Genomic DNA, 115,343 nt, shown 5'->3' on the forward strand with positions numbered 1-115,343 from the left:
CCGAGTACGAAGCGACCGCCTATACCCGCAGGTCAACCAGCAAGGTAGCGTGAGATCAACTTATCGACCCTGTCCGTCAAACCGGGTCAACCCCAGGGGTTCGGAATGAATCGGGCAAGGATTCCGCCTATGCGTGGGTCCTCGGCCCAACGGTTGTACTGGGCAGTCTTGGCTTGTGTAGGCAGACGCTCCCAGTCAAGGTAGTCAGCGTCGGCGTAGAGAAGCTTAACGACCTCGTCACGGACGCTGGGCGGTATTGTCGGCATCTCTCAATTTCCTGTCTCAAGCGTGGCGGGAAACTGTAGGCGGTGCTCGTCGTAGGCGGTTTCGAGGCTCGCCGCGTCTTTGATCCATTCCTCCATCAGTGATTCGACGCGTTGGTCAGAGAAGGTGATCGTAGATTCATGGCCCAGCGGCAGCGTCTCGACGTCGTCGGCGTCTATGTCGCGGCGCAGTTTCAGGGTGGCGGCGATACGGCGCAGATCACTGACGAAGTCGAGGACGGCGACGCGATCCTTGCCTTCTCGTAGCCGCAGGCCGCGACCGAGTTGTTGGACGAAGATGCGCCGGCTGTGGGTGACGCGGGCGAAACAGAGGATGTTGACGTCGGGAATGTCCACACCCTCGTTGAGGATGTCCACGGCGGTGAGTACCCGGGTCTCACCTGCTCGGAAAGCCAGCAACCGCCGCTGTCGTTCTCGCATCGGCAGGCCGGCGTGGATAGCTTGGCTGCTGCCCCAGGGCGGTGAGTCGTTGAGCATGTCGGCCATACGTTCGGCGTGCTCAATGGTGCGGCAGAAGACCAGGGCACGGGGTCGTGGCGTGCGGTTCCATGTAGTAGCGAGTTCGTCGCGGATTGCCTCGTCGCGCTCTGGCAGGAACAACCTGGCGTTGAGCTCTTTGAGGCTGTAACCGTATTCGCTGGCCGTGCGGACGACGTCCCAGTCGATGTTGTCGACAAAGAGCCGGTAGTCGACCTGGGCGAGGTAGCCACGGCGCATGCCCTCTTCGATGCCCAGCGTGTAGCTGGGTTCACCGAAGTGCGTGGTCAGGTCGTAACGGTCGCCGCGCCAGGGGGTGGCGGTGACGCCGAACTGCCGTGCTGGCGCGAGCCGGTCGAGGAGTTCGGCGAACTGGCCGTTCTCACCGATGTGGTGCGCCTCGTCGACCATCACGAGGTCAGGCTTGTACCCAGTCCGGACGACAGCGAGCGCTGAGGCGACCGTGGCGCAGGTAACCCCCCCGAGGTCGTCGGGGCGATCGTCGCCAGTGAGTAGCCGGGTGCGAGCACGCTTTGGAAGGTGTGTCCAGAGGGCTCGTTCAAGCTGGGCGACCAGGTCGCGGGTGTGCGCGACCACCAGAACGTTGGCGCTGGGTGCGTGCCGCAGGTGTTCGGCGATAACGGAGCCACCGACGACGGTCTTGCCCATGCCGGTGGCCAGGATGAGCATGGCTCGGCGCCGGTCGGCCAGGTCAGCATTGATGGCCGCGACGGCGTCGCGCTGGTACGGACGCAGGGTGACTGGTGCGAGATGGCTGGGAGCGCGGTCGTACGCGCGACGTAGCACATCCCCAGTCCAGAACTTGATGGGGCGGGTGATCGCGGCGAGTTCGTCGGCGCGGCGGATCGCCTTAGGGCCGGGTGAACTGGTCGTGACCACAGCGGCCTCATCGGCTCCGTAGAGCTCTCGGGCGCGCTGGACCTCGTCGACGGCCTCGGCGCCGATGGGTCCGTTGAGCTTCCACTTGCATTGCAGTACCCAACCGCGGCTGCCGTGCCAGCCGAGGACGTCGGCGCCGCCGTCACCGGACCCGTCGATGGTCGCGAGGTTGGTGAAGCCGAGGTGCATCAGGAGGCGTTCGACCTGACGGGGGAACTGACGTGGTCCGACATCGCGCAGGAATGACGCGTCCATGAAGGTCATGAGGGTCCGTCTACGCCGCGTCAAGTTCACGTTCGACAAGGTCACAGCTGAGTCGCATGCGCTGCAGCTCGTCGACCTCCAGACGTGGTGTGTGGTCGGCCATGAGGGCGATCTCGTTGACGAGGCTAGTCACCCGGGATAGGCCGAGAGCGCGGGCGGTCTCGTCGGTAAGGGTGCTGAAGCGCCGGCGGAATACGCGGCCGTCGAGGAAGGCGTCGGGTCGTCGTTCGATGAGACGCACGATGGCCGAGGCCGGTACGTAGTGAACGAACTCACCGGTGTCGATCGCGTCCTCCCAGCCGCCACTGACGCGTTCCAGGGCGAATCGACGTTCGGCCTCGGCGGTCTCGCCGGGCAGCAGCATCTCCCAGTAACCGGTTGGCGAGCCCTTGATCTCGTGGAGCATGAGGGTTCTGATGCGGTCAAGCAGGTCGCGCGATCGCTTCGCGAGAGAGTCGACGGTGATCCGACGGTCGTTGGACGCACGAATCTTGATCTTCTCGAGGACCGTGATCAGCGGCTGCCGTGCGCCGGGCGTCCTGGCGATAAGGAACTCGGCGAGGATGACCTGGACCAGCTCGGTGAGGTCGACACCGAAGTCGGTCAGCATGGGATGTCTGCGGGCGAGGTAGACCTCTACGCGGGGCGCCCGGGTGAGATGGGCGAAGATCGCTACCGATCGTCCGGTCGGGTCGACCAGTTCGGCCTCGTCGACGGCGTAGACGGTGACATCAGCCTTACCGAGCTCGGCGGCGTCGAACTTGCCACCGAGCGCGGGCGCTAGCGTGGCGGCCTCGCGGTAACGGCTGAGCCGCTCATCGACGGTCTCCGGCCGACCGGGGGACACCGACGGTGTCGGCGAAGGACCGTCGGCGGTACGTGAGGGCTTATCGCTGCTCGAGATCCCCGGTTCGGCGGTTGTGCCGCTACCCGCCGGAGGCTCGGTCAGGCCCATTTCGTCGAGGACGTCCCCAGGCTCTCGGGGGGTGGGTACGGTAAGGCCCTTGTCGTGTTGTTCGGCCGCCTGGTACCAGATGTCATCGTCCTGGTAGGCAGGGTCGCCCTTGCGGAAACGGTCAACCCAGTCGGTGACCTTGTCGCGCAGGGCCGTCTGGCCGTTGCCGGGGATCAGATACTTCAGGCCAGGCTTGTCGGTGCGGAACCCGGTATACAGCAAGGCCAGAGGGCTGCGATTCTCCTCGAAGCCGCGCCTTCTCGCGATGTTCGGTCGTAGCGGGGCCTCTCCGCGGACGGTCCGGACGACCTTCTTCCACTCGCGGGTGTCGTATTCGAAGGCGGTCTTCTGGTAGTTGACGGCGACGTGGTCGCAGTGGATCTCACCGACGATTCGGCCCTCGTTGCGAGGGTTGTCGACGGGGTACTCCTTCTCGGGGTCCTCGTTCCCGGTGGGGTCGACCCAGTCGAAGATGTTGTGATCCCGCAGGAGGATCTTGCGGCCGTTGCGGAGGAAGTCGATCCCGTAGTCGCTGGAGTGCAGGTAGCGCTGGATGCCGATCCATCCGTGGATGCGTTGTTCGCGGATCTCGAGCCGGCCGCCGTTCGGACAGAACACGCAGACCTCGTGGTCGGCGGTCTGCCACTTTCCGCATACGGCACAGGCCTTCATCGTGCCCATAGTGACGTCGATGCGCTGTACGGCTCGGATGTCGACCCCGTTGCGTGTGACGTACCGATCCTCGCCCCAGATACAGGGCCGCCGCGGTTCGACCTTCCGCCGGTTGACAGTGAGTTCGAATTCGTGTTCGCGCAACAGGTAGCTGTAGACGTCACCCAGCTTGGTGCGGATGGCTTGGTGACCCTGGAGCAGGGCCAGTCGCTCGGGGCGCAGCGCGCTGATGATGACCTTCGTGCCGTGGTCGGCAGGGTCGTCCTTGGGCTCGTAGGTCACCGGAACGTCATAAGTGTTACCAGTGCTGAGACTCGGCAGGTCGAGCGTGACCAGAGTCCAGTGTGGGTCCCCGGCGCGGGTGGTTCGCACCTGAGTGCGCTGACCGAGCCGAGCAGTGGCGATATTGAAGCCCATACCGAAGAGGCCAAGCGCCCCGTGCGCGTTGTTGGAGGTCCAGCCGGCACGGATCGCGTTGTTCAACGTTGCAAGGTCCATGCCACGACCGTTGTCGACGACCCAGACCTCGGCGCTCTTCAGGTCGCTGCCCTTCGGCGGCAGGGAGATCTGCACCGATGGCCTCTCACCGCCGGCGTGGCCAGCGGAGAGGAACTCGTCGAAGGCATTGTCGATCAGTTCCGCCAAGCACTGCCACGGGCTGAACTCGATGTCACCCAGGACCGTGAGGATCCGCGGATCCGGTGTCACGTCGATGGCCTCGATCGCCACTCACACCCCCAAATTGATCATGCCCGCAGCGGCTGGCGATGACGAAGGGCGCGCGTCGATTGATATCGACGCCAACCCGGTGCGGAGCGTATCGGATAACCCGCTCGGCGCGCATCCCAATCGGGGTGGCGGGAAAGACCAGCCGCAGCGCCGAAGGCGTATGCCCCCACAATTGGGAGCGGTTCTTGAATCACGCCTGCGGCTTAGAGACTAACAAGCCGTTCGGAGTCGGTCAAGCAATCGCTACAGATGGGCCCAGAAGCCTCCAAACGGGCAATTCTCTCCGTCGTCGGGCCAATGCTAGTGAAACTGTTTCGGGGGCACCCCGCCGGCGAATGTTGTCGCACCTGTGTGCTCTCATCGTTCGCCTAAGGACAGACGCGAAGATGCGGAGGCCTGGCCATGCGTGAGGAGCTGGTCGCGAGAACTGTCGAGGTACTTGCCGAGGACGCTGATCGCCTCGGCGAGTTGACCTGGGACCATTTCGTGGGCATCGTCAGTCGGCGAAAACTCGACGCCGATGAGGTGTCCAGTGCCCTCGCTGAGCTCGCGCGTCACGGCTTGACCATCGAGCGAGAACGCGACGAGGAGCGACAGCTCGACGAGTCGCCCGAGCTCGCACGCTCTTGGCGTTTGCCCGCCGAGATGCGACGTCACCGTATCTTGACGGCGGAGGAGGAGGTTGCCCTCGGTCGGCGGATCCAGCTCGGTATGGCGGCTAAGGGTCGGCTTGAGGAAGACGGTGGTGACGCCTCGGCGTGGCACCTAGTCGAGGATGGACGTCAGGCTCGCGACGAGCTGGTGCGCTCGAACCTGCGGCTGGTGGTCAGCATCGCCCAAAGGTACGGCCCCAGCGCGGGCGATCTCGACCTCGACGATCTCGTTCAGGAAGGGACCCTTGGGCTTCAGCGCGCGGCCGAGAAGTTTGATCCCGCTCTGGGGTATAAGTTCTCCACCTATGCGACCTGGTGGATCAGGCAGTCTATCGGTCGCGGGATTGACATGACTGGCTCCGCTATCCGCCTTCCCGTACATATCTGTGAGAAGGTTCGGAAGATCAATGGATACGCACGTTCATTCGAATCGCGAAACGGTCGACTTCCATCTCTGTCAGAGCTCGCCGAGGGAACCGAGATGGATGCTGCTGACGTTCAGGCCCTGCTGGATATCACACGCCCTCTCATTCGGCTCGACACACCGGTAGGCGATGACGGCGGAGCAAGCACACTGGGTGACTACCTGATGAACGATCCAATGCCCGCGCCGGACGAGGTCGCTACCGCCGAGAACGTCTCCGCACAAGTCACCGGCGTACTTCAAGCGAACTTCGACCCTCGCTCGGTCGACATCCTCGAGCGTCGATTCGGACTCGTCACCGACGAGCCCGCGACGCTCGAGGAGATCGCACAGGTCCACGGTGTCACCCGCGAACGCGTGCGACAGATCGAACTGAAGCTGCTCATGGCCCTGTCATCCGATCACGTGATCCTGGACCTCGCCCGGTCTTGGGGTCTTCGACCGCAACCGAACTCACCCGCCGCCAAGCGCGCGGCCGTCGCGACCCCGTCCGGTCGACCGACGCGCACCAAGGCGACCGCCTCGCAGGAGGGCAAATGATCGACTACAAGGAACGCTTCGTCCAGTGGCTGGACCAGCGGGTCACCAGCGCCGGATTGGGCACCGAAGATACGACCAGCACCGTCGACCCTTCCGGCGTGTTCTGGCTGGGGCGTCTCGCGCCCGAGAAGGAGGCGATGGCAGAGACTCGCAGAGAGCGGCGGATGGACCCATGCTCCGTGGGAATACGGTTCAAACCCGCGGCCCCTGGGCCGTGGTCGTTTCAGGTGCGGGTACGCGCTCGGGGATGGAACCGGATCACGGTCGGCTCCAAGGATCTCGACACCCCTGAGGAGTGGGCGAAATCTGCGGTAGCGGAGGAGACGATCGACGTCACGGCACACGGGGGTATGCGGCCAACTGACTTCGGAGCCGAACTGCTTACGTCCGCCCTACGACGGGTTGGCATCGGCACGGCTACCGCTGTGGTGCAGGTGTCGGACGAGTCCTGGCGGGGGACACCGGAACTCGTCGTGACGGTGGTGAACACCACAGCCGAGTCGGGTCAGCCAAAGGGCGAGCGTTACCTATTTGAGGTGGAGCTCGCGGTCGAGGGACTCCCCACCAGCCCGTTTATCCTCGAATCGCTGCCAGACAGCTTCCGCTACGAGCGCGAGATGCAAGCGCTGGGCATCAACTGCGGCGTCGAGATGCGGGGGACGACGTTCGTCACCAGGGACACGGTGGTCGTGTCGACCAAACGGCCTACGTTCCGTTTCGGCTACACCGCTGAGGACAAACTGGACCTGTCGTTCGCAGGGCTTACTGATGACCCTCTTCCCCGGCTACGCCAGCTTGTCGAGGGATACGCCCAGTGGGGCCAGGCCGCTTGGTCACCCGAGGCCCTCGCGCGGCTGCAAGGTGACGGACCGGCGTGGACACCAGAGATGATCGCCGAGGCCGACCGTGGACGGGCGGCGTACGAGGCGGAACTCGATCGGCTGCGCCGCGGAGTCGCGGCCCTGGAGTCCTCCCCGCAGCTACTACGGGCCTACCGCCTGATGAACAAGGCCATGGGACGCACGGCAAGTCGCCGCGGCATCACGTCCTGGCGTCCGTTCCAGGTGGGCTTCCTGCTAGGCGTACTACCCAGCCTCGTCGAGGGCCGACGCGACTGGAATATCGTCGAGATCGTCTGGTTCGCCACCGGTGGCGGCAAGACCGAGACCTACCTTAGTCTGCTAGTTCTCGCTGTTTTCCACGATCGGCTCCGCGGCAAACACTCCGGTATTACCGCCTGGTCCCGGTTCCCCCTGCGCCTGCTGTCGTTGCAGCAGACCCAACGTTTCGCCGACGCGCTCGGTGCCGCCGAGCTGGTGCGCAGAGAGCACCGCGTGCCCGGCGACCCGATCGCGCTCGGCTATTACGTCGGCAAGAGCAGCACGCCCAATGACATCCCGGTGGAGCCAACCAAGGACAACCCCATCGATGTCGAGGACGACACCATGCCAGCACGCTTCAACGTGCTGCTGCGTTGCCCATTCTGCGCGGCCCGCGACGTCTCCACCCGATTTAACCGGCGGCACTGGCGCCTCGAACACTTCTGCTCGGCGCCCGACTGCCCGTCCACCGGAGAGGCGCTACCGCTGTTCGTGGTCGACAGCGAGATCTATCGCTTCCTTCCCAGCGTCGTGATCGGCACCCTAGACAAGGCCGCGCTGATCTCCATGCAAGCCGCCATGCGTGGTTTCATACACGGCCCCGCAGGACGATGCCGGCGCCCCGGCCACGGCTTCACCTATGCCAAGCGCGGCAGCAGACCAGCGGGCTGCCTCGTGCCCGGCTGCAAGGATCCGAGCGAGACCATCAAGTCACACGATCGCGCGATGTTCGCGCCGTCGTTTCGACTGCAGGACGAGCTGCACCTGCTGCGGGACTCCCTCGGCGCGGTCGACTCACACTACGAGTCGATCCTCGACGACCTGCAGGTCAAGAACACTGACACCGACCCGCCGAAGATCATCGCCTCCTCGGCCACCCTGTCGGGCTACCAGAGGCAGACCTCCACGCTCTATGGCCGGCAGGGACGGGTCTTCCCGGCGCTCGGACCGTCGGTCCACGAGAGCTACTGGAGCGCCGCGACACCGGGAATATTGCGCCGGTACGTCGCCGTCTGGCCCCGCGGAGTGACCCTCGAATGGGTGTCCGACCGCACCATCACCGTCCTGCAGCAGTCCGTACGAAGACTGCTCAGCGAGCCCGACGTGGTGTGCGCCCAGGCCGGGATCGAGCCAGTCCACGTGCCCGAACTCCTGGATCTCTATGGCACGAACGTGATCTACGGCAACACCGTCAAGGACGTCGAGGCCGCCCGCCGATCGATGGGCACCCAGGTGGACGTCAATCCGCTCAACACCGTCTCCCTCACTGGCCAAACCCCCTTCGACGACGTGCGCACGGCCATCGCCGAACTCGACAGACCACCGGTGGACTTCGATGAGCGCGTCCACGTCGTCGCCGCGTCATCCATGTTCTCGCACGGGGTGGACATCGACCGATTGAACATCATGACCGTCCTGGGCGTGCCGCTGACCACGGCCGAGTTCATCCAGACCACCGCCCGCGTCGGCCGTACCCACCCTGGCCTCGTCTACGTCGTTCATAAGATCGGACGGGAACGCGATGCCGGCGTCTACAGCCACTTCCAGGCCTTCGTCGAGCACGGCGACCGCCTCGTCGAGCCGATCCCCGTGACCCGCAGCAGCCGACGCGTCCTCGACCTAACGAGCGCTGCGGCGATCGAGGCCCGACGATTGTTCTTCCACGAACCCCGCTCCGAGCGGCTCAAACTCACCACGGCCGACCTTCTGCGCGCCCACCACCGCACGGTCGTCACCACCGTCGACGACGAGACCAAGGCTTTACGCGAGATGCTCGGCATCCGCGACGACGAGCACCTGCTCGACGAGGACCTGCGCCGCGCCGTGGAGATCTACTTCGCCAAACTCAACGACCTTGGCTCCGGCGCCAAGTGGCCCCACGACATCCTGCACCGCCGCCCAATGACCTCCCTGCGAGATGTCGAAACCCAGATCCCGATCAGCGACGACTAAGGAGCACACCACTGTGAAGGACAAGCGCAGCGGCACGCAGGTGCTCTACGGCCTGCTACCCGAGCAGACCGCCGACCTGCAGGGCGGAATCTGGAAGACGGTCGAGTGGCGCGACCCCATCAAGGTCGACGTCGATGAGGCGGCGATCCGCCAACGCCTGGAAACCGAGATCCTCGGCTGGACCAGAGACGTCGGAGCCGTCCACGCCTCCCGCACCCTCGACATCGAGGTCGTCAAGGTCAACGACGCCCGGGGTGTCAAGGTCGAGCGGTACCCCGAGATCTACATCTGCCGTCACTGCCGGCGCGTCGAATCCGTACGGGACAGGAACTGCGCGTGCGGTCAGCAAAGCTGGCAGCAGAGCCACTTCGTCGGGTACCACGAGTGCGGCCGTCTCGAGGCCCCCCGCATACCCCGCTGTGAACGGCACAACCAGGTGCGCATGGAGTACCAGCCCACGATCGACGCGAGCAAAATCCTCTTCAAGTGCCCAATCTGCCAGACGACACTGCAACGCGGCTTCTCATACCGCCGCTGTCCGTGTGGCCGCCGCTGGCCTCAACGAGACTCCCACGCTCTGGCCTACACCGTGCACCGATCCGCCAGCGTCTACGCACCCCAGAGCTTCGTGCTGATCAACCCGGGGACCAGACGCCGCATCATCGAAATCACTGAGTCGGGTGGCCCGCGCCGTGCGCTCACATGGGTTCTCAACGGCATGCGGGAAGATCGTCCCAGCGAACGTCAACACACCACCAGTTCCTTGGTCGACCAGCTCGTCGCAAGCGGCGTGTCCCGTGCGGTCGCTGAACAGATGGCCGGGGTGGCCGCCAGCCACGGTGAACTGACGAGCGAGGACGACCTCGGCCCTCTCGCCGCCGCGCCCCACGAGCGGCTGCTCCAGGCTGAACGCGAGGCGGTTGACCTCGCGCTGGCCACCTTCGACGGACGGGTTCGAGTGCAGGACCTGATTAGCGACGGCGTGCCTGCCGCAGTGCGGGACCGATACACGAACGCCTACCCAGAGGCCATACAGCGTGCAGGGCTAGAGACAGTCGAGCTCGCCGACCGCTTCCCCGTGATGCGCGCGGTCTACGGCTTCACTCGTGGCGGCACTGTGCCAGGCGCGGTGAACCTCAACCTATTCAGCGGGAAGCGAGGCCGCCGCGTCTACGCCGACCCGCAACAATCCGAGGCCCTGATGTTTCGGCTGAACCCCACGCTCGTCGCCCGCTGGCTGCGTCAACGGGGACATGATCTGTCCACCGCGCCCGACGACCGCAGCATACGCGCCGCGATCGCCAGCGCCATTGATCTTCCCGACAGATTCAATGAACACACGGGCCAGCCGACACCTGGTTCGGACCTCCTGGCGCTAGTGCACTCCTACGCGCACCGGGTTATACGTCAGCTGTCCGTTTTCGCAGGCGTGGACCGCGAGAGCCTCGGCGAGTACCTACTGCCCAGTCACGGCGTGTTCTTCGTGTTCGCCGCCGCGCGGGGCGACTTCGTGCTCGGCGGCCTGCAGGCGGTATTCGAGAACGACCTACAGACGTTCCTCGACGCTGTCGTCAACGCCGAGCACCGCTGCCCCCTCGACCCCGCTTGCGAGCGCAACGGCGGCGCCTGCCACGCCTGCGCACACCTGGGCGAGCCGGTATGCGGACACTTCAACCGCTACCTTCGCCGCAGGACCCTCTTCGGCCCACACGGCTACCTCAGGCTAGTGAGCTAAAGAGGATTCGACCAGGGCGCGGGCCGTTGCGACTGCGGCCCGCACCCTGTCAGCCGCGACCGCAGCCCCCTCATGTTCCCAGATCCGCAGGACCGTCCACCCCGCCTCACGCAACCGGAGATCTGTCTCGACGTCTCGCCTACGATTGCCCTCGATCTTCGACGCCCAGAATTCCGCGTTAAGCCGCGCGGGGCGGTAATGCGCCGGACAGCCATGCCAATAACAGCCATCTACGAACACCGCGACCCTCGCCCGCGTAAAGACCAGGTCCGCAGTACGTCGCAACGACGGTATGGGGCGGATGCCCACACGGTAGCGCATGCCCATCGACCAGACCGCGCGACGAACACGCATCTCCGGTCGGGTATCGCGACCACGATTTCCGCGCATCACCCGTGCGATCGCATCTGACGATGCTGCTGGCGACGGCAGCGAGCTAGCGTCGAGCCCCATCACAGTTGCGAAGTCCGTTTCGTCACCCCTTTTGGCCTCAACTGAGCCCGCACGGATTCACCTACGACCCTCGCCAAGTCCACGGGCACCGCGTTGCCCAACTGGCGCATCTGCGGACCCCGCGAACCGTCAAGCTTCCACTTGTCGTCAAAGGTCATCAACCGTGCCACCTCCCGAACAGTCAAGTATCGGTAACGCCCCAGCCGGTCGATGACGGTCAGCTCACCGCCTGCGACCCCGTGGACACCAGCCTTGATCGTCTTCGAGGGCAAGTCGAGATCGCTGGGATGATGGCCCCGATACATCCTCGCCCCGGGCCATCCCACGTGATGCAGTGGGCCGCCGGCGTGCTTCCGATCCAGCGCGGGCTCGTCAAGGCCCTTGATCCCGTCCCGTACGGTCCGCCATGGTGCCTTGTCGTCGGGCAGCATCTCCGTCAAGGACTCGGTCAGTTCCTTGCGAGGAGCAACCCCATGCCTTTCCCAATATTCGCCGTTAAGAAGTTCTCGGATTAGACTTGAGCGGCTATGAGTCGGCTCTGGCGGGACCCATTCCACGTTCAGGCTAGCCCTGAATGCGACGATGAAAAGGCGCTTCCTCAGTTGGGGAACGCCGTAGTCGGCGGCGTTGAGCGGCACGCCCTTCACTATGTAGCGATCCTCGTCAGGGACGTCCTTTGCCTTGATTCGCTTGCGTAGGCGTTCGTGATGGTGCCGCCAGTGCTCGCCTTCGAGACGTTCCTCGTGGGGTATGCGAAGGCCATCGAGGATGTACTCGTAGTAATCCTTGAACGATGGACGCATTAGGCCGATCACGTTCTCGGCGATGACGACGTCGGGGCGAGCCTCGTGGGCGGCGCGGAACATCTCCGGCCAGAGGTTGCGCTCCCCGCCGATCTTCTCCTCGATGTCCTGGGCTTTGCCGGCAATGCTCCAAGGCTGGCATGGGACTCCGCCGGCGAGAACATGAACTTTGCCGGAGAAAGGATAGAACTTTACATCCTGGACTTTGCCCTCATAAAGCGGCCACGGACTGTTGGCGGTCGGTACCGACTCGGCAGCGGTGGCAGGATCCGTGCAATCTACCGCTCGGTTATATCGGAGAGACTCGCAGGCTCGGTGATAGGACTCAACGGCCAGAAGGTGGCGAAAACCTGCTAGATGCAGCCCCTCAGCGAGCCCTCCAGTGCCAGTGAACAACTCAACGCTGGTCAGAGGATCGTCGTCGCTTCCCTCCTGGGCACTGCGACTAGAACGTTCGTCCACAACCATCCCTAGTACCCTACCGCCGCCACAGCAAGAAAGAAGCCCCACGTGGTTCCCTGCAGCCGGGCTGGTCCCATCAAACATGTTGGCACCCCGTCTTGCCAAGTCACGCGCCGACAACCCCTCAGTGGCAACGGCGGCGTCACACCCACGAGCTCGCCCAGAGGCTCGCCCTTGTTCAACAGGTCGGTGCGCCCAGAATTGTCATTCTGGTGCGGCGCGCGCGTCCCGTGACGACGGGCGGTCGGCCCGCCGGCGGTCGTCAGTCCAGGGCGACGCTGCCGAACCCGGGACAGGGGCCGGTCCGAAGATGAGCGGGACGGTGGTGCATCCACAGCACGACGTCCAGGACCCGCAGCAGGCCGACGGTGGACGGGATCCCGGCGCGGTCGCGCAGCAGCGCCAGCTCGTCGCGCAGGATGCCGCCGTCGGCCGCGAGCCGCCGGTGCAGTCGCAGCCACCTATCCGTCACCGCAGGCTAGCCGCGCGACGATGGCCTCGATGAGAGTTGTCAGCACCGCACTGCTGGCGCGGGCCCGCCGGTATCCGAGAGTCAGGGCCGCCATAGCGATTACGGCGGCGGGCCACCAACGTATTGCCCAAGGCAGGCAGAGCAGGCCCCACGCGGCAAGGGCCGCGTCGGCGTAATAGCGTCGGCTTGCGGTGCTGATCAGAGTACGGGTGTCAGCGTCGGTCAGAATACAAATGGACACCCATGCCATCGGACTGGCCCAAGACACTCGGCGTCGATCTACCCGAAGGTCGCCTTGCGCCCGAGGAAGGTAATCGGATCAACAACTTGCTCGGCAGGCGAGAGCCTGAGCCTGGCACTTCGTGCTGTACCTGGAACCGGGATGGTGGGCAGCGCTTGGTGCGCCTCGCGGAGTGTCGCTATCATGCGCGGCAACACCAATTGGCCAAATTGGCAAAGTCATCGACTTCGGGGCTGGTAGAGGGGTTCACCCTTACGTGCTCGCCTCTCGAATTCCGCTACCGTAGTTGCTGCCTGGGTAATGAATTCAGCGGCGACCTTGTCAGCCAGAGTTCTGATCTCCTTGCTGCCGCTGGGAGTTCGCGCATCGTAATCGAAAACGGGTTTGTAGTGGCGGTATCCGCCGCATGCCATGAACTCCCGTAGAGGCATCTCGCGCACGTTGCGGCTGTTCCAGTTCGGCCCCCACGCCGCCCCTAACGCATTGTCGCCGCGGACCATTATGGTGGCATCACCAACTAGCGGAACTCGAATTTCGCCGATCTGCCAACCGTCAACAACAAATGCCTTAGACCATAGAATGCCGAAGCTCGTTAGTCTCGGCTTGCTAGGCCATGAACCGTGACCGTACACGTTGGGAAGGTATTCGGATGCGCCCAGGTAGAAGGTTTTACCACCCGGAGCGAAACCTCGCAGTGCGGCGATGGCGGCCTCTACGTCCGCTACTAACTTCCTCGCCCCTGCAGTGGCTGCTTGGAGATCGCGATTCCATGCAATCTCAATTGCCATCTCCCTTGCCTTTGCCTCAACCTCCTTTCGGTCTTCGTGAACCTTCTCGGCGCGAGCGGCTGCTAGCGCATCCTCGAATGACGTTCCCATGCGGGCATGGTAGGCCAACGACTCTCGCGGCGGTAGAGGAGAGTGTACGGAACAGTTCGGAAAATCGAACAATCCCGAGCATTTCATGATCGGATAACGGACGTCCGGCAGCGTCACCCAAACTGGCCAGACCGATACCTGCCGATGTCATGTTGAGTGAAGTTCGAGGGCGTGAAGCGCCCGACAACAGCAGGCTCTGCCCCTCGGCAGGTAGTAGGGCGGGCGCATCCCGGTCGTCTTCACGCCTACATAGGCTGCGGGCTGTAAGTGAGGAGTGACGTGAATGTGATCCTCATGTTTGACTGTCGGGTATGCGACCGGGGCAGGCGCGGCTGGCGATCGACTGTGGAAGCGCCACGACGACGGCGGTGCTGGCGTGGCCGGACGGGTCGTGGTCGCCGCTGCTGTTCGACGGTGAGCCCGGGCTGCCCAGCGCCGTGCTCGTCGCCGCCGACAAGTCGGTGGTGACGGGGCAGCGGGCGTGGCGGGCGGCCGCTACCGATCCGCAGCGGTTCGTTCCCCACCCCCGGCGTCCCGGCGACGAGCAGGTGAGCGTGGCCGGTGAGCAGGTCGCCCCGGCGGATCTGGTGGCGGCGACCCTGCGGCGGGTCGTCGACGAGGCCCGCCGGGTGGCCGGCGCTCCAGCGGAAGACGTGCGGTTGGTCGTGCCGGCGGGATGGGGGCCGCGGCGACGCACCTGGCTACGCCACGCCGCCCACCGCGCCGGGCTGCCTCAACCGCAGCTGGTGGAGGCGCCGGTGGCGGTGGCCTCGCATGCGCTCGCCGGGGGTGTGCAGCTACCGGTGGGTTCCGTGGTGGTCATATGCGACTTGGGCGGCGGCGCCGAGGTCAGCGTGCTGCGGCGCAGCTCGGTCGGTTTCGAGGTGTTGTCCACCCTCGCCGACCCGGACGCCGGCGGTGACGCCATCGACGCCGCGATGACCGCCGCCCTAGCCCCTGCAGGAATGCCCGCGGGGGACGGGTGGGCGCTGGCGGCGAGCGTCCGCACGGCGAAGCACGCCCTGGCGGGGCACCCGGCCGTGACGGTGCCCGTGCCGTCCGGGCCGGCGGTGGTGCTCAACCATCTGGTGTTGGAGCAGGCGGCCCGCCCGGTGATCGTGCGGGCGGCGGGGCTGGTACGGGACGCGGTCGACGCCGCCGAAGTCGCTCCGGCGGCGGTCGTGGGGTTGTGGTGTGTCGGCGGTACGGCGCAGATGCCCCTGGTTGCCGATGTCCTAGTGGCCGAGACCGGGCTGCGGCCGTTGTTGGTGCCGGATCCGCTGCTCGCGGCGGCCCGAGGGGCGGCCGACGCTGGCGGTCTGGACGCCGGACAGGCGCCGGGGTCGGTGGTGGAGGAGCCGCTGCCGACGATCTGGCGGGCCGCCGCGATCGGGGTGCCGGGGTTCGCGTCGTTGGCGTTGGTGTCGCACATGCTGTTCACCCCGACGTGGCATTCCGGGCAGATGCGGCCCTGGGCGTTTCTCAACTGGGGCGAGTTGGCGATGGCGTCGGTGTTCGCCGTGCTCGCCTGTCTGGCTGCCGGCACCGTGCTGGGCTCGGCGCTGGCGTCTCGTACCGATAGTGGGGTGCCGTTGTCGCCGGGGGCGCAGGTCGCCACTGGCGTCCTGACCGCTGCTTGGCTCGGTGTCGCCATCACCGGTATGTACGCCGTGGTGGGTTCCCAGTACATCGGCACCGAGCTGGGGGCGTTCCTGCGGTGGACTGTCGTGCCGGTCGTACCGATCCTGCTGGTCGCGGCGGTGCTGGCGCTGATCGCGTTTCGTCAGTGGCGTACCCCGCGTGGTGGCTGGTCGGAGTTCCTGGCGTTTCCGGTCTCCTCAGTGGTGACGGCCACGGTGGGAATGATGTTGGTCCAGTGGTCGATGCCCGATAGATATCCGGCGCACATGGAGCTGTGGTTGGGGTTCGGAGGGCGCGTCGGTGGCTTGCTGATCGGTGTCGGGGTGATCACGGCTTTGGTGTCGGGCCTGTGGTTGCGGCTGGTGATGGGCCTTCCGTTTGCGATTCTCACCGCCACGCTGGTTGACAAGTACAACACCGGGACCGTCGCCTCCCTTTACGTCGTCGCGGTCACCGTGTGGTGGCTGCGTCGTCTGTGGACCCGCATCCTTTACTCGACAATTGCGTCCGCCCGCCCTCGAGGAACCCACCAACTGCCATCTGGTCCAACAGGTGTGTGAGGCAGGTTCCGGGTAGGGGGTGAGTGAGAGTGCGGTGGCTGCGGCAGGTCGCGTCGCTGCTGTTGGCCGCGGTGCTGCTGGCCGGCCCGCCGCTGCTGCTCGTGCGGGTGGTGGGTTGGCCGTCGGCCGGTGGCGCGCGTGCGGCGTTCTGGCAGTGGGTACGTGAGCCGCTGACCGACCAGAGCCTGATCATGATGGTGGGGGTGCTGGCCTGGCTGTTGTGGGCGTTCGTCGCCTACATCGTCACCGTTCGCACCGTTCAACGCCTGTGGGCGGGGGTGCGGTGGCTCCGCCGCCTGCCGCTGCCCACCCCGTGGCAGGCCACCGCCACCGGCATGGCCGGCGCCGCCGCCCTGACCATCGCCACCCCGGCCACCTCCGCCGTCGGCGTCGACGGCGAAGGGACGACGACCAGCGCCACCGACACCGTCCGCGACGACGTGGAGCGGCGTGGCACCGTGGACGGGGTCGCGGTGTCCGGCGGGTGGTTGCCGCATAGCCTCGCCGAGCAGGTGAGCGTCGCGGCGGGGTTGGTGTGGCTGCGCCGCCGCCGCGTCTACCTCCCGACCCACCCGCGACGCTACGACGAGGGCGCAGGCGATCTGGCGCCGCTACCGGCCACCGTGGCGGCCATCCAGGCCACCACCTCCCACCATTCCACGTCGCCGCCCGCGCAGGCGGCGGCCGGAGTACCGGTCATCGGATTCCCGCCCACCAGGGTGGGGCTGACGGGCCCGGGGGCGCTGGACGCCGCCCGCGGACTGCTGATCACCGTTCTCCTCAGCAGGATGCGGCAGAGCACGACGGGGCTGCTGATCACCCGCCGCGCGTTGGACATGCTGTTAGGGCCGGCCGCCGCACGCCTGCAGCCCGGGGCGGGGTTACGGATCGCCGACAGCGCCGCACACGCCACGACCCTGCTGACCGCCCCTGACACCGCGACCGCACCGGGTGGGGTCGATGGCGGGCGGCTGCCGGTGCTGATCCTCGACCAGCCACCCGAGGGCATGCTCGCTGACGCTCTTCCCCGGGTGGCGACCGTGGTCGTGCTGGCCGGATGGCCGCACGCGACGACGTGGCACGTCGCCGCCGACGGCCACACCCACGCTTCCGACGCGGCGGCCGCCGGAGGGCGGGTGTGCGTGCTCGACGCCGTCGCCACCACGGACCTGCTCACGGTCACCGGCCACCTGCACCCACCGGCACCCGACACCCCGACACACTCCGCGCCGCAGGCTCGGATTCCGCGCCAGGCGGCCCCGCGGCACGACGGCGTCGAACTCGGCCGGCGGTTGCGGGTGCGCGTTCTGGGTGAGCCGACGCTGCTCGTCGACGGCACCGTCCTGGCCTTGCGGCGCACCGCGGCACGCCAGGCCCTGGTCTTCCTCGCCGTGCACCCCGACGGCGTCGACAGCCATCTCATGGCCGAAGCCCTCTGGCCCGGACTGCCCGCTCACCGGCTCACCGGACGTCTCTACACCACCCTCAGCGAGCTGCGCACCGTCGTGCACGCCACCACCGGCCTGCACGTCGTCGACCGCGCCGGGAACCGTTACCGTCTGCATCCCGACCACGTCGATGTCGACCTGTGGCGCCTGCGGGCCGTGGTCGACCACGCCGCGGCTGCCCTCACCGACGCTGCCGCGGCCTGGCGGGCGGTCATCGACGCCTACACCGGCGACCTCGCCGCCGGACACACCTGGGCATGGCTCGACCCACACCGCGAAACCGCCCGCCGCCACGTGCTCGACGCCTACACCGCCCTCGCCGCCGCCGCGCCCGACCCCCGGCAGGCCCTGGCCTATCTGCAGGACGGCATCCGCGTCGACCCGTACAACGCCGACCTGCACCAGCGCGCCGCCCGCATCCTCACCGACCTGGGCGAGCACACGGCCGCCGCCGAACTGTCCGACCGCTACACGCGCCGCCTCACCACCGCCGGCCTACACCTCGACGACACCGCGCTCATACGCCCCGGCGCCTGACCACCACCGCCTACTGCTGTTCCGCACGCACCAGCTGGTCCTCACACCGGATCGGCCGGCTGGCCCGACCGCGTCAACGAGCGGCACCGGGCGGCCGGCAGCACCCGGCACGGTGACGTTGCGGCCTGTTGCCCGCCACCGCAACGGGCCACCGGCAGCGGAACCGACCCGACGACGACGGCACGGCGGCACCGGGCCTGACCTGCGTTTGTAAGGTTGTGTGAGGTCGTGTGAGGTTCTGTTAGCACCTCACACCCTCTCAACTGCCCGTCCTTCTCCTACGTTCGGTGGCGCGGCCATATCAGTGGCCGCCGATGGACGATGCGGGGAGGGCAGTGTGAAGCCACCGGTTTCGACAGCGGGCGTCGCCGCGCTGGTGCTCGCGGCGGCACCACTGGTGCTGCTGTACCTGGCGGGCTGGTCGGCGCCCACGATGCCGTCCAACAGCGAGCTGCGCGCCTGGCTGCACCAGCCCCTGACCACCGGCTTCCTCACCACACTGCTGCAGGCCAGCGCCTGGCTGCTGTGGGCCATGCTCGCCACCACTGTCACCCGCCACCTACACAGGGTCGTCGCGGCGCGGCTCAGGTGGCGCATCGCGCTGCGCGTACCGGGACCGATGCAGGGTCTCGCGGCGGCGCTGCTCGGAGCCACCGCCGTCACCTCCGCCGCCCTGCCCGCCGCCGCCCACGCCACGTCCACGACCGACACTCCGCTCGACATCACGCCACGCGACGACGCGCAGCCGGCCACCAACCGGTCCACGCCGAGCCGCACCGTCGCCGACGGCGCGTCAGCGGCGGACACCGGCCGGCCAGCCGGTGACGACGGCCTGAACGTCACCGCCGCTGGCCACGACCCGTCCGTTCTCACCGGCGCCTCTGCCTCGGCGCACGGAACGCCGTCGATGACGCGGCCGGCGGATAGCCGCGCCGACAGGACATCGTCCGCGCCGGCCTACACCTGCGTGGTCCGTGACGGCGACACCCTCTCCGCGATCGCCCAGCAGTGGCTCGGTGACCCCGACCGCTGGCCCGAGATCTGGGAACTCAACCGCGGCACCCGTTTCGGCACGGTCGGGGGCACCTTCACCGACCCCGACCTGATCTACCCCGGCTGGACCCTCGACCTTCCCACGGACGCGGTCCCACCAGCCGCGACGCCACCCGCGCCTGCGGCGGAGCCTGAGCCAGACCCACCCCGTACGCAGAAACCGCCCGCACCGGCCACCCCGGATGGCAGCGATACGCCGCCGAGCCCAGCCCACGACCCCGCTGCCAAGACCACCTCCGCGCCGTCCGACAGCGCCGCGACGCCGAGCGACCAGGGCACCGGAACGCCACCGGCCACGAGCCCGTCGGCCGAGTCAGGTTCCCCTGAGGGCATCACGTTGGGAACGGGGAGTTGGCTGGACCTCGGTCTGGCTGCCGCGATCGCGGCAGCCGCCAGCCTGGTCTGGGCGCGGCGTCGCCGCCGATACCAACCACTGCCAGCCGGCGTGCACAGCCGATCAGGCGATCCCGACCTCACACCAATGCCCGCGATCGTCACACGCGTACGGCGGGCCCTGCGCCAACCGACGACCGAGACCACCGACGACCTCGACATCGACGACATCACCGGCCCGGTCAAGACCCGCCCCGAGGACGAACTACCCGCGATCGACGACACGGCCGAAGACTCGCGCGCCACTGGCCCTGACCCCGCCGACGGACCCGAGCCATACCCGCCGGTTCCGGTGGTGCCGGCGCAGGACAACGCGCTGGGCGAGGTGTGGCCACCCGCCGGCCTCGGACTGACCGGCCCCGGCGCCGACGCCGCCGGGCGGGGATTCCTCTGCGCCGCCCTGGCCGCCGGTAACAGCAACGACCCCACCAGCCGCAGCCAGGTGATCATTCCCGCGGCGACCATGGCCAGCCTGCTCGGCGCGGCCGTCGTCCTACCCGCCACCGCCCGCCTCACCATCACCGCAGGACTCGACGACGCCCTGGAGATCCTCGAAACACAGACCCTGCGCCGTAGCCGCCTCGTCTACCAACACGAAGTCGACACCCTCGCCGACCTGCACCGTACCGCCGAGCACGAGCAGCCGCAGCCGCCCATCCTGCTCATCGCCCACGCGGCAGCCCGCCACGAACGCACCCGGATCGCCGCTCTCCTGACGCAAGGACAACGCCTCGACATCCACGGCATCCTCCTCGGCCCCTGGCCCGACGGCGACACCGTCACCGTCGACTCCGACGGCACCACCAGCAGGCCTGCGGACGGGCCGACCCGCCACGGCAGCCACCCCGCCGACCTGGGCCGACTGGCCGTACTCACCCCGACCGAGACGATCGACCTGATCACTACACTCGCCGAAGCGCACACCGGCGAACGCCCCGCCTCGACACCAGCGCCACCCACCACACCGCAGCCGGCCCCGAACGCCATCGGCGACGCTGACCACACCGACCAGCACGAACCCAACGACCCCGACAAACCAACGCCCGCCGGCGACAAACTGCCGCCAATGCCAGCTGACACCCCGACCCCTGACACCCTCCCGCCCGGCACGCACACGCGACACCACCCACAAGACGGGCCACGAAGCGACGACCTACCGCCTCGGCGCGTCACGGTGCGGACTCTGGGCGACGCGCGCATCGTCGACATGGACACCACGGTGCCGCTACGCGCCAAGTCCCTCGAACTACTCGTCTACCTGATCGTTCACGACGGCGACGCCACCGCGGACGCGATCCTCGACGACCTGCTGCCCGACGCCCCACGATCGAAAGCCCCACACCGCCTGCACACCTACGTCTCCGCGCTACGCAAAACCCTCACCCGCACCGGCGGACCCGCGAGCTACCTCACCCACCCCGGACGCCGATACACCCTCAACCGGGAAACGCTCGACGTCGACCTCTGGCGGATGCGTACCGCGCTGCGCGACGCCGAACGGGCCACCGACGCCACGACCCGGCTCACGGCGCTGCGCACCGCGGTCGCCGTCTACCGAGGCAATCTCGCCGAGGGCTTCGACTACGAATGGATCGAGGTCCACCGCGAAAGCATCCGCCGGCAGGCCCTCGACGCCCACCTCGCCCTCGCCGACGAAACCCGCGACCCCGCAGAGGCCGTCATCGTATTGGAAGCGGCCATCCGCCACGCCCCGTACACCGAGGCCGTCTACCAGCAGGCGATGCGCGCCCACGCCGCACTGGGCCACCACAACGAGATCCACGCTCTACGGCACACCCTCACCCGCCGACTGGAAGAGATCGACGCCACGCCGAGCAGGGACACGACCGACCTCGCCGACCAGCTCACCGCCAGCCCGCCGCGACGCCCCGCCGCCGCGCCGCGCGACGGGAGAGGACGCCGATGACACCGCACACCCCGGCAGCATCCGCAGCACCCCACGACGGACCGTCCGACCAGCCCACCCCAACCGGCGACGCCGACACGCACCTGTCGCACAACGACCGTGGGGACGCCGTAGCGGCGGCGACAGCGACGACCACCAACGGCCATAGCGGGGCGGGCATCCGCCGCCGGACGGCGGCGAGCCACGGCGGCGGCCCGTTGACCCGCGGCGCGCTCGACGACGACCTGGCCGCCGCCGTACGGCGCACCACCCGGATGCGCCAGGCCTTCTACCTACTGGTGCTGCTGGTCGCCCTCGTCGGACAGGCCACCGGCGCAGTCCAAAGCCTGGACGTACCGATGCTCGTCGCGGTCCCGGCCGTCGCGGCACTCGAACTCGGCGGCGTCGTGGTGATGGCCAACGCCGACGTACGACGCCGACTCGGCGAGCGAGCCACCGCCTCACGCCTGCTGTCCGCCACCATCGCCGCCGCAGCGGTGGCCTTCAACTGGGTTGCCCATCCCGATCACCTCGTCGGCGGCTTCTACGCCGGCATGTCCGCCCTCGGCTACCTCGTGTGGCTCATGCACGCCGGCAACCAACGCCGCGACCGGCTCCGCGCCACCGGGAACCTGCCACCCACCCCGCCCGCGTACGAGGTGCTCGCCCACTGGATCCGCCACCCCCTGCTCACCACACGGGCACGCGCGATCGCCAAGGCCGGCGGCCTCGACCTGTACGAATCCCTAGACGCGGCTCGAACCGTGACCGCCCGCCGCCGCCGCGACGCCGCAATCGCCACCGTGCTGCACCGCAGGATCCGCGCTGCCGTAGACCCGAGCATCGCCGATATCGCCGTACGGGTGTACGACCTCGACGAGATCGCCGCACGCCTCGCCGCCACCGCCGACTACCACGGGCTGACCACACTGCTCGCCGCCGACCTCGCCCCAGAACGCATCGTCACGGCCCAACGTGCCCCTCGGCTCCGTCGCTGGCACAGGCGAAACAACCTCACCGAGGCAACCCGGGCACCTGAACCCATCCGGTCCTCGGCACCCATCCAGCCCGAGGCAGACACCCAGCGTGATGGCCGGCAGAAGCCAGAACCACCCACGCGCCACGCCGGTCCCGCTCCGAACGACGACCCACAGCAGCCCGCCCACACCCTCGACTCGATCCTGGCCCACACCGTGCCGCCGTCGGATGGACCAAGACCAACCACCTCGAACCCGGCCGTCGCGAACACGCCTAGCGACGACAACACCGACAACAACCAGACGGCAGGCAGCGAGGCAGACGACGGCGGACACCCGCAGGTGCCCAAGACGACCGCAGAAGCAGTGGCATACTGGCTGCGCCGAGAACCAAACCTGGACCCCGAACTGCTGGCCCAAAAAATCGGCAAGTCCCTGCGGTCGGTCTACCGGTACCTACCACCGGACTACCCCCGCCGACCAGGCATCGCCAGGCAACGAACCCGACGATAACCAGGGTCCGCGCGGCACTCCCCGGCCTGCGGCGGATGGCCACCCTCGCGACCCCGCGTCGACGCACGAGACCGAATGCACAGGTTGTTACGCCGAAGGGTGCAGAGTTCAATCGGCCAGAAGAATCGACGACGCCCCTCGGACAAGCTCAATACCGCACGGCAAACTGCCCATCGTACTGGCTCCGCTATTGCTGAGGGTGGTCGGCTTCACATCGGATCACGGCAGAAGAGGAAGCCAATAACGTAGGGAGAGAAGTCCTATAAACCCAATAATCACATTTTCCCACCGCGAGTCTCGTGAGCAGAACGCAGGGCGCTAGCAAGACGGTCCTTGAAGTGCGCGCCACCTTTCGGAGCTTCACGGGCGATACGTCGAGCGACGGACAGAATTCCGCGTACGGCGGTACGCTGCTCGTCAGGCGCTCCGACACGGATCCACTCGGCTAGCAGCCGCTGCAATGCCTCGATGGGATCGTCGCTGACTATCGCCAGAATCAGCGCCAGGTTTGCTTTGTTCGTCAGCGTTTCCGGGTGGTCTTCGCCCAGCGCGCGCACCTGGTCGGCGATGAGATCCTCGTACGCTTGGGCTGCCCCGGCGAAGTCGCCGATAGAAAATCGCCCAGTCGCGAGCCTTCCGCGGGTGGCGAGGGAAATGGGATGGCGCGGGCCGAGTACGCGCAGTTGATCTTCGAGCAACTGCTCAGAAGCTTCGGCGGCGCCTGCACGATCGCCAGCCTTGTCACGCCAGTATGCGAGGTTCTCGCGGGTGGCTAGGGTGTCGGGATGGTCGGCGCCGACCACCCTGCGGAAGTCGTCGAGTACCTGTTCCAGCTCTGTCACCGCGCCAGCCGCGTCTCCTGCATGTCCACGCCAGTTGGCGAGGCTCTGACGCGCGACCAGCGTGTGCGGGTGGTCTCGGCCGAGGACACGCATGCGGTCGGCGTGAAGCCTTGCGAAGGCATCCGCTGCCCCGGCGGGGTCACCGGCTTCACCGCGAAATCGTTGGATATTGCTGCGCGCCGTCAACGTCTTGGGGGCCTCTGCGCCGAACAGCCGCACATGGTCCGCCCATATCCGATCGAAAGCGTCAACCGCACCGGCCTTGTCTCCGGCGATGCCCTGCAGGTAGGCGAGATTGCTGCGAGTCGAAAGTGTTTGCTCGTCTGAAGGGCCGAGAATCCGCACCTGGTCGGCGAGTAGCCCTTCGTAGGCCGTGATGGCTCCGAAGACATCACCGGTTTCGCCTTGCCAATGTGCGAGGTTGCTGCGAGTCGCGAACGTCGCGGGGTGTTCGGCTCCGAGGATCCGTTCCTGCTCGGCCAGAACCTGGGCGAAAGCCTCGGCTGCGCCGGCCGCGTTCCCGGAGGAACCGATGCTGGTGATGGAAACGAAGATCAGCGGGTGCGACTCCGGTTCAAGCAGGGAGTCGCTGCCGTGCCGGCGGACCGCGGCCGCGCCTGCGCGGAGCATATTCACCAGTGCGCTGTCGCGCTCGGCGTGTTCGAACTGCGGCCACGCTTCGACAAGCGCATCGGCAGCGGCCCAGGAAAGATCCTCGATGCGCTCGTCTGTCAGCCCGTCTCGAATCACCCGCTGCACTAGCGCATGAACCATGACGCTGTCAGTGCCAGCGGTGACGACGCTGAGCCGGTGTAGGGTCCTAAGCCCTGAACGCACTCGGTCGGGATCGACACGTTCGCTGACATCGCGACTGAATGTCAACCAGTTGAGTGCCGCCGCGCTGGTGAACAGCGAGTTGGGGATGCCTGCGGAGTCCAGAACGCTCGCTAACTCCAGCAGCGGACTCGCCATGCCAAGCGGCCGGGAGCGGTCGGCGGCATCTATGGACAGAGCAAGGGTTGCCGCGATCGTGCGGTGATAGTCGTCCGGGAGGTCGTGCTCTGCCGGCACCAGGTCGTCGAGACGTTGGCGCTTGTCGGCGAACAACTGCCGGTATGCCGAGCAGGCAAGCCCTTCGTCGATCATGAAAGCCGAAGCCTGGGCCAGCGCGAGTGGATGACTTCCTAGGTCGGCGACGACACCCTCGAGGTCGTCGGCGAGATCGGGCTGCTCGGCCAGTCGGGCAGTGAGGTAGGCGGCCGCTTCATCGGCTACGAAGACGCCTACCTGTATCAGACGACGGTCGACGGCGCCGACCGACGAACCGCGGAGTCGAGTGGTTACCACAGCCCGGCCTGTGGGGCAGTTCGGCGGCCAGAGCCCCTTCAGGTCTGCCGCATTGCATAAATCGTCGAGCACGACGAGCCATCGGCGATTAGTAGTCGCCAGCCAGGCGTGAAAACGCGCTGCGTCCTGTCCGGTGTTGCTACCGTCGGCGCCAGGAAGCAGCAGGTCGACCGCAGCGTGGCCATAACCTGCCAGGATTGATTGCCTCGATGCCGCCGATACCCACACTAATAGGTCGAGTTGGTTTCCGGTCATGAGTTGTTCGGCGAGGCCGATGGCCATCTGGGTCTTACCGACACCGCCCAAGCCTGACAGTAACCGCGTGCCTGACGCATTGCCGCCGCCTTCGTCGAACGAATAGGCGGCACGAGGTTGAAAGCAATCGGCCAAACGGGGCACCATGCCGACACGCAGCGGCCAGGAGACGGCGGGAGGAGCGTGAACGGTAAGCGACTCTATGGTGTTGGCCGAAACGCCATAGTTCCGAGGATCGACGGTGCTGCCGGGGATGGGTGACCCTAAGCCGGCCCCGGCTGGGCTGGGGGGATGGGAAGCTGACCGTAACTGATCGTGACGGGGCCAGTGATGGTGCTCGCAGCCGTGCCGTAGTTGGTGGTGATGTGCAGGTCGCCGGTCTTCCCATGAGCAGTCAAGGCGTACCTTCCGGACGCGGTGCCGCCCGGGTCTACCAGACCTAGGAGTCGCTGAGCAGCGACGAGAACCTGGCTGTCGTTGCCAGCGCCGACCGCATCGAGGTCGTCCCCGAGTCGTGACAACAACTCACTCGGCTCGGGCACCTGAGCGTCGAGGACCTGCTCGGCATCGCGGCGCGAGGAGAGCTTCCGCCGCAGCAAGTCGCGCAACGCAGCGTACGCATCCTGGACCGCGGTATCGGCGGCCCCGGTGAGCCCTGCCGTAGCCCCGCCGGCCAGCGCCGCCACAATCAACTCAATACCGGTCATAACCGTCCTCGCTTCACCCGCGTAGTCATGCCCGATTGTGGCATTGCCTACGGGACCCCGCGCGCATGACTAAGGCGGCCGTAATGGCACCGATCCAGGCGCAGACCGCAGTTGTAGAAGTTGATCTTCCTGGCGGCTGGAGTGCACTTTTCGAGCAGCCCGATGCGTTTGCCAGGTACGGCCAATGCCTCAGCGTCTGCAGCTCATGGTGGCCAGCACGATGCACCGATGGACCGTGGGAGCCCAGGGAGTCATGGCTTGCGCTGAAGTCCTACTTTGCCGCCGATGGCTACACCGGTCAGCACAACGGCGGCGGTGGCACCGAGCGTCGCCTTGGTCATCCACCGATCCAAGTAACGCTTGTTCTCAGAGTCTTTCTCCGCGTCCTTGTCGCTGAGCCGCATGAGCAGGTCGTTCAAATGCCTGCGGGTCTCCGGGTCCACGTCGTCGCGCTCGAGCTGAGCGATGATCGACGCCCTGGCCTCCCGCCGCCCCCGGTAGTCGTTCTCCTGGCTCTTGTCGTTGGACGCGAGGGTTCCCTCGTGCATCTTTCGCACGGTGGTCATGGCTTTGACGAGGATCTTTTGCAGCTCGGGGAGCTGCTTGAGGACCGCCAGCCGGACGTCCTTGTCCAGATCGGGCATCATGGCTACCAGCTGCAGGACGTGGTCTTTGCTGAGCTTGCGCCAGTTGTCGATGCCCAGCGCCGTCTTTACCTCGTCTGCACCGGTGTAGTCCATGATGCGCCACCCCACCCACCAAAGATTCTTCGCGCGCAGAGTTTAGCCCGGACAGGCCCAGTCTCACTGGTGGCGGCTCAGCCAACCCGACGATCTTGAGCTAAACAACGCTGAGCTCAAGCTCTACGGCGAGTCATGGACGTCCGTTTATCGGCTAGATTCGCACGCCGAGTGAGCGGCTGGGCTAAGCAACACCCCATCACGCTAACGTCATCGGCCTGCATCTCTGCCAGGCCGAGGGACAGTTGCCGGGTCGTAAGCCGACCTCGGCTCGGTGCGGACTTGCAGCTGGGGCTACCTCTGCGCGGCCCTGTACGTCGCCCCGCCGGCAACGAGTGAAGGGCCGGCTTCTCGCTCGTCAGTCCCGCAGGTGGGCTGAGCGGGTCGGCGCTCAGCCCACCTCGGGTCTTGACTATGGCCGAGCCGGAGCGCGTCCTGCCCGTGGGAACCGTCGTCACTCGTCCAGGCCTGGATGCTGGCCGGGTGGGTCGACCTCGATGAACCCGAAGAGCCGTCCGTCCGATTATCTGCAATGCCTGGGTGGAGTAGCGGTCGGCGAAGCCCCGGCAGATTGCGGGCTCGGCGTCCGGGTACCGATAGTGGGGCAGGGTGTCGTGGCAGACGATGAACGATTCGTTCCGCCGTGTCTCGGCTACCAGGTCGCGTAGGCGGCCTTTGGACAGGTGCATCAGGTTGGCGGGTCGGAAGATGCACGTGTCGCACTGTCTGGACAGCAGTCGGGATTTGCGTAGTACCGGATCGCCGACGCTGAGGTTCCGGGCCTTGACCGCTGACGTGCCGTCCGCGTGGGCCGCTGTCGGCTCGGCGCTGGTCTCGGACGGCGGATGCGTCGGCGTGGTGTCGGCGGCCAGCCCGTCGAGCCAACGAAGCACCTCGTCGATGTGGTGTCGTTGGAGGCCGGTGACGCTGTCGACGGGCACGAGCAGGGTGGCGCTGCCGGAGTCGGTGCGCTCGGTGGCATCGGCGAGGTCTCTGCCGCCGAATTCGTCGTCGAGGACGGCCACCGGTCGTGTGCCGATGGCGTGGTACAGGGCGGCGAGTTTGAGTTGGCGGCCGAATCGGACGCCGCTGTGGGGGGTGTCGATGAGCGGCAGGTCGGTGGGGAGGTTGAGGCGCGGTGCGATCCAGGTGGCGGCGATGGGGCCCCAGCTGGTGCACCAGACAAGGTCGGCGTGGTGGGCGAGTTCTCGCAGCCAGGTGCCGTGGTCGGGGTGCAGCCAGAGCACGCCGGAGACTTGTCGGCCGTGGGGGTCGGGGCCGTGGTAGTGGTGTGGGTGGTAGCCGAGTCGGCGGGCGGTGGGTGGGTGGTCGGGGTTGAGGACGCCGTCGACGTCGATGGCGACTACCGGTCGCGCCTGGTGGCCAGGGCGGCCGGCGGGCGTGTTCGTCGTGTGGTCGGGCATTTTGCTCTCCGATTCGCGGGTGCCCGGGTGTGTGGAGACTCGGGCGCGGTGGAGTGACGGGGGCACGGTCGGCTCCCGACGGTGTGTCGGGAGCCGACCTGGTGTGCTTATGCCGTGGCCAGGGCGGTGATGGCGGCTTGGCCGATGAGGTTGACGCAGGTGGTGGGGTCATCGACGGTGACGGTGGTGGTGTTGTCGTACACCCGGGGTGACCAGCTGTCGTGGTGGGGCGCGAGCCACAGCACCGCGCAGCCGGTGTGGTGGAGTGCGGTGATGGTGGCTTGGCTTTCGTCGGGGTTGGTGTAGTGGCCGTCGGAGACGACGACGAGTAGCCGGGCGGTGCCGGGGGTGGACAGGTGCAGGAGGCGGTCGGCTTCGGCGCAGGCTTCGACGAACCGTTCGGTTCCGGCGTCGGCGTTCATGTCGCGCACGGTGGTGGGCCGTGCTCCGGGTGGGATGAGCACGGTGACCTGGTCGCCGTAGGCGAGGGTGGCGGTGGTGGCGCCGGCGCGGGTGGCGGCCTGGGCGAGGATCCACGCCGCGGAGGACATGGGTTTCGCGAAGGCCTCCATCGAGCCGGACGCGTCGATGAGGATGCCGACGGTCAGCTCGGGGTCTGGGATGGGGCGTCGTGTGGTGCGTTGCCACGGCTGGGCGGTGGGGATGGCGCCGGCGGCGCGTTGGGCGGCGAGGGTGACCGCGGCGCGGGTGCGTAGCCGTCCGGGTGGTGCGCTGGCCGGTTGTCGGGTGCGGGCGGGTTCGCGGTGGCGGGCGCGGCGTAGCAGGGCGGCGAGTCGGGTGGCGGCCTGCCGTTCGGTGTCGCGGGGTTGGCGTTGGGCCCAGGTGATGGGGATGTCGGTGGCGACGTACCTGCCGGGTCCGTCGCCGCGACGTCCACCACCTCCTGCCGGCGGCGGTGGTGGTGGTGTTGGCGTGTCGGCGGGGTTGGCGCGGATGGCGTCGATGGCGGCGGCGATGGCCGCCGCGATGGCGCTGGTGGCCGCGTCGTCGGCGGGTGGCTGCGGGGTGGTGGTGGGGTCGATGCCGAGCAGGCGGCACCACCGCTCCCCGAGTCCGATCATGCCCGTGGTGTCGGTGTCGCCGACGGTGTGGGCTTCGCGCCAGATGGCGCGTAGTCCTTTGAGGAGCTTGCGGCCGAGGACCTTGGTGATGGCGCGCCGTGGGGCGCGGACGTCGGCGGGGTAGAGGATCTTCGCGTCGACGCGGGCGAGGAGGAGTCCGGCGGCGTAGGCGGCGCTCCATGGGGTGTCGGTGGGTGTGTCGGTGGGGTCGATGATGCTGGTGACGGCGCGGCGTAGCCAGCGTCGGTCCCGTGGGCGGGTGTCGCGGTAGCGTTTCTCGATGCGCGATTCCTCGAGCATGAGGGCGGCTTCCCGCACGACGGGTGGCGTCGATGGTGGTGGGTTCCAGTGTGAGTGGATGACGTGGGCGCATTCGTGCAGCAGGACGCCGTAGGCGACGGGGGCTTTCGATCGGTGGGCGGGGCGGCGGGGGTCGGCGATCGTCGGGTCGCCGATGAGGTCGGCGTCGACCTGGATGGTGGCGGTGGCGGGGTAGCTGTGTCCCGGGGGGCCGCCGGCGGCTGGGGTCACGGTCACGCGGGCGTCGGGTCGGCGGGTCAGCAGCGCGGCCTGGGTGGTCCAGGCTGCTGACCACGGGTCCCAGGGTGAGGCGGCCGGGGCCGGAAGCGCGGGGCTGGCGGTGCTCATGTGCGCGGGGATACTGGTCATGTCGGCCTGCCTTATTTCTGCTTGCCGAGGGTGAGCGGGGTGATCGTGGTGCCGCGGTAGGCCCGCTGGAGGGCTTCGACGACCGCGTGGCGGTCGGGTTCGGGGGCGATCGCGGCGAGGTTCGCCACCGCGGCGGTGAGGCCAAGGCTGGCGGTGATGCGTTTGAACGCCAGTAGTTCGCGTAGTTGCGGCGCCCAGTCGATCTCGTGCTTGCGTAGCCGTTGGTTGAGGGCGATCGCCGCGTCGATGGCGCCGTGGGGCACGCCGAGGGAGCGGGCGAGGTCGAAGTCGGTGGTGACCTCGATGTGTACGGCGAATCGGGAGGCGAGGGCTTCGGTGAGAATGGCGCCGTGGACGCCGGGGTTGTGGCCGGCGCAGACGAAGAACCCGTCGACAGCGGTCACCGTCTCGTTGTGGTGGGCGGCGATGGTGATGGTGGCGCGGCCGTCCATGGCCGGGTAGAGGGCGGCGAGGACGCGGGGTGGGATGAGGGTGGCGTCGTCGATGAACAGGGCGCGTCCGGCGCGCATGGCGTTCACGAGCGGGCCGTAGGCGAACTCGAAGCCGCCGTCGGGTAGCGGGACGTAGTTGCCGACGAGGTCCTCGACGGTGGTGTCGCCGTGGCCGGCGACGGTGATCGCGTCGGGGTAGGCGGCCTCGATGAGGCTGGTCTTGCCGGTGCCGGGCGGCCCGAACAGCAGGACCGCGATGTTGTCGCGGCGTAGCCGGCGCAGCACCTCGACGTCGGTGTCGTCGCCGAGTTGGCGGGGCAGGTACCAGCTTCCGTTCGGGCGCAGGACAGCGCCGGGACGCGGTGGAATCGGGCCGGCCGGGGCAGGCGGGGTGGGTGCCGTGAGCGTTGCGGCGGCGGTTCTGGGGGCGCGGCTGGCGCCGGCTCCGGTGGTGAACGCGTCGACGCCGTCGTTGGTGATGGTGTAGCGGCGTGGTGAGCCGCCGGACATGGTCGCCCAGCCTCGGTCGACGAGGCGGTTCAGTACGGAGCCGATCGCCCCGGACGAGCGTCCGGGTAGTTCCTTGCCCAGGTCGCTGAGGGAGAAGGCGCGGTGCGGTTCGGCCGCGAGCAGGGCCAGGACCGGGCCGAAGATGGGACGTGGCTTGGCCTTGGGGCGAGGGGGCGTGGTCACCGGGCACCTCCGACGATGGCTGCGGTCGGCGTGCAACCGATACCCGTGCCGTCGGGGGCGTTCAAGTGGTGGTCGCGTGGCTCTGCCGTCGGCGGGTGGCCGGTCTGCGTTGGGTGGGTCGGGTGTGGCATGTGGATGCTCCTTGGCGAAACGGGGCCGCCGCGCGCCCCTTCCCGGGGCGCGCGGCGGCGGTGTGGGCCACAGCGGGCGGGAAGGGCGCGCGTAGCCGTGCTCGGCTACGCGGAGCGGTACTCAGGTCGGGCGCCTACCGGTCGGCGGCGCGGTCGGAAACGGGATCGGCGTCAGGGCCGCTGCCCGGTCGGCGGCGTGTTACTGGCGGTGGGCCAGTTGCACCAGTCGGGTCAGTGCGGTGGCGATGCGGGTGTCGCGGATCCGTGGCGGTGGCGCCGCCCAGCTGTCGGCGGTCGGTGTGTGGGCGCCGCGTACCCGGATGATCCGGTGGATCCGCCCGCCGATGTCGGCGGCGGCGACGACCCGGGCCTCGACGCGGTCGGACGGGGGCGCCTGGGCGAGGTCGCCGTGTCGGTAGGTGGGGTGGGCCGCGCCGATCCAGGCTTCGAAGACCAGCGCGAAGCCGAGGCAGACCCTGCCGTCCTTGTGCAGCCAGTCGCGAAGCCAGGTGCGCATCGGGGCGGTGGCGAGCGTGTCGGCCAGGTGGTGCAGCGCCACGGCGGGCCGCGGATCCTGAGCTCCGGTGGGCAGGTCGTGCCACACGGCGGGGTCGACCGGGGAGTCGCTGTGGACCAGGTGGGGGTGCGGGGACCAGGGGTGGTGGAACAGGGCCAGCAGGTTCGGTGCCAGATCCCAGCCGTGGTGTTCCTGGATTCTCTCCGCGGTGAGGAGCTGGTCGGTGAGTCCTTGCTGGGTGAGGGGATGAAGCATGGGGCCTCCTTGATCAGTGAGTGGGCAGTGCGGTGCGGGCCGGGTGTCTCCGACGGCCGGAACGTGGTGGCCCGGGTCCGGTCTCGTCGAACGTTTCCGGCGGGGTGTGCCGGCACGTCGGCCGGCGGCATGCGGCCACGCGGGTGTCCCCTATTTGTCGGTCGCGCCCCGGGGAGGGGTGGGTGCCTCGTCCGGTGCCGCCGGGGTGCTGGGGGCGGCCGGGGTGTGGGGTGTGGGGGTGAAGGCGAGTTGGCCGTTGACGAGGAGGCAGGCGATGATCCGTCCGTCGCGGAGGGCTTCGACCAGGGTCGCGTCGACGGCGACGCTGCCGAGGCGGCTGTCGGGATGGTCTCCGCTGACCAGCAGGTCGACGGCCTCGTCAGCCGACAGCAGCCGTCCGCCGGCTGGTACCGCGGGCGCACCCGTGGAGGTGTTCGGGTCGCCGGTCGAGGGCAGGATGTCCTCGGTCCGCGACCACGGTCGGTCTTCCATCGTGTTGGTCCTTTCATTCGTGAGGCCGGCACCTGTCAGGGCCGGGCGGGTGTGGTGGACAGGCGCGGCGAGAGGGTGCGGCTGGCCCTGGAATGTGGCCGGTGTGGGACGGGCGGCCCGGACAGCCGGGGTGGGGGTGGCCGCTACGTCGAGGTGCCGCGCTGGTGGGTTTGGTGGTGGTCGTGGTGCTCGATCAGTGCGTTGGTGATCGTGTCGGTGAGCCGGGTCAGGCGCAGCGCCAGCCACACGTCGTGTCCGCTGGCACCCACGACGACGCTGAACATGCCGGGGAACGTGTCGGTGAGGGTTTGGAAGATCTGCCGCTCGATGGGGTTGTCCGACGAGGTGGTGTCCCAGGCCGTGTACCGGTACAGGTCGACGTACAGCGGACCTGCGGTGGGCAGCGTGGAGGTGAACTCGACGGCGAAGGCGATCAGCGGGTGGCCGGGGATTCGGCTGGCGCGGAAGCGTGTCGTGAGTCCGCACTGCTCGGGCAGGCGCCACCAGTTGGCGGGCATGACGTCGCCCTCGCCGGGGACGTAGTCGTCGTCGATCATGGCCGGGCCGCCTTGCTGTCGGCCGTCGGCGTGAGGTCGAGGAGCGGCGGCCAGATCACCCGGCGGCTGTTCCAGCCGATCTCTTCGGTGAGGCTGTCCGAGGAGCCGCAGATCCGGCACGACATGGTGGTGTCGGTGCCGTGCCCGGCCATTGACGGCAGCTCCTGGTAGGCGATGTCGTATCCGGTCGCTGCGCATACCGTGCACCTGATGCCGTCCGGCCCGTCGGGCGCGAACACCTCGGGTCCGCTGCCGTGGCACCTATCGTCCGGGTCGGGTGGGGTGGCCTGCCGCCACGGCCACCGGTCGCCGACGAGCCGGTACCAGCCGTCGGAGTCGGCGCTGATCGGCACGACGAGCGAGTCAGGGGCGAGGCCGGCGGTGGGTGCGCCGACCACGAACATCTCCATGCCGCTGCCGTGGCCGCGTTGGACCAGCAGGTCTCCGTCCCACCACCCGCGGCGGAGGGTACGGGCGTTGGTGTCGGCGGCGATCCGCTGCACCGTTTCGGCCTGGAAGCGGGCGATGAGGTGGCCGTGGTGCTGGTAGCCGTGGGCGGTCTGCCCCGGGTAGGGGCCGAGGTCGCCGGTGGTGAGCCAGGCCGGGGTCCAGACCGCGTGGTGGGCGGGGGTGTCGGTGTCGTAGGCGACGGCGGTCGTCAGCCGCGTGGGCGCCGACGTCTCGACCACGAGCCACCGGTGGCCCTGCCGCGCGGCGGCGCGTAGCCGCTGCAGGATGCCGCCGTCGGTGTCGGGTGTGGTCAAGGGCTGTCGGCGCAGCGGCCATGGCCCGGCGGCGGGTGGTGGGCCGTCGGTGTGAGTGGCCGCGACCGGGGTGCTGCGGGGACGTGGCGCGTCGAACGGGGTGCACCATAGCCGCGCGGTGTCGACGTCCAGGACGAGCCACGGCTCCAGCGGCTCTGTCTGACCGGTGATGGTGTCTTCGGCCTGCCGCAGGGTTGCGCGCAGGTCGAACCAGAGTTTCCTCACGTGCTGCTCCTTGTCGCTGATGAACCTCGCCCCGGCCCCGTACGGGGCCGGGGCGACGGGATTGGAAAGGTCTGCCCGCCCGGCGGGCGGGCAGCAGGGGTGCGTTACTGGGCGGGTGCGGTGCCGTCGTCGAGTAAGGCCGCGCAGTGCTTGGCCACGGTGTGCTCGACGGCGGTGGTGAAGCCGTCGCGGGCGGCGTCGATCGCGGCGGCCCGCTCGGCGTCGGACAGGTTGTCCCAGTCCGGGGCGTCGTCGGGCGCCTGGACGCGGTACCGCTCGGCGTCGTAGCCGGCGACGTCGAAGACGGGCAGAGCGTCGAGGACGGCAGGGTCGCCGGCGTCGATGCCGGCGGCGACGGTTCGGGCGACGGCGGTCGTGTCGCCGTGGCTACGGCCGCCGATGGTGTGCTGCGCCCACCAAGCGGCGGCCTGCTCACCGTCGCGTCTGCCCGCCGTGCGTACCGCCTCCAGCACCCGCGACCACCGCTCGCCGGAGCATGGGGGTGGCGTCGGGTCGGGGTGCGGCTCGTACGGGATCGGGATGGCCGACTCGATCCAGTCGGCGACGCGCAGCAGCTCGTCGCGCTGGTCACGGCTCGGCACGGTCGACTCGTCGGAGGCCGTCTCGCGCAGCCACGCGACCATCTCGGTGAGTCTCATGCGGGCCGACGCGGCCCGTCGTTCACGCGCGTCGCGTGTCTTTCGCGCGATCTCGGCCTGGGACCCATGGAATGCGTCGGGTCGGACGTGGTCGTCTCCGGGGCGGTAGGTCGATTCGGCGGCGATCAGGGCGGGCACCCGCTGCCAGGCGTCGCGCAGCCACACCTGCCAGCCGACACAGCACGAGCCGGTGGTCAGCCCGGCGAGGTAGATCGCCAGGCCGGCGCGCCCGCCGGGACGGTCGAACAGGTCGAGGGCGTCCGATTCGACGGTGACGATGTCGCCGCAGAAGTCGCCGTCGGCGTTCACCGTCCGGGCCATGGTCCAGTTCGGTGGAAGGGCGGCGAGTTGCCTGGCCAGGTCGTACTCGGTGACCAGCCGGTCCAGCACCGTCTCCTCGTCGGTGTGCTGGTGCCGGTAGCGGCACCCGCGCACGAACTCGTGCAGGTCACGCCAGCTGAACCGGGTCGGGTCGTGGTGCCGCAGCCAGGTTTGCCCGCCGTTGCCCTCGTTGAGGATCACGCCGACGGCGGCGCCGTCCAGGCAGAGCGTGGCGGTGAACGCGACGCCGTGGTGGGCTTCCCGCTCGTCGAGGCTGGTGACGGTGAGCCGGTCATGGGGCACGTGCAGCGGGCTGTGCCGCAGCGAGACCCGGGCGGGCCGCGCCGTGATGGGCCGCGCACCGGCGAACTGCTCGTCCGACGTGGTCGCGTCGGCTGGTCCCGTACGTTGCGGGTCGGGTTCCTGATCAGGCATGACTTTCTCCTTCTGATGTTTGTGCCGGGTTGGGGGTGGGTTAGTGGTTGCGGCGGCGGAGGATCGCGCAGCGGGTGGCGACCTGCCACGGGCTGAAGACCGGGACCAGCGGGTCGTCGGTCCAGGTGCCGCCCAGTGGGCGGGGCAGCCGCACGTGGGAGCGGCCGTCCCAGGCGGTGGGGGTGACGACGAGGGCGTGGCCGCCGGCGACCAGGCAGACCTGGTACGGGTGCGCGTAGCTGGCCAGCCCGGCCGGGCCGTTGTCGGCGAGGTCGGCCAGCGCGGCGGCGATCAGCGGTAGCGGGTAGCCGCGCAGAGGCGGGTAGGCGGTGTGCAGTGCGGCCTCGGTGACCCACTCACGGATCGGCGGGATGCCGTTGCGTAGCTCGTCGGGCCGGTAGCCGGGGCGTTCTTCGTCGGGCAGGGTCCAGGGCAGGACGTGCTGGCCGATGACGTAGTGCACGTCGAGGGCCGGCAGGATCCGCCGCGCCATCTCGGACCCGGCCACGTCGGGCCGCAGCCGGCCTCCCGGCATGATCTGCAGCGTCTGCTCGTGGCCCGATCCGTTGAACCACAGGACGATCAGGACGTGCTCGACAAGGGCCAGCGACGGCAGGCCCGACCCGGGCAGCCGCCCGTCGTTCCACGTCCGCGTCACGTCGATGACGTCGCGCAGAACCCTCTGGTCGAGGCGGGCGACGATGACGCCCCGCGCCCATTCGGTGCAGCAGATCTCGGCCTGCCAGACGTGGTGCAGGCCGGCGAGCCCGATCGTCGCGGGCCGCCACTGGTGCTCGCCCTGTCCGGTGGCGAGGTCTCCGGCGATGCCGAGGCCGGTCGGCGCCGGGTCGTCGGTGGGCGCGGGCAGCCAGTGGCGGCTGTGCCGGGCCCAGGTGCCGTGCACGGTCGCCTCGTACACCAGCACGGTCGGTTCACCATCGCCGAGCAGGTACAGCCACTCGGTGTGCGGCGGCACGCTGGCCTCGCGCAGCCCGAGACGCAGCCGCGGTGGCGCGGCCGATGTCGCCGCTTCGGCCGGGCGGTGGGTCGGGTCGAGACAGGTCCAGCCGTGGGTCATGACCTGGTCGGTCATCACCCGCATGTCGCCGCCGACGGTTTCCAGAAGGCCTCGGAGCAGCGGCAGCACGTGCGGGGGGTCGCCACGGTCGGTGATGGATACGGCCGTGACGATGTGCTCGTCGTCGAGCCGGCCGACCAGGCACGGCCCGTACGTGCGGCCAGGTGTGATCGGGTCGGGGTGCTGGTGGGACATGTGGTGCCTCCTCTGGTCGGATGCGGATCTGACAGGTGACCGCGCCGCTCGGTCGGTGGTCACAGGTGCCGTGGCGAACGCGCTGCCGTCGCCGTGGTGGTGCCGAGCGGGGCACCCTGCGCGGCCATGAACGGCACCGGGTCGATCGCGCCGTTCGGGCCGGCGGCGCTGTTGACGTGCACCTCGTAGTGCAGGTGCGGGCCGGAGCTGTGCCCGGTGGAGCCGACGACGCCGATCGGCTGGCCTACGGCGACGGGCTGCCCGACGGTCACCATCGGGGGCTGGTCCAGGTGGCAGTAGCGGGTCATCAGCCCACCTGGGTGGTCGATGTCGACATACCAGCCGCAGCCCCTGGTGCGGACGGGGTCGCCGTCGCGGTCGCAGCCCCACTCGGCGCCCGTGTCGGCGTGCACGGCGTCGCATCGGATGGTGCGGACCGTGCCGGCGGACGCGGCGCGGATGAGCGTTCCGCGTGGCGCGCTCAGGTCGACGCCGTCGTGGCCGGGCCGGGCCGCGCTGCGGAAGCCCGAGCCGACGGAGGCGAGCACCGGCTGCGTCCACGGTCCGACAGCCGGGCACGCGAGAACACCAGCGGGTAACCCGGCGGCGGTGATCGCGTCGACCAACCGGGTGGCAGGGGTTTCCCACCTCGCGTAGGCGTCGGGGTAGGCGCTGATCTGCACGGCCTGGGCGGCGTCGGTGAGCGGCATGGCCTGCCAGTCGCTGATCGTGACCAGCGTGCGGAAGAACTTCTCCGAGGCGTAGACGGGGTCCTTCAGCTGGGCCGGGCTGCCCCACCCTTGGCTGGGGCGCTGCTGGAACAGCCCGACCGAGTCGCGGTCGCCGCCGGGCAGGTTACGCAGGCCGCTTTCCTGCATGGCGGTGGCGACCGCGATGACCCAGCCCCGGCCCGGGACCGCGAGACGGGCGCCGGTGGTGATGATCGTGGCGGCGTTGCCGACCTGTTCGCTGTTCCAGCCGTGCACCGGCGGCCACACCGTCGGCGTGACGAACGGGGACGTCGGGGCGGCGGATGTGGTGGTTGCGGGGACGCAGTCGGCGGCGGCGCTGCCGCCGAGCAGGCCGCCGAGGCCGCCGGCGCAGAGGATGAACACGGCGATGACCGCGACGACGAGTGACACCAGCGATCGCAGGCTCATCCCGATCTCCCATCGGTGCCGAGGTAGCGGCCACCCGATGCACACGCGGCGCGGCCACGCGTGTCGGGTCGGAAGGCGGGGCGAGGTGGACAGCGGGACATGCGGGGTGCCTCCTTGTGGGGGTGGGGTGGCCGGGAGGGCGGGCGTAGCGATGACCGCGCGGCCGTGACAGGCCGCGCGGTCATCGATGCCCGGGGGTGCGGCCGCTAGCGTGCGAGGACGGCGACCTTCTCGCCGTGCAGCAGAGGTGCGTCGTCGGGGCCCTTGAGGTGGGCGTGGATCCAGATCCGGTAGGCCTGCCCGTGTCGGTCGACGAGGCGGCGCCAGTGGCCGCGTACGACGAACCGGACCCGGTAGTGCCACTTGGTGGGCCCGTCGGCGGGTTCGGTGAGCGCGGAGGTGCGTCGCAGCATCACCACGCGGGTGTCGTGCGCGATGCGGGCGCGTGCGGCGCGGCGGCGGGCGGCCCGGTCCAGCGGCGCGGGGGTGGCCACGGCGATGGGCTGGTCCTGGATGCGCCAGAACGCGTAGGCGATCGCCGCGCACACGCGGGTGCGGGCGGTGGCGTCGGCGATGACGTACCGGCCGTCGGGTGCGGTCTCCCAGTCGCGGTCGGGCTCGTCGATTTCCGGCCGATCGATGGCGGGCACCGGTGTGGCGATGGGCAGCACGTCGACGTCGGTGAGCACGTAGGGGCCCAGCCGGGACAGCAGGGTCGGATCCTGTCGCGCGTAGTCCTGGATGCGGGCGGCGTGGGGGTCGTCGGGGTCGTCGCGCTGCGCCCAGCCGCAGATCAGCCATGACCCGCCGGTGGGTGACGACAGGGTGGTCCAGGTGATCGCGGCGATCGCGCTGACCTGACCGGACAGGGCGCGGTGGTAGATCGGCTCGGGTAGGAACAGCACGCCGCCGTCGGTGGGGGCGGCGTCGGCGGTGAGCAGGTCGCCGGTGAGGTCCAGAGCGTCAGCCGCGGCGGCGACGATGGCGGTCATGGCGGGTGCCAGGACGTACGCCTCACCGTGTGCCCACACGGCGCTGTTGGCGCGGTTGAGCACGTCGACGAGCTTGGCGCTCGGATCGGTCTCGTCGTCGCCGGCCGGGGTGACGTCGGCCCAGCGGGTCTCGACGAACGCGCGGTGGTACTCGCCGCCGGCGGCGCTGGCGCAGTACTCGCGCATGCGGATCTTCATCGCGACGGCGGCTCGTGCGTAACCGGCGAGGGTGTTCTCGGTACGGAAGGTCATGGGACTCCTTCTGATCAGCGTTGGTGTCTGCGGTCCGGCGAGGGCTATGCGGCGTGTGCGGCGGTGATGGCCGCGCCGGGAACCCGGCGTGGTAGCCGCTGCGGGATCCGTGAGCGCAGGTGCGTGGCGGTGGCGGCAAGGCTGGTGGTGAACCAGCCGACGAACCCGCCGGGGACACGGACAGGTCGCCGTGGCGCGGGTTCGTGGCTGAGGGCGCGATCGGCCATTGGTGCTGGCTGCGGTGCCGCGCGGCGCGCCGCGCGCATCGCCTGTTGCGCGCGCCGGGCGGGCGGACACGGCCCGACCTGGCCGGCGCACTGCAGGTTGACGCACCGGTCCTGCGGCCCGGGCTGGTGTGCGGTGAGGACGTCGACGGCCAGCCGCCACAGCAGCGGGTCGGTGACGTCACGCGGTAGGAGCGCGCGCTGCGACGGGCGGTTTCGGCTCCGGTCTCGCATCGTGGTGGCCTTCCATCGGGTTGCGGGCAGGGGTCACCGTCCGACCGGCTCGGCGGTGTAATGCCTGACCGTGGGCTCGACGACGACCCGTTCGATCGACGCTCATCTGTTAATCGAGGTCAAGTCGTCGGCCAGGGAATGTCGCGCAAGCCCCCGATGCCGGCGGGCCGACGACCGCAGCAGGCGTCGAAGGGCCAGGGGTGTGCGCTGGTCGGCGGGACGCGTCACCGCGACGCCGGGCAGCGCGGCACCCCGCCTGCGGGCTGCCGGTCGGCGTCGCGGTGCGGCGGCCGTCAGGCGCGGCAGCCCCGGGTGCAGCCGCCCGGATCGCACTCGAGGCCCGCGGCCATCCGCGTGAGCATCTGCCGCACGTCGGGATCATCGAGCCCGTCGATGAACGGCCAGCCGAGCCCGTCGGCGAACGTCTTGACCTTGGGCGCCCCGTACATCGGGTAGTCCGCCTCATCCACGGCCGACGCGAGGTCATCGCGGCCGAGCAGCCAGGCCAGCTCGGCCAGTTTCTCCACCGAGCGGCTGGCTGAGTTGCCGCGATGGTCGAGGATCTTGTCGATGGCGAAGGTGAGGTACCAGCGGGCGTACGTGTCGGTGTCGCTGTGCCGGCGCCACCGCCGCTGGTCCCACTGCGACGCGGTCACCTCGGGCGGGAGGAACTCGCGGGCGTGTGCGAAGTCCAGCGCCTCGAGCAGCACTTCCTCGCGGAAACCGAACATGTCGGTGCTGGCGGCGCGGACGGCCCGTAGCCGGGCCACGATCTCGTCGGGGGTTCGGATGGTCACAGCTACTCCTATGGGATCGGGTGTGTGGCTGCCGGCCGAGACAGGCCAGAGGGGGAAGCGACGCTGCTCGGCCTTCAGCCGCCGGGTAGGGCCGATCGGTCGTCGGGTTCGGGCGGCGGTGTCGGGAGGGGTCACCGCAGGTCGCGGTAGCGGATCGCGGGATCGCCACGCATGTGGCGGTCCGGGTCGTGGGCGTGCGCCCCGCCGCGGGTGCGTTTGGCCAGGTACATGGCCTGGTCCGCGGCGTGCAGGAGGTCGCGGGGCGTCATCTCCGGTGTGGCGACGGCGTAGCCGACGCTGGCGGTGACGATGACCCGCTGGCCCGCGATGTCGTAGGGGCGCTCGGAGAGACGGCGGTGGGCCGCCTGGGCGGCGGCCTCGACGTCGCCCGCGTCGCCGTGCACGACGAGGGCGAACTCGTCGCCGGACAGGTGCGTGGCCAACGCCACCGGCGGGCCGAGGGCGAGCAGCCGGCGCCCGACCGCGCGCAGCAGATCGTTGCCGTGTTCGTGGCCGTGGATGTCGTTGACCTGCTTGAACCGGTCGAGGTCGATCAGGACCAGTCCGAGTGCCTCGCCGAGGCAGAAGGTGGCCTCGAGGTGGGTTCGTAGGGCCCGCCGGTTCGGCAGCTCGGTGGTGTCGTTGTGGGTGGCCAGGTGCCGCCAGTGGGACCGGTCGCGTTCGCGCTCGGCCAGCGCCTGTCGGAGGTGGTGGATGATGCGCCGCTGCCAGATGAGCAGGGCCGTCGCGGCGGCGAGACCGGCGAGGACTCCGCCGGCCGCCGTGAGGTAGAGATTCAGGTGAGACACTCGACATCGCTCCTTGTCGGTGAAGGAGCACCGGGGTGGGCGTGAGCCGCCAAGTTCGACGCCCGCCCCGGGCTACCACGGTGCGGGGACGGGCTAGTCGGTTCTCGCAGCGAGTCGGAAGGTTGCCGGTTTCTCGGCGACCTGGACCGCGACCCCGGCGGCGACGAGCTTGTGCACGGCGTTGACGACCGCGCCCGCGCTGGCCTTCGCCGCGCCGCTGCCCTCGTTGGCCGTGTCGACCGCCAGGCACAACTGGCTGGTCTTGAACGACTGGCCTGGATGGGCTTCCAGGACGTCGAGGATGGCCCCACGCAGGCTGCCCTTCGGCCGGCGCGGCTTCCCACTCGACGCCGGCGGGACCTCGGCCGGGCCCCCGGCTGGGGCGGGGTGGCCGGCGGCCGTCGGCTGCGGGACGTGATCGGAGTCCGCCTCGACGGCGACCGCGTCATCCTCAGCGGCTGGGGTGGCCGTGTCGTCGCCCTCGCTGCCGACTTCGGCCGGCTCGGTGGGGACGTCCTCCACCGTGTTGTCCGGCGGGTTCTGCGACGTCGGCTGGTCCGCGTCGTTGTCCGATGCCGGCGGGTGCCCGTCGTCGGGCTGGGCACCGGCCGTCTCGTCGCCCTGTCCCACGGCGGCGGTGGCGCCCGCGTCCTGCGGCGGTGCGGGGGGCTCCTCCGGCCGCTCAGGGGCGTCGTCCGCCCCGCTGTCGGGTGCCTGCGGGTGGGGCGGGTTGGTGTCAGCGGCTGGCCGGTCGTCGCTGTCGGTGCTGCTCGTCGTGTTCGTCAGGTGCCGCCAGAGCGTGCGGCCGTCGTCGGCGCGAAAGGGTTCGGCCTGGCCGGCTTCCTCCAGGACGCGCAGTCGCTTGGTGGCCGTCGAGTACCCCACGCCGGCCTGCGTGGCGATCGCGGCGGCCGTTTCCTCGCCGAGGGTGGCCAGGGCGGCGGCGACCTTGTCGAGAGCGCTGGCCGTGGTGGCCTGCTCGGGTGTGTTGTTGTCCATCTGTCCTCCCGGGGACTGCTGGTCGATCTACTGGGTGTGGCGTGCACTCATGCACGCTTCGACCGCGCCTCGTGATCAAGTGCGGTGACCGGATCTCGGGACGCCGTCGACGTACGGACGGGGCGCCTGGCCCCGGTGTGATGGGCAGGTGGCGGACCGCAGTCCTCGACGTGCGGTGGTCAGCGAAGAGCACCGGCTTGTGGAATGCCGAGGAGTCGGTCGGCCTACGCCGTGTGGAGGATCGCGGCGGCCCGCTGGAAGAGCCGCTCGGCGATGTTCTCCAACGGCGTCGCCGTGGTGCTGCGGGACGGCGTGCCCGAGTGCCAGGCAGCGGCGGGCTCGTCGGCGAGGTCGGTCCAGGTCATCGCCGGGGTGAGGACCTCGACGCGGGCATAGCTCTGCTGCGGGTAGGAATCGCGATGGATCCGGACCCGCAGAAGGTGACCCGCCCCGGTACGGCGGATCTCGGACAGGTCGTAGCTCTGGCCGCGCACGCCGAAGCTGCGGTCCACCAGCACAGCCGCTTCACCACTGTGGGTTCCCTCGCCGCTCATCGCGTACCTTTCTGACCGTCGGGGCCAACCGCTGGGGACGGCTGCTCGTTCGTTCGTCCGCCGGATGTGGCCGTGGTCAGGGCGGCGACTCTTCGGATCTGGGACCAGGCGACGCCGGTCGCCCGCGCCGACTGGGCGCACTGGTCGGCGGCGTCCTGCAGCCACGCGTCGACGTCGTCGACCGCGTCAATGACCTCCGGCCGCATCTCGCTGTCGTCGTCGAGGCCGGTGAAGTGCGCCTGGCGGGCCTGGTTGATCAGGTGGGAGGCGGTCTGGGCGTGCACCCGGGCCAGCAGTCGCGCGAGGCGATGCAAGTGCCCGACCAGGACGGCGACGTCAGAGGGCGTGCGCAGCGTCAGGAGCGCGCTGAAGGAGCCGGTGGCGGTGTGCAGCCAGCGGGTGAGGTGTTCGACGGCGATGATGGCGCTGCCGAGGCGGGCGGGATCGTAGGGGCCGTCGATCGCGAACAGACCGCTCGTCGCGTCGATCCAGACGCCGCTCGCGCTGTCGGCGGGAAAACCGTCCTCGACGAACGCCACCTGGGAGGGGATCCCCTCCGGGTTCGGACAGATCGGCGTGTTGTCCGCGAGGTGCCACCACGAGGTGGTGCCGCCGCGGTAGCCGCCGGTCCAGCTCTGTGCTGGCTGGTCCGCCACTGGCTCGGCGCAGACGGGACAGATCGGAAGTTGAGGCACGTCGTTGAGTCCTTTCAGACAGGGTGATGACGGTGAACCGGGGCCGGTCACCGTTGGCTTCTGTGAGGCAGGCGGGAGCGCGGCTGCCCGCTGGATGTGGTCTCGGGCGGCCGTGGAAGAAGGGAAAGGGTGGCCGTTTCGCCCGGCCGGTGACGCATCCGCGCCCCTGCCCAGGGGCGGCCGGCAAGGTCAGTCGACGTGCGGCGAGTTGAACGTGGTGGGCACGGTGACGGTGGACAGGCCGACCTTGCCGTCGACGACGGTGATGACCAGGGCCGTGCGGCCATGGCTGACGGCGGCGCGAAGGTCCTCGACGAGCCGAGCGGCAGGCCGGCACAGCGGCAGGGCGACCAGCAGGTCACCGCCGCTATGGCCTGGCGGGTTGTGGCCGACGTGCTCGGCGAACACGGCCCGCACGGAGCAGGCCGCCGGCTGGTGCGCAGTCGGCGGCGGTGACGGCAGGCCGTTGGACATCAGGCGCACGCCGTCGTCATCGGCGACGAGCAGCAGCGCCGGACCGGCGGGTTCACCATCGACCAAAGTAGTGGTGTGCGCCGGGGCGGCGACGGCGTGTTCGGCCAGCTCCAAGGCGTCGGCGAGCCGGAACCGGAAGACCGAGATGATGTGAATGGGGATCCCTCCTGGTGAGCAACGCATCAGGGGATGAAGGCCGGAGCCGACCGGGCAGCAGCGCGCATCCTTCGGGTACAGGGATGTTCGGCTGCTGGCCCGATCGGTTCGGTGCGGTGTCAGTGCGGGGTGTGGAAGCGCCCGCGGCCGACACCGGCGATGACCCTGTCGCCGACGTGATCGACGACGAAGGTGTGCCAGCCGGCGTCCACGCCGGACTGGATGAGGTGCAGCAGGTGGTGCTCCGGCTCGTGTAGCGGGATGTCGCCGAGACGGCCCGGATACAGCCGTCGGTACCGCCTGCCGGTGAGCTCGCCGGCCAACACCGGAGTCTCCTGCCAGCCCAGCAGGCTGTAGGTGACAGGCCGCAGGCGATGGTTCTCGCCCGCGTAGATGCTGTTGCCGGTCAAATAGATCCGACCGAACTCGTCGTGCATGACCCACAGCGCCGGTGGCACCGGAGGGGGTACCTCGCGGCGCTGGGCGCGCACGCAGGCGTCGGCGAGTCGCTCGACCTCGTCGAGCAGGAACATGACGCGACCCATCAGGGCTTGTCTCCTTCCTGTCCCGGCGGGGTCAGAGCGCGACTGCAAGCAGTCGCTGGTCGGGGTCGAGGGCGGCGAACAGGCGGTTGGCCTGTTCGAGGTAGGTCACCCGGTCGGCCATGGCGTCGCTGGCCGGGGCCAGCGTCGCTCCCTCGACGGTGATCAGCGCGTCTCCCGCGACCGCGGTCAGCGCGCTGTAGTGCTGGTAGGCCATGTAGCCGGCCTGGTACATCTCCACCTCGGCCAGGGCGATCCGCCCGGCACCGTACGTGGCGGCGTTGTGCATCCGGATCGCGTTCACCCGGGGCTGGTTGTTGAAGTCCGCCACGGCCTTGTCCCACGGATACGTCTGCGAGTCCGCCAGGTGGCGGGCCTCGTAGACGTGCCACGGGACGGCGTTGCGGGTGCCGTGCACGACGCGGCTGAAAAGCTGGTGGCGGATACCCGCCCCCATGGCCGCGGCCTGGAGCATGCCGTCCAGGTCGAGCAGCCGTACCGGTCCACCGGCGCAGGAGGCGGGACGCCCCTTACGCAGGCTGATCATCTGCCGGTGCTGCCACCGGTGCAGAGCCGTGCTGGCCCAGAAACGGGGCGACAGGGTGCCCTGGACACCGAAATTGCGGTCGAGCTGGTGCGCGGTCAGCGCCTCGCGAGACAACTCGCCCGGAACGCAGAGGATCATCGTGCGGATCATGGCCTTCGGCTTCACCGCCACGGTGGGGGTGACCTTGCGGGGAATCTTGCCCATGGGGGCCTCCTTCGGTGAGCGCGTCAGGGCGCGCGGAGATGACCGGCCCACCGGGTGCATGGGTCGGTTGCGGGAAGGTGCGGTGCGAGAGGTGGCTGGGTGCGACCTCGGGGTCGCCGCGCGGCACGACGCCGACCGGCCCTGATAGGCGGGTGGGCGTAGCGCACCGGGGTAGGTGCGGCGGTGGTTCCGAGGTGGGACCGAACCGGGGTGGAGATATATGAGGTGCTGTTAGTGCCGTGAACGGTAGCGGCCCGATCTGTCAGGCCGATCCGGGGAACCGATCGCCGGAAGGCGGATTTACCTGCGCTGTGAGAGTTCGGCTGAGGGTGAGCCGTCGTCGGCGCGGACGCTGTGAGATTCCGCGACTCTCACAGACGGTTCTTATTGCTGACAGCTACCGACGGTGGTCTACCTGCGTCGAGGCAGTCGGTCTGGCCAATCAGCGCCGCTGGCCTGCTGCGCATCCCAGCGATAGTTGGCATTGTGATCACGCGTCAGGCTCGGAGCCTCCCCACGCCGTACCGGCGGTAGTTGCCGCCGACTCCCAGAAATCTCGGCACCGAACGCTTGTCCGCGTGGCGGCGGCCATTAGCCGCAACCCAATTGATCTGCTGTTCCCATGGGGCCGGATTCGGACAGAGCGCGGCCGGATTGTCCGGTTATCCTCTCGCCCTCGCACGTCCGGCGGCGTAGCGTTCCCGCCGTGACCGGAATCTCCGCCTGGGTGCCGCTGAGTCGCCGTGTTGCTGGCGTCGGCCCCGACACCACCGTCCACGACGGGCTGCCGCCGTACCTGCACGGCGTGCTCCAGGACTGGGTTAACGACTGCTACCCAGACGATCGCTATGGGGAGTGGACCCGGCTGCGAAACATCCTCCAGTACCGGCTGCGCATTGATGACCTTCCGCCGCCAATCAAGTTCACCGATGAACAACTTCTCGACGTCATCGACGCACTGCTTGCCCATTGGCTTGAGCCGGGCCATTTGGTGAACGAGCTGAACGACCTTCTCACGAACGGCGGTGCCGGATGGCGGATCAACGCTGACCAGAACGGCTTGGAGCGACGCGTCGAAGCCACCGTAACCACTGCCGTCGTCACCGCCGTCCGCACCACCACGTCGGACACGGCGGACCACTTGCGTATCGCCTGGGACGCCGCCTACGGCCGGAATCCGGACCCAGACAAGGCGTACGACGAGGCCGTGCTTGCTGTCGAGGCCATCGCATGCCCGCTGATTTGCCCGAACAACCCGCGGCGCACCCTCGGCACCGTTATCGCAGACCTGAGCAACCAGGCCGCCCAGTGGGCGATGGTCATCAGCGACTCCAGCGGACAGCCCGCCAGCCCTGACCGATTGATCGAAATGCTCAAGCTGCTCTGGCAGGGTCAGTCGCGCCACGCTGGCAGCCCCAATTCCCGCCGACAGACTCAGGCCGAAGCCGAGGCTGCCGTGCACCTGGCCGCCACCCTCGTGCAGTGGTTTAGCAGCGGTGTGCTGTACCGGAGATAGAACGGCTGACCACCAGGCCCTCACCCAGCACGGCCTACCCCGCAAACCGGCTTCACCAGGACACCTTCTACAGGTCGTCGAAGCGCTGCGGGTTGGTGACCGTGTCGGGTCCGTGGTCGGAGGGCAGCTCGTGCAGGTACCGCCGGTGGGTGGGATCCGACACGAGCGTCCAGACCTTGCCGGCCGGGTCGGGGCCGTGCACGGCGGTGGCGATCGGGCTGGCGCTGCGCAGTCCGGCGAGCACGCCGAGCAGGCTGGCCTCGCGGCGCCGGCTGGGCACCCAGAACAGCACGGGGTAGCGGGGACCGAAGGCGGTGAGGCGCTCGTAGCCGCGTAGCTTGGCCACGACCCGTGCCAGGTTCTCGGTGTCGTTGTCGTGTTCCAGGAAGAAGCCGGTCGACGTACCTGAGCTCGTCCAGATGCCGTGCCCGTCGGGGCGGATGCGGGCTTGGGCGTAGACGGTGGTGGCGTGCTGCTCGGACCACCAGCGCGACAGGTCGGCGTCGGCGCGGCGGCGGGCGGTGGCGATGAGGTCGGTGAAGAACTGGTTGACGCCGAGGAGGTGGTTGACCTGGCCGCTGGCGGCGATGCGTTTGGCGCGTTCCAGGGAGCTGCGGGGCGGTTTGCCGCCGGTGCCGTTCGGGTCGTGGTAGGCGGTGGGGTGTAGTTGCAGCCCGACGGGGCCGAGGGTGTAGAGCAGGGATCCGTAGCGGCCGTTGTGGTTGCTGCGGCCGAAGCGGTGCAGTACGTCGAGGCGGTGCAGGATCGTGAGTCGGCGTTGGGCGGTGCGGCGGTTGTCGAAGAAGGCGTTGGTGATCTGGTGGGTGGACAGCAGGTAGTGCTCGGCGAGCAGCGCGAGGAGGGCGTGGTCGCGGGGGACGATACGGCCGAAGACCGCGAGTGGGTCCGGTTTGCTGGCGGCCGGCGGGACGCGGGAGCACACGGGGTTTACTCCTAGGCAGGATGGGTTTCCCTCCCGATCGGGAGGGTGTCTGGCGGGGCTGGGCGCGGTGTGCGGGGTCTGTCAGGGGCTGTGTGCGGCACTGACAGCCCAGGTCAGCACTGCTGAGAAGGTGTTCGGCGGTCACCAGCGACGAGCCCGGTGACGAGCCGCTACGCGACCCAGAGGACGCCGCCGGACTCGGCGGAGGCGGTCAGGCGGGGCCGGACTTCGGGCGGGTGCGCCGTTGGTCGGGTTTGCGGCTGAGTCGTTCGACGAGTTCGTCGACGGCGCTGGTGTCCTGGGCGGGTACTGCTGCTGCGGCGGCCTGCCGGATGGCGGTCGCCTCCCCGACGACTGGTTTCGGTGGTCGGGTTTTCATGGTGAACGCCGGTGTTTGGCGGCCGTTGACGACCAGGCGTGCGGCGGCGGTGTAGGCGTCGAGGTGGGCGAGGTCGTGCTCGCTCAGTTCAGGGAGGGTGTGTCGGGACAGCAGTTTGGCGTCTTCGGGTGCGCAGGTGAAGTACACCTTGTTGCGGGCGTTGGCGGAGGCGGCGGCGAGCAGGTCGCGGGGGAACTGGGCCAGGTCCTGGTGGGCGAGGACGAGGGAGAGCCGGTACTTGCGTGCCTCGGCGAGCATCGTGTCGAGGCTGTTGGCCAGGGTCAGGAAGTTCTGGGCCTCGTCGATGATGAGGCTGGCGTCGCGGCGCTTCTCGGGTGCGATGCCGGCGCGGGCGGTGGCGGCCTGCCATACCTGGGCGAGGATCAGGGAGCCGAGTAGGCGGCTGGTGTCCTCGCCGAGCACGCCCTTGGGGATCCGGACGAGCAGCACTCCGCCGTCGAGCACGCGGCCCATGTCGAAGCTGGATTTCGGGTAGCGCATGGTGCGTTTGACGAAGTCGCGGAGCAAGAACGCGCGCAGCCGGGCGAGGACCGGGCCGATGACCTGCGAGCGGAGGCTGTCGTTGAGGCTGTCGTACCACTGCCAGAAACCGCTGAGCCCGGCCGGGTCGTCGAGGTCCACGGTCATCGCGGACCGGAACTGTGGGCTGTTGAGCAGTGGGGGGATGTGTTGCAGGGTCACGTTGTGGTGGCGTAGCAGGGTGAGGCAGGCGACCCGCATGACGTCGTCCATCCGGGGGCCCCACGCTTTGGCGAAGATGTTGCCGAAGATGCTGACGAGGTTGTCGACGACCAGGTCGGGGTCGTCGCCTTCAAGCGGGTTCAACGTGGGTGGGTTGTCCTGGTCGGGGTCGAACAGGACGACGCGGTCGGCGACGGTGGAGGGGAGCCGGTCGAGGATGTCCAGGACGAGATCGCCGTGGGGGTCGATGACGACGGTGCCGCGGCCGGCTTTGATGTCGTCGACGGCGAGGTTGACCAGCAGGGTGGTCTTGCCGGAGCCGGTGGAGCCGATCACATGCAGGTGATACCTCGCATCGGGCACCGACAGTCCGACGCTGTGGCCGCCGATTTCGGCGTCGCCGAGCATCTTCACCCCACGCCCGCCGCCGGGGACGGCGACCGGCGCGGGCATGGAGGCGGCCCGTGCCCGGTCCAGGCCGGGCACGGCGAGGTCCTGCGGTAGGGCGGCGAGTGCGGCGAGTTCCGGGGCGGAGGTGAGGAAACCTGCGCCGAGGCGGCGGGCGGCGAGGACGCTTACGGGTGTTCGCATACGGGTGCGGTGGGTAAGGCGGTTGCGGCCGGTATGGATGGCGAAGGCCGAGGCGAGGGTGTCGGCGATGCCGCGCAGCCGGCCGCGTGGGTCGGCGCCGGGCCGGTGGTTGGTGGTGGCGACGGCGTACCGGATGCCGGTGGTCCACAGCGGGTGGGCGGTCTTGTCCAGGATCGCCCGGACGTCGCGCTCGATGGTGGGATCCCGCCGACCGGGCGGCGCCGCGCTCCGGCCGGTCGGGCCGCTGCCGGGCAGGAACGCCTCCAACAACCACAGCAGCGGCGCGGCCGGGTTGACTGTTGGGACGGCGGTCTTGCCGGCCCGCATCCGGCCGGCGACGCGGCGGGCGCGTGCCGCCCGCCGGGGTGTGGCGGGTCGGGCGAGGATCTGCACGCAGGCGTACTCGCCGGGTTTGAGTTGCGAGCCCGCGGATATCAGCGGGCGCAGCGGGTCGGTGTCGTGGTCGACGGCAAGGGGCAGCCACTCCGCGTAGACGGGCAGCAGGTGCCCACCGGCGGCGGGATGCGCGTCCAGCGGAATCGGCGGAGGCGGGTTGTCGTCGGTGGTGGTGGCCGAGCCGGGCCACGCGGCCCGCACCGCCGCCTCGACCGCCCCGCGCGGGACGGTGCCGGGCACCCAGATCGAGATGAGTAGTTGGCGGCCGGACCAGGTGTACTGCCACACCACGTGCGGGGTCCCGTAGAGCAGGCGCCGCCGTCGTGACGGGGTCAGCACGCCGGTGAGGTTGGCCCACAGGGCGGCGGCGCTGCGTGGGTCGACCTCGGGCGGCGGCGCGATCGTCACCAGGCGGGCGTTATGGGCGTGGTGGCGGTGCCGCCAGATCGCGACCAGGTTCCGGGCCATCACCGAGAGCACCAGCGCCACGGCGGCGACGGCGGCCAGCCACGGCCGCTGCGCGGCCCACGAGGCGGCGTCGACCAGGACTTCTCCGGGGCCGGTAGGTGGCGCAATAGGGTCGGCGCCCGGCCCGAACGTGGGGCTCGGTAGGGGTGGCGTCGATCCGACGGCTGCGATTAGGCCTGTCACAGGTCCTCCTCTTCGCTGTCGGCCAGCTCGGCGGGATCGGTGGTACACAGGGCGTGCTCGGCGGTCGAGGAGATCGACTCGAAGCTGGTCCGGCTCACTCCGGAGATCAGCAGGCCGTGGCCGCGGCGGGCCGACAGCAGCAGCCGCCGTTCGCCGCCGGTGAGGCCGAACGCTTCGGCGACGGCGTCGATGGCTTGCGGTGCCTGTCGTAGCAGCACCTGGGTGGCGGCGTTGGACACCACCGCCTGGCCGAGGTCGGTGCCGAGCACGTCGGCGGCGTCCTGGGTGATGACGGTCAGCCCGGCGTTGCGCTTGCGTGCCGCCTTGGACATGCGGAACAGGAAGCGGGCACCTTCGCCGTCGCGCATCAGCAGCCACGCCTCGTCGACCACCACGAGCCTGCGCTGCGACGGCCGTGCGGGGGCGTCGACGGTGCGCCAGATCGCGTCGAGGGCGAGCAGGGTGCCGACGGTGCGCAGTTCGTCGGGCAGGTGCCGTAGTGACCACACGACCAGGTGCCCGGTAGGTGTCTGGGTGGTGGGGCCGTCGAACAGGTCAGCGAAGGTGCCCTGCACCCACGGCGCGAGACGGGCGGCCAGCGTCGCGGCCGCCGGGTCGTCGTCGCCGTGCAGCGTCTGCGCGAGGTCGCGTAGCAGCGGGGCGGGCCGGTGATGGGTGGCCGGGTCGGCGGTGATGCCGGCCTGCCGGTAGACGGTGAGGATGGCCCGGTCGAGGGCGGCGCGTTCCGCTGGTGGCGGCTGGTGGCCGAGCAGGACGGCGATGAGGGTGTGCAGGAACAGCCCGCGTCGGGTCAGTGTGTCGGGGCGGCGGTCGCCGGCGGGCAGGTCGAGGGGGTTGATCTTCACGCCGGGTGCGCCCAGCCGGACGACGCTGCCGCCGACCGCGTCGGCGAGGCGCGGGTATTCGTCCTCGGGGTCCACGACCGCGACCTGCACGTCCTGGTAGAGGTTGCGCAGGATCTCCAGTTTCACGAAGTACGACTTGCCCGCTCCGGAGCGGGCCAGGACGACGCAGTTGTGGTTCTCCTGCGCCCACCGGTCCCACCACACGATGCCGTGACTGGCGGGGTTGATGCCGTAGAGGACACCGCCGGTGGTCGGTGGGTCGCCGGGTAGCGGGGCGGGTAGGTCCGGGCTGGCCAGGGGGAACGCGGCGGCGAGGGCCTGGGTGTCCATGGTGCGCGGCATCCGCAGCCCGTCTGCGGCCAGGGGCAGAGTGGTGGTCCAGCCGGCCAGTTGCCGCCAGGTCGCCGGCTGCACGTCGAGCAGGGTGGACGCGGCGGCTGCCCGCACCTGGGCGCACGCCTGCGTCAGTTCCGTTTCGGTGCGGGCGTGCACGGTCAGGTACAGGCCGACGCGGAACAGTTTCGCCGCGCCTCTGGCGAGTCGTTCGGCGAGGTGTTCGGCGTCGTGGGCGGCGGCGTCGACGTAGGGGTCGGCGAGCTTGCCGCGGTCGGCGTCAGCCCGGCGGGAGGACTCCAGGCGGGCCCGCTGCTTGCGGAGCCGGTCGGCGGCGACCGGCGCCGGCAGCGGCTCGATGTGCAAGGTGAGGTCGAGGCGGCCGGGCCAGGACAGCAGTGGTTCCAACCAGGCGGCGCCGACCTCGGCCGGGTAGCCGGTCACGATCAGAGTCGCGGCGTACCCGTCGCCGACACGCAGCCAGCGGGGTGTGACCTCGACGGTGGCCGGCGCGACCGCCGACGCCACCGAACTCCGTGCGGTGTGCTCGCGGGTGTCGCGACGTCTTTTGATGATCATGACGGTTTCCTCTTCATTCGGGTGGGTGTGGGGGCGGCGGTGATGACGGCGTCGGGGGCGGCCAGGCCACCCGGGCGCGGCGGCCGGTACGGGTCGGCGGCGCAGGTGAGGGCGGCGGTGACCGCCGGGCCGTCCAGGACGCGTGGGGTGACGCCGAGGCCGGACAGCGCGCGAACGGTGTCGTCGGCGTGCCGCCGCGCGGCGTGGTGCCCGTACTCGCCGGCGGGAGTGCGGGTGGTGATGAGGACCTGCCGACGCAGCGGGTCGCGGCGTTCGGCGAGGTCGGCGAGGAAGTCGGCGTGGTCAGCGCACGCCGCCCCCAGCCGCGGATGCGGTTGGGTGGCCGCGGCGTCCGCGAGGGTCCGGCTGTGCGAGGCCAGGTCGACCGGCTGTGCGGACACGACGATCTGCACCGGGGTGGACAGGCTGTTGAGCCACCGCCCCCAGCCGTCGATCAGCGCCGCCTGCTCCGCCGGGGTGCGCAGCGCGAGGTTCACGGTGGTGGTGCCGACGATCGCCGCCCGGCCGTCGCCGAGGCTGATCTGTCCGTCGTCGTCGATGGCGTCGGCGGGCAGCCGCAACGGCGCCGGCAACGGCTGCCGCCCGGTCACGGGGGCCTGCACCCAGTCCGGTACGCCGCCGTTGTCGGTGGGGCTGGGGGTGGTGGTCAGCGACCGGGGGGTGCGGGTGTGGCGTAGCGCCTGCAGCAGCCACACGTCCAGTGCCAGGCCGTCGCGGCGGCCGAGCGCGAGGCCGCAGGCCAGGCCGCCGATCACCACCCCGGCGCCGATGAGGACCGGCGTGGCGACGATGTCGTGCAGCGTCCGCCACAGGCCGTAGAAGACGAGCGCGGCGGCGGAGACGATCGCCAGTTGGTGGAACGTCAGCCCGTAGGCGACCTTGTCGGGGGCGTCGACGTCGGCGGGCATCCGGGCTCTGGTCTGCGGTTCGTCGGATACTTCTCGGGTCATCTGATGCTCCTGCGGAGGGTGTTCAGGCCGGGAACGGCGCGGGCGAGTTGCTGGACCACGACGACCGCGCCGAGGGTGTTCATGCCGCGTCCGCTCTGGCCCGCCCAGCGGGCCATCAGGCCGGGGATCTTGACGGTGGTCCAGAGCAGGACCACGACGACCAGGAGGTTCAGCGTGCCGCCCGGGTCGGCGGGCAGGCCGAACACCGGCAGCATGGCCTCAGGGTCGAGCAGCATCCGCTCACCCGCGGTGAGCAGGAACGCCTGCGCGATCGGGATCGCCAGGCAGCCGCCGTAGGCACGCCACCACAACCGCGCGACGCCGTCGGTGGCCGGTAGCGCGTGACAGGCCAGCGCCAGCGGCGCGATGGCCGTCATCACCAGCAACGTCACGAACCGGCCGATCATCTGGAACGCGGTCGTCACGACCAGCACGGTGATGACCAGGGCGAGCACCAGGAACAGCAACGGAACCGCGCGGTCCTGCGCCGCCCGTAGATGGCCCTCGACAGCGGCGAACGCGCCGTCGCCGTCGTGGCTGCCGTCGCTGACCGCGCCGGTCAGGGCGTTGGCGAGGTCGATGAGCTGGGCGCAGATCAGTTGGGAGAAGTGCGCGGCGGTGAACCCGACGACCAGCCGGGGCAGCAGGTCCTTGACGGTGTAGCGGGACTGTTCGTTGCCGCCGGCGACCATGACCAGGACGCCGGCGGCGACGAACGCCAGGACGAAGACGGTGTCCACGATCCATACCGACCGGCCGGTGAGGGCCTGTACCTGCGGCAGCGCGGTGACCTTCGGTGTCGTGAGCAGGATGCCGGTGATCAGGTCGAAGATCGCGCCGAGGCAGGCCAGGATCGCCTCGGTCAGCCAGTCCAGAGCCTGGTTGAGGAACCATGCCGTCACTAGGGCTAGCCCCCGACGATGCCCTGGAGGACCTGCAGCAGGACCGGCGCGAGGACGGCCAGGCCGTAGCCGATCAGGGCGTTGCGCAGGGCGAGTTTGGCCTTGTCGACCTGCGACGGGTCACCACCGGCGGTGGCCCAGTACACGCCGGCCAGGACGAGGAAGAGGGTGGCGATCGCGGCCAGGATCCCCATGATCCAGGCCCGCAGGTTGGCGATCACCACCGGCAGCGAGTTCGCCGCCAGCTGCACGGTGGCGCCGGAATCGGCGAAGGCAGCGTGGGGAAGGGCGAGGGCGAGGCCGACACCGGCCAACGGCGCCGCCACGCGGAGCACGAGACGACGAATTCGAAGAGTGTGGTGTGGGGTGCGGGACATTGCGGTTCACCTCCTGCCGCGCCCGGCGCGCAACGGCGTGCCGCAGGGGCGTGGCGATCACTCGAAAAGCGGTCGGGAAGGGGCCGCCGCCGGGCGTGGGCGAGGAAACGGGCGAACCGCGTGGGCCCGGGAGGAGCTCGTCCTCCCTCATGGGTGGGTTGCGGTCATCAATGTGGTGTCAGCGCATCAACTGGCGCGGCACCCGAGGCACGCGGATCGCGGTTTCCTCATCTCGCCCGGCGGCGGGCGGGGACCGGTGGCCGGTACGGCTCGACAGAAGGTCCCGCACCCCCAAACCGGGTCTTGTGATCCCTGACGAACACTTGCCCCGCTCACACCGCCCCGACCGGGCTGACAACGCAGGTCAGGGGATGCCTCACAGACGAGGGCGCGGTCGAGGCGAAAACCAACAGGCAGGAACGAAAGACCGTCTGGTGCGGCAGGGTCAGCGCCCTCCGGGCTCACCGCCCTTGGCGTCCTCAGGCATCGGCCCGAGGACGGTCGTCGGGCATCAAAACGGCTGTGGCCCGACGTCGTGCAACGTCGGGCCACAGCCGTCTCGGCTGGCAGGGTCAGGCGGCTGCCGCGGCGTGCTCCCGAGCGGTTTCGCGGCGGGTAGCCGCAGCGCGGCCTGCCCGCCGCTGAACGCGCTGCTGCGCACGCAGCCGCAGGTGCGCCACGGTCTCCGACGACGCGACCCCGGTCAACAGCCCATCGGCCAGGGCGTCGGCGATGCGGCTGTCGATGCGCGACAGCCGCATCCGCAACGCGTCGACACTGACGCCGTTCGCCGCGGCGATGGGCTCGATCGCCCGGTACCCGAGCCGCACGTCGATGTAGGCCTGCTCGTCCTCCGCATCGAGGATCCCGAGGATCACCGCGCGGCGGACCAGCAGGTCCGGATGCCCGTACGGGGACCGGGGAGCACGGGGACCAGGAGCGACGTGCTCGATGTTCTCCACCGGCAGGTACTCCCGCTGCTGGCGACGCAGGTCCCGGCCGGCCCGCCACGCCGCCCTGCACAGGCTCGCGTACGGGGCAGGCCGGGCCAGGTCCACCCGGTCGCGTAGCGCCGTCAGGAAACCGGTCAGGATCTCGGCGTCCACGTCCGCCGGGTCCCCGTCGTAGCCCTGGCACAACTGGGCCGCGTACTGCCGCAGCGCCGGCATCGCCATGCCGACCGCACCCACCACCCAGTGTGGGCCGTCGAGCCGCGCACGGCGGATCAGCTCCCGCCACACCTCGTCACGCGCCGTGTATGCGCGGGGATGGCGCAGCAGCCAGTCCCGCAGCGCGGACAGCGGCATCACCCGCCCCGGCAGACCGGTGCCGGTGTCGAACGCGGCGCAGTCAAGAACCAGCGATGGGTCGGGCTCGCACGTCAGCGCCGTGAAGGCGTCCGCCGCCGTGTCAAGGGCGGACGTCGGCCAGTCCGTCGCGTGGGACACGCTCATGTCAAACTCCAATGACAGTGGATAGGGATCGATGACGCCCGCCGAGTGCGGTCATGGCGGGGCGATGACATCGATTCCGCCATAGCGGCCTCACAAGCCACTGACAGAGCAGATCGGGCCCCGGCTCGTCGCCTGCTGCCCCACTTCTGTCAGAGCGCACAGCCATCTGCGAGGAATCGACCGAGGTTGATTTAGCGGGATTTGGTGCGGCCTCGTGACCTGCCCTGTGACAGGGTGACAGAGCCTGCGACCACCCGTTCCGGGGACGCTGTCAGCCATCGAAGTCGCAGCCTGTGACACGACTGCGATGGCGCTCACCGCAGAGCTGTCCGAGAACCTGTGACAGCCTGGCGACGGCGCACCCGCGACACCGCTGGCCTCAGCTCACCCTGACAGACAGGGGCCCGCTGCCACACAGCGGCGACGAGAAAGAGCGCCCGCCGCCGACACCCGCCGGTGACAGGAGCCGCGTTCAGACAGCCGCGCCTGCGGGCACGGATACAAGCCGTGCATCGAGGTCGGGTCGGAACGCCCGCTGACCGAAGCCGGAGGCGATGTCCACGTGACACCGCCCTGCTGTCGCGGCCGAGCCGTCCCGCTGCCGAGCCCCTCTGTCAGTAACTCCACGTGACTGACAGAAGCTGTGGGCGCCCGTGTTTTCAGGGTGCGTCCTGCGGCTGGCGTTGACCGTCGTCACGCTCCGTCGGTCAGCGAGAGGTGACACCAACCAGGTCGGGGCGGCGTGCGGGAGACGGTTGTGAGGGGCTGCGAGTTCGGTAAGTGTTCGCCAGGGCTCACACCGCCCGGTTTGGGGGTGTCAGCGCTTCACGGCGCGGCGCGGAGCCGACATCCATATGAGCGAGCACACGCCGCACCCGCACCACCCGGCCGGCCCGATCGATCCGGCCGACTCCGCACTCATCGACCTGGTCGCCGGCGATCCGCCGGTACCGATCACGGTCTGGCGCACGGCCCGTACCGGCGCCGACACCCACACCGCTCTGCCCACCCGCCTCGCCTACCGCCTCGTGGCCGCCTACAGCCGGCCCGGGGAGGCCGTCGTCGACCTCAGCACCGACCACGCCCTGACCGCGATCTGCGCCCGGGGCAGGCGCCGGCACCACCGTGCCTGGTTCACCGACAACTCCAGCCTCATCATCGGACCCGCCACCCCCGACCTGCCTGCGACCACCGCGACCAACCCGGTCGCCTCGCCCGGTGAGCCGGACACCGGTGACGGCCAGGATCCACCCGAGCTGACCGACTGGTTCGGCGACGACCTCACCGACCCCGATCTGCCCGACATCGACACCACCGCGGTCATCCGGCCGCCCGAGGACGGTCCGCTGGACGCGGCCACCAGCCTGGTGGTGGCCTGCTGGCCACTGCACGCCACGGACACGACCGCCCGGGTCCGGCTCGCCTGGCTGCTCACCGCCTGTACGCGGCTGTTGCGGCCCGGCGGCTGCCTCGTCCTCGTCGTCGGCGTGCCCGTCGACACCCAGCCCACGCCGGAGGACTTCGGCCCCCTCGTGGCCGCCGCCTCCGCAGCCGGACTCGGCTACCTGCAGCACATCGTCGCGGTCGCCGCCGACACCGACGGCGACCAGTTCGTCTACCACGTCACCGACGAGGAACTGCTCACCCTGGCCCGCGCCAACCCCGAGCAGTGGCAGGTCGCCCACCTCCGGGTCCACGCCGACCTGCTCGTCTTCACCCCCCAGCCTTCTACCGTGCCCGGCTCGCGGCGGCGCCGCGACCCCGAGGGCGGTGAGCGCCGTGCCTGAACACCGCGACCCGAACACGCCCACCGCCAGCCCCACCCCCAGCGACGACTACCAGGGCCGGCACCACGAGTACGACGGCCGCCACCGCGCCGACGGCCTGTCCGTCTGGACCACCGCCCAGACGACCGGCCCCATCCAGCGACGGGGCCGGTACGTGCCCGAGTCGGTCAAACACCCGGCCCGGATGCTGCCGGCGATCGCCGCCCACGCCATCGACGCCTACACCCAGCCCGGTGACCTGGTCCTGGACCCGATGTGCGGCATCGGCACCACCCTGGTCGAAGCCATCCATGCCGGACGCGACGCCTTCGGCATCGAGTACGAGCCGCAATGGTCCAACATCGCCGACGCCAACATCCGCCACGCCCACGACCAAAGCGCCACCGGACGCGCGTCGGTGATCCGCGGCGACGCCACCCGACTCATGTCACTGGTCCCGAAGGCCCTCACCGGGCAGGTGGCACTCGTGGTCACCTCCCCGCCGTACGGGCCCACGGTGCACGGCCTCGTCCGGCCCGGCGCGGACGGGGTCGTCAAATACGACGACCGGTACAACGACGGCGAGGACCGAGGCAACCTCGCCTACCGCGACCTGACCGGCCTCGCCGACGGGTTCACCCAGATCCTGGCCGGCTGCGCCACCCTGCTACGCCCCGGCGGCGTCGTCGTGGTCACCGCCCGCCCGTGGCGCAAACGCGGCGAACTGGTCGACCTGCCCAGCGCCGTCATCGCCGCCGGCATCCGCGCCGGACTCGTCCCCATCGAACGGTGCGTCGCGCTCCTCGCCGCCGTCCGCGACGGGCACCTCGTCGCCCGACCGTCGTTCTTCCAACTCCAACAGGTCCGCAAAGCCAGGACCGGCGGGGTGCCGATGCACCTCATCGCCCACGAGGACGTCCTGATTCTCGCGAAGCAGCCGATCTCGAGGGCTGCGCCCGACTCCGGCGGCGGGGTGGTCGGATGACCACACGCGCAGCCAGATACCTGAGTCTCGGCGCCGGGGTGCAGAGCTCCACCCTCCTGCTACTCGCCGTCCAGGGCCGGATCCCGACCTTCGACGCGGCGATCTTCGCTGACACGTCGTGGGAGCCGGCGGCGGTCTACCAGCACCTGGACCGCCTGACCGGCATCGCGCGGCGGGCGGGGATCGAGGTCGTGCGCGTCAGCTCCGGCGACATCAGGGCCGACGCGCTCGACCCGGCACACCGCTTCGCGTCCATGCCACTGTTCACCCTCGGTCCGAACGGCGAGCGGGGCATGGCCCGACGACAGTGCACCTCCGAGTACAAGATCAAACCGATCAAGGTGGAGGTGCGGCGCAGGCTCGGCTACCCCCACCCGAGGCGGGTGCCTGCCGGCGTCGTGGCCGAGATGGCCATCGGCATCTCGGTCGACGAAGTCCACCGTGCCCGCGACGCCGACGTCGGCTACATGCGCAACGTCTTCCCCCTGCTCGACCTGGGCTGGCGGCGCGAGGACTGCCTACGTTTCCTCACCAAGGAAGGTCTCGGGGACACCCCGAAGTCGTCGTGCGTGGGATGCCCGTTCCACGACGACCGCTTCTGGGCCGACCTGAAAACCCACAGCCCGACCGAGTGGGCGGACGCCGTCGCGTTCGACGCGGCGATCCGCCACGGCTGCGCGCGGGCCATCGCCGACGGCCATCCACTACGCGGGCAGTTCTTCCTGCACCGGCAGCGGGTGCCCCTCGACGAGGTGACGCTGCGCCCACACCCACGGCCGGCGGACACGCCGGGCTGCGGGCCGTGGACCTGCCCCCACGACACGCCGGCGGTCATCGGGCGCGGGGAGGTGGCGTGAGCGTTGCGCACACCACCATCGCGCGCATCGGATCGCTCTGCACCGGCTACGGCGGGCTCGACCTGGCCGTCGAGCTGGTGCTCGGCGGCCAGCTCACCTGGTACGCCGAAACCGACCGACACGCCACCACCGTCCTGGCCCACCACTGGCCGCACGTTGCCAACCTCGGCGACATCCGCACCATCGACTGGACGACGGTCACGCCCGTCGACATCATCACCGCCGGATTCCCCTGCCAGGACATCTCCAACGCCGGCAAGCGGGCCGGCATCACCGGCGCACACTCCAGCGTCTGGACCCACGTCGCCGCAGCCGTTCGCGTCCTTCGACCGCGCCTGCTCTTCGTGGAGAACGTCGCCGCCCTCCTACGGCGAGGCTTCGACGTCGTCCACCGTGACCTGGCCGAGATCGGGTACGACACACGCTGGCTATGCCTACGCGCATCCGACATCGGCGCCGCCCACCGCCGAGACCGCCTGTTCCTGCTGGCCACCCCCGAGCCACGGGCAGGGGGTGCGGACCTTGCCGACTCCCTGCGCCCGTGACGGCAAAGGCCCCGGCCACCACTACGGCCTGCCCGATGTCGTCGAGCCGGGAGGTACTCGCCACCACCTGCTCCCCACACCCACCACCGCGGCCTACGGGTCGAACCGGTCCCCGTCGGCGGGGGCGGCCCGCCGGCCGAGTCTGGCCGGCGTCGCCGGGCAACTGCCTCCCACGCCGATCGACAGCGGCGGCCCCGGCTCCATGAGCGGAACGCACCGCGAGACGTGGAGACCACGCCTCGAACCAGCCGTCCACGGCTACCGGCCACACCACGGCGGTGAACCATCGGATCCCCAAATGCCGCCGACACCCACCAGTGTCGACCGCCGCTCGTCGGCGAACACCAGCGGTCCACTGCTGCCGACCCCACGCGCCAGTGACACCGGCACCCCGGGACGGCGGGCCGGCGCAGGATTCCGCCCGCCGCTGTCGCAGGTGCTGCTGCCCACCCCGAGGGCCACTGACGGCACGAAAGGTTGTCCGGGACAGCGCGGCTCGCACGGGGACCTCACGCTGCCGTCGGCGGCGGTGCGGGTACCGGGGCGTACGCTGCCCACCCCCCGCGCGTCCGACGCGAATGGTCCTGGACGGCACGGCGACGGCGGCACGGACCTGCGCACCACCGTCGCCGACCTCCCCCAGAACCTGGGGCGTCTCGACGAGCAGAGCTGGGGCGTCTACGCCTCGGCGGTAGCCCGTTGGGAACTGCTGCTCGGCCGGCCCGTCCCGCAGCCCACCCAGGCCGGTACGCACGGCAAACCGGTCCTAGCGCCACCGTTCGTCGAGTGGCTCATGGGCCTCAGCGACGGTCATGTGACCGCCCCGCAGCTCGGATTGCCGCGCACCGCCGCGTTGCGGGTGCTCGGCAACGGGGGTCCCGCAGCAGGCCACAGCCGCGCTCCGGCTGCTGCTGTGCCCGCACCGCTGGGAGTTGCCGGCATGAGACACCGACCGCCGGGCGGCCCGTCTGGTTCCGAGTACCACCGGTCCGGGCCGGTCGCGCTGTATCCCGGAGACGCCGTTCAGTTGTTGTCCGCGATGCCGGACGCCAGCGTCGACGCGGTAGTCCCGCCGTCAGGGCAGCTCCAGGACGCCGGCTCGAGTTCTCCGGGTCGTCGCTCTACCGGTCCTCCTTGTCGTAGTGCTTCGCGTTTCTAAGTCCTGAGTACTCCTTCCCTGTGAGAAGGCAGCGAGGAGGACCGGAGATGGCGGAGATGAGCGAGGATCGGCCTCAAGCACTAGTGGTCTGGCTGATCGTGACGCTATGCGGAGTCGTCGCTGCGGGGTTGGTCGCGGCGGTCGCGGCCCTGACCACGGTGGTGTTGAGCGGCGACGCGATGGAAATCTTCACGGTGGCTGGTACCACGTTCGGGGCGTGCCTGACCTTGGAGATCGCTTTGGTCGGCCTATACCTGGCCGGGTGCCAGAGGACGTCGTAGAAGAGTGCCGGGTGGCGTTGCGCGTTCCGGCCCGCCCGGCGCTCCTCAGTTTCGAGCGGGCGCACCGCCGCGGTTTGCGGCACGCTTGCTGTTACAGACGTGGCCGGTCGTCCGGTCGGCTGCGGCGGGCCTCGACCAGGAGGTGAGGCAGTGCGGGATAGGAATACCGGAGACCCCGACGAAATCGAAGCGACCGGGCAAACCGGGGAGGATACCCTCGGCGATCCCGCGATCGTCCTGCGGGATGTCGCCGCCGTCGTGGAGCGGGTCGACATCCCGCCACCATTGCGGGCGGCGTGGGACGGCGACGGCGCGACAATTGAACAGGTCCTTCCGGCAGCGCCTGTACCGGCGACGGACTTCGACTCCTTCTACCTCCGACACCGGCCGGTGCTACTCCGCAAGATGCTGAAACTCTGCGCCCAAGACAAGCATCTAGCGGAGGAGATCACGCAGGGGACCCTGTTCATCGCCTACCGCGTCCAAGACCAGCTGCCCGAGGTGGATGACCACGAAGCCTGGCTCTACAGAGTGGCCAGTCGGACGGCGTGGAAGGTCTTCAGGCGGCAGCGCATGGAAGGAGAGCGCCTGCGGACGATGGCGGCCCGCCCAACGCCACCCGGCCAACCTCACGACTGGACGCTGTTGGACGACCTGTTGCGCCGGACCCTGACGAACCGGCAGCGGCAGATCATCGTCTACCGGTTCGTCGAAGGGCAGCCGCGCCGGTGGATCGCCGACCAGCTGGGCGTATCTCTGCGCACCGTCGACTCCGAAATCAGAAAGTCGCTGGACCAACTTCGGCCGTTCCTCGAACCGGGTCGGGAGGACAACTGATGGCATCAGCCCACGATGACGACCCCGTAGTCCAGGCCATCGTCTCGGCAAAGCGACGGCTCACCGATCTGAAGCTCGAGGCCATGCTGCGCCCGGAAGCTCCGACGCTGCGGATCCACGATATTGACGCACTGGCCGATGAGGTCGTGGCTGGGCTCGACGGGCAGCGATCCGCCCTGGCCGAACCGGCGCGCTTTTCAGGTATGTAAATGACGGTCGACGGGTTGCTGAGCTCATTGCGTGCGCGGCTGGATCAGTTCGCGGTGGATCATGATCCGGCGATCCTTCTACATCCGGCTGCGCTCGCGGATCTGCTCGCCCTCGCCGAGGAGCTGAACGGGCAACTCCTCGCCCACCCCGAGGCCGCCTCCGTCCTTGGCCTAGCGCACCTACAGCGCTATCTCCTGCTGCCTGAGCCGGAGGACCGGGAGGACTTGGTGACAGCTGTCGCCGTCTTCCGCGAACTGGTGTCATTGCGGCCCGATCTGGTGCCGGACGCCGTCCTTGCCTATCTGAGGCCGGAGGACGAGCTACACGCCACAGAGGGATTGCGAGGATCGACCGCAGCCTTCGCTGATTACCGTTCGTCCCCATTGCTGGGGCGCGCCCTCGCGTCGTACCGGCGCTACGCCTCTACCGGTGCGCTCAGCGACCTCGACGAGGGCATCGACGCCGCCGAGGCGGCGGTGTCCAATCCCACGGTCGACACGCCCCGAGCCGTGGGGGCGACGATGCTCTCCGGACTGTACCTCGTTCGGTATCGGGCCACCGGGCGATCCATCGACCTCGACCGTGCCATCGATTACGGCCGGGATGCCATATCCGAGGAGAAGGCTCACGATCGCGCCGCCAGGCTTTCCAACCTGGGCCTTGCACTGCAGGCGCGTTACGAGAGCGCCGGCCGTAGGAACGACCTTGACCAGGCCGTTGCGCTGCACCGCCAAGCCATTGCATTCGCCTCGGCGACAGACCCGGCCTTCGGCCAGCACCTGTCTAACCTCGGGCTTGCGCTTCGTCTTCGTTACGAGTCGACCGCCAATTCCGCGGATCTCGACGAGGCCGTCGAGATCGCGCGGTCAGCGGTGATGATCACCGCACCCGAGCATCCTGAACTATTCCGCCAGCTCGGCAACCTAGGGCTGGTCCTGCGCGAACGTTACGAACGCGACGGTACCCACGACGATCTCGACGGGGCCGTCGAAGCGGGCCGTGAGGCCGTGGCAATCCTGCCGGCCGGCCATCCGGGGCGAGCCGGCGCACTCCTCAACCTTGGCGGGTCATTGCTGGCCGGCGCCACCGCGCTGGACGACCGGGCAATGCTTGCGGAAGCCGTCCATGTCCTCCGCGAAGCTCTGCAGTTCACCGAGGAGGCACCTGCTCAGCGTGCACTCATCGCCACCCACCTCGGCCGAGCCGCCGCCCAGCACGGCGACTGGAATCTAGCCGTTGACTCCCTGGCGACCGCCCTCCGCGCGGTCGACCAGATAGTCCGGCATGGCAGCGAGTTCCAACTCGCCCGCTTCGCCGGACTAGCCTCCGACGCGGCCGCATGCGCATTGCAGACCGGCGATACCGCCCGCGCGGCCGAGCTGTGGGAGTACGGGCATGGCGTCCTGCTCCGGCATTCACTTGAGCTCGATAGCAAGGAACAAGCCGACCTCGCTATGGTCGCGCCGAGTCTGGCGGCACGCTTCGCCGCGCTCCGCGCATCCGGACGGGGCAGCGTGCACGGCGAATGGCTCCGGACGATCGAACAGATTCGTGCACTGCAGGGGTTCGAAGACTTCCTGCGTCCCGCGTCAGCCGAGACCTTGCTGGCCGCCGCCTCGGCGGGTCCGATCGTCCTACTGAACGTGAGCCGTTACCGCTCGGATGCCATCGTGCTGACCACGAATGGCATCGAGGTGATCCGGCTGCCAGGGCTCGACCCAGACGAAGTCCAGGAGCGGTACCTCAGTTTCGCGCAGGTGATCGATACTGCAGGGCAGATCAGCGACCTACTCGCGTGGCTATGGGACACCACGGCCGGACCGGTCCTGCACCACCTCGGGTTCGAGCATGGCGTCGAATCACAGCTACCTCGCCTGTGGTGGTGCCCAGCGGGTCCGCTCGCCTTCCTGCCGCTGCACCTGGCTGGTCGTCACGACGATCCAAAGCAGACCGTGTTCGGCCTCGTCGTGTCCTCCTACACCCCGACAGTCGGTGCCCTGATCAATGCGCGCGCACGGTCAGTGTCTTCTCTTTCCGACTCCCCCCGCGTTTTGGCCATCGGGGTCACGCAGGCAGCGGACGAGGTGCCATTGGCCTTGGCCGTACGAGAGGCGAACGCAGTGTCGCATCGCTTCCCGTCAAGCACGGTTCTCACCGACTCGGCTGCGACGACCGAGGCCGTGCTAGCGGCTCTTCCCGATAAAACTTGGGTGCATTTCGCCTGCCACGGCTATGCGAACCCGACTGACCCGGCCTCTAGCGGCCTGCGCCTGAACGACAGAATGCTCACCATCCGCGATCTGGTGGATGTGCACGTTCAGAACGCGCGACTCGCCTTCCTCTCCGCCTGCCAAACCGCCACTTCCAGCACCCTTCTCGCCGACGAGGCGGTAAACCTCGCCACCGCGTTCCAAGTCGCCGGCTACGCACACGTGATCGCCAACCCGTGGAGGATCCCCGACAAGATCGCCTGGGCAATATCCGATCGGTTCTACCATGAGCTGGTCAGGGGCGCTGAGGATCCGGCCGTGGCGTTACACGCGGCGATCCGGGAGGTGCGTGCACGCTTTCCAGAGGCACCGCTGCTATGGACGTCGACAATTCACGTTGGCCCCTGACCCCAGCTCCGGCTGAGCAGTCCAGGGCACCACGCTGGGGATTGTCGGCTGGACCACATGCGTTGGGCTCGCGCCGCGCAAGCTGCGTTCGCCGCTTGCGGCCGCTGAGTTACGTCAGGTCAGGGAGGTCCGAGTGGTCGGCGGTGGCGGCGTAGCGGTTGCCAGCGGCGATGCGCAGGTCGGTTAGCCGGCGGACGTCGCCGTTGGTGGCGTGCGCTTCGTCGAGGATGCGGTTGCGCGCCGCAGGCAGCGACTCCCGCCACCGGGCGAACAGATCTTCTACCTCTGCCTGCAATGGAGCACGCGCGGCACGTCGTGGTACGGCCTTGTGGGGGCCGATTGAACTCATCGATCGGCTGATCGACAACATGCCCGGCCAGTGCGTGAATGTCACCCCGGTACCGCATCACCAGGAAGCCGTAGAACTGCCGTAGCGCGATCGATACGTACCGGGTGCTGGTTGCCTGCTCCTTCGACGAGCGAAGCCACGCCAGATACCGGTCTGCGTCCGGCGCTTTCGCCGTCCATACCGGTCGCTCCAAGATCTGGATGAACTCGAACAGCGTGGCGCGGTGGCTCGCCACCTGCTCATCACCGACGCCGCTGGCCGACATCGCCAACACGTACTGATCGAGTAGTTCCTGCTCGAAGTCATCCGTCTTCTGAGCAGTCACGAGTTCGCGCGGGGAACGGACCGAGCGCACTACTGCCAGCGCCACGCCGCACCTCGCGTTCATCCCAAGAACGATCTTTCAACCATTCCCAGAGATAGGTCGGGATTGCCGACCAAACGTCAGCCCCGCGCCGGATCGCCGAGCACAGCATCCTGCCAGCACCCCAGGTCAACCACGAGCAGGGGGGTTTCAAGTGAACTGACTACATGCCTGGTTGACGGTGAGTCCGGAGCCAACCTGCGGGCAGCAGGATGGCGAATCGTCGCCACCCGCCCACCACCAGCGCCGGGGCTGGTCACGACCAAGCCGACCTCGCACCGACCACGGCGCCGCGCACATCGGCCGCCAACGGTGGCACGCCCCGAACTGAGCCGAGTCGCACCTTCCCAACCACCCTTGTTCCGCTGACCGTCCTCGCCGGGCTGGCGGCCCGCTGCCACCGGCCCGGCTCACCCCATCGGTGAGAAAGAACGTCCGACATCCATTTCCCACAACTCGACTACCGCCTCAGCCCTCGCCCATCCCGCTGACGGGTTGACCGCCGCCGCAAACGACGGTGGTCCTCGACGGGCACCGCCTGCGACGCCGCCGGCAGAGGCCGGTGCCGGTCCTACCCACGCATGCGCGAGCAGCACTACCCGCCCTGATGACGCGGCACGTCGCCGCGCATAAGCCCTGAGCCGCCCGTGTCGAGGGCTGCTCGATTCCTTCCCCATCCAGGTCAGGAGTAGTCACTGTGACAAGCCACAACACCGATCCCAGCGAAACGTCGCGCACGTCGGGCAGCAGTGGACGCGTGTGGACCGAGGCGCGTATCCGCGCGCTCGGCGCGATCACCGATCTGCCCACCGCCGGCCGCGTTTTCGGCCTCGGCCGTTCCCTGTCGTACGAGCTCGCCCGCACCGGTGATTTCCCCGTTCCCGTCATCCGCGCCGGTGCCCGCTACAAGGTGCCCGTCGCCGGGATCCTCACCGCCCTCGGCCTGCCGCCCTCCTGCGGCGACTTGACCACGGGCGGCGGGCGAAGCGTCGATCACCACCACGAAATCAGCAGCGTCGACCCGCCGCACTGCGGCGGCGACGGAAAGAAGGAGCCGTGACCCGCGCCCGCAGCCCTGAAGGGGCCCTCACCAAACGCTGCACCTGCGCCGACCCCGACAGCGGTAAACGCCTCGGCAGCCGGTGCCCGAAACTACGCCGTCCCGGCGGCTCCTGGCATCCCACCCATGGTGTGTGGGGCTATCAACTGGAACTGCCGATCCGGCCCACGCAGCCCCGCCGGCAGCTACGCCGTTCCGGGTTCGACGACCGCGACGCCGCCACCGCCGAACTGCGCCACGCCCGTGCGCTGCTCGACCTCGCCGACGGCGATCATCACCTCGCCGTCGAGGTCGGGGACCTGCTGCACGCCTGCCGGCCCGGCACCCCACTGCCCGAGCGCGACGTGATCGCCGCCCGCATCCGCGCTGGTGTCCCCGCCTGTGTGCCCACCACCACCGGCGAGTACCTCACCACGTGGCTGGAGGGACGGCGTGGGCTGGCGGAGAAGACCATCCGCGGCTATGCCGACCACATCCGCCAATATCTGATCCCCCACCTCGGGAAGATCCCCATTCAGAGTCTGCGCACCAGTCACGTCGAGGCCATGTTCACCGCGATCGGCCGCCAGCAGGACGGCATCCGCGCCGCCCGCGCCAGCGCCGACCCGGACGTGCGGGCGAAGGTCAGGGGCGTGCGGCCGATGGAGGCGTCCAGCATCCGACGGCTCTACGCCACGTTGCGCAAGGCCCTCAACGACGCCGTCGTGCGGGCCAAGCTGATTCCCACCAACCCCGCTCTCGGCATCGAACTACCCACCGCCCGCCGTCCCAGGGCCCGGGTGTGGACCGCCAAGGCCGTCGAGCACTGGCAGGCCACCGGGAAACGCCCTAGCCCGGTCATGGTGTGGTTGCCCACGCAAGCCGGACGGTTCCTCGACCACACCGAGCGGCACGACATCGTCCTCTACGCCCTGTTCCTGCTCATCCTGCATCGAGGGCTGCGCCGCGGCGAGGCGTGTGGGCTGCGCGATCACGACGTGGACCTCGACGCCGGTTACCTCACCGTCGTCCAACAGATCACCACTGTCGGCTACACCCCCATCACCCGGCCCGTCAAGAGCGACGCCGGTGACCGGGTGGTCCCCCTCGGTCCGAAGACCATCGCCGTCCTGCGCGACTATCTCGACATGCGCCGTCGCTGGCAGGCCGTCAGCGGCGACGCCTGGCCCCACACCGGCTTGTTCTTCGTCCGCCCCGACGGTCAGCCGTGGCATCCCCAGACCATCAGCGACCGCTTCGACTACCTCGTCACCAAATCCGGACTCCCGCCGGTACGGCTCCACGACCTGCGCCACTGCGCTGCTACCTACCTGCGTCACGGCGGCGCCGACATGAAGGAGATCCAAGAGACCCTCGGGCACTCCACCATCGGTCTCACCTCCGACACCTACACCAGCGTCATCCTGGATTTCGAGCGCGGCACCGCCGATGCCGCCGCCGACCTCATCCCCCGCGACGACACCACCCAATAGCCCGTACGGTGCTCGTAGAGGCTGTGACCGTCCAGATCTGGCCGGCAGTCAGGGCGCCTCGCCACCGACGGCGGGAGGGCCTGCACTGCGATCGAACCCGGTCGGGGCGGTCTGGGCCTGGCCGGTGCGCCCGGCGGTGGCCAGGCCCCGCAGATCACGGTGGCGTTTCACGGCTTCGGTCCTTCGCCCGGCTGGCCCTGCCCGTCGGCGGTGGCCGGGTCTGTCAATGCCTGCGGGTCGAGGTCGACGACGATCGGCAGGTGGTCCGACAGTTTCCGCGCTGCTGGTGTGTCGATGACTTGGTAGCCGCGTAGTGCCTGCGGTCTGGTGGTCCAGAAGATGTCCTCGCGTCGGCGCCAGCCGCCGCGGTGGCCGCCGGTGGCTTTCCATGGCACGCTCAGCGTGGGTGCGGCGTCGTGGAAGCCGCTGCGTTGCATCAGTTGCGCGGGGCGTCGGTCGGCCGTTCGGGGCGCTGCCGGGTCGTCGTTCCAGCGGACATGCCGCTCGATCCATTCGGGAGGCAGGTCCGACCAGTCCGGCTCGTGGTCGTAGTCGGGGTCCGCGCCGAAGGAGTTCCAGTCGGCGCCCAGCACGACGGCTTCGGACAGTGGTAGCTGTCCGGTGAGGGTGAAGGCGTCGTCGAGTTGCTTGCCGGGGTTCCAGGGCCCGAGGTGGGTCACCGCGACGGTCAGCGGCACGTCCGCGCCGACGTCGAGCCGGACGACGCCCAGGCCGTGCCACATCAGCAGGTCATAGGAGCGCTGCGACAACACGTCGTACTCCGGGCGCCACAAGATCGCGAGGTGGCAGTCGGAATGTTTCGCGGGGACCGCGAAGGCAGCCATCCCGAGGGCGTCGGCGATCGCGCCAACAAGCCGGTCGAGTTGCGCTGCGTCGGCGGCATAAATTTCCTGCAAGCACACCACGTCGGGTCGGAGGAAGCGCAGCAGTTCGTGCTGTCCACGCCGGGTCGGCGTCGACGACTTGCCGTACGAGAGCAGGTTCCAGCTCACGGCACGGATCACCGGCAGGCTCATCCCGTTGCCTCCTCGAGGTGGCCGGCGGAGGTGGCGACCGGTAGGTGGGTCATCGGTGGGTCCCCTCGCGATGTGCGGATTTGTTGTGGTCTGCCGGGTGTGCGCGTGTCCGGGACGCGACGCGTTGTCGCGTGTCGCGTCCCGGACTTCCTTGGTGTGCCGTGACCTGCCCTGCCTCTGGGGAGGCGCGCCGTTGGCGAGTCGAGGCCGGACTTGGCCGGGCTAGCCCAGCCGAGACCTGCCCTGACCGGGCCTGGTCTGGCCTCCCTACGACCCGGTTGCGGGAGGTAGGAAGCTTGGTGGTGTGACTGGCGGTTGTCCGATGGTTTTCGCCAGTTCGTTCACTCGCTGCGTCAGTTCGGTCAGGCCGGTCTCGGCGGCTCCGACGCGGGCGGCGGTTTGCTCGACGCGGGTGGCGGTGCCATGGGTGGTGGCGGTCAACGCGTCCATCGCGGTTTCCAGCCGTGACTGGCGGACGTCGAGTTGCCGCATCATGTGGTGTTGCCGGGCGAAGCCGATCGCCATCGCCTCGACCAGTCGGGCGGTGGTGACGTCGAGTTTGCCGCGGTCGATGGTGTCGATGGTGGTGTGGCCGGCGTGGATCTCGGCGACCGCCCGGGTCTGGTGACGGCGGGCCAACTCGATCGCCTGTCCGGGGTCGGCGACTTGGTAGCCGTGCCCGCGCACGAGCCGGCACACCTTCTTCCCGTCGAGGCGTAGCTGGTCGGCGGCTTTGCGGGCGCTGGCGAGGGTGACCTGATAGTGGCTGGTGTTGGTCAGATCCAGGTCGAGCAGGTTGGCCATCTCTTCGTACGGCAGTAGCTCACCGTCTCGCAGGGTCGCCATCCGCTCGTAGAGGATCCGCCAGCGTGGTCGGCGGCCGGGCCGTCCCGCGTCGCTGTGGTGCGGGTCCGGTGGCGTGGCTACCGGCTGGGTCACTGTCCCTCCAACTCGCAGGTGAATCGGCCGTACGTGGGCCGACCGTCACCGATTCCGATCATGGCTCCCGCTGTCTGCGCCGCGTGCCGTAGGGCGTCGAGGTCGATGACTTCGTCGTCGAACTGGCCGAGGGCCTCGATTCGCCATTGCGGGAAGGCGGGCCGGGTCCGCATGACGCGGTTGACGCCGACCTTGACCGGGGCGCGGTGCACGAACCGCTTGTCCGCGTACAGGTGGTCGAGTTCGCGGGGGCCGTCGTACTGCACCGGGATCATCATCGTCTCGATGAGGACGCCTCGTTCGATCTTCTTGCCGTCCTTGCTCAGCCGCGCGCCTTCCACCAGGCTCTTCTGCAGGTTCGGCGCGGGCAGGAACGGTCCTGTCTGCGGGTGGTAGTAGAGGCCGCCGAGCCATTCCAGCTGCGCCATCTCCGCATGGTCCTGGTCGGTTTTGCTCTTTTTCGATGACACGGTCTTGATCTGCTTGACGATCTGGTCCAGCGGATCCACAAGCCGCCCGTTGTGCATCAGCAACGGCGACGTGCCCTCGCACATGATCCGAAACCTTGGCAACGCCGAACTCCTCAACAAATAACTCGATCACCATGTGGTGGTAGCCGACGCCCCGGATCGCCGGCCCACGCGGGTCCGCGACGCCGCTACCCTTGCTCGCCACCATGTCCCGGTCGCGGTGCCGACCTGCGCCTGCGTGGTGCGGTGGCGGTGTCACCCGCCCTGCGGCGGGCAGTCCGGCGTTTGCTTTCCGCTTCGGCGCGGGTCTTCTCGTGTAGGCCCGGGTCGTTGGCGAGTTGCTCGAAGTAGTCGTGTTCGTCGGAGCCGCCGAGGCTGAGGATCACCGGGATCGTCTCGATCGTCTGTCGCCACGGCAGGCGTGGGGTGACGGTCTTGAGCAGGTCGAGTGCCTGGGCTCGCTCGTCCGGGTCCAACGTGTCGCGGGCGGTCCAGCCGAGCCACCTGAGCAGTTCCTCGACCGCCCCGTTGACGATGAAGGTCACCCACACCTGCCCGACGGCCTCGACGATCTCATCCGGGGGCGTGGTCCAGGTGGCGTCGAGGATCTCCGCCACCACGCTGTTCTTTTCCGCCCAGTCGCGGACGTTCTCGCGTGTCACGTCGGCGAGGGTGGGTAGCGACCGCTTGAGGCTGGCCTGGAGCAGGAACCAGTCGTCTTCGAAGAAGTTGTCGGGAAGCCCCCAGTTCGGGTCGTCCCCGTATCGGGCGGCCGTGTCGACCTGGAACGCGAGACATGCCGACAGCGCCGACAGGGCAACCGTCCGCTGTTCCGGACCGGGTAGCAGTTCTTTGACCGCCGTGTTCCGCCGACCCGGGTCCGCCAACTGCCACGGAAGCGGGAGGGCCGCCACGAGTTCGGACGCCACCAGGGAACCGGTCACAGGAAATCAACTCCATGCTCCTATCGCCACGATGTACCCGGCTGGATGCAGAAACCCGTCGCATAGGGCCGTGTGAGGTCATGGCCGCGTCACGGCGTACTCGGCGTCGATGCTGCGTCGACGGGCGCGAACACATGCCGCAGCACCCGGCGAAACGCCGCCTCCGTGCCTGGCGGAGATGATGTCCGGCCAGCGAGGAGCTGCGGCTACGGCAATACCGACTTGCGGTCCGACTTCCGACGTCATCCACTTCGTCGTGTCCCGGTCGGGACGCGATGAAGTGGATGGCCTAGCTCAGGTTTCCGGGCGAGGGTGGAGGTGTACTGGTAGCCGCGCAGGGCCACGGTGGGGTCGGCCATCAGTTCGCCGAACCGGCGCAGGTCGGTGTCGTTCAGGTCGGAGCGCAGGAGTCGGTCCTGTAGTTGGCGGGCGTTGTCGGCCAACAGTTGGCAGCCCGGTCCGCCGCCGGTCCACGTGTCGGCGCGGGTGCGGCTGTGCACGTGTGTCATTCCCAGGTCGAGCAGCGCGGCGTGGGTGTGGTCGCCCCAGTCCAGGTCGGTGCCGCCGGTGGCGAGGGTGTCGAGGATGGCGTGGATGACCTGGTAGATCAGGTGATGGTCGGCGCCGGTGGGGGCGTGGTGGATCAGGGCACGGCTGTAGACGATCTCGCCGAGCAGTAGCCATCCGCCGGGCCGCAGCAGTGTGGTCATCGGCGCCAGCAGGTCGGCGCGGTTGGCGAGGTGTTCCAGGACGCAGCGGCTGTGGATGAGATCGAGGCTGCCGGGCGCGATCGGCAGGTCGAGCCCGTTTCGCAGGTCGTGTTGGTGGACGGCGATGACGTCGGTGGGGTCGAGGAGGCCGGTGTCGAGGTCGACGGCGAGCACCACGCCGGTGGGGCCGACCGTGTCGGCGAGGTGTCGCGTGATCGAGCCCGCACCCGCGCCGACGTCCAGGACCCGCCAGCCGGCCCGGATGGGGATCTTGGCGAGGTCGTAGCGGGTGATGGGGTCGAGTACCTGCTGCAGGGGGACGAGTTGCTGCGGGTCGTTGCGGAACTGGTAGGCCGTCGTGGTCACCGGGCATCTCCTTCGGGCACGGGTACGAGCAGGTCGCGGGTGGGTCGCCCGCCGCTGTGGTCGGGGCGGGCGGTGGTGGTGACAGGTTTCAGCGAGACAGGCGATACGGCGGGGCAGCGGCCAGCACCGCCGTGCCCTGCGACGCGATAAGGGAGGCGCTCTCATTGGTCGGGCTTCGCGGGCTCGTCGCCGGGGCGGGTGAGGGTGAGGTGACGGCGCAGCGCGCTGGTGGCCGCTGCGCTGGTGTGGGTGTCGCCGAGGAGTCGTCCGGAGGCGATGACGTGCAGTGTGTCGGCGACCGTCGCCGCCGCTGCGGCGTGCGGGAGCGCGGCGAGGACGGTCACGCCTCGCGTGGGCACGTTCCGCAGCACGGTGGTGATCTGGTCGGCGACAATCGGCGCGAGGCCTTCGGTGGGTTCGTCAGCCAGCAGCAGGCGGGGGGCGGTGCGCAGGGCGCGGGCGATGGTGAGCATCTGCTGCTCGCCGCCGGAGAGCTGGTGGGCGCGGTGTCCCATGCGTGCGGCCAGCGGCGGGAATATGTCGAGCAGTTCCTCGACGGTCCAGTTCTCGTCGCGGCTTGCGGCGGGCCGGGTGGCGGCGAAGTGCTCGGCCACGGTCAGCGACGGCCACAGCCGGCGGTCCTGGGGGGCGAGCGCGACACCGGCGTGGGCGGCGGCGGTGGGGTGCCAGCCGGTCACGTCCCGGCCGTCGAGGTGGACGGTGCCGCTGATGGGTTGGAGGTGGCCGGCGAGGGTGTGCAGCAAGGTGGTTTTCCCGGCCCCGTTGGGGCCGACCAGCGCGTGCACGCCCGGAGGGCGCAGGTCGAGGGTGACGTCGTGCAGGACCGAGGGGCCGTCGGGGTAGGCGACGGTCAGGTCACGGGTGTGCAGCATCGCTGCCTCCGGTGGTGCCGAGGTAAACAGTGGCGACGGCGGGGTCGGCGCGTACGAGGTGGGCGGGTCCGTCGGTGTGGCGGCGGCCGTGGTGCAGGACGGTGATCCAGTCGGCGAACGCGGCGACGACGTCCATGTGATGCTCGATGATCACGATCGCCATCCAGCTGGGCAGTGCGTGGAGGATGTCGAGCAGCCGTCCGGTGTCGGTGTCGGTGAGTCCGGCCGCGGGTTCGTCGAGCAGCAGGATGCGGGGCTGGCCGGCGAGTGCGACGGCCAGGTCGAGCATCCGTCGGTGCCCGTGTGACAGGGCGTTGGCGGGTTGGTCGGCGTGGTCGGCCAGCCCTACCTGGTTCAGCACCTCGATGGGGGTGTGGTCCGGGTTGCGGCGGTGGTGCCAGCCGCCGACTCGCACGCAGTCGAGGCAGGTGAGGTCCGGCCAGAGGGTGGGGTGTTGGAAGGTGCGGCCGATGCCGGCACGGGCACGCCACGTCGGCGTCCATCGGGTGATGGGGTGGCCGTTGTAGGTGAGCTGGCCGCTGTGGGCGCGGAGGGTGCCGGCGAGCACGTTCAGGAGTGTGGACTTGCCGGCGCCGTTGGGTCCGATGACCGCGTGCCGGTCGCCCGGGGCGATGGTGAACGTGTCGAGGTCCAGCACCGTGAGTGGCCCGTAGGCGTGGCGCAGGCCGGTGGCGACTAACCCGGTGCGGTGGGCGTGGTCGGGATCGCGGCGGCTGCGCGGTGCGGGCGGCTGGTCCGGGTCGACGCGGTGGACGCTCCTCACGAGGTGCTCCTGACGCTCGTCGCGGTGGGTAGGGATGCCGCGTCATGCGGGCCTGCGTGCCGTCGGTGTCGGCGGTGCCGGTGGCGAAGGCGGGCGGGGAGAGCGGCCAGACCGCCGGGCAACGCGTACACGACGATCACGAACAGCACGCCGAGCAGCAGCGGCGCGTGGCCGGGTACCTCGACGGCGACGACGTCACGCACGACGAGCACGATCACCGCGCCGACCGCCGCACCGGTCAGGGATCGGGCGCCGCCGATCACGACGGCGAGCAGGACCAGGGCCGCGACGCTGAACCCGACGTCGGCGGGGGTGATCCACCGGTGGGTGTGGATCAGTAGTGTCCCGGCGATGCCCGCCATGGCCCCGGCAGCGGTGTGGACCGTCCACAGGTAGGCGTAGACGGGGTGACCGCTGGCGCGGGCCCGGTCCTCGTCGGTTTGGGCGGCGGTGAGCAGCATCCGCCGGTCACCGCGCAGCATCCACCCGGCCACAGCGGTCGCCGCGATCGTGATGGTCGCGGCGTAGAGCAGGACCGTGCGGTCGCCGAACAGCGGTGCCACGCCGGGCAGGAGGCGGGGTGCGGGGATGCCGGCGAGGCCGTCGGTGCCCCCGCTGACCGCCCGCCACTGCCCGGCGGTGATCGCGGTCAGCTCAGCCACCGCGAGGCTCAGCATCAGAAACACCGTGCCCCGGTAACGGACCAGCACCGCCCCGGCCAGGCCCGCGACGACCGCACCGACGACGGCCGCGCAGAGCAGGTGCACGGCGGCGAGATCGATGCCGGCCAGGGCGAGGCGGGCGGTGAGGTAGGCGCCGGCGGCGTAGGGGGCGACCTGACCGAGGGTGGGTAGGCCGGCGTGTCCGGTGACCACCGCGACGCTGACCGCCAGCAGCGCGAGGGGCAGCATCCGGGCGACGCTGCCGTGCAGGTACGGATCCGGCGCCACCGCCACGACGATGATCGTCAGGGCAGCCGCGACCGGCGGCGCCATCATGGGCAGCGACCGAAGCCGAGCCACGGCGACGGGCTGGGTGAACACCCTCATCGCGTCACCTGACCGGGAACAGGACGGCGGCGGGCGACCAGCACCACGGCCATCGCGGCGATGAGCAGGTACGGCGCCAGGGCCGGGATGGTGATCACCCCGACGGTCTGCACCACCCCGACGCCGATCGCGGCGGCGACGGCGCCGGGTACGGAGCCGAGACCCCCGCAGACCACGATGATCAGCGACAGCAGCAGCGCCGTGTCGGCGGTGCCCGGGCCAACGCCGAGGATCGGGGTGGTCAACGCGCCCGCCAGCCCGGCGAGCCCACCGGATGCCACGAGTACGGCGGCGCCGACGGTGCGGGGGTCGACACCGATGCCGGCGACCATCACCCGGTCATCGACGGTGGCCCGGACCAACCGACCCGCCCGGCTGCGATGCAACACCACATAGCCGGCGACGGCCACCAGCACCGCGACGGCGAACACCGTGAGCCGGTCGACCGGATACCGGTAGCCCGCCACCGCGACGGTGCCCTCCAGCGCGGCGGGCATCCGGGGCCGCAGCACGTCCGCCCCGAACACCGTGGTCAGCACATCCGAGCCGACCAGCGCGATACCGAAGGTCAGCAACGCCTGATCCAGATGGCCCCGGCCGCGCAGTCCGGCGGTCGCCGCGGCGAGGATCCCTCCTCCGGCCGCGCCCACGACGGTGGCGAGGACGATCGCGGCGGCGAGACTGCCCCACGTACCGGCGGTCATCGTGGCGGCGAGGTAGCCGCCGGCCGCGATGAGGGTGCCATGCGCGAGATTCAGCACCCCACCGGCACCGAACGCCACCGTCAACCCCGCGGCGGCAATCGCCAGGAGCAGCCCGTAGGCGATCCCATCAACGGCGGTGATCACGAAGGTGTCCACACACACGGCACCCCCTTTCCCTGTCATCGAGCGAGCGGATGGTGCTCAGGCGGCGGGCAGGGTGGTCAGGTCCTGCAGCAACACGTTGGACAGCACCGGTCCGTCGGCTCTGACCTCGCGCAGGTACCAGCGCTGCACCGGCCGATGCTCGCTCGGGTGGAACTGCCAGTCCCCCCGCGGGCTGTCGATCCGCCCCACCTGCCCGATCGCCGCGTTCACCGTCTCCCCCGTCACCGGTCCGTCGACGACGGCCAGGGCACGGTCCAGGACCGCGGCGGCGTCGTAGGAGGCCATCGCGAACGTGGTCGGCTGACCCGGATGACCGGCGGCGGACCAGGCGGCCACGAACTGCTGGTTCGCCGCGTGCGGCAACGTCGGGCTGTAGTTCAGGACGTTGCGGATGCCGGTGGCGGCCGTGCCCTGGGCGTCGAGCACCGTTCCCTCGGTGAGGAATCCGGCCGCGTAGAGCGGCACGTCCTTGAGCGCGGACTGCCGGTACTGCTTGACGAACGCGACAGCAGGACCACCGGCATAGAAGGTGTACACCGCCGCCGGCTGCGTTTCGGCGGCCTTGTTCAGATACGGCAGGAAGTTCTCCGTCGTCGGGAACGGCGTGAACACCGTCTTGCCGTCCGGATTGGCGAGCTTCCCCCCGAGGGCGGTGAAGGTGTCGGTGAAGCCACGCAACTCGTCCCAGCCGCCCTGATAGTCCGGACCGATCGCGTACACCGACCCGCCACCCACCTCCGCTTTGATGTGCGCGGCGATCGCGATCCCCGGCTCATCAGAGTTGTAGGAGGTGTGCCACGTGTAGGACAGGTCCCGTGGTGTGCCGGCGACCGGGGCGAACTCGGGACGGGCGTTCGCCCCCACCAGAGGGATACGCCGTTCGTGGGTGAGGGTTTGGACCTTGTCCACGGTGGCGCCGCCGACCAGCCCGGTCAGCGCCACCACCCGATCCCGTTCCAGAAGCTTCTGCGCGGCGGGCACAGCGGTGGCGGGGCCGTCGCCCTCGTCGGCGACGACCAGGTCGATCTCACGGCCGCCGAGACGACCGTCGTGGGTGTCGAGGTACAGCTGGAAACCACGCCGCATGTCCTCACCGACACTGGTGTAGATGCCTGACAACGACACCAACAGGCCGATCCGCACCCGGTCGGGATCGCCGCTGCCGCCGGTACACGCCACACCGGCGGCGAGCAGGCTGGTGGCGGTGATCGCGACCAACGCGTGCCGCAGCCGTGCACGGGCACGTTGCATGAACTGCTCCTTCTCTGTCGGGGAGAACAAAAGGGGGGCCGTGCGGTCAGGAGGCGACGCCGGCCGGAGTCCGTGTGGCGGCGATGACGTGCTCGACCAGGGCGATGAGCAGGCGGCGGACGCTGTCGCGGTCCCGGGCGTCGACCTCGACGATCGGCACATCACCGGCGAGCGTCAGCGCGTCACGGACCTGCGTTGGCGAGTAGACACGCGCGTCGGGGAACTGGTTGACCGCCACCACGAACGGCAGCCGGCACCGCTCGATGTAGTCCAGATGCCGAAACGAGTCCTGCAACCGGCGGGTGTCGACGAGCACCACCGCGCCGACCGCACCGCGCACGATCGCGTCCCACATGAACCAGAACCGCGTCTGCCCCGGCGTGCCGAACACATACACCGTGACGTCGTCGACGGCGAGACGACCGAAGTCCATCGCCACCGTCGTGGTCACCTTGCCCGGACAGTGCGACACGTCGTCGCCACCGGCCGACATGCCGACCTCGGTGGTCAACGGCACGATCTCCGACACCGCCCCGACCAGCGTGGTCTTACCCACCCCCAAAGGCCCGGTCAGCACGATCTTCAACCCCGGCTGGGCTGAGGGGCGGCGCACTGTCGCGACCGTCATCGGGCGCCGACCGCCGCGGCCGCGAACGACGGATCCAGGTACGAGTCGCCCACCTGCTCGGCGAAACGCTCCAACTCCGCGGTGACGAACGCCAGATCCGCGTCCCGGCGCGTCAACACGAGCAGCGATGCGCCCCGGCTCAGGTTCGTCAGGATCAGATAGCCCCGCTCGGTGTCGGTAATGTTGCCCCGCACCTCACCGGCGGCCAACTCGTCAGCGGCGCCCTTGAGCAGGCTGTTCAACCCCGCCGCGACCGCGGCGAGGCGTTCGGCCGCTTCCTGGTTGACCCCGTCGGTGAAGGCCAGCAGCAGCCCATCGACGGACACCGCGACGGCGTGACTGACTCCCGGCACCACACGCACGTTCGTGTTCAGCAAGAAACTCAGGTTGTCACTCATCGTTGACCTTCTCTCGGCTGAAGGGAGCGGCGACCGAGGCCGCGCTGATAGGCCCCCGCGGTCTGCGCCAGCCCCGCCGCCGCCCGCGCATCGCGCGGCGGCGTGACCGGAGCCGGCCGCGACGGCGGCGTGAATGCTGTCGACGGCTGCCGCTTGGGCAGCCCGTTCGACGTGGTCGCACCGCCAGCGGACGGCCCAGACGCGGCGGGCATGTGCACGACGCCGCCCACCTCGAACCATCCGGACCGGCCGTGCTGCTTGGCAGCCTGCGGAAAGACCGGTGGAGGTTCCTGCCAGCCAGCAGCAGACCGCTGCGCGGGAATCTGCGGCAGGATCTGCGTCGGCACCTCCGCCGCCGACGGACGGGTATGTCGGGCCGCAGGACCAGCAGAGCGAGGTGCCGGATTTACGGGCAGGGGCAGGTGGCAGTCGGGCGTCCCGCCCGGGGCGCGTCGTCCGGCGAACGGCCCGGTCGGCAGCACGACATGCCGAGGGATCCGGATCAGGAGCTTGTCGGCCGGGATCTCGACCTCGGCGATAGTGCCGCGCGGCGACGCCGGCAACAGCCGCACCCGCAACCCGTGCGCGGCGGCCAGCAACGCCACCGTGGCCACACCCTGCCGGCGGATGTGCTCCACCCCGATCATCGGCGACGGCGCCGCCAACTCCCTGTTCAGCTGGTCGCAAAGACCCGCCGGGATACCCTTCCCGGTGTCGGCCACCTGCAGGATCGCCCGATCACCCATCAAATGGCCGGTGACGACCACATCTGCGGGGCTGTAGCGGGTGGCGTTGTCCAACAGCGACGCCAGCAGATGCACCAGATCGTCGATCAACGCCGGCGGCACGACAACCCTGTCGTCGACAAGCCCAATGACAACGCGGCGGTACTCCTGGATCCGGCTCTGGGCCGCCTGCAGCACCGTCACCAGCTCCGCCGGCTCCTCATACGCCGTGCCGAGCGTCCGGCCCGACAGGACCAACAAGCTCTGCGTACCGTGCAGCAACTGCGCCGCCAGGTTGTCCACCGCGAACAACGTCTCCAACGTCGCCGCGTCCTTCTCATCCCGCTCCGCCGCGTCCAACTCACCCAACAGCCGATTCGTGATCCCCTGACACCGCCGCCCCACCGCCTCCACCGCACCCACCGCCACCAGCCGCTGCCGCGCCAGATCCGCCGAGATCCGGTACGTCGTAGCAGCCAGGGTGTCGAAAGCCCCAGCGACTTCATCTACCTCATCCCGAGGCACATCCGGGGCCAGGGCCGGTGGCGCAGGAGGAACAGATTTCACGTCGGCCGGATCCGCCGCGGTCACCCGCCGCACCAACGACGGAAGCTCTTCCACCGCCATCCCGGTCACCGCGTCACGGACCCGCCGCAGCCGCCGCGCCAACGCCCGTCCATGCCACGCCGCCAACAGCGTCGCCGCCACCACAAGCACCGCCGCAGCACCGCACAACGCCCCCGTGATCGCCCACTGCCGGCTCCGCGCCCGCCCCACCTCCGCCACAACGGCGGCATCAATACTCACCTGCACCCCGTGCAAGCGATCCCGGCGTTCACCACTCGCGGCCAACCACCGACCGGAACTCACCCGCAACCGCTGACCCACCTGCGTCCGCGCGATCTCGTCATCGAAACGCTGAGCCGCCAACACCTGCTCGCCGGTCAATGCCTGATCCAGCCACCCCCGCCATACCGCCGGCGACCGTTGCGACACCACCAACAACGACTCATCAAACCCGGCCCGCGTGGCCGCCAAGTCTCGCTGCACCGCCTGCGACACCGGTCGGCCGCCGCCGGTGGCCACCGAGACCTGCTGGATACCCGCGTACTCCGACGCCTGCGACAACGCCGCCGCCACCCTCAACTGATCAGCCACCGCGCCATCGGCGCCGCCGACCTGGCCCACGGCCTCCCGCAATGCCAACCCTCGGCCGATCACCGCCCGATACCGCACCAACACCGCCGTCAACGACGCCGACCGCGCCCGCACCTGCTCGCGAAACGCGGGAAGTAGGCGCAACTGCTCGTCGAACGGACCCAACAACCGCGCTACCGCAGGCTGTGACACATCCAGGCCGCCCCGACGCTGCCGATACGCCTCTACGGCACCATCCGATGCCGCGCTCTGATCCAGGAAGCCATTCAGCCCTCTACCGCTGTCCGAGACCACCGACGCCGCGACCTGACGCTCCCGATCAAGCTGATAGAGCACCTCACCAACAGCGGACGACACCACCACCAGTGATTCCAAACGATCAGCGGCAATAGCCTGCTGGGCCGTCGACGTCACACCCCACCCAGCGAAAAGCAAGGTTGCGGACAGCGGAATAGCCAGCAGCAACGCCAATCTCCGGGCAACACGCACAACAGTCCTCTCCAAGTCTGGTCGGGGTGCGGCGGCTGACCCTGCCCAGTAGTGGCGGGGTCCAGACCTCGCAGAACGTGATATTGATCAGCCCACCGAGGTGGCGGGGGTGGTGATAGCCGCTGCCGCGCTCAATGGCCTGCCGAGGCACATGCAGCCGCTGATGCTTTCGGTGAACATGATCCCGGCACGCTGGCAGCCCGGACCATAGCTACCGACAAATTCCCTATCACCGCCGCCAGCCACACCGAGCCGCCACAAAGCTCCGGTATCGGGCAAGGCGCTGTTGGGCCACCACTCTCATCGCGGGGAAGCCGAACCGGTAGTGATTGGCATTCAGCCACTCGCGGCGGACTGCGTAACCCAACGCGCGCCATGGTCATGCCTACACCCGCAGCCACTACGGCAACACCAGCACACATGGCGGCGATCCGAGCAGCCGACCAGCGCGTGAATGGCGGGCGCGACACGGCGGGACCGACTACTGCCTCCTGCATGGGGAATGCCTCCTTGAAGGAAATGCAAATAGCTTCGAGTCGACGGAAATCGCAGGTGGATGGCGCCACTTGCACAGCCGCAAGCCGAGGGAAGAGTCCAGTTATTCGCCATCGCACCCACCTAGTTCAGTCCCCCGACCGCGACTCGGGACGTTCCGAGGAAGTGTGATGACCGAGGCGGACATGACTTTTCGCTACGCCTGGGAATGGTCGCTCGGATTGCACGGGCTAGTCGATACCAACCATGCGGACGGAGGCGCTTGTCCGCATCGACCTTGTCATGCAAGTAGGGCATGTCCCATGGGCAGTTGGAAGATGGCGCTAAGCGGAAGAGCGAGAGGGTTGGCGTACAGTCGTTCCTACGCGCGGCCTCGCAACGGTGCTCCCGTGGGGGTTGCGGAGGCTCCTAGTGTCCTTCGCGGCGCGGAAGCGGTTTGACGTGGACCGCAGGCGCTAGTGCCACGGCATAGAGTGTGTTCAAGGAGGCGCGCGTGAGTCTGGCGGATCGGATCGCCGCGGTCTCCGTGGCGGATGCCGTCCGCGCCTCAGTGAGCTACGACCAGCTCCGTTCCTACGACGGCTCGCTGTATTGGCTTGAGACACGTCCCAACGCTGGTGGGGCCGCGACACTGACTCAGTGGCGACGCGACGAGGGCACGCGCGACATCAGCCCCGCAGGCTTCGACGTCACTAACGATGTTCACGCCTACGGTGGCGGGTCGTACGCTGTCGCGGACGGGGAGCTCTGGTGCGTCGGTGCAGGTGGCCTTTACCGGAGTCGCCGTCGTGACGGTGAGTTCGTTCTGGTCAGTCCAGTATCGGTGGGAGACCTGACCGTCGGCGACGGTGAACTGCTGGCGGTTCGGGAGACAGAGCGCGGTGACGAGTTGGTGGCGATGCCGCTCACCGGCTCACTGCGGCTGCGCACCGTCACCGGACGCGGTGGGTTCCTGAGTGCACCTCGGCCAGCTGCGGGCTTGTTGGCTTGGTCCGCCTGGGGCGAGCGCGACATGCCTTGGGACGCCTGTGAGCTGTGGGTTGGCTCATATTCGTCTCAGGGGCACATCGGGAGCCCGGTGAAGGTCGCCGGCGGCCGTGACGAGTCGGCGGTTGAGCCCAGGTGGGGGCCTGACGGATCGTTGTACTTCGTGTCGGATCGCGACGGCTGGTGGAACCTGTTCCGGTGGGATGGCCGTGAGGTCGAGGCGGTGGCACCTATCGCGGGTGAGTGCGCCGCGGAGCCGTGGGAGATGGGATACGCGTCCTATGCCTTTCTTGACGATGGACGGATCGTCGTGGCGGTACAGGAGGGCTCGCGGCATCGTCTGGTCCTCATCGACCTCCAAGGCTCAGTCCGTCCTGTCGATCTCCCTTACACATCAATCAAGCCCTACCTAGCGGCGCACGGAACGACGGTGGCAATGATTGGCTCATCGCCGACGGCTGCGCCGCAGATCGCGCTGGTGCACCTGGCTGATGACGATCCGCAGGTGGAAGTGCTCGCCAAGTCAGAGCATCCCGAACTCTTCGGAACACAGGTGTCGACGCCCACGGAGCTGCGGGTCCAGGCCGCAGGTGGGCGCGAGGTGTCGGCCCTGGTGTATCCGCCAACGGGCTCGACGGCGGAGTGGCGGGCACCCGTGATCGTGCGGGCTCATCCTGGGCCGACCGCCTCCTGCCTGCTTCGCTTGGACTGGCAGGCGCAGTTCTTTACCAGCCGGGGGTTCGCCGTCGTAGACGTCGACTACCTTGGCAGTACCGGCTACGGCCGTGCCTTTCGGGAATCGCTGTACGGCCGGTGGGGACTGGACGACGTCGATGACTGCGCGGCGGTGGCTGCCCACCTGCTGGCTGCAGGACGGGCGTCACCAGGCCGAATCTTCATTCGTGGTGCCAGCGCCGGGGGCTACACCGCGCTGCACGCGGTCGCGCGGAATGGCCCCTTCGCCGCTGCCACTGCCGTGTCGGCGATCGTGGATCCGGATCGGTGGGCCGAAACGGTGCCACGATTCCAGCGTGCGCATGCCCTGCGGCTGCGAGGCGGTGCCGGCCGAGTTCGGGCCTCTGCCGTCCAACGGCCTGTGCTGTTCATTCACGGCACCGCCGACGACGTGGCCGTGGTCGAGGATGTCCGGGCACTCGCCGACCAGTTGGCCGCACGCGATGTGTCTCACCGCCTACTGCTTCTTCCCGACGTCGGCCACTATGTGGCGACGTCGGCAGAGGCGGGCACGGCGTTGGAAGCGGAACTGGCTCACTACCGCGCGGTGATGATGGCCGCAGTGACCAGTTGAGGGATCACACCGCTGCCAACGGCAACTGATGGCGTACGTACTCGCTGAACTCGCGAACCTCCGGTTCGCACCGGTAAGGCTCAAGGTCGGTCTGCACCTCGACGATGCGCTGCAGGCAGCGGTGTGAGGAGGTCCTCGCGGCGTAATCCACTGCTTCCCGGGCAGTCGCGCACGCCTCATCCATTTGTCCGGCGGCAGCCAGCGACGACGCCAGGAGTGCGGTGTCGATGGCGAGCCGGCGAATGTGGGTGGGACTCAGCGCGGCCAGAGCTTCCCTGAGGTGCCGTTGGGTTTGCTTCGGCCTGCCCAGATCGTGGAAGCAGTGAGCGATCTCATCAGCCAAGTACGCCGGGGTCAGGTAGTGAATCCAGGTCGGTTCATCATCAGGCCGGCTACGGCTCAAGTGCCGTTCTGCGATGTCGAGGTGAGCCAAGCAGTCGCCTTCGTGTCCGAGTCGGGCATGCGCGCGTGCTACGACGGCGTGCAGAGCTGCACTCACAGCTGGCGTCGCCTGGCCTTCGCTTCCTCTTACCGCCGTGTGCGCCATTCGCAGCGCCGGCTCGGGGTAGCCACAGTGCAGCGCCAGGTGGCCGATGTTCACAGCGAGCAGGTAGCTCCCGTAGAGGCGATCGGCGGCGGCCTGAGTCAGCTGTAGTGCGCGTAGGTAGCGACGCTGGGCGAGGCCATGGGCACCGGTGTCAACGGCCTGGTAGCCGCACAGCTCGAAGAACCCCGTTGCGAGCGTGTAGAGGCGCCGACTGGCGGCTTCTGAGGCGGGGCTGTTCGCGAGCAGCCGGTTCAGCTCGCCTTCGATGTATCGCTGCACTTGGGCATGCACCCGTCCGGCGCCGTGAGTGTGATCCAGCTGCCGAAACATTGTGAGGGCGGTCTCGGCGGACACGAGACTCTCCTCTGTGACGTTATCGAGTGAGCTGGATTGTTCGGTCATGGACCACGAGTGAGCCGCTGGAGTGTTCAGCCAGCTCAAGGCGGCGCGATCGAGAACACCCGGCTGGACCGGAACGCGGATGACCATCTCAGCCAGCGACATTGATGCGGATGCGGGCAGGAGACTGCTGGGATCGGCTTGGCTGCTCGGTGGTGCGGTTACGGGCCTACGCTCGCTGTTCCGCCTGCTTTCAAGCATCGGTAGCAGCCGCATCAAGGCGCCGTCAGTCGCCAGCGCCTTGTCGCAGGCTTCGACGAACTCCCGAGATGGGAAGCGGTCTGCTGTCTCGATCCGACGAACTAGATCAGCGCTGAAACGGATCATCATGCCCAGCCGCGCTTGCGAAAGCTTTGCCTGCTCACGCAGACGACGCAGCTCAGCGCCGAAAAAGTGGCGCTCGGATAGGGACGGCTCGAGTGCCCGTGGGGTCTGGCCCATGACACCGCCTCCTCCGGCCGTTGTTTCGGATCACCGCCACGCCACGCAGACATAGGGTCACTCGGCGTTCGACGGGGCGCAACCATCATCGCCCGGGCGCGTCGGGCCGGATACGGACGTCGACGGGAACGGGCATGCGGACAAACCATTCCGTCCGCATCTCCAATGTTCAATCCGGCAACCCGGCGAGTGAGGGTTGGAGGACGACGACGACCCACGGCGGAGTCACGGAGTTCGACTATGGGAGTCCCCCGTCGAGCTGAAGCCACCCGCCTCGGTGCCTCTTCATCAACGGGAGGAAGAATGCGCGGTGCGGAAACCCTGAGGTACGGGCCGATCGAGGTCCCCGAGGACTTCCGATCACGGCCGGTCCTAGTGCTGGACGTCTGCGGGGTTCTGTTGGCGGAGCCGATGGCACCTCTCTTCCGAGTTGTCTCCCACGATGCCGGCACCTCTTCCGACCGAGTTGAGGCGATCTTCCACCACTCTTTCCGGGACTCGTTGTGGTCGGGGCACCTCGATGAGTCCGCGTTCTGGCCGGCGTTCGCAGCGGCGTGCGGCCTCGGGCAGCCGTCGTTAGTCTGGCGGTCGGTGCTGCGGTCGGCGATGACACCCTTACCGGCCGTTGCTCGCCTACGCGACTGGTCGACGGCGGCGCAGATCTGGCTGTTGTCTAACCACCGGCACGAATGGCTGGTGCCCGCGCTTCAGGCTGCTGATATGTACCGATTCGCCCATCGGATCTTCATCTCCAGCCAGACCGGGGCTGTCAAGCCGGGTCTCTCCGCGTACGTCCAGATTCTCGAGCAGGCATCACCCGGTGACTGCCTCCTGTACGTCGACGACAAGGAAGTCAACGTCGAGGCGTTCAAGAGTTTGGGGGTGGACAGCATCCAGGCCGACGAGTCCGGCTCCTGGGCAACCGTCGTCGATGGTTGGCTCGCCGCACAAACGCGGAGGGCGCGGTGAGCGGCCCATATCGTGATCTTGCGGTAGACGGTTTTCTCGATGGCGTCTCTCAACTCATCAACGCCCTGAGTGCGGCAACGGACAGCATCCCGTCTGGGGATCGGGCCTGGGTCTTCTACGGCAGCCGAGTCACCGGCATGGCAACCGCAGCCAGTGACTTTGATGTGATGATGCTCCACCGCAAGGACGAGGTCCCACCGCATCGCGTAGGCACCAGCTATCGCGATGCGCCGGTGACCGTCTACTCACTGCCCTGGTCGGCCCTGCGCCGCGACGGGCAGGATCGAGCGTACGGCGGCTACTTCTCACTGAAGCTGTTCAGCCCATTTATCTGCACGCCGGCCGACTGTGCCGCGGAGCTGTTGACGAGCGTGGCTCGGTTCCTGGCCCCACTGGCCGCCAACGTGGCGAGCAGGTTCGATTCGAGCAGCAGGACTCGTCACCAGATTCTCGCCGACTCCTACCTGGCGTTCCTCGACGTCTATCCAGACTTCGACAGCTATGTGGCCCGAATGCTGAAGGGGCCGGTGCTGGCGTCGCCGCTGTGGCGACGGCAGGCGCAGGTGATTGTAGACGCCTATCAGCAGGCGCAACTAATTGATAGCACGGCGGAGGGCCGCTACACCTACTCACAGCACGCGGCGTTCGAGGACCTCCGGCACGAGCGCGCCATCGTGGCGGCTCGGTTCTGGGCGTTCGGTGCGGTCTGCCACGGCAGCGACATCGGTTTTCCAGACCTCTACCGCGGGAAAGCGCGCCAGCGCGCGACAGTCGAGCAGCGGCAACGGGTATACGAGTCGCTGCAGCGGATCTCCCGTGGCCGGGCCAGCCGATGAGCGTGATGCTCGCCGAGTGGCACACTGCTCGTAATGCCCTGGTGGCCGACGAGCACGCCGACAGGGCAGGCCGCTTCGGGCTCCAGTTGCTCGCTACCGACTCCGGGGGCCTGCCTCCGGTGATCGGCAACCTAATGGGCCGGACCATCTGGGCCTGGCAGCCGGGGAGGTCAGTACTGGCCACAGCGGGTAGCGACCGAGCGGACGTACGCGTCGGAGTTGCCGGTAGACGGCTGCACCTCGGCCATCTCAGTCTCGCGCGGGACATAGCCTGGGTTCAGGAGAAGGGCCACTCCGTGACCTTCATCGGCCGCCAAGATCGCGCCACGGCCTCGACGGTGATTGTCGAGCGCTTGGCGGAACGGGTGAAGCAGTTTGGCGGACGGGCCCCCGGTCGCCTCATCGATCTTGACACGGCCGAGGTTCGGGCCTTCGAGGACGATGTGCTGTCCGGGCTGGCGTTGCGTCGGATGCGGCAGGTCTATGGCTGGTCCGATGACACCAGACTGAGTCTCCTGCGCGACGCGGTCACGATGATGAGCTTCTTCCTGTACGACCAGAGCGTGGGCGCGTCGGTTGCTCTGGTCGACGCCGGCCAGCTGACACATACGGCGCTGATGAGATCCGTGGCGGGCCGATTGGGGGCACCGACGCCGTACGTCGCCTATCGACGGTTGATTCCGAGCCTGCGGCGTTGTGGCGGCCGGGCCAGCATCCAGGATCCGGCTTCCACGATCCTTCTCGACGATCGTCCGGACACGGTCCGGGAGAAGTTTGTCGGGGCGGTGACCGGTGGCCGGGCTTGCGCCGAGGAGCAGCGGCGACACGGTGGTAATCCCGATGGCTGCCCGACCTTTGAGGTCATCGAGTTGTTGTCCACACCTGGGAGAGCGACCGCCGCGGCACGCCGATGCCGTGCCGGTGAGGTGCTGTGCAAGCAGTGCAAGATCGAGCACCTCGACGACGTGGTTGCCGGCGTGACCGGTGACGATCGACAGGCCTCGTTCGTACGCGTTGCCACAAGTCCCGCCGTACCGGCAGCGGTTGCCGGCGTCGCAACGCGCCTGTACCGACCACCGAGCCGGGAGTCGATTGACCTGGAGGCTGAGATCGCACGGTACGCCGGGGTTGCGCCGGAGCAGGTTGTCGTCGGCCACGGCACAACCGAGATTCTCGACTGGATCATGCGCGAGCAGGCATCAGCTAGTGCGGCGATGCTCGCGACCGCCCCCACCTTCGAGCTGTACGGGCAGCTCGCTGCCAGAAACGGCCTGCGCTACGAGGAGGTCGCATGGAACGGCGACACACTGTGTCACGACCTGGCGGCGTTGCGAGCCGCGCTGAAGGATGATCATGTCGCGGTGGTGGTGGATATCCCTCATACCGTCTCCGGCATTTCGGTACCGTTGTCCGACTTGCTGGCCGCGGTCGCGCCTCGACTGCCCGGCGGGGCGAAGCTGATCATTGACAACGTCTACGGTGAGTTCATGGCACAACCGCTCGCGCTGACGTCGCGACTTCTTGAGGAGCGCGACGAGCTGGTGGTGTGCAGGTCGCTGTCGAAGGCGCATTGTCTGCTTGGTGCCAGAGTCGGCTACGCGGTCACCAGCGCCACCTACGCCGGCAGACTGCGTCGACACCGTTTGCCCTATGCCGTCAGTGCGCTGGCCGCCACGGCGGCGCACGCGTCGCTGGTCGACGGCAACAACCTCCGGCGCACCATCGCGCTCAACCGGCGGGCGCATGGGACGCTCACCGCCGAACTCGATCGACTGCGCATCGAGTATGTCCAATCGGATGCGAACTTTCTCCTGATCGATCTCGGAGACCGGTGTGACCAGGTCCTTGCTCTGCTGCGGGCCTGTGGGCTGCGGTTCCGTGACGGCTCACGATGGCAACTTCCGACGATGATCCAGGTCCATCTCATCGACGAGGCGACCGTCGCCTCGTTGGTGCGCGCCCTGCGCGACCTTCGTTGACCCGTCACGCCGCGAAAGGCCCTCTTCGTCATGACCGCTCAGCGGATGCTCACCGGTGATCGTCCCACCGGAAAGCTGCACCTCGGACACTACGTCGGCAGCATTGCCAACCGGGTGAAGCTGCACCGGAAGTACGAGAGCTTCTTCATCATCGCCGACCTGCACATGCTCACCACCAAGAACACCCGCGACGACATCGCCGCAGCCACCCAGAACGCCCGGGACATGGTGGTCGACTGCCTGGCCGCCGGGATCGACCCCGATACCGCCACCTTCTACCTTCAGTCGGCGATCCAGGAGGTCGGAGACCTAAACACCCTCTTCCAGAACCTGGTCACGGTGCCGCGACTGGAGCGGGTGCCCTCGCTCAAAGACATGGCCCGGGACGCTGGCAAGGAAGAGATGCCGTACGGGCTGCTCGGCTATCCGGTATTGCAGGCCGCCGACATTCTCTGCGTCAAGGCCCACGTGGTGCCCGTCGGCAAGGACAACGCCGCCCACGTCGAGATCACCAGGGAGATCGCCCGCCGCTTCAACCACCTCTACGGTGAGGTCTTTCCCGTGCCGGAACTGGTCAGCGCCGAGACGCCCACCCTGGTCGGCACCGACGGCCGGGCCAAGATGAGCAAGAGCCTCGGCAACGCCATCGCGCTCTCCGAGACCCCGGCCGAGGTCCGCCGCAAGGTCATGGGCATGTACACCGACCCGAAGCGTATCCGGGCCGACGTCCCCGGCACGGTCGATGGCAACCCGGTGTTCCAGTACCACGACGTCTTCAACCCGAACCGGGCCGAGGTGGACGACCTCAAGAGCCGCTACCGCGAGGGCAAAGTCGGCGACGTCGAGGTCAAGGAGAAGCTCGCCACCGCACTCAACAGTTTCCTCGACCCCATGCGCGAGCGGCGGGCCCGCTACGAGGCCGACAAGGGGCTGGTCGACGAACTAATCGTGACTGGCACGGAACGCACCCGACGTGAGGTTCAGCAGACCGTGTTCGAAGCACGCAAGGCGATGGGCCTCACCGGCGTCTACACGCAACTGCGCCGCAAGGCCGAACGGTCCCGCAAGACCGCAGCCACCACCTCGTAGAACAGGACGCTCATGAGTCGCCACGACGCCGGCCGGCAGGTCGGCAGTCTCCTGCTGCGTACGATCAGATCGGGAACCTCGGGCGCCGAGGTGTTCCTCCTGCGGCAACCCGACGGCGCGACTGTCGCCACTAAGGTCACCCGCAACCCAAGGGTCAGCTCGGCTGTGCAGCTCCAGCGGCACGCCCTCATGGCGAAGCACTTCGACTCGCACACCCCGCCGGTGCTCGGCACCGCCACCGAGGCCGAGCTTGACATCATCGTCACGGCAGCACCCGCCCTGTGGAGCCTCGACGAGGCCATCGACCGTCACGGACCGACACCGGAGCTGTACGCGATCTGGCGGGACGTGGTGGTCGTGCTCGTCACGGTGTGGCAGTCAACCGCCCGGCCCGGTTTCGATCCCGCCCACGCCACCCGCAAGCATGATCTGCGGTGCAGGCGCGGCCTTCGAGGACTGGAGGAAGCGCTCACCACAGACCTCGGGCCACCGTCGCGGTGGTCGAGCCTCGTCATCAACGGAAGCAACGTGGGCTCGTGGACTCGGGCCTTCGAGCAGCTTCTCGGCGTCGGCAGACCCGACTTCCATGTCACCTGCCACGGCGACCCACACGCCGGCAACGTGCTGCTCGCCCCTGACGGGACCTGGCACCTGGTGGACTGGGAATGGTCCGGCGAGTACCACGACTGGCGCATGATGATCAGCCACCTGCTCGGCAGCTGGTATGTCCGCGACCTGCTGAACCACGCCTCCGGCGCGACCACAGCGACGCCCGCCGGGCTCGTGCTGAACTATGTCGCCGGTGCATCGCCCCAGCTGCGCCGTTTCCGGGATCCGGCGGCCGAAGCGTTCCTGAAAATGACGACGCCAGCCCGCGCAGCACAGGATCTCAGGGATGTGGCGCGGTACGTGGCACTACTTCTGCTCCGGGAGATTCCCCGAGCGGCGTTGGCCGGGCGACGACAACTCATCGCGCCGCTGCTCGGCGAATGCATTCAGCTCACCACCGACGAGCACGCCTCCCATCCGGCCATACGGCTACTCGCAACGCCTGCCGAGGTGACGGTCTGATGCGGCTCGGGCTGGCGTTGCCGCACTACCCGTTCTCCTTCCCGACACCGCAGACCTCCATCGCCCGACAGGCGCTCGAGTACGCCAACTTGGCCGAGGAAGCGGGGTTCCACCAAGTGTGGGTCTCGGACCACTTCTGGGTCGACGTCGCTGCGGCAGGTCGACCGGAGCAACAGCAGGAACCGGTGGAGTGTTGGACCCTTCTTGCCGCGATCGCTGCCACGACTACCCGCATCCGCATTGGCTCCTTGGCCACGCCCGTTGGCTTCAGAAACCCCAACCTCCTAGTGCGAATCGTGACGGCGGTGGAGGAACTCGCCGCCGGGCGACTCGACGTCGCGATGGGAGCCGGTTGGAACAAGTCGGAACACCAGGCAAACGGCCTTGACTTTCCGCCTGCGCGACAACGGTTGGCATCCCTCGCGGACACGGTCCAGCTTCTTCGACAGCAGGTGCCGGCTGTACCCGTCTGGGTAGCCGGCAAGCGCCCGAAACTACTTGAGATCGCCGCAACCGCCGACGGATGGAACACCGCCTGGGACAGCACAATGGCGGACTACCGGCACCGGGACGCCACGCTGCGGCAAGCCTGCCAGCATCAGGGTCGTGACCCTGCGGCTGTGCGACGGTCTCTGGGCCTGACAACGCTCATCGGCCACGACAACGATGACCTTGAGAGGCGATGGCGCAGTCTACAACGTTGGGCCCCCGGCAACGCACTGGCTGATGTCTCGCTCCGAAGCTGGGCGCAGTCCCGCCTGGTCGGTACACCGGTCGAGGTGGCCCAGCAACTCCGCCGATGGAACGAAGCGGGCGTCGAGCAGGTCATCTGCTCATTCGGCGTCCCATTCGCTGTGTACGACAATCAGCAGATCGAGCTCGCTGTCGACACGATGGCGATCTTGTCGAGGACGCATGGTCCGTAGTCGGGCCCGCCGCGAATCACTGATCACTGATCACTGTGCAACGTCTACGCCGCGGCCTGCCCTTCCACCACGAGGACGGAACACTCATGACACGGCTGTACGCCTCCGCTGGCTCGATCGTCGTCTGCGCGGACCTGCGACGTCCGCAGATGCTGCTGCTTGAGCAGATCCGCCCCACCGGCGAGCGCCAGGTGGTCGCCCCGAAAGGGCGCATCGAACCGGGCGAGTCACCGCTGATCGCCGCCGCCCGAGAAGTATCGGAAGAGGCCGGACTTCACGACATGCGCTACGTCGCCTACCTCGGACAGGAGGCATACCGCTTCACCGCCCACGACGGCACGCCAGCGCAGAAGACCATCGACTGGTTCCTGTTCGCCACCACCGACACAGCCGCCACTGCGCGGCAAACCGAAGGGTTCGTCGCCGCCCAATGGCACGACCTGCCCGACGCGCTGACCGCCGCGAGCCACGCCAGCTTCCACGAGTACGTCCGACGGGCGGACAAAATTATCGCCTGGCGCCGCAGCGGCCCGCTCGACTACAGCGACACCCTCAGCCAAGCGGTATGGGACTTCAGCCGCCGGGCCAACACTCTGCTGGCCGAGCGCCCCGGTGCCGGTGCCGCCCTCTGCGGCTCCGCCGCACGCGGAGACTTCATCGAAGGCTGGAGCGACCTCGATCTCATCGCCTGGGGACTCGAACCCGCATCCCCGTCCGCCCTCGCTCTGCGCCAGCTCGCCGAGGAGGTCAGCCACCGAACCGGCATCCGCACCTCACTCCACCTCGCCCACCCCGACGAAGACAGTGCCGATGGGCTCGATCGGCTGCACGCCATGAAGCTTCACGCTGTTCTGCGTCGAACCCACATCGATGTTCCGACCGTGGCCGCACCAGCGCACCGTCGCTGCCCGAAGTGCCCCGCAACCTGGCCGCCGATATCGGTCACCTCCGCGAGTTCGCTCACCAGCGCCAGGAGGCGCCTACCGCCGACACCGACCGTATCGATCGCGCCCGCCGCACCCTGGCAGCGTTGTCCAGCGCTGCCCGCCAAACCGTCCTCAGCCTCGACGCGAATGCATCGCTCCGCGTGCCTGACGTCGTGGCCATCCTCGACGGGCACTGGCCCGGCACTGAGGCCGCACGGATACTCAACGACTACGACGCCCACCGCCGTACCGGCGCGACCGACCTCGTCCGATCCGAGCAGCTCGCCAGCCAGGTGCCCCTAGCGCTGGAGGAACTACACCACCTCGCAGTCGCCCGTCACGGCCGCACCACGATCCAAGCCACCTGAGCAACGACGATGATCGTGTTCCTCGATGGTCCCGACGGCAGCGGCAAATCCACCCTCATCGCGCGCCTCGACTCGGCCCTGGTCACACACGAACGCACCGTCACGCACGCGCCGCCGCTGTGGACCTACCTGGACGAGTTGTCCGCACCGGAGGACTTCGGCCCCTGGGTACAGACAACACCGGGCATCCAGATTGTCAAGCCCCGGCTTTGGTGGAGAGTTGGTTAGCTGGTTTTCAGGGGTGCGCTGACCGGGAGGGTCATCGCGTGTAGTGCTTCGTGCTCAGCCGGTGGGACGTGTCCGAGTTCGCCGTGTAGTCGGCGGTTGTTGTACCAGTCGGTGTACTCGACGGTGGCCATCTCCAGGTTGTTCCGCACCGACGATGGTGGCCAGGCACCGGTCAACCAACAGGCACTGTCCGAACTCCTCGCCGTGGCCGCACCACAACTGCGCCTGACGCTGGTCAACGCCTGCTGGGGAGCGAGCCTGGCACAACTACTGGCCGACACCACAGGCTGCGCCATCGGCAGCACCACGATCATCGACGACGAAACCGCCCGACGGTTCAGCCACGAGTTCTACCGCGCGACAGGAACGGCTTCTCCGCAGGAGACTCATTCCGGATCACCCGCCTCGCCCTGGCCACCTACGACCTACCCGATCAACATGCGCTGGACATCTTCGAAAAAACCGACGGCACGGCCGACCGGATCTTCGTCATCCCCGGCACCCTCCTACCGGCACCACCACGTGACGCCGCGGCCAAGCCCTCGCCCCTGACCACACCGGCCTCCCGCCGGAAATACCGCGCGTTGATCACGGCGACGCCCGCGACGAAGAGGAAGCACGCTCAATGATGGCCGGCTTCACGGTGGAGATGATGACGTTCACCGACGACCGCCAGCTCTGATGGGCCGCCGCGCGGCGCGAACACGCCCAAAACTTCAATCGCCGGATCTCATCACCCGATCGATCGCAGGACTGTCGCCGCCGGAAGGATCTCTGATGCAGGAGGTAGGGCAGACCAACCGCCTCGTTGATCTGTCGAGGGACCTCCCGTGCCCGACTTCGGTCGGACACTCTGCCCACACGTGACGAGACCGGCCATCACCGTCACCGTCACCGTTCCGTCTTCAACAAGCGGGTATCTGGCTTGCCGCGCCGCCAGCTCAGCCGAGCCGGAATCAGATACACAGACCGCGCGAGGGTCACCCACCGACCCTCGCCACCGGGCCGACGGCGTGCCGAAGACACGGCGACACCGACCAGGTCAACGCCGATCGACGTTCCGCAACGACCCCCACCGCCAAGATCCGCATGAACTACCACAGTGGACATCCGTCAGCTGTCGGCCGACGCGCACCGAACCCATGATCCAGACCAGACGGCACGCAAACGCACTGGTCAGCACCCACGCGCACGAAACCCCACCCGAACAGCACAGTGACGCTCGAGCACCAACGGAGCACCAACCTCCCACATGGTGGAAGATCACGGCACATGCTGGGAAAAAGTCAAGGCCGCGACCGGCGTTTCCGCTGGTCACGGCCTTGATCGCGTGGCGCGCCCGAAGGGACTCGAACCCCTAACCTTCTGATCCGTAGTCAGATGCTCTATCCGTTGAGCTACGGGCGCTGGTGCTCGGCCAGTCTACACACCCGGCCTTGCGCGGAGACTCCGGGATTCGAACCCGGGAGGGGCTTTAAGACCCCAACCGCATTAGCAGTGCGGCGCCATAGACCAGACTAGGCGAAGTCTCCCAGGTGGCCCTGCAGACCACCGCGCCCGAGGATACAGGTCCGGCCCGGCCCGGGGCAAAGCGACTACCTGCCGCCGTCCCCGGGGCCGCCCTTCAACCGCTGTGCGCGGCTCGGTTCGGGACTACGCTCCATCGACATGCAGGAGCAGCCGCCCCGCGAGCAGGACCGCCCCGAACCCGCTGAGGGGGCACCTCGGCGCTCCCCGAAGGCGACCTTCAGGCCGCCCCCGGCACCCCCCGTTCCCGCCCCTGAACAGCGGGACGAAGCACCCTCGGCACCCCCTCGGCGCACGAAGGCCGCGCCCGGAGTGCTGTTCCAGCCACCCACCGCGGAGCAACCGCTGCCGCGCCCGACCCGGCCCGGGTCGTCCGCACCCCCACCGCCGTTCGTCCCGACGCCCGGCCGGATCGATGAGACCGGGATCACCGGCTCGACGTCCCGACCGAGGGCGCCCCGGCAGGCTGGCGGGTCACGCGACGAGGCCCCGCCGACGCCTCCGGCAACAGAACAGGCGTCCCCGGCCGCACAGCAGGAGCCCTCAGCCGCAAGGCAGGCTCCGGCAGCCGCGAAGAAGGCCACCGCGAAGCAGCGCACCCCGAAGAAGGCCACGCCCGCGAAGAGATCCGCACTCCCGAAGGCCACGACGGCCGACGCCACCGGACCGGACCGGGCTGCCTCCCCGGAGGCAGCCACCGACCCGCAACCAGTAGCGGCCACGGATCCCAAGCCGAAGGCAGCCGCCGCCCCACAGACCCCAGCGACCGCCGACCCGCAACCGGATATAGCCGCCGATTCACAGCCACTCCCAGCCGCTGGCCCGCAAGCACTAACGACTGCCGAGCCGCAACCGCTGGCGCCCGAGGCGACATCGGCACCTGAGGTCGTACTCCCGCAGGCCGCGAAAGCGGCTAAACCACGCGCGACCAGGGCGCCCGCGCGTAAGGCGACTGCCGGCGAGACCTCGGCCGATCCGAAACCGCGCGGAGCGAAGAAGGCGACAGCGGCACGCAAGGCTCCACCGGCTGCGGTCCGCACCGCCGACCCGGAGACCACCGACACGGCGGGGGCCGGCGCGGCGCTGATCGACGGCCAGCCGGCTGCGGAGGGTACGCCGGAGCTGCGGGCGTGGCTGGCGCGGGTCCTCGACCGACCGGGGTACGCGCCGGAGTTGTTGGCGCTGACGGCTGTCGAGGTGCTCGGACCTCGCGCCGCCGAGTGGGCGGGGCGGCTGCGGGAGTCGTACCCGCAGGCCAGCCCGGAGGGTCTGGCCCGGCTGGCCGGTCAGCGGTTCCTCCGGCAGGCGACGGTCGGTGGGGCGGGTGCCGCGCTGGCCGGGGTGTTCGCCCCGGTGGCCGAGTTGGCCGTGGTGCTCTGGTCGCAGGCCAACCTGGTGCTGCACCTGGCGGCGGCGTACGACCGGGATCCGGCCCATCCGGATCGGGCGGCGGAGCTTCTGGTGCTGACCCTGGTGCATCCGGACCTGGAGACCGCCCGGTCAGCGCTGGCCGAGGCCCGGGCGGCGGAGGAGTCCGGATCCCGGCCGGTCGAGGCGGTCGGTCGCCTGGCCGGTCCCCTGACCGCCCAGGCGGGTGGCCGGCTGGCCCTGCGCCTGGCCTCCCGCCTCATTCCCGGCGCCGCCCCACTGGCCGCCGCCGCCGGCAACTCCGCCGCCCTCCAACGCCTGACCGCCCGCGCCCTGGCCACCTTCCGCCCACCCCGAAGCCAAAGTTGATCAAGAGGTTTGCGTCGCGGCGAGCCCGGCAGACGCAAACCTCTTGATCAACCCTGAAGTGGGGGTCAGAGCCAGGTCAGCCAGGAGTCTGGGACGAGGGTGTAGCCGACGAAGGCGACGATGTCCAGCAGGGCGTGGGCGATGATCAGGGGCATCACCCGGCGGGTGCGTAGGTAGAACCAGCTGAAGACGACACCCATCACGGCGTTGCCGATGAAGGCGCCGAAGCCCTGGTAGAGGTGGTAGGAGGCGCGGAGCAGGGCGCTGGTCGCGATGATCGCGCCGACCCGCCACTGGAGTTGCCGCAGCCGGGTCATCAGATAGCCGACCACGATCACCTCCTCCAGGATGGAGTTCTGGAAGGCGGCCAGGATCAGCACCGGCACGGCCCACCAGAGGTCGGGCAGGGCAGCCGGGACCAGGGTGGCGTTGATACCCAGCTGCGCCGCCGCCCAGAACAGGGCCAGGCCGGGTAGCCCGATCAGCGCCGCCAGCCCGGCACCCTGGGCCAGGTCCGGACCGGGTCGTCGAAAGTCCACCCCGAGGGTCCGCACCGGGTCGCCGGGGTCCCGCGCCAGCAGGTGTACGGCGAGCAGCACCGGCAGCAGGGCGAAGGCGATGCCGAGCAGCTGGTACGTGAGGTCGAGGTACGGCCGGGCGGAGGCGGAGGTGTTCAAGGCGGCGGTCTGCCGGGACAGCCCACCCTCGGCGGTCAGCTTCGCGATGATCGACACCGTCGCGTAGACGGCCGACTGGCCGAGGGAGAGGCCCAGCACCAGCAGCGTCTCGGTGCCGAGCATCCGGCGGGAAACCGGTCGGGTGAGCTCAACGGTCACCGCTTCACTCTGCCCGACCGGCCACCGGGGTGGCATCCGGGTGCCGATGAGTCGGCCTCATGATGCGATCGCACACTCTGTGCGACCACCACGCACGCTCCGTGGACATTCTATGAGGGCCCGAACCGCCGTCAGAGAAGGAGCGCCCCCGGTGGACAACTTCGCGCGGCTGCTGAAGGAGAGCTGGGCCCTTGTCGAGGCCGACCGGGTCCAACTGAGCGAGTACTTCTACGCCCGGCTCTTCCTCCTCGACCCGGACCTGCGCCCACTTTTCCCGGTGCAGATGGCCGGGCAGGGCGACCGGCTGCTGGAAGCGATCATCGCGGCGATCCACACGGTGGACGACCCGGAGGGCTTCGACGAGTTCCTCCGCGCGCTGGGTCGGGACCACCGCAAGTACCACGTCGAGGCGGCGAACTACGACACCATGGGCGTGGCCCTGCTGGACGCCCTGCGCAGCACCGCCGGGGACGGCTGGAATCTGGAGTACGACCAGGCCTGGCGGGACGCGTACGCGGCGATCAGCGAGAAGATGCTGGCCGGGGCGGCCTCGGACGCCAACCCGCCGTTCTGGCACGCCGAGGTGCTCACCCATGAGCGGTACGGTCCGGACACCGCCGTGTTCACCTGCCGGGCACTGCAACATCCGCTGGTCTGGAAGGCGGGTCAGTACGTCAGCATCGAGGCACCCCGCTACCACCCCCGGGTGTGGCGGACCTACTCGGTGGCGAACGCCCCGAACGACGACAACGTGCTGGAGTTCCACGTCCGTACCCCCGAGGGGGCCGGCTGGGTCTCCGGGGCCCTGGTCCGCCGGGTGAAGCCGGGGGATCTGCTGCGGGTGGCCGCCCCGATGGGTTCGATGACCCTGGACCCCGCCTCGGATCGGGACGTGCTCTGTGTCGCCGGTGGGGTGGGGCTGGCCCCGATCAAGGCCCTGGTCGAGGAGCTGACCAGCGTCAACCGGACCCGCTGGGTGCATGTCTTCTACGGCGCGCGTACCGCGCCCGACCTCTACGGGCTGGACGGGTTGCGCGAACTGGTGGGTGCCCACCCCTGGTTGTCGGTCACCGCAGCCTGTAGCGACGATCCGGACTTCGACGGGGAGCACGGCGACATCTCCGAGGTGGTGGCCCGCTACGGCCCCTGGACGAACCACGACTGCTACATCTCCGGCTCGGCCGCCATGGTGCGGTCGACCCTGCGGGTCCTCGCCGCCGACGACGTCCCGCCGCAGCACACCCGGTACGACACCTTCGGCAACCTGTAGAGCTTTCCTCCCCCCGCACCGGGGCGCGTGCCCCTGCCCCCTGGGGCACGCGCCCCGGTCCCCCGATCGGGCGGACCGGCACCGCCCGCACGACCACGCCTGGCCGGCGTCGTTCCCACCCGGACCAGGCGTGGTCGTGCAGCAACAAACGCCACCCTGGCCGGCGTCGTTCCCACCCGGACCAGGCGTGGTCGGGCAGAGACCTGATCAGTAGCGCCAGGGGTGGCCGCTGTCGCGGTACTCCTCGATCGGCACCAGCGGCACTCCGGGGGCCATCCGGTCGACGTACAGCCGGCCCTCCAGGTGGTCGATCTCGTGTGCCACCAGACGGGCCATGCCGAACTCGAACGAGGTGATCACCCGGCTGCCGTCGAGTTGGGCGTGTTCCACGTCCATCCGGAGCGGCCGGGGCACCAACCCCCGATGGTCGAAGAAGGAGAGGCACCCCTCGTACTGTTCGTCGGTGTCGGGTGCCGAGTCGACCACCCGGGGGTTGAGCAGCACCAGGGGTTCGGCGGTCCGGTCGGATGGGCGGATCACCGCCACGGCCCGGTCGATGTCCAGTTGCGGGGCGGCGATGCCCACCCCCTTGGCGAAGGGGTGCAGTTCGTCCAGGCGGGCCAGGGCGTCGATCAGGCGGTCGACGACCTCCTGGGCGGCCTGTCGCTCGCGGGGCAGGTCGAACGGGCGGGCCGGCTGGCGCAGCAGGTCAGTGCCGCGTTGCAGGATGCCCAGTCGGCGCATCCGCTCGGAGGGTCGCATCCGTTCCCCCTCCGGCTCGGCGTCGGGCTGGGCGCGGAAGCGCCACTGAAGTCGGTACCGGGCGTTCAGGGGTGGGTCGTCGGTCGCCCACTCGAAGATCGCCCGGTCGCCCTCCGCCCGCCGGACGACCGCCCGGCGCAGGGGGCCTTCCTCCGCCGACAGCGAGGTCTCCACGCCCCAGACCTGCGGGTCCAGTTCAGCGGGCAGATCCAGGCGTACGGCGAGGTGCCGGGTCGGTACGCGGACCGCACGTTGGAACCACGGCCCCCACTTGTCCCGCCCGACGGTGTACGTGTACTCGATGGTGGCGCGGTGCCCGGGGTAGAGGGGGAACCGTCGTTCACCGTTCTCGAAGAGCAGCCAGATCTCCTTGAAGGCGTCCCGGTCGTACTTGGCCCGCCAGTGCATGGCCTCGCGTTCACCGGACTCCTCACGGTGGGCCCGCAGGCCGAGTTCGGCGAAGGTCAGTGGGCGTTGCCGGTGGTGCCGGTTGGAGCGGCCAGGGTCGTTGGGGTAGCGGTCCACGGCGACCCGTACCAGGTAGCGGGTGACCGGCTCGGTGCCGGCGTTGTACAGCTCCCGGCGGATCAGGCAGCGGTATCCGTCCTCGCGGTAAGTGAGGATGCTCAACTCGTTCTCGACGATCAGCCCGGTGCCGGGCGGAATCCACCGGCCGATCGAGTCGGGCTCCCGGGGGTCACGCTCCGCGCGGGTGTGGCGCAGGTGGTCGTACTCCCGGAAGCGTTGCCAGATGGCGCCGCTGGCGTCCAGGACGGCCTCCGCCCGCCGGGCGAAGTCCTCGGTGGGTCGATGTCGCCGTCCCTCTACATGGCTCACGTACGACGGGTCGAAACCCATCAGGGTGGCCAGCTGTTTCTTGGACAGCCCTCGCTCGGTGCGGTGGCGGGCGAGTTCGGCGGCGAAGGAGTCGGCAGCCCGATCGAGCGGTGAGATCGTCATCAGCTTCCTCGTGGCCGGGAGTACTAGGTTTCACGTTTAGTGGCGAGACGTGTACAGGACTGGCATCTTCTCGACAGGAGGCTTGACTGCTGGGCGATTTACACCGATACTGCGCGGGGTTTTCGGAAGAACACGCTGGGTAATCACTCGTCCCAGGCGACCGGCAGTTTTCGTTTCTTGCTCTCTCCGGGGTTACCGCCACCCGTAAAGTGTGGTTAGGCTAGCCTTAGTTGAGGTTCTCGGAGAGGGGTGCACCAGGTGACAGCGGTACTGCCCGTTTCCGTACCCTCGGCGACCGCCCTGGATCCGGTGACCACGACCCTGCGGGCCATGTTCGGCACCGATGTCCTTCCCGGGCTGGCCCCGGGGCTGCTGGTTCCCGACGAGACCGACTGGACCTCGGCAACCACCCTCACCGACGGCACTCGCCTGCCGGAGCTGCTTGGTTCCGCGGCCCGCCTCTGGGGTGGCAGTCCGCACGCCTCCGCCGCCCTGGCCTGGAAGGCCTACAGCTATTGGGCGGCGCTGCCGGTGGCGCTCGGCTGGGCGGTCGCCCGGCGGGTACCCCTGCTCGACGCCGACACCACCCTCATCCACTTCGCCGACCAGCGCACCCTGGTGACCCTGGGCCTGCGCCGGTCGACCCGGGTGGCGGTGCTGCCGAACGATCCGCTGGCCGTCACCGATCCCCATCAGGTCCAGGTCGTGGCCGACGAGCAGGAACTGCTGGCCACCCTGCGGGCCACCCTGCTGGAGGCCCACCTGTCCCCGGTGGTCTCCGCGATCCAGGGTGAGGTCCGCATCGGCACCCGTACCCTGCTCGGTTCGGTGGCCTCCGGCATCGCCTACGGGTTGTTGACGGCCACCGACAGCGTGCCCGGCTCGACGGTCGAGTCGATCGACACCCTGCTGGGCGCCCTCGACCTGGCCGACCTGGTGGAGCTGGTGCCGGGCGCGGACGGCAAGCCGACCGTGCAGCGGCGTACCTGCTGCCTGGCCTTCACCCTGCCCAGCCCGAAGGTCTGCCAGGGCTGCTGCCTCCGCAGTTCCTGACGGGGCACGGAGCCGGATCAGCCGGTCAGCGGTCGGACGTCCCAGAGCCAGACACCCCCGGTCTGCACCGGCTCGATCTCCGTCAGGGCGGTCATCGCCTGCCGCAGGGCCTCCGCGCTCGGCTGCGGAGCCAGCACCACCGCCCCGGCCCGCCAGTACCGTAGATCCTCGATCGCCTCCCGGCGGTCCTGGGCGGTGACCGGCGGCACCTCGCCGCTGCGCCGTACGGTGGCGATGAAGCTGCTGGTCGGGCGCGGCGGCGCGCCGAACAGGGCGATCCGGTTCTTGCCGGGGCGGGTGTCCGGGCCCAGGAAGTAACCCCGGGCGATCGGCATCTCCAGCCGGGTCTGAGCCGACCAGCGCAGCGGATCGGCGTACTCGGTGTCCGGCAGCGGCAGGGTGACCAGGCTGCGCCCGCCGGCCAGGTAGGGACGCCAGGCGCCGGAGGTGACGAACTCCGGAGTCGGTTCCAGGCGCTTGGTCGGCAGGGGGGTGGGCAGCACCGGCACCAGGGCCATCGCCAGTACGGTCACCGTGGCGAACCGGATCTGCGAGCGCCGGGCCGGGTAGCGGGTAGCCAACTCGTGGGCCCGCGCCGCCCCGGAGGCCAGCAGCACTCCGATGATCGGGGTGATCGCCAACGCCCAGCGGGTCGGCACCACGGAGTGCAGCACCGGAAGGTCCTCCAGCAGCGCCCACGGCGCCGGTATGCCGGTCCCTTCCCGGTCGAAGCGGATCTCCCGGCCGAGGGAGAACACCGCGAAGAGCACACCCAGGCCGGCCAGCGCGAGCACCACGATGTTGCGTCGCAGCCACCAGACCAGCGCGACCACACCGATCACCAGGGGCCAGCCGAAGAAGGAGTTCTCCTCGGTGGGGTTCTTGGCCAGGCCGGTAGCGCTACGCGCGTCCCCGGCCACCGATTCCCGGGCGTACGCGACGAAGGAGGCCAGGTCGGTGGAGTAGCCCCGGATCACCCAGGACAACCCGTGGTAGGCGCCCGGACCGAAGAACTGGACATAGAGGGGGTACGCCAGCAGCACCGCGGAGACCCCGGCGGCGACCCCCAGCCCGGCCAGGAAGGTACGGGTCCGCCCGCGTAGTTCGGGGCGTCCCAGCGCCAGGGCCACGATCACCACCCCGACACCGATCGCGGTCATCAGCAGGATCTCCAGGTTCAGGAAGGCCTGCCAGACGATCACCAGGGCGAGCAGCAGACCGTTGCGCAGCCAGCGGCCCGGGTCGGCCAGCCGCAACGTACGCCAGATGATCAGGGGCACCACGTACTGCGCCACGATGTTCGGATGGGCGTTCGCGTGCGAGACCATCGCCGGGGCGTACGCGCAGAAGGTCGCCCCCAGCCAGGCCGGGCCACGGGAGCCGACGACCACTCTGGACAGCAGGAAGTACCAGGAGGTGGCCGTGGCGATCATGCCCAGGGTGAGGAAGACCAGGAAGGCGCTGCGGGTACCGAACAACAGGGTGATCGGCGTCATTGGCAGCGAAACAGACAATACCGACGTATTCGCCACCAGATTGACTGATTCGGGGACGTTCATCCGGTCCGAGGTGAAGGGGTAGGCGAATTCGGTGACCACCCGAGCGCCGTGCGCCATCATCCACTCGAATTGCGACATATCTGTCTTGTTATCCCGAATGCCGTGTTCCGGATTCCACCACATCCGAGCGGTCACCCAGCAGGCCAGCAGCCCGAAACTCGCCACCGCGGCCAGGTCCTTGAACCACCCTGACCTGCGGAAACGACCACGGCCGGGCGGGGTGGTCGGCGACTCTCCCGCCCCGGAATCCTCGACAGGGCGATCCGATTCAGGAGTAGTCATAACAATTCGCAGCGTAGTCGGCCAATCGGGCCGCCGTGCGGGGTTCCGGGCACTCGCGTAACATCTGCCAAGTTCGCTGACCACCACCGATCGTGCACCTAGCCCCGACCAATTCGGCTGCCCCAGGCCCCGAGAATTCCGCCAACCGGGCGGATGGTTCACTCAGTCGGTACTGGCGCGGTCGAGTCGTATCGTGAGGAATCGACGCATGACAGAAATCACTGGGGATCAGCGCGTGCAGTCCGAGGTCCTGGAGGGCCTCGCCACAGCGGTCAACCACCGACGCTGGTTCGTCGAGTTGGCCGTGCCCTACCTGGGCGAGAACCCGATCGAGATCGGTAGCGGCCTCGGCGACTACGCCCTGGAGTGGGCCGAGCGCCTCCCCCGGTTCACCGCCACCGAGGCCGACCCGGACCGCCTGGTCTCGCTCAAGGAGCGGCTCTCCGACCGGCCCAACATCGAGGTCCGCCAGATGCTCCTGCCCCACTCGGAGCAGGGCGACTACAGCGCTGCGGTGTCGTACAACGTCCTGGAGCACATCGAGGACCACGTCGGCGCCCTGCGCAGCATGGGCGAGTTGGTCCGGCCGGGCGGAGCCGTGATCATCATCGTGCCGGCCTTCCAGTTCGCGATGAGCCCCGCCGACATCGCCACCGGCCACGTCCGCCGCTACACCAAGAAGACCCTGTCGGCGGCGATGACCGAGGCCGGTCTGCGGGTCGAGAAGATCCACTACGCGAACGCCCTCGGCCTGATCGGCTACTTCATGGCCACCAAGGTGTTCCGCCTGATGCCGAAGGAAGGCCCCATGGTGAAGGTCTACGACACCCTGGTCCTCCCGGCGACCAAGGCCGCCGAGCAGGTCCTGCTCCCCCCCTTCGGCCAGTCCGTCTTCGCCGTGGCCCGCACCCCCGCCTGACCCCGCCCTTTCTCCTGTTGATCAAGAGGTTTGCGTCTGCATCCGGCTGGATGTCGACGCAAACCTCTTGGTCAACTGTGTCGGCGACGAGGGGTCAGGCCGCGATCTGGTAGGTGGGGCGGATGGTGGCGCGGGCCAGGGTGTGGAAGGTCAGGTTGAAGCCGACGTAGGCCGGGGTGGCGTCCGGCGTGAGGTCGAGTCGCTCCACGTCGAGCGCGTGCACCGCGAAGACGTACCGGTGCGGGCGGTCGCCGGGCGGCGGCGCGGCACCACCGAAGCCCTGCTCGCCGTAGTCGTTGCGGACGGTGAACCCACCGCGCAGATCCTCGCTCGTGGCCCCGCGCGGCAACTCGGTCACCTCGGCCGGCAGGTTCACCACGACCCAGTGCCAGAATCCGCTACCGGTCGGCGCGTCCGGGTCGAAGCAGGTCACCGCGAAACCCTTGGTCTCGGCCGGAAAGCCCGACCAGGCCAGTTGCGGTGAGACATTGCCGCCCCCGGTGCTGCCGTGCGCGTGCGCCGCATCCATCGGCTCGCCGTTCTGGACGTCCTGACTGGTCAGCGTGAACGAGGCGACCGTCGGCAGCAGCTCGTACGGGTCCGGGGCGATGGGACGTTCCAGGGTCATCGAGTCAGGTCCTTCCGATGCAGGTGGCGTTCTGCCGCCCCTTTCATACCCTGTGATGCGCCGTCATTCGTGAAACCCCTCGCGGTGTCAGCCAGAAGCCGCTAGAGCAGCCCGCCCAGCCACAGCCCGAGCGCGGCCAGCACCAGGCTCGCGCCGAGGCTGCCGAGCACGTTGAAGGCCTCGACAGCGGCGTTCTTACGCAGCAGCCCCAGTTGATCAGGAAGGTGCTCGCGGGAAACGCCTTGCTGGACCCGGAGACCCGCGCCGCCCACCACGGCTTCACCAGGGCGTCCACCCTGGCCCGGCTCAGCGCCCCGAGCCCGCCGGCCAGAAACACCCCGATGCCCACCCACATCAGGCATGCCCACCCGTCGGACGCCCCACCCGCGATTCCACCAGCCGAGCGCCGAGCGCCGCCGCGATCACGCCGCCGAGAATGCTCACGACCAGGTAGACGATGCCCACCCCACTGCGCCCGCCCCGATCAGTTGATCGCTCTCGACGATGAGGTGCGACCAGGTGGTGAAGCCGCCGATGACCCCGGTCGAGAGGAACGGCTTGCCCCACGGCCCTCGCAGCTTGTGCGCCGCCAGCAGTGTCATCACGGCACCCAGGGCGAAGGCCCCCACCATATTGATCACGAAGGTCACCCAGGGGAAGTGCGGCGGTGTGGCCGGAGCCAGGCCGAGCCCCAGCAGGTACCGCAGGGTGGCCCCGATGCCACCGCCGACGATGATCGCCAGAACCGTCACCGACCCATTGGCTCACCCGCAACGCCCGACATCACCGCGCTCGGGCTTTTCTCGCCCGTACGGTTGGCACAGTCCCCCCACGAGCCCAAGCAGCACTCAGCCCCGGTTCATAGACCGGGGCCGAGCTGAGATTGGAGAGATCACCGGCAAGCGGAGGGTGTGGGATTCGAACCCACGAAGACATCGCTGCCTTACCGGTTTTCAAGACCAGCGCCATCGGCCACTAGGCGAACCCTCCCGGACCGCGCTCCGCGCGGTCGTGCCTAGTCTGCCACGCCCAGGCGAGCGCCGAACGGGGGGAGCTATCCGTTTCGTCATGATCATGCACCGCCGGATGAGGTCCATCGGGTGGGTGCGAGGGCTCCATCGGGTAAGACTGGGGACATGCGCGCGATCATCGTGGCCGAGCCCGGTGGGCCGGAGGTGCTGAGCTGGAGCGAGGTGCCGGACCCGCAGCCGGGGCCGGGTGAGGTGCTGGTCGAGGTGCGGGCGACCGCGGTCAACCGGGCCGACCTGTTGCAGCGGCAGGGCCACTACCCACCGCCGCCGGGGGCCTCGGAGTATCTCGGGCTGGAGTGCTCGGGGGTGATCGTCGAGGTCGGCTCCGAGGTGCATGACTGGTTTGTGGGGCAGCAGGTCTGCGCCCTGTTGGCCGGTGGCGGGTACGCCGAGCGGGTGGCTGTGCCGGCGGGGCAGTTGCTGCCCGTACCGGATGGGGTTGATCTGGCCGACGCCGCCGCACTGCCGGAGGCGGCCTCGACGGTCTGGTCCAATGTGGTGCAACTGGCCCGGCTGGCGGCGGGCGAGACCCTGCTGGTGCACGGCGGCGGCAGCGGAATCGGCACTTTCGCGATCCAGTTGGGTACGGCGCTGGGTGCGACCGTGGTGGCGACCGCGCGGGCGGCCAAGCATGATCGGCTGCGAGCCTTGGGGGCGGCGCACCTGATCGACTATCGGGAGCAGGACTTCGTCGAGGAGGTCCGCAAGGTCACCTCCGGCGGGGGCGCGGACGTCATCCTGGACATCATGGGCGCGTCGTACCTGGGCCGGAATGTCGCCGCCCTCGCCTACGACGGGCGGCTCGTGACGATCGGGATGCAGGGCGGCCGCAAGGGAGAGCTGGATATCGCCGCGCTGCTGGCCAAGCGGGGCACCATCTCCGCGACGGCCCTGCGGTCCCGGCCCCTGGAGCAGAAGAGCGCCATCGTCCGTGGGGTACGCGATCAGGTGTGGCCGCTGGTCGAGGCAGGTCGGGTGCGGCCGGTGATCGACCGGCGGATGCCGATCAGCGAGGCGGCCGAGGCGCATCGCCTGGTGGAGTCGAACGACCACGTCGGCAAGGTGCTGCTGACCATCGGCTGAGGCCGGTCAGCGCGGCAGGGTCAGGCGGGCTCCGGGGCCCTCGCCGGCCAGTTCGTCGCCGGGGTTGTAGAGGGTGCAGTGGTTCAGGGACAGGCAGCCGCAGCCGATGCAGCCGTCCAGGTTGTCGCGGAGCCGGTGCAACAACTTGATCTTCTCGTCCAGCCGTTCCCGCCAGGCGGTCGACAGGTGGGCCCAGTCCTCGGCGGTGGGGGTGCGCCCGGCCGGTAGGGAGTCCAGGGCGGATCTGATCTCCTCCAGGGAGATGCCCACCTGCTGGGCGATCCGGATGAAGGCGACCCGGCGCAGCTCCCCGCGGTGGTACCGGCGTTGGTTGCCGCCGGTCCGCTCGGCCCGGATCAGCCCGAGCCGCTCGTAGTAGCGCAGCGCGGACTGGGCCACCCCACTGCGGGCGGCGAGTTGACCGATGGTGAGTGCTTCGTGCATCACTTTCGCCTTGTGTTGAACCGTGCTTCAACTTGCAGGCTAGCCGTATGTCCTCATCAGTCATCATCACCAGGCAGGTCGCCGAGGCCGCCGCGCCTCTGGACGGCCGCAACCCGGCCGCAATTCGGGACCGCCGGCACCCGGTCGCTCCGATGCTGGAGCGGGTGCGCGCCGGCCGTGAGTTCGGCCCGAAAACCTACTCGACCCTCGACGTGCTGTGGGTGCTCTACGACCGCGTCCTGCGGATCACCCCGGCGACGGTCGACGAACCCGACCGGGATCGCTTCCTGCTCTCCAAGGGCCATGCGGTCGCGGGCTACTACGCCGTACTGGCCGCGAAGGAATTCATTCCCCCCGACTGGCTGGACGACCAGGGCGGGCCGGACAGCCGACTGGGTGACCACCCGGACCGCACCCTGGTGCCGGGAGTGGAGATCGGCTCCGGGTCCCTCGGCCACGGTCTCGGCCTGGCCGTCGGCAGCGCCCTAGGCCTGCGCGCCCAGGGCCTGCTCGACCCCCGGGTGTACGTCCTGCTCGGTGACGCCGAACTGGACGAGGGATCCAATCACGAGGCGATCGCGTACGCCGGTGCCGTCGGCCTGGCGAACCTGACCGCGATCGTGGTCGACAACTCCTCCGCCACCCACGGCTGGCCGGGCGGGGTGGCCACCCGCTTCACCGTCAACGGGTGGACCGCCACCACGGTCGACGGGCACGACCAGGAGGCCCTGTACGCCGCCCTCACCGGTCACCACGGCCACCGGCCCCACCTGGTGGTGGCGGTCGTCGACAACGGGGAGCAGTCATGAGCGATACGGATGAGCCGATCATGCGGGACTGTTTCGTCGACACCACCACCGCCCTGCTGGCGGAGAATCCGCGTACCGCCCTGGTGCTCGCGGACATCTCCGCCTCCTTGTTCGACCCGGCGGCCGAGCGGCATCCCGACCGGGTGCTCAACGTCGGCATCCGGGAGCAGTTGATGGTGGGGGTGGCCGGTGGGCTGGCCCTGACCGGCCTACGCCCGATCGTGCACAGCTACGCACCCTTCCTGGTGGAGCGGGCGTACGAGCAGATCAAGCTGGACCTCGACCACCAGGGGGTGAGCGCGGTGCTGGTCAGCGTCGGCGCCTCCTTCGACCGGGCAGAGTCCGGGCGCACCCACTTCAGCCCGGCCGATGTCGCGCTGTTCGACACCCTCACCGACTGGACCGTGCACGTACCGGGTCACCCGGCCGAGGTGGCCGGGCTGCTGCGTACGACCGTGGCCGCCGACACCTCGGCGTACCTGCGGCTGTCGGTGCACAGCAACGCCCGGCCGTACGCCGGTTCCGGGGATCTGGTGCTGGTGCGGGACGCGGGTCCGGGGGCGCCCCTGCTGGTCGCGGTCGGTCCGATGCTCGACGCGGCGCTGGCCGCGGTCGCGGATCTGCCGATCACGGTGGCCTACACCCATCGGCCGCGTCCGTTCGACATCGCCGGTCTGCGGGCCCTGGCCGGTACCGAGGTGATCCTGGTGGAGCCCTACCTGGCGGGGACCTCTGCCCGGGTGATCACGGCGGCGCTGGCGGATCGGCCGCACCGGCTGCTCGCGCTCGGGGTCGGTCGGGAGGAGCTGCGCCGCTACGGTACGGCGGAGGACCATCTGCGCTGGCACGGGCTGGACCCGGCCGGACTGCGCCGCTCGCTGACCGACTTCCTCACCCCGGTGGGGGTCTAGCGCCGGGCGGCGGGGCGGGGGCGGGCGCGTTCGCGACCGAGGATCCAGAGCGCCTCGACCCCGTCCCGCCAGGTGATCTTCTTGCCTTCCTCCCGGCCCCGGGCCCGGTAGCTGATCGGCACCTCGTACGGCCGGATGCGGCGACGCAGCAGCTTGCCGGTCACCTCGGCCTCCATGCCGAAGCCCCGGGAGCGCACGTCGAGCGAGCGGTAGAGCGCCACCGGCATCAGCTTGAAGCAGGTCTCCAGGTCACCGATGTAGGAGTTGAACAGCAGGTTGGCCGCCATGGTGACGCCCTTGTTGCCCATCACGTACCAGAAGCTGTAGGCGCTGTGGCTGCCGAAGGTGCGATTGCCGTAGACGACCGTGGCGCGGCCGTCCAGCACCGGGGCCAGCAGCTTCGGGATGTCCTGCGGGTCGTACTCCAGGTCGGCGTCGAGGATGACCATGTAGTCACCTTCGGCGGCGGCGACCGCCGTACGGATCGCCGCGCCCTTGCCGGCGTTGCGCTGGTGGGTGATCACGCGCAACCGGGCGTCGTCGGCGCGGCCGAGCACCTCCGAGGTGCCGTCCCGGCTGCCGTCATCGACCACGACGAGTTCGATCTCGCACGGGTATTCCACGGCCAACGCCTGCTTAAGGGCGTCCCCGATACGCTCTTCCTCGTTGTAGACCGGCATGAGGATCGACAGCTTCACGGGAATCTCCACGAGGGCGACAGTATGTCGGCCATAGCGTAGCCTGGCTGCTCAGCACTCTGGTGGCGACTGCCGATGAGATACGACGTCGGGCACCCAGGTCGATAGTGTTTACTTCCGGCCATGTCGGCCGCCGGCTTTCCGCTCGTCCTGGCTCCCGTCGCCGCCATCGTCGCGTTGACCGTGGCGTTGCGGCCCCGGGTGGTGGATAGTGTCGCCCCTCGACGGCTGGCGGTGGTCCGGGCGGCCGTGGCCACCGGGGCCTTCGCGGTGCTCACCGTCGAGGTGCTGGGCGCGCTGGGGCTGCTGAGGTTGTCCCCCTTCGCGGTGGCCTGGTTGCTCTTCGTGGCCGGAAGTGTGGCGGCGGCCGGGTGGCGACTGCGCCGCGACCGGGCCCACCGGCCCGACCGGCCCGCCGAGGCCGTCGCGGCTGATCAGAACCGGCCCGCCGCGCCGCCCGCTCTGGTCGCGGCCGGGTCGGGCGGATCGGTGGTCACCACCCGGACCACCGAGGTACGAACGACCGGATCAGAGACCGACCCCCAGCCCGCCGGCTGGTGGGCCTCGGTCACCGATTTCTGGCGTACGGCGGGTCGGGGCGAGCGGCTGCTGGCCGGTACGGTCGGCGCCCTGGTCCTGGTCGAGCTGCTGATCGCCCTGTTGGCCGCGCCGAACAACTTCGACTCGCAGACCTACCACCTGCCCAAGGTGGAACGCTGGGTGGCACAGGGTGACCTGACCTTCTGGGCCACCGCCATCCACCGGCAGGTGACCATCCCCCCGGGTGCCGAGTATCTGCTGCTGCACCTGCGGTTGTTCGTCGACTCGGACGCGCTGTACAACCTGGTCCAGTGGGCCGCGGGGCTGGGTGCCCTGCTGGCGGTGACCCGGCTGACCGCCCAGTTGGGCGGGGGTAGGCGGGCCCAGTTGCTCACCGCCTTCGTGCTGGCCACCACCCCGATGGTGGCGCTCCAGGCCACCAGCACCCAGACCGATCTGGTCTGTGCCGCCTGGGTGGTCTGCGCGGCCACCCTGGCCTTGGACGGGCTGCGGCGCCGCGCCGGCCTCGGTGAGCTGCTGGCCCTGGGGGCGGCCACCGGACTGGTGGCCATCACCAAGACCAGTGGCCTGATCGCGGTGGGCCCCCTGCTGGTGCTCTGGGGCCTGGGCCAGTTGCGCCTGGCGTACCTGAGTTCACGGCGGCTTCCGATCGGCGCCCTGCTCGGTACGGTCGGCGCCTCGGTGCTGATCCTGGTGGTGGCCGCCGGGGTGACCGGTCCCTTCATGGGCCGGGTGTACGCCGAGTTCGGCCACCCCCTGGGCCCGGACCGGCTGCGCAAGTCCGTCCCGATGGAGCGGCACGACCCACCCTCGGTGCTGGTCAACGCGCTGCGCATCGGACACACCGCGCTGGACACCCCGCTGGCCCCGCTCCGTCAGGTCACCGCCGCAGCGATCGTCGGGGTGGCCGGGCTGGTCGGTGTCGATCCGCAGGACCGGGACATCACCTTCGGGCGGGAGGAGTTCCCGGAACCCTCCTGGTATCCGGACGAGGACCGGGTGGCCTTCCCGCTGGCCGGCGGGATGGCGCTGCTGGCCCTGGTGGCGGCGCTGCGCCGACCGGCCCGGATCAGCCCCGGGGCCGCCGGGGCGGTGCGGGCGTACGGGGTGGTGGTGCTCGTGGCGGTCCTGCTGCACACCGCGATGATCAAGTGGCAGCCCTGGGGTAACCGGCTGCTGCTGTACGCCCTGGCGGCGGCGGTGCCGTTGGCCGGGATCTGGCTGGATGCCCTGCTGCGCCGATCGGCCTCAACGCGCACCCCCGGCACGGCGAGCACCCCCGGCACGGCAAACACCCCCGGCACGGCGAGCACCCCCGGCACGGCGGGCCGCGCCGGGCGGCGGCCGGTCGCCACCCGGCTGGTGGCGGCGGTGTTGGCTACCTGTGCGCTGGCCGGGGTGCTGGCGGTGTCGTACGGCTTCCCCCGCCGGTTGGTCGGCTCGGGCTCGGTCTTCACCACGGCCGACTGGGAACTGCGTTTCCTGCGGCGCCCGCAGTGGGCGGAGGAGTACCGGTGGGCGGCCGAGGCGGTACGCGCCGCAGAGGCGCGTCGGATCGGCCTGTCGCAGCGCAACGACGACTGGGAGTACCCCTGGTGGCTGCTGCTGCGGGACGATGCCGGGCGACCGCCGGAACTGGTGGCCCTTCAGTCCGTGCTGGACGATCGCCCGGCGGCCGACCCGACCTCGGTGGACGCGATCCTCTGTGTCGGCAGCCGGGACCGCTGCGCGGAGCTGGTACCCCAGGGTTGGCAGTTCGAGTTCCGTAGTCACGTCGGCTACGCCGTGCCCGGGGACTGACCTGTCCCATTGGCCCGGTTCACCGCTGCGTGCAAGCATTCCGAGATGCATTCACATGTCTGCATCGCAGGCGTTACCTTCCGGTAACTCGGTCGCCGTCCCGCGATCGGACCGAAAGGAGTGCGCCGTTGTCTGGTATCCCCGCCAGGCGTGACCGGACGCCTCGACGGCGACTGGCCCAGGTCGCCGTCCTAGCCACCGTTCTCGTCCTGCCCATGCTGGCCGGGCCGGTCACCTCGGCCGCCGCAGCCGAACGTCCCGCCGCCCAGCCCCTGCCCACCCACCTAGAAACCATCCGCGCCGCCGAGGCCACCCAGCTCTACGGCACCCCCGGCATCCGCCCGCTGGCCCAGCGCCGCACCGCCCTGATCACCATGGGCGACAGTCAGATCTCCGGCGAGGGGGTCGGCAACTACGTGCCCGGCACCCACCAGCCGGGCAACTGGTGTGACCGCTCGTACGACCAGGCCGTGTTCCGTACCGGCATCGCCGCCGACGAGCGATACAACATCGCCTGCTCGGGTGCCACCCCCTGGAACCTGATCGCGGGCGGCCCGACCCAGCACAACGAGCTGAACCAGGGCGACCACCTTGCCATCAAGGCCCGCAACACCAACATCAAGCTGATCTGGGTGGTGGTCGGCGCCAACGGCGACGGCACGATCCAGTTCGGCCCGGTGGCCACGGACTGCGCGGTGCGCCGTGTCCTCTTCCAGGGCCCCTGCTGGCCCACCTACACCGACCAGTGGACGGTACGCACCGACGGCAGCCGGCGTGCCGTCGAGGACGCGCTCAACGACATCCGCCGGACCATGACCGGGGCCGGTTACCTCGACACCGACTACGAGTTGGTGCTGATGTCGTACTCCAGCCCGGCCAGCCCGGACGTGGAGGACAACCCGAACTTCCCCGGTTGGTACGCCGGGGGCTGCCTGCTCTACCTGGCCGACGCCGCCTTCGCCCGGAACAAGGCGGTGCCGCTGTTCGAGTCGGCCCTACGGGCGGCGGCGGCCAACACCGGCACCCGCTACCTCGACGGCAGCCGACTCTTCCACGGCCATGAGGTGTGCACCGACAACACCTCCGTGCGTGGCCTCTACATCGAACTCGGCGTCTGGGACGAGAACGCGGCCCGCCAGTCGTTCCACCCGAACTACCGGGGGCACGGCATGTTCGCCCAGTGCATCACCCAGTTCTACGCCTCCGGTCAGCGGCACGGCACCTGCGTCGACCCGGCCAGCACCGGCAACGGGGTGCTCTACCCCGGGCTGATGGAGTTCAAGCAGTTGCGCAACGCCGCCACCGGCACCTGCGTGGACGGCAAGGGGTACGACTCACGTAACAACACCGTGCAGCAGTCGTACCGCTGCCACGGGGGCCGTAACCAGGGCTTCTGGTACGACCCGACCCGGCAGTCGCTGCACTCGGAGCTGTCCCACGACCGGTGCCTGGACGTCTCCGGCGGATCGCTGACCGCCAACACGGTGGTCAACATCTACAACTGCCATGGCGGCAACAACCAGAAGTTCGTGTTCGCTGGCAACCAGATCCGGCCCGCCGGCAACAGCAGCCTCTGTGTGGCCTTCGACAATCCGCTGCTGGGCACCCCCCGGCTGCGGCTGGCTAAGTGCTCCAGCAGTTCCCGGCAGCAGTGGTCCTTCGAGTCGCGGTCCTTCGCCCAACCCGTCGGGTACGGCCACGACGACTTCATCGGGTCCCGGGTCTACTGACCGGCGACCTTGATCATCGGCGAGGCGGTGGGGTCACCTGCCGCCTCGCCGCTCGTCGTCAGTGGGCCACGACGGGGTGCAGGGTGGTCGGGCGTACGGCGGAGGGCTCCGCGACGGTCGCCAGGATCCGCGGCCGGACGGTGCGGACCCGGGTGCGGAAGGCGTGGTTGAACAGGGCGTCGAGCTGCCAGACCTGCTTCGGGTGCCGAGCGTGGATCAGGAAGCGCTCGCGGATGCCGTCGATGGCGGTGGCGGCCAGCTCGACCGAGTGCAGCCGGGGGTCCGGGCTCCAGGTGACATGACTAAGCTCGCGCAGCTCGGTGTTGAGGTGCAGCTGCAGCCGATGCAGCACCCTGGTCTGCCGGGTGATCACCAGACGCCGGTGGGTCAGCAGGAGAAGATGGTCGCCGAACATCGGCCGGTCCGGCCGGCTGCACCGGGTGACCAGAACAGTGGCGTCGCTGGAGCCGACGCAGCGCCGGAAGATCGGCATGTGTCGGGTGGCGGTCTGCACCGCCAGCCCGGCTTCGGTTGCGGCGGGAAGGAACGTTCGGGAGAAGACGTCCATACTTCCCCAACGACCCTGGTCGTGGCATTGACGTGGGTCGTGCAGTTGCCTTTTGCAAATTCCACGTTACAAAAGCCGGACGCCGGCTCGGGTTTTGTCAGAGCAGCTCGACGATCGTCGCGTTGGCCATTCCCCCGCCCTCGCACATGGTCTGCAAGCCGTACCGGATGCCGTTGTCCCGCATGTGCGCGAGCATCGTGGTCATGATCCGGGCACCGGATCCGCCGAGG

Annotated in this window: 99 protein-coding genes, 3 tRNA genes and 2 pseudogenes (1 of these 104 running past the window's edge); 38 read left to right on the top strand and 66 right to left on the bottom strand. The window is 69.1% G+C overall.

The features are described 5' to 3' along the window. Positions 1-269 precede the first annotated feature (269 nt). Together ABZ795_RS14280 and ABZ795_RS14285 are read right to left on the bottom strand one after the other, a co-directional pair. A complete protein-coding gene (locus ABZ795_RS14280; RefSeq protein WP_357530615.1) occupies positions 270-1,925 on the bottom strand; it encodes a DEAD/DEAH box helicase family protein in 1,656 nt (551 codons plus the stop codon). Between the two features lie 10 nt (positions 1,926-1,935). Further along, positions 1,936-4,281, bottom strand: coding sequence for an ATP-binding protein (locus ABZ795_RS14285; RefSeq protein ID WP_357530616.1), 2,346 nt, complete (start codon positions 4,279-4,281; stop codon positions 1,936-1,938). Positions 4,282-4,683: 402 nt separating this feature from the next. Between ABZ795_RS14285 and ABZ795_RS14290 the strand changes: the two genes are divergently transcribed. From ABZ795_RS14290 to ABZ795_RS14300, 3 genes are read left to right on the top strand one after another with little or no spacing between them, the layout of a single operon-like run. Continuing rightward, positions 4,684-5,898 (top strand): sigma-70 family RNA polymerase sigma factor, encoded by a 1,215-nt coding sequence (locus tag ABZ795_RS14290; RefSeq protein WP_357530617.1) that lies wholly within the window; start codon positions 4,684-4,686, stop codon positions 5,896-5,898. After that, positions 5,895-8,951 carry a helicase-related protein gene (locus tag ABZ795_RS14295; protein WP_357530618.1) on the top strand — a complete coding sequence of 1,019 codons (3,057 nt, stop codon included), beginning with the start codon at positions 5,895-5,897 and terminating at the stop codon, positions 8,949-8,951. The genes ABZ795_RS14290 and ABZ795_RS14295 overlap by 4 nt, the downstream gene beginning before the upstream one ends. A 13-nt stretch (positions 8,952-8,964) precedes the next feature. Next, on the top strand, positions 8,965-10,686 hold the full coding sequence (locus ABZ795_RS14300; protein ID WP_357530619.1) for a hypothetical protein: 1,722 nt from the start codon (positions 8,965-8,967) through the stop codon (positions 10,684-10,686). Here the strand turns inward: ABZ795_RS14300 and ABZ795_RS14305 are convergent. The 4 genes from ABZ795_RS14305 to ABZ795_RS14320 form a co-directional block, all read right to left on the bottom strand. Continuing rightward, positions 10,675-11,139 carry a very short patch repair endonuclease gene (locus ABZ795_RS14305; protein ID WP_357530620.1) on the bottom strand — a complete coding sequence of 155 codons (465 nt, stop codon included), beginning with the start codon at positions 11,137-11,139 and terminating at the stop codon, positions 10,675-10,677. The two genes, ABZ795_RS14300 and ABZ795_RS14305, sit on opposite strands and share 12 nt — an antisense overlap. Further along, positions 11,139-12,410, bottom strand: coding sequence for a DNA cytosine methyltransferase (locus ABZ795_RS14310; RefSeq protein WP_357530621.1), 1,272 nt, complete (start codon positions 12,408-12,410; stop codon positions 11,139-11,141). The genes ABZ795_RS14305 and ABZ795_RS14310 overlap by 1 nt, the downstream gene beginning before the upstream one ends. Before the next feature lie 256 nt (positions 12,411-12,666). Further along, positions 12,667-12,876 carry a DUF6308 family protein gene (locus tag ABZ795_RS14315; protein WP_357530622.1) on the bottom strand — a complete coding sequence of 70 codons (210 nt, stop codon included), beginning with the start codon at positions 12,874-12,876 and terminating at the stop codon, positions 12,667-12,669. 459 nt (positions 12,877-13,335) lie between these two features. Further along, the gene (locus ABZ795_RS14320; protein WP_357530623.1) at positions 13,336-13,995 is read right to left on the bottom strand and encodes a hypothetical protein; all 660 of its coding nucleotides are present in this window, start codon (positions 13,993-13,995) and stop codon (positions 13,336-13,338) included. Between the two features lie 311 nt (positions 13,996-14,306). Here ABZ795_RS14320 and ABZ795_RS14325 point away from each other — a divergent pair, with 311 nt between their 5' ends. The 4 genes from ABZ795_RS14325 to ABZ795_RS14340 all read left to right on the top strand — a co-directional run bounded on the left by ABZ795_RS14325 (position 14,307) and on the right by ABZ795_RS14340 (position 23,023). Next, complete coding sequence (locus ABZ795_RS14325; protein WP_357530624.1) at positions 14,307-16,196, top strand: Hsp70 family protein; 1,890 nt, start codon at positions 14,307-14,309, stop codon at positions 16,194-16,196. A 29-nt stretch (positions 16,197-16,225) separates the two neighbouring features. Then, entirely contained in the window at positions 16,226-18,181 is a 1,956-nt protein-coding gene (locus ABZ795_RS14330; protein ID WP_357530625.1) for a hypothetical protein, read from the top strand. 337 nt (positions 18,182-18,518) lie between these two features. Then, complete coding sequence (locus ABZ795_RS14335; protein ID WP_357530626.1) at positions 18,519-21,554, top strand: BTAD domain-containing putative transcriptional regulator; 3,036 nt, start codon at positions 18,519-18,521, stop codon at positions 21,552-21,554. Next, the gene (locus tag ABZ795_RS14340) at positions 21,551-23,023 is read left to right on the top strand and encodes a hypothetical protein (protein ID WP_357530627.1); all 1,473 of its coding nucleotides are present in this window, start codon (positions 21,551-21,553) and stop codon (positions 23,021-23,023) included. The genes ABZ795_RS14335 and ABZ795_RS14340 overlap by 4 nt, the downstream gene beginning before the upstream one ends. A 275-nt stretch (positions 23,024-23,298) precedes the next feature. On the opposite strand, the gene ABZ795_RS14345 is transcribed toward ABZ795_RS14340, so the two are convergent. The 22 genes from ABZ795_RS14345 to ABZ795_RS14450 all read right to left on the bottom strand — a co-directional run bounded on the left by ABZ795_RS14345 (position 23,299) and on the right by ABZ795_RS14450 (position 45,502). Further along, a complete protein-coding gene (locus ABZ795_RS14345; protein ID WP_357530628.1) occupies positions 23,299-25,614 on the bottom strand; it encodes a tetratricopeptide repeat protein in 2,316 nt (771 codons plus the stop codon). Between the two features lie 116 nt (positions 25,615-25,730). Continuing rightward, positions 25,731-26,174 carry a hypothetical protein gene (locus ABZ795_RS14350; RefSeq protein WP_357530629.1) on the bottom strand — a complete coding sequence of 148 codons (444 nt, stop codon included), beginning with the start codon at positions 26,172-26,174 and terminating at the stop codon, positions 25,731-25,733. A 251-nt stretch (positions 26,175-26,425) separates the two neighbouring features. Continuing rightward, positions 26,426-26,914, bottom strand: coding sequence for a hypothetical protein (locus tag ABZ795_RS14355; protein ID WP_357530630.1), 489 nt, complete (start codon positions 26,912-26,914; stop codon positions 26,426-26,428). A gap of 116 nt (positions 26,915-27,030) precedes the next feature. Beyond that, entirely contained in the window at positions 27,031-28,338 is a 1,308-nt protein-coding gene (locus tag ABZ795_RS14360) for an HAD domain-containing protein (protein WP_357530631.1), read from the bottom strand. Positions 28,339-28,445: 107 nt separating this feature from the next. After that, complete coding sequence (locus ABZ795_RS14365; RefSeq protein ID WP_357530632.1) at positions 28,446-30,089, bottom strand: VWA domain-containing protein; 1,644 nt, start codon at positions 30,087-30,089, stop codon at positions 28,446-28,448. A gap of 11 nt (positions 30,090-30,100) precedes the next feature. Then, a complete protein-coding gene (locus ABZ795_RS14370) occupies positions 30,101-31,234 on the bottom strand; it encodes an AAA family ATPase (protein WP_357530633.1) in 1,134 nt (377 codons plus the stop codon). Positions 31,235-31,564: 330 nt separating this feature from the next. Beyond that, positions 31,565-32,137, bottom strand: a complete 573-nt coding sequence (locus tag ABZ795_RS14375; RefSeq protein ID WP_357530634.1) for a hypothetical protein — start codon at positions 32,135-32,137, stop codon at positions 31,565-31,567. A 150-nt stretch (positions 32,138-32,287) separates the two neighbouring features. After that, a complete protein-coding gene (locus tag ABZ795_RS14380; RefSeq protein ID WP_357530635.1) occupies positions 32,288-32,629 on the bottom strand; it encodes a hypothetical protein in 342 nt (113 codons plus the stop codon). 143 nt (positions 32,630-32,772) lie between these two features. Then, positions 32,773-33,186, bottom strand: a complete 414-nt coding sequence (locus ABZ795_RS14385; protein ID WP_357530636.1) for a hypothetical protein — start codon at positions 33,184-33,186, stop codon at positions 32,773-32,775. Further along, a complete protein-coding gene (locus ABZ795_RS14390) occupies positions 33,183-34,175 on the bottom strand; it encodes a hypothetical protein (protein WP_357530637.1) in 993 nt (330 codons plus the stop codon). Before ABZ795_RS14390 ends, ABZ795_RS14385 begins: the two co-directional genes overlap by 4 nt. Positions 34,176-34,279: 104 nt before the next feature. Further along, positions 34,280-35,590, bottom strand: a complete 1,311-nt coding sequence (locus tag ABZ795_RS14395; protein ID WP_357530638.1) for a hypothetical protein — start codon at positions 35,588-35,590, stop codon at positions 34,280-34,282. Positions 35,591-35,630: 40 nt separating this feature from the next. Further along, positions 35,631-36,863 (bottom strand): hypothetical protein, encoded by a 1,233-nt coding sequence (locus ABZ795_RS14400; RefSeq protein ID WP_357530639.1) that lies wholly within the window; start codon positions 36,861-36,863, stop codon positions 35,631-35,633. A 59-nt stretch (positions 36,864-36,922) separates the two neighbouring features. Continuing rightward, positions 36,923-38,023, bottom strand: coding sequence for a M23 family metallopeptidase (locus ABZ795_RS14405; protein ID WP_357530640.1), 1,101 nt, complete (start codon positions 38,021-38,023; stop codon positions 36,923-36,925). Between the two features lie 206 nt (positions 38,024-38,229). Then, complete coding sequence (locus tag ABZ795_RS14410; RefSeq protein ID WP_357530641.1) at positions 38,230-39,267, bottom strand: hypothetical protein; 1,038 nt, start codon at positions 39,265-39,267, stop codon at positions 38,230-38,232. A 751-nt stretch (positions 39,268-40,018) separates the two neighbouring features. After that, the gene (locus ABZ795_RS14415; protein ID WP_357530642.1) at positions 40,019-40,522 is read right to left on the bottom strand and encodes a hypothetical protein; all 504 of its coding nucleotides are present in this window, start codon (positions 40,520-40,522) and stop codon (positions 40,019-40,021) included. A gap of 131 nt (positions 40,523-40,653) precedes the next feature. Further along, on the bottom strand, positions 40,654-41,331 hold the full coding sequence (locus ABZ795_RS14420) for a GGDEF domain-containing protein (RefSeq protein WP_357530643.1): 678 nt from the start codon (positions 41,329-41,331) through the stop codon (positions 40,654-40,656). 93 nt (positions 41,332-41,424) lie between these two features. After that, on the bottom strand, positions 41,425-42,330 hold the full coding sequence (locus tag ABZ795_RS14425; RefSeq protein WP_357530644.1) for a MarR family transcriptional regulator: 906 nt from the start codon (positions 42,328-42,330) through the stop codon (positions 41,425-41,427). A 224-nt stretch (positions 42,331-42,554) separates the two neighbouring features. Further along, entirely contained in the window at positions 42,555-42,884 is a 330-nt protein-coding gene (locus tag ABZ795_RS14430) for a hypothetical protein (protein WP_357530645.1), read from the bottom strand. Continuing rightward, on the bottom strand, positions 42,881-43,579 hold the full coding sequence (locus ABZ795_RS14435) for a hypothetical protein (protein ID WP_357530646.1): 699 nt from the start codon (positions 43,577-43,579) through the stop codon (positions 42,881-42,883). Before ABZ795_RS14435 ends, ABZ795_RS14430 begins: the two co-directional genes overlap by 4 nt. A 189-nt stretch (positions 43,580-43,768) precedes the next feature. Next, positions 43,769-44,236: a hypothetical protein gene (locus tag ABZ795_RS14440; protein ID WP_357530647.1), complete on the bottom strand. Its 468-nt coding sequence runs from the start codon at positions 44,234-44,236 to the stop codon at positions 43,769-43,771. Between the two features lie 92 nt (positions 44,237-44,328). Further along, positions 44,329-44,754 (bottom strand): hypothetical protein, encoded by a 426-nt coding sequence (locus tag ABZ795_RS14445; RefSeq protein ID WP_357530648.1) that lies wholly within the window; start codon positions 44,752-44,754, stop codon positions 44,329-44,331. A 31-nt stretch (positions 44,755-44,785) separates the two neighbouring features. After that, positions 44,786-45,502: a hypothetical protein gene (locus ABZ795_RS14450; RefSeq protein ID WP_357530649.1), complete on the bottom strand. Its 717-nt coding sequence runs from the start codon at positions 45,500-45,502 to the stop codon at positions 44,786-44,788. A gap of 706 nt (positions 45,503-46,208) precedes the next feature. Between ABZ795_RS14450 and ABZ795_RS14455 the strand changes: the two genes are divergently transcribed. Beyond that, positions 46,209-47,018 carry a hypothetical protein gene (locus ABZ795_RS14455; protein ID WP_357530650.1) on the top strand — a complete coding sequence of 270 codons (810 nt, stop codon included), beginning with the start codon at positions 46,209-46,211 and terminating at the stop codon, positions 47,016-47,018. A gap of 67 nt (positions 47,019-47,085) precedes the next feature. Here ABZ795_RS14455 and ABZ795_RS14460 read toward each other — a convergent pair whose 3' ends face one another. The 7 genes from ABZ795_RS14460 to ABZ795_RS14490 form a co-directional block, all read right to left on the bottom strand. Next, on the bottom strand, positions 47,086-47,961 hold the full coding sequence (locus tag ABZ795_RS14460; protein WP_357530651.1) for a replication-relaxation family protein: 876 nt from the start codon (positions 47,959-47,961) through the stop codon (positions 47,086-47,088). A gap of 211 nt (positions 47,962-48,172) precedes the next feature. Then, on the bottom strand, positions 48,173-50,575 hold the full coding sequence (locus ABZ795_RS14465; protein ID WP_357530752.1) for a DUF87 domain-containing protein: 2,403 nt from the start codon (positions 50,573-50,575) through the stop codon (positions 48,173-48,175). 101 nt (positions 50,576-50,676) lie between these two features. Beyond that, complete coding sequence (locus tag ABZ795_RS14470; RefSeq protein WP_357530652.1) at positions 50,677-52,458, bottom strand: DUF87 domain-containing protein; 1,782 nt, start codon at positions 52,456-52,458, stop codon at positions 50,677-50,679. Beyond that, complete coding sequence (locus tag ABZ795_RS14475; RefSeq protein ID WP_357530753.1) at positions 52,455-53,387, bottom strand: PrgI family protein; 933 nt, start codon at positions 53,385-53,387, stop codon at positions 52,455-52,457. The genes ABZ795_RS14470 and ABZ795_RS14475 overlap by 4 nt, the downstream gene beginning before the upstream one ends. A 38-nt stretch (positions 53,388-53,425) precedes the next feature. Next, positions 53,426-54,331: a conjugal transfer protein TrbL family protein gene (locus tag ABZ795_RS14480; RefSeq protein ID WP_357530653.1), complete on the bottom strand. Its 906-nt coding sequence runs from the start codon at positions 54,329-54,331 to the stop codon at positions 53,426-53,428. Between the two features lie 5 nt (positions 54,332-54,336). Beyond that, on the bottom strand, positions 54,337-54,708 hold the full coding sequence (locus ABZ795_RS14485) for a pilin (RefSeq protein ID WP_357530654.1): 372 nt from the start codon (positions 54,706-54,708) through the stop codon (positions 54,337-54,339). Between the two features lie 572 nt (positions 54,709-55,280). After that, complete coding sequence (locus ABZ795_RS14490; protein ID WP_357530655.1) at positions 55,281-56,162, bottom strand: hypothetical protein; 882 nt, start codon at positions 56,160-56,162, stop codon at positions 55,281-55,283. 854 nt (positions 56,163-57,016) lie between these two features. Between ABZ795_RS14490 and ABZ795_RS14495 the strand changes: the two genes are divergently transcribed. The 9 genes from ABZ795_RS14495 (at position 57,017) to ABZ795_RS14535 (ending at position 65,420) form a co-directional block, all read left to right on the top strand. Then, positions 57,017-57,949 (top strand): hypothetical protein, encoded by a 933-nt coding sequence (locus ABZ795_RS14495; RefSeq protein ID WP_357530656.1) that lies wholly within the window; start codon positions 57,017-57,019, stop codon positions 57,947-57,949. Next, positions 57,933-58,913: a DNA methyltransferase gene (locus tag ABZ795_RS14500; protein ID WP_357530657.1), complete on the top strand. Its 981-nt coding sequence runs from the start codon at positions 57,933-57,935 to the stop codon at positions 58,911-58,913. Before ABZ795_RS14495 ends, ABZ795_RS14500 begins: the two co-directional genes overlap by 17 nt. Then, a complete protein-coding gene (locus ABZ795_RS14505) occupies positions 58,910-59,770 on the top strand; it encodes a hypothetical protein (protein ID WP_357530658.1) in 861 nt (286 codons plus the stop codon). Before ABZ795_RS14500 ends, ABZ795_RS14505 begins: the two co-directional genes overlap by 4 nt. Further along, the gene (dcm, locus tag ABZ795_RS14510) at positions 59,767-60,315 is read left to right on the top strand and encodes a DNA (cytosine-5-)-methyltransferase (protein ID WP_357530659.1); all 549 of its coding nucleotides are present in this window, start codon (positions 59,767-59,769) and stop codon (positions 60,313-60,315) included. Before ABZ795_RS14505 ends, dcm begins: the two co-directional genes overlap by 4 nt. A gap of 298 nt (positions 60,316-60,613) precedes the next feature. Next, positions 60,614-61,474: a hypothetical protein gene (locus ABZ795_RS14515; RefSeq protein WP_357530660.1), complete on the top strand. Its 861-nt coding sequence runs from the start codon at positions 60,614-60,616 to the stop codon at positions 61,472-61,474. 47 nt (positions 61,475-61,521) lie between these two features. Beyond that, positions 61,522-61,755 (top strand): hypothetical protein, encoded by a 234-nt coding sequence (locus tag ABZ795_RS14520; RefSeq protein ID WP_357530661.1) that lies wholly within the window; start codon positions 61,522-61,524, stop codon positions 61,753-61,755. Between the two features lie 150 nt (positions 61,756-61,905). Then, positions 61,906-62,592, top strand: coding sequence for an RNA polymerase sigma factor (locus ABZ795_RS14525; protein ID WP_357530662.1), 687 nt, complete (start codon positions 61,906-61,908; stop codon positions 62,590-62,592). Beyond that, positions 62,592-62,801, top strand: a complete 210-nt coding sequence (locus ABZ795_RS14530) for a hypothetical protein (RefSeq protein WP_357530663.1) — start codon at positions 62,592-62,594, stop codon at positions 62,799-62,801. Before ABZ795_RS14525 ends, ABZ795_RS14530 begins: the two co-directional genes overlap by 1 nt. Continuing rightward, positions 62,802-65,420 carry a CHAT domain-containing protein gene (locus ABZ795_RS14535; RefSeq protein WP_357530664.1) on the top strand — a complete coding sequence of 873 codons (2,619 nt, stop codon included), beginning with the start codon at positions 62,802-62,804 and terminating at the stop codon, positions 65,418-65,420. Positions 65,421-65,529: 109 nt separating this feature from the next. Here the strand turns inward: ABZ795_RS14535 and ABZ795_RS14540 are convergent, their stop codons facing one another. Continuing rightward, positions 65,530-65,769 carry a hypothetical protein gene (locus ABZ795_RS14540; RefSeq protein WP_357530767.1) on the bottom strand — a complete coding sequence of 80 codons (240 nt, stop codon included), beginning with the start codon at positions 65,767-65,769 and terminating at the stop codon, positions 65,530-65,532. Positions 65,770-65,884: 115 nt separating this feature from the next. After that, a pseudogene (locus tag ABZ795_RS14545) lies at positions 65,885-66,157 on the bottom strand (site-specific integrase); the annotation flags it as partial. 673 nt (positions 66,158-66,830) lie between these two features. Here ABZ795_RS14545 and ABZ795_RS14550 point away from each other — a divergent pair. After that, the gene (locus ABZ795_RS14550; RefSeq protein WP_357530665.1) at positions 66,831-67,193 is read left to right on the top strand and encodes a hypothetical protein; all 363 of its coding nucleotides are present in this window, start codon (positions 66,831-66,833) and stop codon (positions 67,191-67,193) included. Next, positions 67,190-68,665, top strand: coding sequence for a tyrosine-type recombinase/integrase (locus ABZ795_RS14555; RefSeq protein WP_357530666.1), 1,476 nt, complete (start codon positions 67,190-67,192; stop codon positions 68,663-68,665). The genes ABZ795_RS14550 and ABZ795_RS14555 overlap by 4 nt, the downstream gene beginning before the upstream one ends. A gap of 48 nt (positions 68,666-68,713) precedes the next feature. On the opposite strand, the gene ABZ795_RS14560 is transcribed toward ABZ795_RS14555, so the two are convergent. The 14 genes from ABZ795_RS14560 to ABZ795_RS14625 form a co-directional block, all read right to left on the bottom strand. Further along, positions 68,714-68,836 (bottom strand): hypothetical protein, encoded by a 123-nt coding sequence (locus ABZ795_RS14560; protein ID WP_357530667.1) that lies wholly within the window; start codon positions 68,834-68,836, stop codon positions 68,714-68,716. Then, a complete protein-coding gene (locus ABZ795_RS14565) occupies positions 68,833-69,702 on the bottom strand; it encodes an endonuclease/exonuclease/phosphatase family protein (RefSeq protein ID WP_357530668.1) in 870 nt (289 codons plus the stop codon). The genes ABZ795_RS14560 and ABZ795_RS14565 overlap by 4 nt, the downstream gene beginning before the upstream one ends. Positions 69,703-69,969: 267 nt before the next feature. Further along, positions 69,970-70,641 (bottom strand): hypothetical protein, encoded by a 672-nt coding sequence (locus ABZ795_RS14570; RefSeq protein ID WP_357530669.1) that lies wholly within the window; start codon positions 70,639-70,641, stop codon positions 69,970-69,972. Next, positions 70,638-71,195, bottom strand: coding sequence for a hypothetical protein (locus ABZ795_RS14575; RefSeq protein WP_357530670.1), 558 nt, complete (start codon positions 71,193-71,195; stop codon positions 70,638-70,640). Before ABZ795_RS14575 ends, ABZ795_RS14570 begins: the two co-directional genes overlap by 4 nt. A 104-nt stretch (positions 71,196-71,299) precedes the next feature. Next, a complete protein-coding gene (locus ABZ795_RS14580) occupies positions 71,300-72,055 on the bottom strand; it encodes a hypothetical protein (protein ID WP_357530671.1) in 756 nt (251 codons plus the stop codon). Between the two features lie 242 nt (positions 72,056-72,297). Next, entirely contained in the window at positions 72,298-73,131 is an 834-nt protein-coding gene (locus tag ABZ795_RS14585; RefSeq protein ID WP_357530672.1) for a methyltransferase domain-containing protein, read from the bottom strand. A 161-nt stretch (positions 73,132-73,292) separates the two neighbouring features. Beyond that, entirely contained in the window at positions 73,293-74,024 is a 732-nt protein-coding gene (locus ABZ795_RS14590) for an ATP-binding cassette domain-containing protein (RefSeq protein ID WP_357530673.1), read from the bottom strand. Continuing rightward, positions 74,008-74,808 (bottom strand): ATP-binding cassette domain-containing protein, encoded by an 801-nt coding sequence (locus ABZ795_RS14595; RefSeq protein WP_357530674.1) that lies wholly within the window; start codon positions 74,806-74,808, stop codon positions 74,008-74,010. Before ABZ795_RS14595 ends, ABZ795_RS14590 begins: the two co-directional genes overlap by 17 nt. Then, positions 74,805-75,857, bottom strand: a complete 1,053-nt coding sequence (locus ABZ795_RS14600) for a branched-chain amino acid ABC transporter permease (protein WP_357530675.1) — start codon at positions 75,855-75,857, stop codon at positions 74,805-74,807. Before ABZ795_RS14600 ends, ABZ795_RS14595 begins: the two co-directional genes overlap by 4 nt. Then, the gene (locus ABZ795_RS14605; protein ID WP_357530676.1) at positions 75,854-76,744 is read right to left on the bottom strand and encodes a branched-chain amino acid ABC transporter permease; all 891 of its coding nucleotides are present in this window, start codon (positions 76,742-76,744) and stop codon (positions 75,854-75,856) included. Before ABZ795_RS14605 ends, ABZ795_RS14600 begins: the two co-directional genes overlap by 4 nt. Before the next feature lie 18 nt (positions 76,745-76,762). Then, positions 76,763-77,977 (bottom strand): ABC transporter substrate-binding protein, encoded by a 1,215-nt coding sequence (locus ABZ795_RS14610; protein WP_357530677.1) that lies wholly within the window; start codon positions 77,975-77,977, stop codon positions 76,763-76,765. A gap of 46 nt (positions 77,978-78,023) precedes the next feature. Next, positions 78,024-78,605: an ATP/GTP-binding protein gene (locus ABZ795_RS14615; protein ID WP_357530678.1), complete on the bottom strand. Its 582-nt coding sequence runs from the start codon at positions 78,603-78,605 to the stop codon at positions 78,024-78,026. Further along, positions 78,602-79,003: a roadblock/LC7 domain-containing protein gene (locus ABZ795_RS14620; protein ID WP_357530679.1), complete on the bottom strand. Its 402-nt coding sequence runs from the start codon at positions 79,001-79,003 to the stop codon at positions 78,602-78,604. Before ABZ795_RS14620 ends, ABZ795_RS14615 begins: the two co-directional genes overlap by 4 nt. After that, complete coding sequence (locus ABZ795_RS14625) at positions 79,000-81,351, bottom strand: nitrate- and nitrite sensing domain-containing protein (protein ID WP_357530680.1); 2,352 nt, start codon at positions 81,349-81,351, stop codon at positions 79,000-79,002. Before ABZ795_RS14625 ends, ABZ795_RS14620 begins: the two co-directional genes overlap by 4 nt. A 1,012-nt stretch (positions 81,352-82,363) precedes the next feature. On the opposite strand from ABZ795_RS14625, the gene ABZ795_RS14630 reads away from it, so the two are divergent. After that, the gene (locus ABZ795_RS14630) at positions 82,364-84,166 is read left to right on the top strand and encodes a prolyl oligopeptidase family serine peptidase (RefSeq protein ID WP_357530681.1); all 1,803 of its coding nucleotides are present in this window, start codon (positions 82,364-82,366) and stop codon (positions 84,164-84,166) included. Positions 84,167-84,170: 4 nt separating this feature from the next. On the opposite strand, the gene ABZ795_RS14635 is transcribed toward ABZ795_RS14630, so the two are convergent. Next, positions 84,171-85,553 carry a helix-turn-helix transcriptional regulator gene (locus ABZ795_RS14635; RefSeq protein ID WP_357530682.1) on the bottom strand — a complete coding sequence of 461 codons (1,383 nt, stop codon included), beginning with the start codon at positions 85,551-85,553 and terminating at the stop codon, positions 84,171-84,173. Positions 85,554-85,856: 303 nt separating this feature from the next. On the opposite strand from ABZ795_RS14635, the gene ABZ795_RS14640 reads away from it, so the two are divergent. The 8 genes from ABZ795_RS14640 to ABZ795_RS14675 all read left to right on the top strand — a co-directional run bounded on the left by ABZ795_RS14640 (position 85,857) and on the right by ABZ795_RS14675 (position 93,945). Then, the gene (locus ABZ795_RS14640; RefSeq protein ID WP_357530683.1) at positions 85,857-86,522 is read left to right on the top strand and encodes a hypothetical protein; all 666 of its coding nucleotides are present in this window, start codon (positions 85,857-85,859) and stop codon (positions 86,520-86,522) included. Next, entirely contained in the window at positions 86,519-87,358 is an 840-nt protein-coding gene (locus ABZ795_RS14645) for a hypothetical protein (RefSeq protein WP_357530684.1), read from the top strand. Before ABZ795_RS14640 ends, ABZ795_RS14645 begins: the two co-directional genes overlap by 4 nt. A 617-nt stretch (positions 87,359-87,975) precedes the next feature. Next, entirely contained in the window at positions 87,976-89,337 is a 1,362-nt protein-coding gene (locus tag ABZ795_RS14650; RefSeq protein WP_357530754.1) for an aminotransferase class I/II-fold pyridoxal phosphate-dependent enzyme, read from the top strand. Positions 89,338-89,367: 30 nt separating this feature from the next. Next, positions 89,368-90,426 carry a tryptophan--tRNA ligase gene (trpS, locus tag ABZ795_RS14655; protein ID WP_357530685.1) on the top strand — a complete coding sequence of 353 codons (1,059 nt, stop codon included), beginning with the start codon at positions 89,368-89,370 and terminating at the stop codon, positions 90,424-90,426. Between the two features lie 12 nt (positions 90,427-90,438). After that, positions 90,439-91,497: a phosphotransferase gene (locus tag ABZ795_RS14660; RefSeq protein ID WP_357530686.1), complete on the top strand. Its 1,059-nt coding sequence runs from the start codon at positions 90,439-90,441 to the stop codon at positions 91,495-91,497. Further along, on the top strand, positions 91,497-92,423 hold the full coding sequence (locus tag ABZ795_RS14665; protein ID WP_357530687.1) for an LLM class flavin-dependent oxidoreductase: 927 nt from the start codon (positions 91,497-91,499) through the stop codon (positions 92,421-92,423). Before ABZ795_RS14660 ends, ABZ795_RS14665 begins: the two co-directional genes overlap by 1 nt. A gap of 86 nt (positions 92,424-92,509) precedes the next feature. After that, on the top strand, positions 92,510-93,652 hold the full coding sequence (locus tag ABZ795_RS14670) for an NUDIX domain-containing protein (RefSeq protein WP_357530688.1): 1,143 nt from the start codon (positions 92,510-92,512) through the stop codon (positions 93,650-93,652). A gap of 74 nt (positions 93,653-93,726) precedes the next feature. Next, on the top strand, positions 93,727-93,945 hold the full coding sequence (locus tag ABZ795_RS14675) for a hypothetical protein (RefSeq protein ID WP_357530689.1): 219 nt from the start codon (positions 93,727-93,729) through the stop codon (positions 93,943-93,945). Here ABZ795_RS14675 and ABZ795_RS14680 read toward each other — a convergent pair. Beyond that, a pseudogene (locus ABZ795_RS14680) lies at positions 93,942-94,082 on the bottom strand (IS3 family transposase); the annotation flags it as partial. The gene ABZ795_RS14675 and the pseudogene ABZ795_RS14680 sit on opposite strands and share 4 nt — an antisense overlap. 1 nt (position 94,083) lies before the next feature. Here ABZ795_RS14680 and ABZ795_RS14685 point away from each other — a divergent pair. Further along, positions 94,084-94,497, top strand: a complete 414-nt coding sequence (locus ABZ795_RS14685) for a hypothetical protein (RefSeq protein WP_357530690.1) — start codon at positions 94,084-94,086, stop codon at positions 94,495-94,497. Between the two features lie 779 nt (positions 94,498-95,276). On the opposite strand, the gene ABZ795_RS14690 is transcribed toward ABZ795_RS14685, so the two are convergent. Then, positions 95,277-95,352, bottom strand: a tRNA-Arg gene (locus ABZ795_RS14690). A gap of 34 nt (positions 95,353-95,386) precedes the next feature. Continuing rightward, a tRNA-Ser gene (locus ABZ795_RS14695) sits at positions 95,387-95,477 on the bottom strand. Positions 95,478-96,669: 1,192 nt separating this feature from the next. Between ABZ795_RS14695 and ABZ795_RS14700 the strand changes: the two genes are divergently transcribed. Continuing rightward, positions 96,670-97,209 carry a hypothetical protein gene (locus tag ABZ795_RS14700; protein WP_357530691.1) on the top strand — a complete coding sequence of 180 codons (540 nt, stop codon included), beginning with the start codon at positions 96,670-96,672 and terminating at the stop codon, positions 97,207-97,209. Positions 97,210-97,274: 65 nt separating this feature from the next. Here ABZ795_RS14700 and ABZ795_RS14705 read toward each other — a convergent pair whose 3' ends face one another. Beyond that, positions 97,275-98,045 (bottom strand): CPBP family intramembrane glutamic endopeptidase, encoded by a 771-nt coding sequence (locus ABZ795_RS14705; protein WP_357530692.1) that lies wholly within the window; start codon positions 98,043-98,045, stop codon positions 97,275-97,277. Positions 98,046-98,196: 151 nt separating this feature from the next. Here ABZ795_RS14705 and ABZ795_RS14710 point away from each other — a divergent pair, with 151 nt between their 5' ends. Continuing rightward, positions 98,197-99,315: a globin domain-containing protein gene (locus ABZ795_RS14710; RefSeq protein ID WP_357530693.1), complete on the top strand. Its 1,119-nt coding sequence runs from the start codon at positions 98,197-98,199 to the stop codon at positions 99,313-99,315. A 207-nt stretch (positions 99,316-99,522) separates the two neighbouring features. Here the strand turns inward: ABZ795_RS14710 and ABZ795_RS14715 are convergent, their stop codons facing one another. Beyond that, a complete protein-coding gene (locus tag ABZ795_RS14715; RefSeq protein ID WP_357530694.1) occupies positions 99,523-101,037 on the bottom strand; it encodes a peptide deformylase in 1,515 nt (504 codons plus the stop codon). Between the two features lie 330 nt (positions 101,038-101,367). On the opposite strand from ABZ795_RS14715, the gene ABZ795_RS14720 reads away from it, so the two are divergent. Beyond that, entirely contained in the window at positions 101,368-102,090 is a 723-nt protein-coding gene (locus ABZ795_RS14720; RefSeq protein ID WP_357530755.1) for a hypothetical protein, read from the top strand. 17 nt (positions 102,091-102,107) lie between these two features. On the opposite strand, the gene ABZ795_RS14725 is transcribed toward ABZ795_RS14720, so the two are convergent. Further along, positions 102,108-103,772, bottom strand: a complete 1,665-nt coding sequence (locus ABZ795_RS14725) for a hypothetical protein (protein ID WP_357530756.1) — start codon at positions 103,770-103,772, stop codon at positions 102,108-102,110. A 367-nt stretch (positions 103,773-104,139) separates the two neighbouring features. Here ABZ795_RS14725 and ABZ795_RS14730 point away from each other — a divergent pair, with 367 nt between their 5' ends. Beyond that, on the top strand, positions 104,140-104,850 hold the full coding sequence (locus tag ABZ795_RS14730) for a class I SAM-dependent methyltransferase (protein WP_357530695.1): 711 nt from the start codon (positions 104,140-104,142) through the stop codon (positions 104,848-104,850). Between the two features lie 94 nt (positions 104,851-104,944). Here the strand turns inward: ABZ795_RS14730 and ABZ795_RS14735 are convergent, their stop codons facing one another. The 4 genes from ABZ795_RS14735 to ABZ795_RS14750 form a co-directional block, all read right to left on the bottom strand. Beyond that, positions 104,945-105,478, bottom strand: coding sequence for a YbhB/YbcL family Raf kinase inhibitor-like protein (locus ABZ795_RS14735; RefSeq protein ID WP_357530696.1), 534 nt, complete (start codon positions 105,476-105,478; stop codon positions 104,945-104,947). A gap of 101 nt (positions 105,479-105,579) precedes the next feature. Then, complete coding sequence (locus ABZ795_RS14740; RefSeq protein WP_357530697.1) at positions 105,580-105,753, bottom strand: hypothetical protein; 174 nt, start codon at positions 105,751-105,753, stop codon at positions 105,580-105,582. Between the two features lie 165 nt (positions 105,754-105,918). Next, positions 105,919-106,230, bottom strand: coding sequence for a CrcB family protein (locus tag ABZ795_RS14745; RefSeq protein WP_357530698.1), 312 nt, complete (start codon positions 106,228-106,230; stop codon positions 105,919-105,921). Between the two features lie 151 nt (positions 106,231-106,381). Next, a tRNA-Ser gene (locus tag ABZ795_RS14750) sits at positions 106,382-106,468 on the bottom strand. Positions 106,469-106,614: 146 nt separating this feature from the next. On the opposite strand from ABZ795_RS14750, the gene ABZ795_RS14755 reads away from it, so the two are divergent. Beyond that, complete coding sequence (locus ABZ795_RS14755) at positions 106,615-107,592, top strand: NAD(P)H-quinone oxidoreductase (protein WP_357530699.1); 978 nt, start codon at positions 106,615-106,617, stop codon at positions 107,590-107,592. 6 nt (positions 107,593-107,598) lie between these two features. On the opposite strand, the gene soxR is transcribed toward ABZ795_RS14755, so the two are convergent. Continuing rightward, positions 107,599-108,036, bottom strand: coding sequence for a redox-sensitive transcriptional activator SoxR (gene soxR, locus ABZ795_RS14760; protein ID WP_357530700.1), 438 nt, complete (start codon positions 108,034-108,036; stop codon positions 107,599-107,601). Positions 108,037-108,083: 47 nt separating this feature from the next. Between soxR and ABZ795_RS14765 the strand changes: the two genes are divergently transcribed. Continuing rightward, on the top strand, positions 108,084-108,845 hold the full coding sequence (locus ABZ795_RS14765) for a transketolase (protein WP_357530701.1): 762 nt from the start codon (positions 108,084-108,086) through the stop codon (positions 108,843-108,845). 20 nt (positions 108,846-108,865) lie between these two features. Then, on the top strand, positions 108,866-109,756 hold the full coding sequence (locus tag ABZ795_RS14770; RefSeq protein WP_357530757.1) for a transketolase: 891 nt from the start codon (positions 108,866-108,868) through the stop codon (positions 109,754-109,756). Here ABZ795_RS14770 and ABZ795_RS14775 read toward each other — a convergent pair. Then, positions 109,753-110,454, bottom strand: a complete 702-nt coding sequence (locus tag ABZ795_RS14775) for a glycosyltransferase family 2 protein (protein ID WP_357530758.1) — start codon at positions 110,452-110,454, stop codon at positions 109,753-109,755. The genes ABZ795_RS14770 and ABZ795_RS14775 overlap by 4 nt on opposite strands. 123 nt (positions 110,455-110,577) lie before the next feature. On the opposite strand from ABZ795_RS14775, the gene ABZ795_RS14780 reads away from it, so the two are divergent. Further along, positions 110,578-112,815, top strand: coding sequence for a hypothetical protein (locus tag ABZ795_RS14780; RefSeq protein ID WP_357530702.1), 2,238 nt, complete (start codon positions 110,578-110,580; stop codon positions 112,813-112,815). 128 nt (positions 112,816-112,943) lie between these two features. Beyond that, on the top strand, positions 112,944-114,545 hold the full coding sequence (locus ABZ795_RS14785) for a ricin-type beta-trefoil lectin domain protein (protein WP_357530703.1): 1,602 nt from the start codon (positions 112,944-112,946) through the stop codon (positions 114,543-114,545). 58 nt (positions 114,546-114,603) lie between these two features. Here ABZ795_RS14785 and ABZ795_RS14790 read toward each other — a convergent pair whose 3' ends face one another. After that, positions 114,604-115,113, bottom strand: a complete 510-nt coding sequence (locus tag ABZ795_RS14790; RefSeq protein WP_327023612.1) for a hypothetical protein — start codon at positions 115,111-115,113, stop codon at positions 114,604-114,606. A 97-nt stretch (positions 115,114-115,210) separates the two neighbouring features. Further along, on the bottom strand, positions 115,211-115,343 hold the 3' end of the coding sequence (locus ABZ795_RS14795) for an acetyl-CoA C-acyltransferase (protein WP_357530704.1). It continues 1,040 nt past the right edge of the window; 133 of the gene's 1,173 nt are visible here — the last part of the coding sequence; the start codon falls outside the window, past its right edge; the stop codon is at positions 115,211-115,213.

It is taken from the genome of Micromonospora sp. NPDC047134, assembly GCF_040643455.1.
Lineage (GTDB): Bacteria > Actinomycetota > Actinomycetes > Mycobacteriales > Micromonosporaceae > Micromonospora.

What these genes read in the sequence shown, in the direction of transcription:
- ABZ795_RS14280 (WP_357530615.1), bottom strand. Translation starts at nt 1,925, where the DNA reads ATGACCTTCATGGACGCGTCATTCCTGCGCGATGTCGGACCACGTCAG.
- ABZ795_RS14290 (WP_357530617.1), top strand. Translation starts at nt 4,684, where the DNA reads ATGCGTGAGGAGCTGGTCGCGAGAACTGTCGAGGTACTTGCCGAGGAC.
- ABZ795_RS14295 (WP_357530618.1), top strand. Translation starts at nt 5,895, where the DNA reads ATGATCGACTACAAGGAACGCTTCGTCCAGTGGCTGGACCAGCGGGTC.
- ABZ795_RS14305 (WP_357530620.1), bottom strand. Translation starts at nt 11,139, where the DNA reads ATGGGGCTCGACGCTAGCTCGCTGCCGTCGCCAGCAGCATCGTCAGAT.
- ABZ795_RS14310 (WP_357530621.1), bottom strand. Translation starts at nt 12,410, where the DNA reads ATGGTTGTGGACGAACGTTCTAGTCGCAGTGCCCAGGAGGGAAGCGAC.
- ABZ795_RS14320 (WP_357530623.1), bottom strand. Translation starts at nt 13,995, where the DNA reads ATGGGAACGTCATTCGAGGATGCGCTAGCAGCCGCTCGCGCCGAGAAG.
- ABZ795_RS14325 (WP_357530624.1), top strand. Translation starts at nt 14,307, where the DNA reads ATGCGACCGGGGCAGGCGCGGCTGGCGATCGACTGTGGAAGCGCCACG.
- ABZ795_RS14340 (WP_357530627.1), top strand. Translation starts at nt 21,551, where the DNA reads ATGACACCGCACACCCCGGCAGCATCCGCAGCACCCCACGACGGACCG.
- ABZ795_RS14345 (WP_357530628.1), bottom strand. Translation starts at nt 25,614, where the DNA reads ATGGTGCCCCGTTTGGCCGATTGCTTTCAACCTCGTGCCGCCTATTCG.
- ABZ795_RS14350 (WP_357530629.1), bottom strand. Translation starts at nt 26,174, where the DNA reads ATGACCGGTATTGAGTTGATTGTGGCGGCGCTGGCCGGCGGGGCTACG.
- ABZ795_RS14355 (WP_357530630.1), bottom strand. Translation starts at nt 26,914, where the DNA reads ATGGACTACACCGGTGCAGACGAGGTAAAGACGGCGCTGGGCATCGAC.
- ABZ795_RS14360 (WP_357530631.1), bottom strand. Translation starts at nt 28,338, where the DNA reads ATGCCCGACCACACGACGAACACGCCCGCCGGCCGCCCTGGCCACCAG.
- ABZ795_RS14365 (WP_357530632.1), bottom strand. Translation starts at nt 30,089, where the DNA reads ATGACCAGTATCCCCGCGCACATGAGCACCGCCAGCCCCGCGCTTCCG.
- ABZ795_RS14375 (WP_357530634.1), bottom strand. Translation starts at nt 32,137, where the DNA reads ATGCTTCATCCCCTCACCCAGCAAGGACTCACCGACCAGCTCCTCACC.
- ABZ795_RS14380 (WP_357530635.1), bottom strand. Translation starts at nt 32,629, where the DNA reads ATGGAAGACCGACCGTGGTCGCGGACCGAGGACATCCTGCCCTCGACC.
- ABZ795_RS14385 (WP_357530636.1), bottom strand. Translation starts at nt 33,186, where the DNA reads ATGATCGACGACGACTACGTCCCCGGCGAGGGCGACGTCATGCCCGCC.
- ABZ795_RS14395 (WP_357530638.1), bottom strand. Translation starts at nt 35,590, where the DNA reads ATGCCTGATCAGGAACCCGACCCGCAACGTACGGGACCAGCCGACGCG.
- ABZ795_RS14400 (WP_357530639.1), bottom strand. Translation starts at nt 36,863, where the DNA reads ATGTCCCACCAGCACCCCGACCCGATCACACCTGGCCGCACGTACGGG.
- ABZ795_RS14405 (WP_357530640.1), bottom strand. Translation starts at nt 38,023, where the DNA reads ATGAGCCTGCGATCGCTGGTGTCACTCGTCGTCGCGGTCATCGCCGTG.
- ABZ795_RS14410 (WP_357530641.1), bottom strand. Translation starts at nt 39,267, where the DNA reads ATGACCTTCCGTACCGAGAACACCCTCGCCGGTTACGCACGAGCCGCC.
- ABZ795_RS14425 (WP_357530644.1), bottom strand. Translation starts at nt 42,330, where the DNA reads ATGGACAACAACACACCCGAGCAGGCCACCACGGCCAGCGCTCTCGAC.
- ABZ795_RS14430 (WP_357530645.1), bottom strand. Translation starts at nt 42,884, where the DNA reads ATGAGCGGCGAGGGAACCCACAGTGGTGAAGCGGCTGTGCTGGTGGAC.
- ABZ795_RS14440 (WP_357530647.1), bottom strand. Translation starts at nt 44,236, where the DNA reads ATGCGTTGCTCACCAGGAGGGATCCCCATTCACATCATCTCGGTCTTC.
- ABZ795_RS14445 (WP_357530648.1), bottom strand. Translation starts at nt 44,754, where the DNA reads ATGGGTCGCGTCATGTTCCTGCTCGACGAGGTCGAGCGACTCGCCGAC.
- ABZ795_RS14450 (WP_357530649.1), bottom strand. Translation starts at nt 45,502, where the DNA reads ATGGGCAAGATTCCCCGCAAGGTCACCCCCACCGTGGCGGTGAAGCCG.
- ABZ795_RS14470 (WP_357530652.1), bottom strand. Translation starts at nt 52,458, where the DNA reads ATGATCATCAAAAGACGTCGCGACACCCGCGAGCACACCGCACGGAGT.
- ABZ795_RS14475 (WP_357530753.1), bottom strand. Translation starts at nt 53,387, where the DNA reads ATGCCCGCCGACGTCGACGCCCCCGACAAGGTCGCCTACGGGCTGACG.
- ABZ795_RS14485 (WP_357530654.1), bottom strand. Translation starts at nt 54,708, where the DNA reads ATGTCCCGCACCCCACACCACACTCTTCGAATTCGTCGTCTCGTGCTC.
- ABZ795_RS14490 (WP_357530655.1), bottom strand. Translation starts at nt 56,162, where the DNA reads ATGAGCGTGTCCCACGCGACGGACTGGCCGACGTCCGCCCTTGACACG.
- ABZ795_RS14495 (WP_357530656.1), top strand. Translation starts at nt 57,017, where the DNA reads ATGAGCGAGCACACGCCGCACCCGCACCACCCGGCCGGCCCGATCGAT.
- ABZ795_RS14505 (WP_357530658.1), top strand. Translation starts at nt 58,910, where the DNA reads ATGACCACACGCGCAGCCAGATACCTGAGTCTCGGCGCCGGGGTGCAG.
- ABZ795_RS14515 (WP_357530660.1), top strand. Translation starts at nt 60,614, where the DNA reads ATGCCGCCGACACCCACCAGTGTCGACCGCCGCTCGTCGGCGAACACC.
- ABZ795_RS14520 (WP_357530661.1), top strand. Translation starts at nt 61,522, where the DNA reads ATGGCGGAGATGAGCGAGGATCGGCCTCAAGCACTAGTGGTCTGGCTG.
- ABZ795_RS14530 (WP_357530663.1), top strand. Translation starts at nt 62,592, where the DNA reads ATGGCATCAGCCCACGATGACGACCCCGTAGTCCAGGCCATCGTCTCG.
- ABZ795_RS14535 (WP_357530664.1), top strand. Translation starts at nt 62,802, where the DNA reads ATGACGGTCGACGGGTTGCTGAGCTCATTGCGTGCGCGGCTGGATCAG.
- ABZ795_RS14540 (WP_357530767.1), bottom strand. Translation starts at nt 65,769, where the DNA reads ATGAGTTCAATCGGCCCCCACAAGGCCGTACCACGACGTGCCGCGCGT.
- ABZ795_RS14565 (WP_357530668.1), bottom strand. Translation starts at nt 69,702, where the DNA reads ATGAGCCTGCCGGTGATCCGTGCCGTGAGCTGGAACCTGCTCTCGTAC.
- ABZ795_RS14575 (WP_357530670.1), bottom strand. Translation starts at nt 71,195, where the DNA reads ATGTGCGAGGGCACGTCGCCGTTGCTGATGCACAACGGGCGGCTTGTG.
- ABZ795_RS14590 (WP_357530673.1), bottom strand. Translation starts at nt 74,024, where the DNA reads ATGCTGCACACCCGTGACCTGACCGTCGCCTACCCCGACGGCCCCTCG.
- ABZ795_RS14600 (WP_357530675.1), bottom strand. Translation starts at nt 75,857, where the DNA reads ATGAGGGTGTTCACCCAGCCCGTCGCCGTGGCTCGGCTTCGGTCGCTG.
- ABZ795_RS14605 (WP_357530676.1), bottom strand. Translation starts at nt 76,744, where the DNA reads ATGACAGGGAAAGGGGGTGCCGTGTGTGTGGACACCTTCGTGATCACC.
- ABZ795_RS14610 (WP_357530677.1), bottom strand. Translation starts at nt 77,977, where the DNA reads ATGCAACGTGCCCGTGCACGGCTGCGGCACGCGTTGGTCGCGATCACC.
- ABZ795_RS14615 (WP_357530678.1), bottom strand. Translation starts at nt 78,605, where the DNA reads ATGACGGTCGCGACAGTGCGCCGCCCCTCAGCCCAGCCGGGGTTGAAG.
- ABZ795_RS14620 (WP_357530679.1), bottom strand. Translation starts at nt 79,003, where the DNA reads ATGAGTGACAACCTGAGTTTCTTGCTGAACACGAACGTGCGTGTGGTG.
- ABZ795_RS14635 (WP_357530682.1), bottom strand. Translation starts at nt 85,553, where the DNA reads ATGGGCCAGACCCCACGGGCACTCGAGCCGTCCCTATCCGAGCGCCAC.
- ABZ795_RS14640 (WP_357530683.1), top strand. Translation starts at nt 85,857, where the DNA reads ATGCGCGGTGCGGAAACCCTGAGGTACGGGCCGATCGAGGTCCCCGAG.
- ABZ795_RS14650 (WP_357530754.1), top strand. Translation starts at nt 87,976, where the DNA reads ATGAGATCCGTGGCGGGCCGATTGGGGGCACCGACGCCGTACGTCGCC.
- trpS (WP_357530685.1), top strand. Translation starts at nt 89,368, where the DNA reads ATGACCGCTCAGCGGATGCTCACCGGTGATCGTCCCACCGGAAAGCTG.
- ABZ795_RS14660 (WP_357530686.1), top strand. Translation starts at nt 90,439, where the DNA reads ATGAGTCGCCACGACGCCGGCCGGCAGGTCGGCAGTCTCCTGCTGCGT.
- ABZ795_RS14665 (WP_357530687.1), top strand. Translation starts at nt 91,497, where the DNA reads ATGCGGCTCGGGCTGGCGTTGCCGCACTACCCGTTCTCCTTCCCGACA.
- ABZ795_RS14670 (WP_357530688.1), top strand. Translation starts at nt 92,510, where the DNA reads ATGACACGGCTGTACGCCTCCGCTGGCTCGATCGTCGTCTGCGCGGAC.
- ABZ795_RS14675 (WP_357530689.1), top strand. Translation starts at nt 93,727, where the DNA reads ATGATCGTGTTCCTCGATGGTCCCGACGGCAGCGGCAAATCCACCCTC.
- ABZ795_RS14715 (WP_357530694.1), bottom strand. Translation starts at nt 101,037, where the DNA reads ATGACGATCTCACCGCTCGATCGGGCTGCCGACTCCTTCGCCGCCGAA.
- ABZ795_RS14720 (WP_357530755.1), top strand. Translation starts at nt 101,368, where the DNA reads ATGTTCGGCACCGATGTCCTTCCCGGGCTGGCCCCGGGGCTGCTGGTT.
- ABZ795_RS14725 (WP_357530756.1), bottom strand. Translation starts at nt 103,772, where the DNA reads ATGTGGTGGAATCCGGAACACGGCATTCGGGATAACAAGACAGATATG.
- ABZ795_RS14730 (WP_357530695.1), top strand. Translation starts at nt 104,140, where the DNA reads ATGACAGAAATCACTGGGGATCAGCGCGTGCAGTCCGAGGTCCTGGAG.
- ABZ795_RS14735 (WP_357530696.1), bottom strand. Translation starts at nt 105,478, where the DNA reads ATGACCCTGGAACGTCCCATCGCCCCGGACCCGTACGAGCTGCTGCCG.
- ABZ795_RS14755 (WP_357530699.1), top strand. Translation starts at nt 106,615, where the DNA reads ATGCGCGCGATCATCGTGGCCGAGCCCGGTGGGCCGGAGGTGCTGAGC.
- soxR (WP_357530700.1), bottom strand. Translation starts at nt 108,036, where the DNA reads ATGCACGAAGCACTCACCATCGGTCAACTCGCCGCCCGCAGTGGGGTG.
- ABZ795_RS14765 (WP_357530701.1), top strand. Translation starts at nt 108,084, where the DNA reads ATGTCCTCATCAGTCATCATCACCAGGCAGGTCGCCGAGGCCGCCGCG.
- ABZ795_RS14770 (WP_357530757.1), top strand. Translation starts at nt 108,866, where the DNA reads ATGCGGGACTGTTTCGTCGACACCACCACCGCCCTGCTGGCGGAGAAT.
- ABZ795_RS14780 (WP_357530702.1), top strand. Translation starts at nt 110,578, where the DNA reads ATGTCGGCCGCCGGCTTTCCGCTCGTCCTGGCTCCCGTCGCCGCCATC.
- ABZ795_RS14790 (WP_327023612.1), bottom strand. Translation starts at nt 115,113, where the DNA reads ATGGACGTCTTCTCCCGAACGTTCCTTCCCGCCGCAACCGAAGCCGGG.